Here is a 115,343-nt window from a genome sequence, read left to right as displayed (position 1 = left end):
ATTAGCGTTTTCATAAGAAACCTCTAAACCTGAAATACCTGGAAGTTTACCAATTTCAAGTTTAACATGTTCTTCGCATCCGGTACAAGTCATTCCAGTAATATTGATTTCGTATGTTGATTCGAGATTGACATTTTCTGATTCTGATAGTTTGGTTTCGGGATAAAAAGTATCTGAGTAAAAAGGGAATGCAAGCATGATCACTGCAAATACCGTCACTATACCAAGGAATTTCTTTGACTGCCAAAAAGAGGGCTTTTCTTCATCACAAACGCAGGCAATTTCTTCCTCCGTTTTTGGCCTCAATTTCTGATACCATGCAAATGATAAAACGACTACAGTTATTCCAATCAACCAAGGGCGAAAAGGTTCTAACCAAGAAAATGTTGCAGCTACTCCACTTGAACCTGCAAGTAGTGCCAACACTGGTGTAATGCAACAAAGCGATGCACTAATAGCCGTCAATACGCTTGTAATTACTAATGAGCTTGATTTCTTGTTTTTCATAATGCTGATTCTTTTTCTGGTGTTAATAGCCCAAATATTGGATTCAGAATGAGGTTGTTGGATTCGGAAATAGAGTAGAATATTGTTTGACCTACTTTGTTTGTTTCAACCAGACCTGCATCTTTTAGCTTCCTCAAATGCTGAGAAATAGCAGGAACTGTCATGCCCAGAATATCGCTAAGATCACATGGACACATTTTGGATTCCTTTTCCAATAGAAACAGAATCTTTAGGCGTACTTCATTACCAGCAAGATTAAGTGTTCTTGCTATTTGGTTTATTGTATTCTCTACTGTTTCAATGGCTGTCTTACACTGTTTGATCTGTTGTTCATCAGCATAAACCCTAATACAAGTTTTCGTCATATAGAATCGTATTTAAGAGATTACTTAAATAAATACAAAGAAAGGAAAAAGAGTTTAATATTTAAGCAAATACTTAAATATATCAATCGGAGATAAGCTTGATTGCGAAAGCTGAGTGAACGCAGGTAAACCAAGGCGAAGCCATTTCTGCGAGCCGCCTGCGAGCGGAGCAAGGGTGGTGGCTGCAAAAGCCCGAAGAATGAGGGCGGCAGACGCCTACCGTTTACGGCAGGGCTGGCGTGTTTTTTTGCATCAGGGTCGGCAAAGGCAAGGGTAGCGATTGAACGGAACGGAACGATTGAGGGGAAGGAATGGAGCAATAACTGACTGCAATGGAGTTGGCTGTATTTGTTAATTTTTATCGAACAACAAATACATTGAAGAAGGATTGCAGGCAGATTGCGGAATGACGGTGGGTTGGTTCGTGGAGTGAAGAGAAGGAGCTACTCTTGTGTGCGGTGCTGAAAGTGGCTGAATGCAAGGAAAGAGGAACGAGAGACTGAAATGAAGCTACTGTAGGCACTGGATTAACTGCAAAAAGCATGACAGCCCGATTAGCCCGCAGCGACCCGCAGGCGAGCAAAAACACATGCAGCGACAGACCCCCAATTTAATTCTTCTGTGAGTACAGCGAACACCTTATTGGGGTTTGGGGGGATGAAGTAGCTGCAAGTGAGGATTGAGAGAAGTGTGTGTAGCAAAACAAGTGAACGGCAGGTGGCGAGCACCCACTGGAGCGCAAGACACCTGGTAAGTGAACGGTATATGCAAGGGCGACCGAAGGGAGTTCATTTTACCCTTGCAGATATGTTTTTGCGGAACAAAACGGAACGACTGACGAACACCGCTTTACCTGCGTTGTGGGGTGCGTTGGGAAAAGCAAGTGTGGCACGGTATGGAATGCAGCGTAGCGAAATGGAATAACGGGCTACTCTTGCTGTGCGGTGCTGGAAGTGGGTGAATGAAGAGAGTGAGGCACGAACGAACGGAATGAACCTACTGGAAGCACATGGGTGTGGGCAGGGTTACTAAGGTGATTGAAAATGCATCAATCAGATTGAAAAATCACTTATCAATATCAACTAATATTGAATCAAAGTAATTAACCAAAAGAGTTTTTTTTAGCGAATCCAGTTTGGCTTCTGAATGAAGAAATAGGTAGGATGGCATTGGCATTTTATCGTTATCAATTTGACTTAGAATTGATTTTAGTTTTGTCCGTTTCATACGATTTGATAGAAGACCAAATTCTGATAGGTTTAATTCAGATTTTCCTTCTGAAATATGATTCTGTAAAAGAAAGCCTATAGGTTGAACATTACTGTACCATGGGTATTTGGTTTGGTTGCTATGACAATCATAACAGGATGCTCGGATAATATTTCCAATGACAACTGGAGACTCGTAATGCTCAATAAAATCAGCATTGGTAACTGGTTCTATTTCATTGCGTTGGACGGGGACAAATTGAATCCCCACCAACACAATAAAAACTACCCATAGAGATAATTTAAGCCGTTTTTTCATTTCATTGAAATGGTTTCTTTCACCGAACCACAAGTCAGCATTTTGCTGCCAAACAATGGGTTTTTGATCTCTTGAGAATCACTCAGCCAACTACCCCCTTTTCCCTTGTCGTACATCGGGCAATACTGTTGATAAAGTGTTCTGTCCGTTCCTGTGATTGCAAGCAAGTCCATGAAATCTTTTGCCATGCCTTCAAAATGCTCACGTTGATGAGCTATTTCGCTTTTTGCAATGTGTTCACCATGTTCTTTTACTACTTCCAATATTTCCTTAATCTCGGACTGCTTGGATGCTTCAAAAGTGTTAAGGTCTATACTTGAAGACGTTTCTGCAAGTTTTTGACCTGCGCTGGCAGCCGCTCTTGAATCGTCTTGAACCAGGGCATTTTTAATTACCAGGTATTGATCGATTAATTGAGAAATGGACTTATTTTCACTCGTTTCCACAACTGAACCATCTGACATTTCATCCTCTGCTTTATGATTCATGGCACTATGATCATGGACACCATTTCCATTTTCATGATCGGTAGATTTTTTATTGGCACATGCAATTAATGAAAATGAGATACCTGCTAATAAAGCGAGTGTTAAGATTGAATTTGATTTTTTCATTGTATTAAAATTTAGAAGTTAAACATTTGAATTAGTGATAAGCCAAGAACGATGAAGGATATGATACCCCATATTATTCTGGAAGCCCATTTTTTAAATTTTGAGGGAGGTGCATTGTCTCCAGTTTTGCAACACTCTTTCATTTTATTGTTTTGGTGTTTTCGCCACAAGAAAGCATTGACTCTCCGAAATAAGGATTTTGAATTTCTTTATCCAGACTCAACCAATCTGCTCCTTTGTTAGAGTCTGCCATTGGACAATGCTGAACATAAATAGCAGTGGATATTGGATCAAAAGATTCTGCTGTTGCTATCATTGAATTGGATATGCTGATGAACTTTTCTCGAATGGCTTTGATGTCACCAAGATGCTCGATGTGCTGTAAAGCTGCTTTCAAAACAGTTGACTGCTGCATCCATTGCGAGTGTGCATCTGCCTTAAAAAGGTTCATATCAACTTTACCTAAGGCGCTGTACAAAGCTGCGCCAGATGCTTTAGCTTCTTCAAAATCATCACTAGCCAACGCAACTTTCAATTTGAAGTAATTGTCAAAAAGTGGTTGTAACGATTTTTTTGCATCTTCTGAGATTGTGGTTCTTTTGGATGAAACAGGCATTGTTTCCATATTTGAATTGGTATTTCCTCCATGGTTGTGACCAGCCATGGCTACACCTCCTTCCGGGTTCATCATACTTGGTTTGCCTGCTAATTGTGCTGCTGCATCAATACTGAAGGTACCATTGATTGCAATTTCTTCACCAGGCTGCAAGCCATCTTCAATCACATAACTTTCACCTAATTCTGGACCCAAAGTAACTTCTCGCATGATGAAACTTACACCTTGAGCTGACATTTGCATCACATAAACTACAGAGCGTTTGCCCGTCCACATTACAGCAGTTTTAGGGACAGTTAAGGATGTATAATTGGTATTGGTTTTTGCTTCTATCGTTCCAGTTGTGAACATTTCTGGTTTGAGCATTAAACCTTTGTTTGTTGCTTCAAGTCTTGCTTTTGCCACTCTGGTCTTTGGATCGATAACAGGATCGATGTAGCTAATTTTTCCTTTAAATGTTTTACCAGGTATTGATTGCACTGTGTATATCACCGCATCACCTTTGTTTATCCAAGTCATATCTGTCTCATACACATCAAAAAGCACCCATACTTTAGATAAGTCCGCTATTTCATATAAGGCTTCCCCTTGTTTGATATAGTCACCCAGATTGACCATTTTTTTAGTTACATATCCTGAAACATTGGCGAGAATTGGAAACTGTTCTATGGTCTTATTTGATTTGACTATCTGATCAATCTGTTTGTCTGAGAGTTTCCAGTTTTTCAATTTTTCTTTGGCAGCATTAAACAATGCAGGCTGTGTTTCTTTTATTTTTTTGGCTTCAAACAATTCTTCTTGTGCAGTCACCAATTCAGGGGAATACACATTTGCCAAAACCTGACCTGCCGACACAAATTCTCCTGTAAAATTGACTGAAAGCTTTTCAATCCTGCCTGGGATGTGTGAAGATTGGGTAGATAGCAAACGTTCATCTGCCTGTACTTTTCCATTTAGACGAATTGATTTATCAGCCTTACCCTTATTAACCACCATAGTTTGAATCTGTGCCAACTGCATGGCAGTTGGTGACATGCTCACTGCCATAGGGTCTAATTCACCATCTGTGGATTCCAAAGGAATCAAGTCCATACCACAAATAGGACAATCGCCTGATTCACTCTTCCTGATCTGTGGATGCATAGAGCATGTCCAAATTGTTTCGGAATCTGCCATTGCAGTATGGTTATGTTCATCCGTTTGGTTTTCATTGGATCTTCCGAAAATTATCCAGCCAAGTAGCAAGCCGATAGCCATTGTGCTTATGGCTATAATTACTGTTGTTTTATTTATATTTTTCATCTTAATTCTTGATTTGTCTTTTTAATAATTGTGCATTGAAAGCAACTATCACAGTGCTAAGGCTCATTAGAACCGCACCGATGGCAGGGCTGAGAATAATCCCAACACCTGCCAAAACACCAGCAGCTAAAGGAACGGCTACAATGTTGTAACCTGCTGCCCACCATAAGTTTTGCATCATTTTTTTGTAAGTAGCCGCACCGAAAAGAATCAAATTGGCAATGTCTTTCGGGTTACTGTTGACCAAAACAATATCAGCCGTTTCGGCTGCTACATCTGTGCCCGAACCAACGGCAATCCCCACATTAGCCTGTGCAAGAGCAGGGGCATCATTTACACCATCACCCGTCATGGCTACAAATTCACCTTTTTCCTGAAGCTCTTTAATGATGCGTTGTTTGTCTTCGGGGAGTACTTCTGCATAGAAGTTGTCCAAAGAGAGTTGCTGGCTAACTGCTTTTGCCACTTGCTGGTTATCACCTGTTGCCATGTAAACTTTTATACCTCTCTCTTTTAGCGTATTTATTGCTGATAAAGATTCTGGTCGAATTTCGTCTGCAAGGGCAATGTATCCTGCCAATGAATTGTCAATCAAAACAAATACTACCGTTTCATCCTCTGTTTTAAAAGCATCAGCTGGAGTGTCAAATCCCTGCTCTGTAAGCATTCCTGGACTAACAATTTTGATTTCCTGTCCTTTTAGGTTTGCCTTGATTCCTTTTCCTGTAATATTTTGGAAGTTCTCAGGCTCTTGTAAAGTCAAATCATTTGCTTTTGCCTTACGAACGATACCTGCCGCTATAGGATGCTCAGAACTATTTTCTATAGACGCAGCAATTTGAAGTAATTCATTGTCCGAGTAATTGTCTAAAGTACTTTTAAACCGTGTTACCCCAAATTCACCTTTGGTTAAAGTGCCTGTTTTGTCGAATATGATTGCGGTTAGTTTCCTTGCATTCTCAAATGCTGTTCGGTTTCTGATCAATAATCCATTTTTAGCAGAAACAGCCGTGGAAATGGCCACTACTAAAGGGACAGCTAAGCCCAAAGCATGAGGACATGAGATAATCATGACGGTTACCATACGTTCTAATGCATATTCAAAGTCTTTACCGAGGCTCAACCATACTACAAGTGTGGTCATACCTGCTCCTAAAGCGATGTAGAATAACCATGCAGCGGCTTTATCTGCCAGATTTTGGGTTTTGGATTTCGTTTCCTGAGCTTCTTTCACCATTTCTATCACCTTAGACAAGTAGGAATCTTTGCCCGTATGCTTCACTTTGATTTTTAAGGTGCCATTGTCATTGACCGAACCACCAATAACCTGATCATTTCTATGTTTGGTTACTGGTTTTGATTCCCCAGTAAGCATGGATTCATTTACATGACTTTCACCTTCCAATACGATACCATCAGCAGGGATTTTTTCGCCTGGTCTTACCAGTATGGTGTCATTGCCTTTTAAATTATCAATAGGCACATCTTCATGCTCCCCATCTTCTTTAATTCTGCGAGCTGTTGAAGGCATCATTTTGGCCAATTCCTGCAAGGCATTGGAAGCTCCCATAACGGATTTCATCTCTATCCAGTGGCCTAATAGCATGATGACGATTAAGCTGGCGAGTTCCCAAAAGAAGATTTTGCCACCAAGTCCAAATACTACAGCTGAACTGTAGAAATAGGCTACTGAAATAGCTAAAGCAATCAAAGTCATCATACCCGGAGCTTTCTTTTTTACTTCATCTGCGAGACCTTTTAGGAATGGCCAACCTCCATAAAAGAAAATAATGGATGAAAGCACGAATTGAACATATCGATCACCATTGAAGCGAAGTTCATAACCGATTAATCCCTGTATCATTGGTGCAAGCACTACGATAGGCAGGGTGATGACTAAAGAAATCCAAAAGCGTTTTTTGAAATCTTCAATCATGTGGGCATGATGTCCCTGGTGATGGTCATGAGATTCATGGCCATTATTATGATTACTATGGTCATGGTGTTCATGACTATGCTTGTGATCTTCGTTTGTATGATTATGATGTTTATTTTCCATGATTATTTCGATTTAGCTGTGATATAATCCAGTTCTGCTAATGCGATGTGGTATTCCGACAAGGCAGTAGCTTTCATTTTTTGATACTTTAATATTTGTTGTTGCATCCTAAGTACTTCTTCAAAGTCTTTTCCCGAAGTGCTGTAAGCAGAGAATAAAAGGTTTAATGATTGCCTAGACTCCTGTATTTGTTCTTCGTATAACTGTATCAACTCAATCTGTTTTTGGATCTCGAACCAAATCATGTCATAGGAACTGATTAGCCTGTTAGCAGCTTCTTCTCTTTGCAGGGAATAAGATTCTTGCATGAGTTGAGCTTCTTTTTGTGCTGCTTTATATTTTCCTCTGAAAATTGGAAGGCTCACAGACACCATTGGCATAAATACATCTTGACCATTATCAGGTAATGACACATCCGTACGTTGACCTACGATTACATAATCTAAGCCTACACCAAGTTTTGGAAGACCCTGCTTGATTGCGGCTTGTTCACTTGCTTTACTTGCTTCAATTTTCAACTCCAATTCATCAAGAATAGGATTGGACGCGAGTAACGAGTCTTTACGATAGTTTGCAGGTAAACTAAAAGTGAATAAAGAGTCCTGAACAACAATATTGTCGTCATCAGACCGATTCAAAAGCTTATTAAAACGAGTTACAAGAGGTTTTTGCTTTTGTTCCAGTATAGACAAATTACTAGTTGCATCTTTGAGCATAATATCCACCCGCAATACATCTACCATTGAGCCTTTATCGTTTTGAAATTGAATAGTGGCTATCTCTTTGTATGAGGACAGGATGCGTTGATTTTCTTCTTCAATGGAAATCAACTTATGCAGCTCATAGAGTGGATAATATGATGCTGATACTTGGTAGTACAATTTGTTTCGGGCATCTAAAAACTCTTGATATGTTGCTTCTGCCATTAAAGTAGCAGCATCTTCCTGGGCTTTTAAAGTGCCGAACCATGGAAACATTTGTGTCAAAGAAAACCTTGCTCGTTGCGGCCCCACTCTTGTTTCCACCGGAGACACGAAATAACCGAAGGAAAGATTGGGGTCTGGCAAGCTGCTAACTTGTGTCACTTTTTGCATGGCAGCTTCAAAGGATTTGTATTTAGCCTGCAATCCCGGATTGTTTTCTGCCGCTAACTTGAAATAGTCATCTAACGACTGAGCATTTGTTAATGTGGAAAAGCCAAATGCCGTGAATATGATTATGATTATTTTTTTCATGATTGGCCTTTTAAAATTTTACGTTCTTCTCTCCAGCAGTAAATCACCGGAACGATGAAATAAGTGATGGCAGCAAATAGCATCCCTCCAACAGCAGGCAATGCCATGGGTATCATAATATCTGAACCTCTTCCTGTTGAAGTGAGGATAGGTAGTAAAGCAATGATGGTCGTGGCAGTTGTCATTACTGCTGGCTTTATTCTGCGCTGCCCTGCTTCTACTGTTGCCGCTCTTATTCCTTTTATATTATCTGTTTTATTTCTATCAAAGCTTTGATCCAGATAGGTAGCCATCAATACACCATCGTCAGTAGCTATTCCAAAAAGGGCAATAAAGCCAACCCAAACTGCCACACTTAAATTAATAGTATGTATTTGGAATAAATCACGAAAGTTTGTGCCGAAGACTGAGAAGTCTGCAAACCAAATTTGCCCATAGAGCCATAGCATGATAAAACCACCACTAAAGGCCATTGCTATTCCAGTAAATACCATTAATGAAGTAGATACCGAACGGAACTGGAAATAAAGAATGAGAAACACAATTCCTAATACCAAAGGAACTATTATAGAAAGCCGTTTTTCTGCCCTCACCTGGTTTTCATAACTCCCTGAAAACTTATAGCTGACACCAGCAGGTACGGTCAGTTCACCTGAATCAATTTTATCCTGAATTGTGCGTTGAGCATCGTTTACCACGGTGACTTCCGAGAAACCAGCACGTTTATCAAACAGTACATAGCCAACCAGAAAGGTTTCTTCACTTTTTATCGCTTGTGGACCCCTTACATATTCAAAGTCTATGATTTGAGATAATGGAATTTGAGCACCTGTGGGTGTAGGCATTAGTATTTTACCCAATGCTTCAGGGTCATCCCTCAATTCTCTTGGATAGCGAACCCTTACAGGAAATCGTTCACGGCCTTCTACAGTAGAGGTTATTTTCATTCCACCAATTGCGGTTTCTATGGTCTGTTGAACATCCTCAATGTTCAATCCGTATCGCGAGATTTCATCCCTATTTATGTTGAGGTGTATGTAGGGCTTACCTACAATTCTATCCGCAAATACTGCTTCTGCCTTTACAGAAGGCACTTCTTTTAGAACATTCTCCAACTGCAATCCAAAGTTCTCTATTGTTTTCAGGTCAGGGCCATATACCTTGATTCCCATAGGAGCTCGCATCCCCGTTTGGAGCATGACCAACCGAGTTTCAATCGGTTGAAGCTTAGGTGCTGAGGTGACACCTGGTAGTTTGGTGGCTTTTACTATCTCATTCCAAATATCATCAGGTGATTGAATGTGATCACGCCAATTGCGATAGTACTCCCCATTTTCATCTGCAATGAGTTCCTTGGCTTCAATGCCTTTACTTAACCCTTCTTGATTGGTTAGTGAATCACCAGAAACTGTTATAAAGCGATTGTTTTTATCTACTTTAAACCTTTGCCTGTGTCCTTTTTTGTTCAGAATATATTCTGGCTTGTAATTGATAATGTTTTCATACATAGAAATAGGGGCTGGGTCAAGGGCTGATTCTACCCGTCCGAGTTTACCAACCGTTAGCTCTACTTCGGGGATACTGGTTAGTAGCATATCCAACTGGCCTACTATCTTTCGATTGAATGTTACTCCGGAATGAGGCATTGAGGTTGGCATCAACAGAAAGCTGCCTTCATCCAGAGAAGGCATAAATTCCTTTCCTATACCTGGAAAGGTTTGGGACATGGCTGACCATCCTTTGGTCTGATCCAAATTCCATCCAACCTTCTCAAAACCCTTGGAGACAAAACCAAAAACAGCATTGAAGCCAAGCCAAATATTTGCACCTAATAGGATGAGTATAGTCGGGATAATCAAAAACTTGATTTTGTTATTTAAACACCAAGTGAGGATTTTTTTGTATTGAAATTCCAATAGCCTAAACGCACCGAGTATAACACCGACCAATAGGGCAACAAAAACAAAGTTGAGGAGAAGGGATTTAGATGCACCTAGTGGTAACCAATATTTTGCCAGCAACCAAATGACTCCCAACAGGACAATGATTAATTCCGCATACTTGAGTAAGAACTTTATTACAGTCGGAAGTGAAGCATTTTTGAGCTGTTCAATGTTTTTTACAATACCGATGATTCCAAATTGAATTAGTAACACTCCCGTCCAAACCTGTCCAATAAAGAGGCTTATAATTCCAATAAGTACTAAGCCGTAATGACCATACTTTCTTAAAAACTTGTTTTTGATATTGAATCCAAAAAACCAATGTGCCAGCGTTGGTAAAATCAGCAATGAAACGATCAATGCAGCTAAAAGGGCAAAAGTCTTTGTAAAAGCCAGAGGACCAAACAGCTTGCCTTCTGCTGCCTGCATGGTAAATACAGGGACAAAACTCACAATTGTGGTAGAGACAGCCGTTAATATCGCAGTGGCCACCTCTGATGCTCCATTGTAAATGGTATCAATTAGTTTTTGGCTTGGTGGGGCTTCATCAATATGCTTGATGATATTTTCAGAAAGAATAATACCTAAGTCCACCATTGTTCCGATGGCAATGGCTATTCCTGATAGTGCTACAATATTCGCATCGACACCAAAGTATCGCATGGCAATAAACACCATGAGCACGGCAATGGGCAAAAGGCTGGAAATAAGGAATGAAGCTCTTAGGTTATATACCATCACAATCACCACCAGAATGGTAATGAGAATTTCCAGCGACAAGGCTTCTTCCAGTGTACCTAAGGTTTCATAGATCAATTCTGAGCGATCATAAAACGGGACAATTGTAAGCTGGCTTTCTCTACCGTCAGCCAATGTTTTCTTGGGAAGGCCGGGTGCTATTTCAATAATTTTGGCTTTTACATTGTTGATGACCTGCAAGGGATTCGCTCCATATCGAGCTACTACAACGCCACCTACTACTTCAGCACCATCTTTGTCCAAAATACCTCGTCTTGTAGCGGGGCCAAGAGATACTACACCAATGTCTTTTATCCTTATAGGCACATTGTCTTGTACTGCAACTACTGCCTTTTCTATGTCTTCTACTTTCTTGACATATCCTAAACCACGAACTAAATATTCAGCCTGATTGATTTCTATGGTCTTTGCACCAACATCCTTATTGGATTTTTGTACTGCCTGCATGACTTTATGCAAGGGGATGTTGTAGGCTTTCAATGCGTCAGGATTTACATCAATTTGGTATTCCTGAATAAAACCGCCAATGGAAGCAACTTCTGAAACTCCTTCTGTTGCATTTAATCCATACTTCACATAGAAGTCCTGAACTGTGCGGATTTCGTGCAAATCCCAACCGCCAGTTGGATTTCCGTTTTTGTCCCTTCCTTCAATGGTGTACCAATACACCTGCCCTAAGGCGGTGGCATCTGGCCCCAATGCAGGCTGGACGGCATCAGGGAGTAAGCCAGAGGGTAGTGAGTTGAGTTTTTCGAGTATTCTGGATCGTGACCAATAGAACTCCACATCTTCTGAGAAGATGATATAGATACTGGAAAAACCGAAGATGGATGAACTTCTAATAGATTTTACTCCTGGGATTCCTAGTAAATAAGTAGTTAAAGGATAAGAGATTTGATCCTCAATATCCTGTGGCGAACGGCCAGCCCATTGGGTAAAAACAATTTGTTGGTTTTCTCCTATGTCTGGTATGGCATCCACCGGAACAGGGTCAGAAGGCAATGCACCCACTTGCCATCCAAATGGAGCAGTTACAATTCCCCAGGCTACAAAACCTGTAAGGACGAGAACAGTGACCAACTTATTCTCTAAGAAATATTTTATGATTTTATTGAGCATAATACAATTGAATTTGATTGAACAGAAAAGAATTGTTCAATGGCAGGAAATGCCACTATGCTCCATAGTCACAAGACCAGGAACATCAAATTGTACTATGCGGATTAAATTAAAAAGGTCTGAAAAAGGACTTGAATATCCTTATCAGGTATGGGAGGAGAGTAATAAGTGTTATGAACAAAAGCTTGATCAGCAAATAGAATCGGCTGAACATAAGTGTGAATGAAAGCAACAAAGAAAACAGGATTCACATCAACAGAGAAGGCTTGAAGATTTGCATTCTCATCTAATTGAAGTACCTCATGTTGATTTTCACAACAGGGTTTAGGTTTTACCTGTTCTTCTGAGGATGGTTCTTTTTTGCAGTCTCCATCCATATCGGACATTCCGCAATCAGGATTATGAAGTCCGATTGAAAAAGAAGTCTCAACCGCTACGCCACCACAAAAATGTGTGTTCATAGAGAAACCCACGCTGGAAACCAACATGAGCAAAGCAAGCGATATGGAGATTATTCTTTTCACTTATAATGCAATATACGGATTTCTTACAGAGAAGGGTTTATAGAATTTTGAGAAATGATTACAGAATTTTGTAACGACCTAAGTGAAAACAAGCATAGCTGCAGCCATAGCTACCATGGATAGATCCTCTACAATGGTGACTGTACTCATGGGTAAATTGAATACATCTCCCAGGCAGGCACATTTGATCTTCTTCTTGTTCAGGTTGCTTTTAATCACTCCGATGCTGCTTATGCCCAAGACGATAACTGTCACCATGTTTGTGAAAAACGGTGCAATATTCAATAAATAGAGCAATCCCAGGGCTAGTTCAACAAATGGGTAAGCGTATCCCCAGGCTTTCCATTTAGCGGCTACTATATCGTACATTCGATAAGAGTTCGCAAAGCCTGTCAAGTTTAGCAGCTTGAAAAAAGCAAAGACAATGAAGAACCCTGCCATAAAGTGGCGCATCCACAACATCCCCGAAAATTCATTGAATGGGTATTGGCTCAAAGCTGTTACCACAGCAATGAACCCTACAATAAGGATCAGTGGTTTGTAGGTGGTAATGGACTTCTCAGCGAGTGGTTCTTGTTTTTTGATCTTAGGGAGCGGAGCTTGTACGGTCTCTTGATATTCTTCAGAAATGGCATAGTTCCCTACCTTTTTTAATGCCAGATTAATTTCTCCAAGGTCTAAAGATTCATCGGAGATAATCTTTGCCTGTGGGTATTCCAGTTGAATAGCGGCTTCTTGTATCTCTTCGATTCCATTGATCGTTCTCTTCACTTTGGCCAAACAGCCAGTGCAAGTCATTCCGGTAATTGTATATTCTTTGGTCATCTTGTTATCGTATTAATTGTCACGATACAAAGATGATCGGTAAGCTGCTTGTGGCTGTTACACAATTTTGAAAAAGGCTTATGAGATTTTGATCACAGCTGATCCAGTGATTGCCGTCCCGGATTTCTCATTTTCTTAAAAGCTGTGGGGGTCATGCCCGTCTCTTTTTTGAATTGGGCGGATAGATGGGCTACACTGCTGTAGTCCATTTGATGAGCAATCTCTGAGAGCGTTAGCTCATTGTAAAAGATGAGCTCTTTCACTCGCTCTACTTTTTGTTTAAGGATAAACCGCTCAATAGTGACTCCTTCGACAGAAGAGAAAAGCCTGCTGAGAGAAGAATACTCCTGGTGCAGTTTATCAGCTATTAGGGTAGAGAAATTGATATTTAAGGCTTCTTTGTTGTGATGAATTTGATCTACAATGATCGCTTTGATCTGTCCGATCAGTTTCGACTTTTGATCTTGAAGCAACTCAAAGCCTCGTGCTGCCAGTAGTTCCTCCAGCTGTGATTTCTGATCACTCGTGATGTTGTTTGGTGTATGAACTTCTCCGAGTTCAATGGAGGAGGTTTCTATATTCAGGTTATCCAAAATGTCCTTCACTGTGTCAATACAGCGAGGACAAACCATGTTTTTTATGTAGAGGGTGTTTAGCTTCATTTTGTTTTAATCTGATATTTTTTCATCACTTATCAAATGATTTGATCAACAATCCTCCAACTCACAGTTTTCACCCTGTGCTTCAAACTCTATGGTAATGTGATTAATCGATTCATCTTTTAATTGTGTTCTTACTTGCTCTTTGAGCTTAGCTTGTTCTGAAAGTTTGTAGTCTTTATCTAGTCGAAGGTGAAGTGTAAGAATGTTGTACTGGCCGTCCATCGACCATGCGTGGCAGTCATGGATGTCAGTAACTTTTGATATGTTCTTGAGCTTTTGCCGAATGTCGTCAATGGAAATTTCCTCGGGAATGCCCTGAAGAATTACTAAAAGGCTCTTTTTGAGGTTTTTGTAAACATTGTACAAAACAAAAAGCGAGATTAGTACTGAGAGTAACGGATCTATAAATGGTGCATCTGTATACATCATAATGACACTACCTATAAGAACGGCCACCCATCCCAAGACATCTTCTAAAAGATGTAGTGAAACTACTTTTTCATTCAGAGATTCTCCTTTTCGGAGTTTGAAAACAGCTGCACCATTTACTACTATTCCCAAAATCGATAGATAGAGCATGCCTTCAACATTTGTTTCCCCAGGATTAAAGAGTTCAGGAATCGCTTTTGTCAGGATGAATATTGACCCTGCCACTAACACAATCGAATTGATTATCGCACCAAGCAATGAGAATCGTTTGTACCCGTAAGAGAATGTCTTGGTTCTACCTTTCTTGGATAGCTTCTGAAAGTACCACGAAAGTCCTAAACTGAGGCTATCTCCTAAATCATGCAGTGCATCCGACAGGATAGCCAAACTATTGGTATAGAGACCACCAATGATCTCAATGATTGTAAAGGCAAGGTTGAGAAAGAAGGCTACTTTTACATTGCCCTCTGAATGATTATGTGAATGATTGTGATTATGTCCCATAATCATTTTGCCAATTTCAGTATTCGAAAAGCACCACGCATAACAAAGGAGAAAACAACACCACCAACAACCAGATCCGGCCATTTACTTTTTAGAAAATAAACCAGAATCCCAGCTAGTATTACCCCTCCATTCACTATAATATCATTAGATGTAAATATCGCACTGGCCTGCATGTGAGCTTCATCACTTTTAGCTTTGTTGATCAGCCAAAGCGAGACCAAGTTACCAATTAAGGCAAGTACCGAAATGATGATCATCCATTGAAACAGCGGTGTTTCGCTTTCGCTGAAAAACCTGCGCAAAACTTCTGAAAAACCTAACAGAGCCAATCCCATCTGAAAATAGCCACTGATTTTGGCTACTTTCTTCTTACGAGAAATAGCTGCACCGACAGCAAATAAGCTCAGGCCGTAGACGATGGAATCTGCCAGCATATCCAGCGAGTCAGCCACCAGACCCATAGAGCGGGATATCCATCCGGTAGTCATTTCTACTACAAAGAAGCCGAAATTGATGCCCAATACCCACCATAGTATTTTCCTTTGATGCGATTCGTCAACAACTGAAGGCAAATCAGCGTCTTCTGTGTTTTCCAATTTATCGTTTAGGTTCAACTCGCTGATAGCCTGATGAATTTGATCTATGTCACCAATGTGGTAAATTCCAAGTTGACGGGAAGGTATGTCAAATTCAAGGTGTTTTATATTGGAAAACGACTCCAATTTCATACGAATTAACTGTTCCTCAGAGGAGCAGTCCATTCTCGATATTTTGAATATTGTTTTTTTCATACTTCTATCTTTAATCATCATCTCCCAGCTCACCCTTTTTCATTTCTGCTAATAAGTAATATGCATTGTTCCAAGCGACAGTTGTACCTTCTTCTAATGGTTGGAGAAGTTTAACTTCTATCCAACCGTTATCCATTGCTCCAACAATAATTTCCTCCGGTACAAATTCCCACTCAACTTCACCATCTTCATCTTTCTTCTCAGCCGTGAAAATGAAATATTTATCACCATCTCTAATTACAGCAGCTTCAGGCAGAGCATAACAACGAACGTCATCAATTATGATACGTCCCCGCACATACATACCGGGAATAAGCAATCCTTCCTTATTATGAATTTCTGCATGAAGGTGAATGGCCTTAGGGTCTTGCTCGAATGCTTTACCTACTGAATAAATGGTTGCTTCCAGTTCTTTTCCTGGCAAGGATTCAATAGAAAACTTAACTTTCTGGCCTTCTTTTACCTTGTGTATGTCTTTTTCAAACACCGTTAAATCGGTATGGATGTGATCTATATTGACGATTTCAAACATCTCGGTTTGTGGCTGTACATATTGGCCTGTTTTTACATTTACATGTCGTACGTATCCTGAAATAGGAGTGGATACTGGTACTTGATCGTAGATTTCACCTTGCTGTATTTTCATAAGGCTCAATCCCAATAGTCTTAACTGTGCTTCATAACCTACTACCGTTCCTTTCATTGACTGGTAATCCGCCTGTGTTTTCTGAAATTCTTTTCCTGACCCTACTTTTTCATCATAGAGCGTCTTTTGACGCTGGTATTCTTTATCAATGTATTGAAGTTGGTTCCAGCTATTGATGTAATCGGTTTGTAGTTTAATCAGGTCAGGATGGTTGAGGTATGCCAGTACCTGTCCTTTTTTTATTTTATCGCCTTCAATTACTTTAATGCTGATAATGTTCGCACCTATGACGGCTGTAACCGCTGCTTCATTTTGTGGGGGTACTTCCAATTGTCCGTTTGCATCCACATAGGAGGAGATGTTGCGAAGTGGTAAAGTATCTACCTTCATTCTTAGCGATTGAAATTGCTGGGTAGAAAAGAGTACTTCTTCAACATGTTCTTCTTCTAGTTCTTCCCCTTCTTCTTTATTCACCGAGTTTCCACACGATACAATGAATAAACTTGCTGCAACGAACAAGCTGCCAATACTCCAAGTCTTTAACAATGGAGTAGTGTAATTTTTTATGTAAGAGTTCATATTATTCAGTTTTTTATATTATTGACCAATCAGGTATTCCAGATTGATAATGGCCTGGTTGTACCCGTTTAATGTATTGAGATAATTGAATTTCAGTTCCAGCCCCTGATTTAGATTTTGAAAATATTCCACATAATCTATGGCTCCATTCTCGAAACTCTTTTGAGCATTGCCAATGATGAGATTTGCTTGTGGAATTGCTTTGTCCTTATAGTAGCTCAAGCTCCCCCCGTATTTGAACACTTCCTGTAGCTGCTGTTCGTACTGCCCCTGAAGGACGGAAGTGTAGTAATTAGCATTGGTTTCGGCCATCTGCTCTTTGAGCTGGGCTGATTTTATATTGGCCTTATAAGAACCGTAAAATATCGGTATTGAAATGCCAACTTGCACTCCGGAAAATCGATTAGAAGGGCCTGCAATATCACCAGTTGTAGTTAATTGTCCTATTAGTGATTGATTGAAATATCCGACTGATAACCCGGGCAGCATTTTGGACGACTGGACTGCTTTTTCAGCACCAGCAATATCAATCTGCTGTTTGGCATAGGCAAGTAGAGGATTATTGGCTACTTGTGTTGAATCCTGAATACCCGCCATAGTCCTTTCGGCTAAGACCCCTGGCATAAAGTGGATTCCGGTTGTATCGTTCAGGAGGATACGAAGCTGCTTCTCCTGAATGGCAATGTCCGATGCTATTAGTTTAAGTGTATTTTGGATTTCCATCACCTTGGTTTCTGCTGCTGCTTTTTCCAGGTAGCTGGTAGCTTCCGTTTCATAACGGATGGTGGCTGCATGTAGAAACCGACCATAAATAGTATCCTGATACAACAACAACTTTTCCTTTTCCCTTAAATAGGCAAGTTGATACCAACTTTGGCGGATGTCTCGTTTCAGGCTGTTCTCAGTTACCGCCAGTTGCATCTGGCTTCCTTCCGTCTTTTCTTTTGCCAGTTTGTGCTGGTTGGTATAGACCGTTGGAAAATCAAATTGCTGGGTCAGGTTAAGTGCAAAATCATTTTCAAAACTGTTGTACTGCCCATATTGTGCACCTATATTGGTCTTGCCCGGATCAAAAGCAGCTTTTTTCCCTTGTTCCTGCAACTCGATATTGGTTTTCGCTACCTGCACATTGCCGTTATTCGATAAACCGATCCTGAGGGCTTCCTCTAATGTGGTGACTGTTTTATCTTTAGTCTCTTGAGCTTTCAGTTCACCGGACGAAAAAAGAGTGAATCCACCAATCAGTATCAGAATAGTCATGGCTTTGGGTATCATTACTTTGGAGCTTCTGTTTTCTACCCACCTGTATAATATAGGAAGCACAAATAAGGTAAGTAAAGTGGCTGTAATCATTCCGCCAATTACCACGGTCGCTAAGGGTTGCTGGACTTCTGCACCTGCCGAGGTAGAAACAGCCATTGGCAAAAAGCCAAAGACATCTGTGAGTGCTGTAAGAAGAATTGGCCTTATCCGCCTTCTTGCGCCTAACCGGATACGTTCATTCAAATCGCTTACACCTTCATCCTTCAGTTCGTTCCATCCACTTATGAGTACCAATCCATTTAATACCGCTACTCCAAAGAGTACAATAAAACCAACGCCTGCTGAAATACTGAACGGCATATCTCTCAACCATAAAGAGAAAACCCCTCCAATGGCTGCCAATGGAATGGCCATGTATATCATCATGGATTGTTTGAAAGACTTTAGAGCAAAAAATATGAGTAAGAATATCAATCCCAAAGCAATTGGCACAACTACTTGTAAGCGTTTACTTGCTCGTTCCAGGTTCTCAAAAGCGCCCCCATACCGTATGTAATAACCAGGGGGGAGGTCAAGCTTTGCGTCCAACTTTTGCTGAATTTCTTCTACAAGTGATTTTATATCACGTCCCCTGACATTGATGCCTACATAAGTCCTGCGGTTGGTATTATCCCGGCTGATTTGCATGGGGCCTGGTTGGTAGCTTATGTTTGCTACTTCTTTCAGAGGGATTTGTGAGCCGCTGGGTAAACTAATGTAGAGGTTCTTTATATCGTCAATGCTTTTACGGTGTTGTTCATCTAGTCGAACGACCAAATCAAAACGTTTTTCACCTTCAAAAATTACCCCCGCCTTACCACCTACAAAAGCTGATTGAATCAACCTATTCAGGTCTTGGATATTTACCCCATATTGAGCCAGTTTATTCCGGTTATACTGCACAGTCATTTGGGGAAGTCCTGTTGTTGCCTCCACACGCATATCACCTATGCCTTGAGTCCCGGCAATAATCTTTGATATTTCTTCCGCTTTTGCGGCCAAGATATTGATGTCTTCCCCGTATAATTTGATGGCAATATCCTCCTTAATTCCTTCTAACAATTCGTTGAACCGCATTTCGATGGGCTGGGTAAACTCGAAATTGACACCTGGTATCTTTTCCAGTTCCTCTTTCATTTTATATATCAGATCGTCTTTGCTTTCGGCAGAAACCCATTCTTCCTTGGGAGCCATTATGACGAATACATCTGCATAATCAAAGGGCATAGGATCTGTTGGGATTTCGGCAGACCCAATACGGCTAACTATCTTCAGTACTTCAGGAAACTTAGTCTTAACAATACCTTCTATTTTGGTGGTGGTTTCGATGGTTTCCGATAGCGAGCTACCCGGTTTTAGAATAGCATGAAATGCAATATCTCCTTCATCCAACTGTGGAACAAATTCTCCACCCATGCGTGAGAAGGTAAAGACCGCCAAGCCGAGCAATACAACCGCTGAAACGATTACCCATTTGGCTTTTTTTAATGCCCTACCCAATGTGGGGTCATAAATATTCTCAAGCCAAAGGACAAAACGATCACCCCATGAAGCTTTATTACTGTTGCTTGTACGAATAAACCAAGCCGACATCATAGGAACATAGGTTAGGCAAAGGATCATAACACCAATCATGGCAAACATGAAGGTGAGTGCCATCGGCTTGAACATTTTACCCTCAACACCTTGTAGGGCAAGAATCGGGATAAACACTATGAGTATAATGAGTTGACCAAAGAAGGCAGCATTCATCATTTTGCTTGAGGCCGAATAGGATACTTCATCTCTAACCTGTGCAGTGATGTTCTGTTTTTTCAATACACGTTCATGAAGGAGAAATACGGTGCTTTCCACAATTATTACAGCACCGTCTATAATGATTCCGAAATCAATGGCTCCCAGGCTCATCAAATTTGCCCAAACGCCAAAAACGTTCATTAATACAAAAGCAAACAATAAGGATAGGGGAATAGTTGATGCTACGATTAATCCACCACGCCAATTCCCAAGCAGAAACACCAAAACAAAAATGACAATCAATGCCCCTTCCATCAGGTTAGTGCTGACTGTGTCTGTTGTTTTTGCTATGAGTTTACTTCTGTCAAGTAGTGGTTCAATTACAATACCTTCAGGTAAGGATTTCTGAATTTCCATCATGCGTTCTTTCACACGAATTATTACATCATTGGAGTTGGCTCCTTTGAGCAATAACACTAACCCACCTACAACTTCTTCACCATCCTGCGTTAGTGCACCATAACGAACCGCATTACCATATTGAACTTTTGCTACATCCTTGATTCGGATAGGCAGGTTATTCACATTTTTAACCACTATGTTCTCAATGTCTTTCAGATTTCTGGCTAAACCTTCGCCTCTAATAAAATTGGCTTGATGGTTTTTCTCGATATAAGCGCCACCTGTATTCTGATTGTTGGCTTCCAGTGCATTGAAAATATCAAGAATAGTAATGCCAATTGCCTTCAGTTCATCTGGGTTGATGGCCACTTCATACTGTTTCAAACTTCCTCCAATGGCGTTTATTTCTACCACTCCGGGAACCATTGCCATTTGCCTACGCACAATCCAATCTTGCATCGTGCGTAAATCAGTGGGAGTGAATTGGCCTTTGTGAGTAGAATCTACTTTTAGTGTGTATTGATAGATTTCTCCCAACCCGGTGGATATTGGCCCCATTGAAGGCTCACCAAATTCTTTTGGGATACTTTCTTTGATTTCTGCAAGCTTTTCAGCCACTAATTGCCTTGGCAGATAAGTTCCAATATCGTCTTCAAAAACGATAGTTACTACCGATAAACCAAATCGGGAAACCGAGCGGATTTCAGTTACACCGGGTAGGTTGGCTACTGCCACCTCCACTGGATAGGTAACAAACTGCTCAATATCCTCTGTGCCCAGGTTCGGAGCTTGTGTAATGACCTGTACCTGGTTATTTGTAATATCCGGCACAGCATCTAGCGGTACTTGGGACGCACTCCATAAGCCACCAATAATGAGGGCAATGGTGAGCATGCCAATAATAAGCTTGTTTTTTATTGAAAATGAAATTATTTGATTAATCATAGCTTTACTTTTATCAGGATCTCTTGATAAAGAAGTCCTGATGTTTATGACTTTTAAACATGTTGATTTGGAAATACAAGCCGTACTGTTCTATTGGACTGTAGGCGTAGTGGTGGTTATTGAATATCACACATGTGACTTGAAAATCACATGTGTTAATACCTTTGAATAAGTAAGCAATAACCTATTCGGAGAACTTTGGGGGATGCCAAATGGCATTGATTAAATTAAAAGAAATACCATTGTTGTAGTTTCTGGGCAACTTATTATTATCCGCAAATACCAGATTGATAATTACCCTATTGTTTCCAAAAGAGATTGCATGTACATGACTACATTGACAACCGCAGAGTGGGGGGCAATTTTCGTTATCCTGATTTCCGCTCTCCTGCTGACTAGATTCTGTATTTGAGTAGTTGTAAACACCATCATACGAGTTACTACGACAAGCTCCCTCAATAGGGACTGTGGAGAGCATCAGCGTAAACGTGGCGAATATCAAAGATAAATACTTCATTGGTCACAAAGATAATGAAGCGATAGTGCAACCCGATTGCAAAGGTTATTGGTTACACTTATCGCATAATCCTTTAATGACCATGTTAGCTTGTGCCATTTTAAAATTATTTGGTAGATTGACTAAAGGAATAGGGTGGTCTAAAAGGCAAAAAGTCATTTCACATGAAGTGCAATAGAAATGATAATGAAGGTCTTTTGGATCGCAATTGCAGCCTTCTACACATACAGCATACTTGGTCATCCCTGAGCCATCTTCGATACTATGGATCACCTTATGATCTTCAAAAGTTTTTAGTGTGCGAAAAATTGAACTTCTGTCTGATTGATCGAGACCAACTTCAATGTCCTTTAAAGACTGTGCTTTCTTTTGTTCTAATAGGTAGCGCAGTACTACTATCCTTACAGCAGTCGGCTTTACGTCCTTAATTTTAAATATTTCTTCTATTCTGTCCATTACAAGAACCAAAGGTTGTCTTTTCCAAATTCAGGTATTTCATTACCATCAAAATGAGGGAGCATTTCTGCGACCATTTCAGGGTATTTGATGGTAACTGGTAAGTTCTGTTGTCTTACTGATTTCCAATACATACGGCTGAACTGATACACCTGATCTATCAATTCTTTTACGGTCTTATATTCCTCTACCAGCTCTTTTTCTGTGCAAAAGATTTTCAGCTTGATCGGGAACGGAAAACCGTCATGGAAGCTGTAAAATTTTGGATTGTATCGTGTGTTGTTGAATAGCAGGAATTTATTGTACCCAACCTTTATGAATGTGCCACTCATTGGCATAAGGTCTTTCCAACTGTTGTCAAATGCAACAATGTCTGAGGATTCTGTTTTGTTGATGGACACTATAAATACCGGAATGTCTAATCCAAGGTCTTTGAGGCCGTCTTCTATTGGTTGAAGTTCATCTTGCCTCATACTCTTGTAGAAGTGTATCACAAGCCGTTTGATGCCTGTATTTACATTAGCATACTCCTTTACTGCCCTGATAATTGAACCTGCTAACTCCTTTGTTTGGTCTTTTTGGAAGCACTCAAAACGGTTGAATTTCCCATTGTTAGCGAAGCTAAAAGCACTTCCTATATATTGTATGTCAACTTCTGAGTTTCTAAATGCTCCAATGCCTACTATCAATTCATTTTTGAGCTTTGTATCCAGCTTCCAAGGGATGCCGTTCAGTTTGGCTAAAATGGCGATAGCAATATTCGGTAGGCTGTAATAGTACTTTTCGTTGGTCAATACCTTCTCTCCGTCAATTACCTGTGAGGATACGCCTTCTTTCAGTAGCAATTCTTTCAGCTTGTAGTATATCTTCCTTCTTGATTTGTCTGGAGCATTTTTGGAGAATGGACTGATATAAATGGCGATGTACTGAATGTCAGATTCAAAGTGTTTATTGGTAATGGCTTCATAGATTTCTGGCCATGGATCATCTCTGTCATCAAACCTTATACTGAAACCTTTTTCGGTGTGGTAAGTTGTATGAATAAACTTGACCAATCCTTTAAAGCCAAACTCAGTTCCTTTGAAATAACTGTCCATCTTCTCTGCGATGGGCTGATCATCTTTATGAAAGATAAAAAAGTAGTGAATTTTAGTAGTAGGGCTTAATCCGAAAGGACCATGCTCTTTCATTCCATCCATTGGCACGATTCCAGACTTTTCTTCACCGAATAAAAGGCGGTTACTGGAATTGTTGACTGACCCGATATTGATTTTATTGACTGCTATGAATCCATTTGAGGTAATTGGAATGATTGCTTTGAACTCCTCTGTATTTAGGTATTGATTGTAGAACTTGTCGATTCCCTCTCTAAACTTTTTGTACTTATTGGTTTTGTCCGGGGCTTCCGTTCCTTGCATTAGTGCATCTCTGATTTCGAAATTCCATACGGGATACACCTTGTCATATTCTCTTTTGCCACTATCAGGCAACTCATCAAATCGGTACAGTCCTTTTTCATACACTACCCAATTAATATCTGTCGGTGATACATCCTCTAAAAGAGTGGAGACAGGAACCTTGAAGATTTTGGATTTACCTTCAAATGTCACCAACAATTCCAGACTATCGGAAACGGTCTTAAACTGTACTTTGAGTGAGAAGCGGTCAAATATCTTGTACTGACCAGTTGTATCCTGTTTTTCGCTTGGAAGCCAAACTTCCGTATCACTTATAAAATTGGGCTTTACTAAAAATCCTTTCCCTTTGAAATGACTATGAATAAGCGAATTGTAATATCGCTTTAGTACTGAAGATGAGAAGGTAGAATTGCGAACAGCATATGAGCGTTCTTCACCTGCCTCATTTGTCTTGGTTTCAAATAAAGGAGTTGTTGGTTTGGATACTGCTAAGAATCCGTCCTGCTCAACTGTAAATGATGTGTAATAATGGTCTTGCTCCCCATACTTTTCAATAACCTCATCAGGTACAAGCGATTTGTAGATCCTTGTGAGGTTGTCATGTTCCTGGTCAGTGAAGTAAAAGGTTTGTTCTTCCTGCGGGTGATTGAATGTGAGTATGTTGAAAGTATGGTTAGGCATAAAGATGTACTGTTTGGTTAGTTCATTTTTTTAATTGTAATTTTTTTAATGCCAATTCGACAATTTCCTCAGCTAGCGGTTCTTTGATTAAATCGTATGCAATTTTTTCACTATATGCTTGAACGAGTAATTCCTCTTCTGTAACCTTTAAAATCAAAGCGAGCTTTTCAATTTGTTTTCTTGTTGGAAGTCGATCACCATTCTCAAACTTGCTTATCATAGAGGTGTCCACATCTGTAGCAGCAGCGACTTGTCGCATTAATAGCCCTTGTTTTGTTCTTAATGCTTTCAGTCTAGAACCGAAGTTATCCATGTTGGCAATATATTACTTGACAAATAATGCCAAATATAGGAAAGAAAAAGAAGAAACGAAGTAGGTAGATTTGTGGATTTAATGTTTCAGGATTTTAAGGAAATGGAGGATACCAAGGATTAATTTTCCTTAGCATCCTCAGAATCCTGAGTATCCTCAATCGAGGTGTTTATGTAGTTGTCCTGAGACTCACGATGAATCAGTCCTGATTTACAGAAGTCAGTGATATAACCTTCTGCCGTTTTGTGAGGAATGCTCAAAGCTGCTGCCACTTCCAAGTACTTCTGACGATTGAAGTGCTTGGGCAGCTTGTTCAAGAATTTCTCTTTCCTGTTTAATCGAGTAGGTTTCTGAATGTCCTCTGGGAGTTCTGCAAATACTTTACTCGAATGCTTTACCAACACTTTGACCATAGCAAGCGAAGCTTGGAAGTCTCTTTCTTCACAAATCATCTTTGATGATGTTTCACCTGTTTCCATGATCCGTAAAGCGGAGAATATCATGCAGAAACGATAGGCGATTAATCCTAATCTTCGGATGGTTGCCATGTAGTCGATTCCCTGAATGCTCATGTACTTTTCTTGTATCTGACCAAAGAACTGATTGAACTGGTCTTGCTGGTCAGCGGTGAGAAAGAATTGAACATCCTGTCCAGCTTTCAAAGAACTATAAAGGCTAAAGAACTCATTGCCTAACGCATCAAAGTAGTCGTCTAATCCATTGGCAGTTTGCGAAGCAAATACATTCTTCCACACTGGCCGAACATTCATGTAATAGAATATGAAACGGCTGAATAAGCCGTTTTCTGCATTCGGGATTAATGCCGCTACTTGCTTGGGTGTACCTGAAAGGACAGTAGAAAGACAAGGGCTTTCAATGTCTACATATTCACGGTCTGTCCTGCGATAGTAGGAAATAGTTTCATGGTGAAAGGCTTTTCTAAAGCCGTCACTATAGTTGCCGTAATCGCTCTTAAAAGCATGTGCAAGTGTGTCACCCTCAGTTTCAAATATCAGTCCTTTACCATCACTATCTCCCAATAATTGATAAGCTCCTGTGGAGCTGTTATTGGCAGGTATAAAGAGCATCTTTTCGGGTGGCTTCTCGGGTTTCTCTATTCCTTCAACTTTCCCTTTGTTGGCGTTGTATTCAGCCAATTCCAGTTCGTAATGTTGCTTGTGGAGTTTGGCTTGCTCCCTGAACTCTTTGTGTACTGGATTCACTAGTTGGCGACAATGCACCAAACGACCTTTACCTGCCGAGGCTTGGGCGGTAATGAATAGAAACAGATTGGAATAGACACGCTTGCCATCATAAATACCTGACACTTTGGGTAAACAAGCACTAATAGCCACTAAGGAGCCAAGGAGTAGAATATCCCTTTCCTCATTGGAAGTGGCTATCTGTATTACCTTTTGCAAAAACTCAGGAAGTTCAGGAAATAAGGAATCAGAAAAGGTTGGCATTTGTTCCGGTTCTTTCTTGATTTCTGCCTGAGTATTGAGATTCTTGCTATGATTCTCAGACCTGCTTGCAGGGCTGTAGGCTTGTCTTTCCTGCTTTGGTGTAGTCAGTGGTATTCCTGCTTCCTTGGCATGATAGAAGAAGGTTTTCAGGGAAACTCCCTGACCCCTTGCCTTCATGCAATTATCAAACTGCTTGTCGCATTCCTGTGTGGAATACTCAGGATGATATTGACTAACACGGTGAAACAGGTTTCTACCTGTCTCACCAAACTCATCCGCAAAGGCAAAGCCGATGTTTACCCAATCGCTGTAAGCGGAGGTGACATCTATGTGGCTGGCCTCAATGCCTTGAATGATTCGTTCAACTTCTTCGAGTTGTGTACTTGTATTGTATTTGCTTTGCTCTGTAACTTTTACTTGCTGCCCTGGCTTATCAAGCCATTCCAACGGATTGAATGTTTTTCGCTCCATAACCTATATGTATTTAGGGTTGATGAATATTTCTGTATCGTGCGGAAGGAAACATGCTCTTGAAATGTCCTTTCCTGACTGGTCTACTTCTAATTGATAGGTGTGGGAAACGTAGTTTGCCACTGCCTTGAAATAGTCCTGGTGTTTTGCCTGTGTCAAGTCAATCGGTATTACCCATTTCAACCCATCACCTGAAGGAGATACAAACAGTAGCTCCGTTTCAAAATAATGGTCATCGAGTAATGATTGCTTGAGCGTTGGGATGTCCTCAATGTGGTCAAAATCGATTGTAAGCAAACCTGAATGTCTTTGGAGGTTTGCATCATTCCGCTTAGAGAATGAGCCTGAGAAGGTCACATAATCGAAGTTTTGAGCCTTGTATTTTCGGGCATCTTTTGGCTCTGAGATGTTGCGAAGTGTACTTGTACACGAAGCAAAATCATTGCCTTTGATGAGATGGTACACCTCAATCAAGGAGACTTGGCGACTTGGTTTCACATTAGAAACAGGCTTTTTGAAATAGCTGAATACTGGCGGTGTAGGCTTTTGAATTTCAGGAATAGCAACCGCAGGTTGCGTTTCCTCTTGATGATAAAAACCTCTTTCCTTGCCAATTCTCAGGTATAGTTCTTCATTGATCTTTTCGAGAAGGGCTTGCCCTTCGAGGCTGAAATGCAATGAAGCAAAATCAAAGATATTGCCCTGTGCAATGGCTTCTTCTGTATCTGTGTGTGTAGCAATGCCGTCAACTACTTTAACCATCAATGTGGGCTTGTCCGCATTGAAAGGATTCTTAGCAGGTTTGCAGTCCCGTCCCGAAAGGGATAGGACTGTTTCACCCTGATAGTAGTGGCGTAATACATGGGCATAGATATTCAAGCCGTAATGTGTCTTTCTCAAAATGGCTTCTCTACTGATCTCCATAATGCTTTGATTTTGAAGGTGAGTAGTTGGATTCCAGTAAAGCTTCCATATCAGAAACTTTGTAATAGAACTTGCCATTGATTCGGCTGTAGGGAAGAACCCCACTATCCCGAAGGGATTGAAGGGTTCTTTTGCTAATGTGCAGCGTTTGCATCACTACCTGACCATCAATCCATTCGTCACTGAATTGCTCCAATCGTGACTTATGGAAATTGAGGAGGTATGCTTTGATTGTTTTTATGTCTTGAGCTACTGTCAAGAGCATATCGAAAACCTCTGTCATAGCTTTACCCTCCCTTTTTTGATTAGGTAATCCGCAGCTCTGCGGTCTATTTCTTCCTGAGTAGAATTGCGGTTGCGAAGCAACCAGCTTTCTAACTCCGTTCTCTTGAAATAGAGCTTCTTTCCGTTTGGCTTGTAGTGTGGAATATTACCTCCACTTGTCAACTTGTATAAGTGTGACTGTGAAAGCTCCAAGTACTGGCAAGCCTCATTGAAGTTTAAAACTTCTTTCGTGTAAATCCCCTGGCTCTCAATTAGGCGTTGGAGATTTTCAAGACGTTCAATTATTTCGTCCATCTTAAATCGTATTAAGAATTAATGAATGGACTCTTGGCCAAAAGTCATATCCGATTGTCGAATACGATGCTAAAGTAGGAGGCTAAAAGGGGCGTTATGAGGCTCTAAAGCATGGTGCAGTGTAGAGTGCAGAGTGCAGAGTGGGCTGTAAAAATTGATAGTCCACTTTTAAGGTAAAAGAGGACTAAACAAAAACAGAAAAAAGATAAAAGGAGTATAGTGCAGAGTGGACTATATCAGGTGCGAAACTGCCTTTTCTATTTTATCTCCTGTCAGGTTCGGTCTTTTTAAAGACCTGAACTTTGACCTGTCAAAGGAATTCCCATCAGTATCAACGAAGCATAGGCAAGTCACTTCCCATTGCTTTTGCTTTAGATCATCCACCAACTTATGTTCTGAGTATATCAGCTTAATGAAATAGAATAGCTCGCTGATATTTCCTGTCCATTCTATAGGTGTTTTGATTTCACCTCCTGAGAATACCTTTTTGAAGTTGAGTAGGGTTGTGGATTTGCTAATGAAATGATTCAGCTTTAGGCTATCCCATAAATCGGTCAATTTATCTGGGTTGGTGTTTAGCTGCTTGTAGGTAAATGAATGAAATGAATTTGCCGTTGCTGCGGTTTCCGTTTTGGCTGCTGGTAATGGTTTGGATTCAACTTCAATTACTTGAACTGGTTTCAAGAAATGTTTGTCCGGGACAGGTTCTAAAAGTAGTTGGCTGTAAAAGTCCTCCAGTATGAATTGATCTTCTATCCAAGTGCTGAAAGCATTTTGGATTTCTAAGTAAAGCTGCATGTATGCAAGCTTTAGAAGCTGTACGATGAATGTGTTTGCCTTGTGAGTTTGGTCTAATTCAAAGGATGTTTTTTTAGGATCTATGTACGTCAGTGCATAGTCCTTTTCTTTAATGAGCTTTCCAAGGTCTTTTAAACGTGTTTTAATCCGCTTGTTAAGTGTGTCTTCAAGCCAATACTTGATTAAGTTTTCGTTGTTGTCCTCCTTGATCAGCTCGACAAGCCTGACACATTCTGATTTGACATTATTCAATATTAGTTTGGAATAGTACTTTGTTTTGTGATCGAATGGCCTGTGAAAGCTGATTTCATATTTGAATTGAAAATCTGTGGAGGCTTCCTTTACGCTACTGAGTTTGGAAGCATACTTTTGATCAAGGCTGTTTTTTCCTAACCAAGGGCGAAGCTCTTGGTACAGGATGTCGTCAAGTAATTTGGTTTGATTGCTCATAGGTCAAGTTTGATTTTGTTGGCTGCTTCCTGTTTCTTTTCATCTATGATTTTGGCATAGACTTGGGTGGTCTTCAATTCCTTATGGCCTAAGAGCTTTGAGACTGTGTAAATATCAGTTCCTGCCGTAAGCTGCAAAGTGGCATAGGTATGACGGGCACAATGGAAAGTGATGGTTTTGGAGATACCAGCTTTCATCATCCATTGTTGCAATTTCAGGTTATGCCATGCAGAGTATTTCAATCCTTTGAATACTCGCTCTTCTGGAGCTTGCCTTTCACCGAGCAAGCCAAAGGCTTGTTCTGAAATAGGGAGGGTTTCTGCTCCCTTGGTTTTCTTTTGTCTGAATCGGATGTAATACCCGTTATCATTTGAGTGCTGCACCTCTGACCAGAGTAGCTTATTAATGTCTGACCACCGCAAACCAGTAAGGCATGAAAATATGAATGCCGTTTTCATCTGAGGTATTTCACATTCCGTATTGGCTGCTGCTTGCAGTTCCTCCAAAGTCAGAAATTCTCTTTCAGGTTCACCTTGTTTAAAGGCGTCAACTCCTTCACTTGGGTTGGTAGGTAGAATACCGTCTTTCACTGCTTGCTTTAAAGCTGCTCGCAGCTTGTTAAAGTAGGAGTACTTAGAATTTTGAGATAGTTTCTGGTCACCATGTGCAATAGCCTTCTTATCAAGGTAGTATTTGAAATCCTGAATAAACTGTCGGTCAATATCTGAGAAGGATACCTCATAGGAACAGAAAGCCTTTAGATGTTTCAGCATACTTGTCCAATTGCCGTAATTGCCTGGACTGTCTTGTCTCTGGTTGGCAAGTAGCTCAATATATGCAAGGAAGCTGCCTTTTAATTTCTCATTGTCTCGGAATCCATAAACACCGTTTTGGATTTCGATTTGTCGCTGTGCTCTAATAGTCTCGGCTAATTGGAGTGTCTTTTTATTGACTTCCTTTTCCTCCTTAGTCTTTGCATTAGGAGAAAGGTATAATTTGAGGTATTCGGTTTTCCTTTTCCCTTTGTGGTAGTAGTCGAGGTATAGACTGGTCTTGCCACCTTGATTACGTTTTCTTAGTGTTACTTTCATGCCTGAAACAGTTTTTCGATTTCTTCTCTCTTGATAATGGTTCGGCTCCCAATTTTTGCAGCTTGTATTTTTCCGTTCTTTATTTGACGGTACAGGGTCATTCTACTTGCTCCTAGTAGTTTGCAGGTTTCGGCAATACTTAGAAAGTCTTTGTCTCTGACTTGCTCCTGATTGTATTCTTGTTTCTGTACCGCAGTAGGGGCAATCTCCTGTACCTTCTGATCTCTCTTGCGTTTCTTGTAGGCACGCTTAGCACAGTTATCACCACAGAATTTGGTCACAGTAGTCTTGGCGATAAACTCAGTACCGCAATGCTGACAGATTTTGGGAACTCGAATGTTGCTGCTCATGGTGTTTCCTTTTTCGGCTTGTTTCTGTATCAGAGTGTACCCCTTTGTATCAGGATGTATCTCTATGTAACATAATCTCGCCACTATCTTAAAAATCTGTTGCTAACAACAAATATTGATTGGTCAGCAACAAATTAGAAACGAAAGATAGGAAAAAATAGGAAATTTAGCAACAAGAAAAGGAAGTAAAAACAGCCTAAAAGTAAGTAAAAGAAGGGTTTAGCGTACTATTCGAAAAGTAATTACTTCCCGATACAAAACTTCCCAAAGATATTCCCCAGTATATCCTTATCTACATCCACCTCGCCGATAATGCTGCCTAATTCGCTGAGGGCAGCGCGGATATCGATGGAGAGCAGATCGCCACTAATGCCAAAGTCCAGGCCTTCGCGCACTTTTTCTATCTGAATTAAGCTCTTTTGCAAGGCATCCAAATGGCGAACATTGGTAACTATACTTTGCTGAGCGGCAAGATCACCCCATTGGTAAAAAGCGCTGATTTGCGCGTGTAGTTCTTCTAACCCCTTTTTATCCTTAGCACTGAGATGTAATGCCTTTAGGTCTTTGAGCTTTTGTTCTTGCTCACTGCTGAGTTCGGGTACTAATTCCGCTTTATTGAGGATGAAGAGGAAATTGCGTTCTCCCGCCCGAATTTGAATATCCTGGTATTCTGATTCTAGTTCTTGCCAGCCCTCGGGGCTTTGGAGGCGATCGGCAGCAAAGAGGTAGAGTACCAAATCACTTTGTTCTACCTTTTCGTAGGTGCGTTTTATTCCAATACTTTCCACCATATCAGTGGTTTCGCGAATACCTGCGGTATCAATAAAACGATAGCTGATGCCATCAATATGTATTTCATCTTCAATGGCATCGCGGGTAGTACCGGCAATTTCCGTTACAATCGCTTTTTCTTCTTTGAGTAGGGCATTCAGCAAGGTGGATTTCCCTGCATTGGGTGCGCCTACAATTGCCACGGGAACCCCGTTTTTAATGGCATTTCCGGTATCGTAAGAAGAGATAAGACTGCTGAGTACTTGCTCGATGCGATTGAGTAATTCTTGAAATTTTGAGCGATCCGCGAATTCCACATCTTCCTCGGCAAAATCGAGTTCCAGTTCAATAAGAGAAACAAAGTCGATTAGTTCGGAGCGCAGAGCCCGAATTTCATCGGAAATACCGCCCCGCATATGCTGCAAGGCAATTTGGTGACTGGCCTTATTTTCTGAAGCGATTAAGTCGGCAATGGCCTCCGCTTGCGAAAGGTCCATTTTGCCATTGATAAAAGCCCGCAGGGTATATTCACCGGGATCGGCCATGCGAATACCCTGGCGCATTAATAGACCTAAAATGCGCTCCTGAATATAGGTGGAGCCATGACAGCTAATTTCGATCACATCTTCACCGGTATAGGATTTTGGGCCTTTAAATAAGCCCAGCATCACTTCATCGATCAATTGTTCCCCATCCATGAGGGAGCCGAAAACCATTTTATAGCCCTCATTATTTTCCAGCTTATGCTGAGCTGAAAAGGGCTTGTAGATCTTATTTAGTACAGTATATGTTTCGGGTCCGCTTACCCGGATCATCGCAATAGCACCCATTCCGGCAGCGGTAGAAAGGGCGCAGATGGTATCTTCCATTCGCATTTTGCAAAGGTACCTACTGTAAATCTAATTTGAAGCGTTCTGTTTTGGCCGTGATATCCTTAATCACCTGGTCCATTTCCTCGGTAGATTCATTGATGAACTGCAAAATTTCTTGTGTACTGGCCGACTGACCTTCATAATTCTCTTCCTTCAATAAGGCGATTAAGCCTAGGATTCGTGCTACTGGCGCACGCATAACATGGGACTGCATCCAGGCGATATCCTTTAATTTTTGGTTTTGCTGCTCAATGGTTTCCAAATAATGCGTTCTTTCGGTTACATCGAGAGAATAGCAGGCAACACCGGTAATCACCCGCGCATCATTGTAAATAGGGTAGAGGCTGATGGCGAAAATCTGATCTCCGTATTGGGATTGATCTTCGATCTGTACATTCACCTGCTCGCCACTAAATGCTCTTTCGTATAAGCCTTTCCAGCGCTTTAAATGATTTTCACCCAAGCGCTCGTTAAGCACGGAATCCCCAATATTAAAAGCATGATCACTGCGATTTTGCAGGAATTGCAGATAGCTCTTATTCGCACTGAGGAGGCGGAAGCGTACGTTTATCGACCACATGTGATCATCAGTACTGTTTATAAGCGCCTCCGTATTCAAACGCATCTGTTCTAGCTCTAAACGCTTCAATTCCAGCTCGGTAACATCCCAGTTTAAACCTACAATACGTTTGGGATTTCCATCGTGATCACGAACTACCTTCGATATGGCCGCAATATGCTTGGTTTGATTTCCGGCCCGAATTCGGAAACGGAAGTTGACATCATCTAAGCCTTGCTCCACTGAGCTTTGAAATGCTTTGGCCGTTTCATCCCGATCTTCAGGGTGGATATAGGATATCCAATCTTCGATTCTATTGTTAAAATTATCTGGACTACGTTGATATAATCGGAACATATTGTCATCCCATTCCAAATGCTCATTATCGGCCAGGTTTAAATCCCAGATTCCTACCGTATTGGCTTTAGTGGCCAATTCAAAGCGCATGAGTAGCTCTTTCAATTCAGCCTTTTGGCGATGTTCTTCGGTGGTATCCCTTTCCAGTGCCACAAAATGAGTTACTTCTCCCTGATCATTAAGAACCGGAACAATAGATATGCTTACATAATAAGGGATGCCTTCCTTGCTATAATTGATAAGCTCAGTTCCTACAGGTTTAAATTGGGAGAGGCATTCGGCAATTCGCTCGAGCTCCAAGGGATCGGTATCCGGACCTTGCAACATTTGTGGTGATTTACCCTTTACCTCCTCTAAAGTATAGCCACTAATGCGCTCAAAAGCTTTATTAGCATAGATTATATAGGGGCCATCTCCGTCTAAATCCCTTGCGTCTGTAATTAGAATGCCTTCATTGGCATTAGTTACGGTGGATTCTAAAAGCAATAACTGATTTTCTCTTTCCTTTCTTTCAGTAACATCTGTTCGGATACCTACAATTTCAAGGGCTTTTCCATTCTTATCACGACGAACAATCTTGGCCCGATCTTCAAACCAGCGCCATTTATCATCCAAACAGTAAAACCTGAAATCAAATTGATAGGTGTCGATATATTGCTCAGACTTAGGATAGACAAACTCAAGCATTCTCTGAATATCTTCCTGTGACATCCGGGATGTTAATTCCTCTTCATGAATTGGATTGCCCTTACGATCCGAAGCGCCCATTAACTCGTAAAGTTTGGGATCACCATCTAAACGACGTTTTTCTAAATCATAGTAGAAAATAGCGGAGCCAGCGGCTTTGAGCGCCTGATTTAAGATCAAGGCATTGTCTCTTAGTTCATTTCTGTACTCAATGAGCTCCATTACGGTACTGGCCTGATTACCCAATACTTCCAGCAATTGATCAGAATAGTAATCCGGGGTGCCTTCCGGGAAGAAAACAAAGGTGGTTCCCTTGTAAGCATTATTGTAGCTAATGCCAATGGCAATCAATTCGAAATGAGGGAAAGCTTTAAAAATGGGATCTACCGTTTCCTTGGTCAAGAAGGGCAGGAGGTAGATTAAATCCTCGGTAATTTTAAAAACCTTGCCTTGTCGTAATCCATCAATGATAGGCATTACCGATGGAAATACCTGGTTGGAGGAGGCTGCTTTTTCCAGGAAAGTAAATGCCTTTTTAAGCTTAGGAGGAATGATGCAATGGTTCATTCGATATTCCGTTTCCAAACCATTTTCGGTCACCGCTCCTGATCCTACCACTACCTTTTCATTAAACCATTGGTAAATGGATTCGGAAAGGGCATCGTAAACCTGATTGATTTCATTGAGGCGCAATAAATCCGAACTGCTATTCGCCAGGTCAATAAAGATTCGCTTTTGCTGGTATTCTTTTTTCTGAAGGTGAATAATTTCGGTTACATCCCTCACCACTCCTCTGATTCGACTTATTTCGCCATCAGGATTGCATTCGGGATGGATTTTACATTCTAACCAGAGCTCCTTACCCTGTGGGGTGTGGAAAAGCCAGAAATTTTGGGTGCTTTCGCCCTGATATAGCGCCAGCTTTAAGCTGTGGAAAATTTCGGAACGATGCGGGCGGTCAAAACGAGCCAGAACTTTACGATCCAAAAGGTTCGAATTATCAGCCAATCCCAATATCTGCGGCATATTGTTGGAACTGGTCAAAATATCCTCCTTGGGCAAGTATTCCCAATCCGCTACCATAGCCATGGCTTGAGCCTCTTCCAGGCGGATATTGGAAACTTTTAGTTCTTCCTTCGCTTCTTGTCTTTCGGTGATGTCCTGTGAAAAAACATTGGCACCAACGATAGTACCATCCTCACTAAGCGTAGGGTAAATGCTAACTAATAAATGCTTGAGTTTACCGCTTATGGGGTGATGGTAATGATCCTGATAGCTATGGCTTTCGCCTGTAAAGGCCTTGCTGTATCGATCCTTCCAGAGGATAGCTATTTCATCAGGGAAACCTGGGATTTCAGTCATCAATTGACCGATTTTCAGGTCATGATTGAAATGCTGCGCAAAATTGTTCCTGAAATTTGGATTTAAGGTTAAAAGCTTGAATTCCCGATCAACCGACCAAATCTCATGTGGATTAGAGTTCAGGATATTAGCTAGATTTTCTTGACTGGTTTTTAGAGCCTTTTCAGCTTCCTTTAATTCACTAATATCCGTGCGAAGAGCGATAAACTCGTAGACTTCACCATTCTGATCTTTACGAGGAATTATGGTGGTTGACAGCCAATAGAGATGCCCGTCTTTATGCCGATTGCAAACATTGCCCTTCCATACATTGCCGTCCAATACCGTATTCCACAAATGGGCAAAAAAGGCATCATCATGAAGCCCAGAGTTTAAGATACGGGTGCTGGAACCAATCAGCTCCTTCCTAGAATAACCACTGGTTTTACAGAAATTATCGTTGGCAAACTTCACCTTTCCATCCAAATCGGTAATCACCACCATATTGTGCTGATCAATAGCATATTGGTGGGCCTTTAACTCTTCCAGGGCTTCTAGGTTTCTTTGGTTGGAGAGCTTCAACATTTCAAAAGTCTCCAACTCATCACTGATGTCGCGCGCTATCCCCTGGATAAACTCAACCCAACCGGTCTCTTTATTCTTAACTGGAATCAAGTACAGTTCATATTGCTTCACTTTCCCGGATTTATGAACCAATTCAAAAGGGCTAAGCACCTTGCTTTCGCCCTTCTTCATGAATTCAGGAAATTGAATTTTCGCAAATTCTGATTTCGATTTTTCAGTAAGGAAATGATGGTAGGATAGTTTAAGAACTTCCTCTTCGGTATAGCCTAAATGCCTGTATACTTGAGGACAGACATAGTTGATCGCATTGAAATCTCGCGTATAAAAGAAAAGATCAGGAGCACTCTCCACTAAGGTTCTAAAGCGCTCTTTTTCCAATTCCAATTCTCTGCGTTGGTTTTCCGCTTTTTCTTGACTTACAATTACACTCATAAGGTAGTCTGTACCCATGTATTGATAGGTCGAAAAGCTAATATGGCAGGGGATGGTATGATTATCCTTGCGTTTAAGCCGAATTTCAAGATCCCGAACTTCCCCATTGTTGGGTAAATCCACAAAGATGGATTCTCGATCTCGAAGATCATCCCAAAGGCCAATTTCAATCGAGGTTTTACCAATGCAATCTTCCAAGCGGTAACCAAATACTTCGGTGAAAGTGTCATTAACACTAACAATATGACCATTATCCTGTCGGGTAATAACCATACTTTCGGGCATTACCTTAAAGAGGGTTTGGTTTTGCCTTTCGGTAAGTTCCAGTTTTTTAGATAATTGCAATTGTCTTTGGCAAAACATCAAGGACTTTTCCAACTCAAAGCCCATTTGAGAGCTTTTGAGTAGATAATTACTGGCGCCTGCTGCCAGGGCTTCCGGGATTCTATCGGTATTAGCCTCAGTGCCTAAAACCAGAAAGGGACTAGTAGGAACAAGGTTAATTAATCTTGGAAGCTCTGCTAATTGATCTTCAGAAATCAGGCATAATTGAAATTCCAAATTCGATGGATCCGCTAAAGCTTCTTTCACAGACCTGTAAAAGCGTAGCTCGCAACTAATCTTAGTAAATTTTGAGAATAGCTTTTTAAGGAACTCTTGATCTTTCTTTTGGCTCTCAATACAGAGTACCTGAATGTTTGGGTTTGACTCGGTCATTTCCTCGGCTTGGTCTTTTCATTCCGAAAAAATTCAAAGAAGCAGGGGAGTTCCAGTTTTGCTTAAAACACTGAATGCCATTTGAATTTAAGAAATCAATTTACAATTTTTTTATTCTCTTTCAGACTAATTGGTGTTGAGCGGATTGAAATTGGATATCAATGAAAGCCTTGTTTGAATGGCCCTTTAGCTTAGCTAGGATAAAGGGCTGCTGGGCTTTAAGGAGCTTAGGGATTTAGCTTGAATTTGAGAATTATAGAGCTCATAAAAATTAGTCATTTGTGCAATTAAACTCGAAGACAGCTACGGTATTTCAGCAGATAGGCTGTAATTTAGCCTGGTAATTTTAGACTAGCCATGAATAAGATTCTTGTTGCCAATCGCGGCGAAATCGCTTTGCGAATAATGAAGTCGGCTCGCGAAATGGGTATTCAAACCGTAGCGGTATACTCTGAAGCAGATCGCAATTCTCCACATGTTAAATACGCAGATGAAGCTGTATACCTTGGACCTCCGCCTTCGGCCCAATCCTATTTGTTAGGCGATAAAATTATTGCTGCTTGTAAGGAATTAGGTGTCGATGGTATTCACCCAGGCTATGGATTCCTTAGTGAAAATGGCGAATTCGCTCAAGCAGTAGAAGATGCCGGTTTGATTTTCATCGGCCCCAAAGCCCACTCTATGAAGGTGATGGGTGATAAACTAGCCGCCAAGGAAGCAGCTCGTGAATTTGGCATTCCCTTAGTTCCTGGAACCGAAGGCGCCATTGATGATCCCAAAGAAGCAATTGCCATTTGCCGTGAAATCGGTTTCCCGGTTTTGATCAAAGCTTCTGCCGGTGGTGGTGGTAAAGGAATGCGGGTGGTGGAACGCGAAGAAGAGTTGGAAGAACAGATTCACAGTGCGATCTCTGAGGCTAAGAGTGCCTTTGGTAATGGCGCTGTTTTTATTGAGAAATACGTAGGCTCACCTCGCCACATTGAGGTGCAGGTACTTTGTGATAGTCATGGAAACCGCGTGCATTTATTCGAAAGAGAATGCTCGGTTCAACGTCGACATCAAAAAGTTATCGAAGAAGCTCCCTCCGCCATCCTTAGCGATGAATTGAGAGCGGAGATGGGACAAAAAGCGGTAGATGTAGCTCGCTCCTGTGATTATCTGGGTGCCGGAACGGTAGAGTTTATTATGGATGAAGACCATAATTTCTACTTTATGGAAATGAATACCCGTTTGCAAGTAGAGCATCCGGTTACCGAAATGATTACCGGTGTTGATTTGGTGAAAGAGCAAATTCGCGTAGCCCGTGGTGAGGAATTAAGCTTTAAACAAGAAGATCTTAAGATTCACGGTCACTCTATTGAAGTGCGTGTTTATGCCGAGAATGCCCGTGAGAACTTTATGCCAGATATCGGAAATCTACGCGTGTACCAACGTCCTCATGGCGTAGGGGTGAGGGTTGACGATGGTTTTGAAGAAGGCATGGATATTCCGATCTACTATGATCCTATGATCTCAAAATTGGTAACTTACGGTAAGGATCGCGAAGAAGCTCGTTTACGTATGATCCGTGCCATTGATGATTACAAGATCGTGGGTCTACATACTACTATGGAGTTTGCTCGTTTTGTAATGAAGCATGAAGCCTTCATTAGTGGAGATTTTGATACCCATTTTGTGAACAAGCATTTCAAACCGGAATACCTCGATCAAAGTCAACATGCAGATGGAGATATCGCTGGTATGATCGTTGCAAAAATGATGGGAGACCAATCTAAGCAGAATGAATTAGCAGATGCCAATGGTTCTGCCACTCGCAGTAATTGGAAGATTAAACGCCTATGATAAAGCACCTTCAGGTAATATTCATTATTAGCCTATTGCAAATTGGAGGTCTTTGGGCCCAACCGATTAAAACGGGATCAAGCCTGAAGGATAGCATTGTGCAATATGCCGCCATGAATCGCACCGATATCATGGATGCTATTATTGTAGATGGCGATACCATACCGATAATGGTATTGGATGAAGTTCTGCTGGTAGATAAGCCCAGCTTTGATTCTAAAGAGGCGCGCAAACGCTATTTTATCCTTAAGCGCAAGGTGATGAAGGTATATCCTTATGCGGTGATTGCCGGCAATAAAATGGATAGCCTTAAATTAACTTTAGAAGGTAAGAATCGCTGGCAGCGAAAGCGTTTGATCAAGGAGTTTCAAGAATACCTTCGTCAGGATTTTGAGGAAGAGATTGTTAAGCTCACTCATAGTGAAGGCCAAATTCTTTCCAAATTAGTTTCAAGAGAAACGGGAATGTCTACTTACGATCTTATCTCGGAATATCGCAGTGGCTGGAATGCCTTTTGGTGGAATACAGTGGCTTATTTCAATCATATGGATTTAAAAACTCCTTATCAGCCTGAAGAGGTGGAGGAGGATAAATTGATTGAAAATATATTGCAAAGAGCCTTTATTCAAGGTCAGTTAAAAGAGCGGGTGCCCATTACCAGCCTTAATGCTGATTAATCTAATGGGATTAAACCTTTTTGAATGGCCAAGGCCATTAAAATTGCGATTAGGAAGATGTAAATCAAGGCACTAATCACCGAGACTGCGATGGATTCCCAAAAAGAGCGCAGCCAGCTTTTTTCAAATAGATCCTTGTAGAACCACATATAGTAAACAAAAGCTAGAAGGATATATAGGATTCCAGTGAGCTCATTTCCCAAGGCGAATTCCAAAAGCATAATCAGGGAAAAAACATTGATTAAGCTGGTATAGAAGCTATTGAAAACAATGTGCTCAGCGAAATTCAGATCCCGCTTAAGGTTAAAGAGCCAGGAAAAGAGGCTAATCACGGGAATGTAAAACCAGAGTAGGAGGTTGAAATATTCGCTGAACAATTCATAGACCTTAGCCGCGGATTTAGCACCATCAACTTTTGAAGCTTCCACTCCAGCTTCAGCATTCTGATTGGCCCCATAATTAAATCCTTCTTGAAAATCAGAAGCCACCTCACTGCTTTGAAACAATAGAAGTAGGATTGCGGTGCTGAGAATCAATAAGCGAAAGGGAGAGGTGTATTTCAATCGCCCTTCCTGTAAATAGCTGCGAATAGAGGCACCCGGACGAAGAAGCAATTCTTTCAGGGTAAATAGAATTCCATATTCCAGATTAAAGGCGTCCAGAATGGAACCACCCATATTGCGAAAGCTATAGCGACGAACCTGGCGTTCTTGCTTCACCAGAAATTTAGGGGTCTGAGACATCGGTACAAATTAGGCTACCCAAATATAAGTGAATAGTCGCCTAGCTCTGCTCAATAAAGAGTGCGGCTAATTCGGGACTAATGCGTCGAGGTCGAAAGCTTTTAGCGTCCAGCATTATCCATTGACTGGTGCAACAACAAATTACTTCCGTACCGCGTAGTATTTCCACTTTTCGCAGACTGGTCAAGCCTTCCATGCTTTCCACCCAAGTCCTTAAGCTAAGCTCATCCCCTAAATGAGCAGGAGCGAGGTATTCGATTTCATGCTTGCGCACTACCCAAATGACACCGGTATTTTTACCGGCACGACTAAACCAATGGCTACTGGCAACATCCTGTACCCATTGCAGGTACACCACATTGTTTACGTGATTAAGATCGTCGAGGTCTTTAGCCTCAACGATCTTTGGAATTTCATGGACTATCATGTCCGCAAAGCAAAGATTTTTAAAAGGATTATTCGCTCTTGGCCGAGTTCCACATATCACGAACGGAAACCAAACGACCATCAACTTCCTGGAATACTACCATATAGAAGCCGTGCTCAATTTCGGCACCACTGGAATCCATCTCGGCCCACCGGCCACTTTCTACTGCCATATCCTTGCCTGTGGCAAATACGTCAATGGTAGTGTATTTGAAGTTGAAGGAATGAGTACTGTCTTCAACAATGCTATGACGAAAGTGATTGAGAATATCGCGTTTTCCGAATAATTGATCACGACCCTCACCATAGGTAACGGCGTTCTTCGAATAAAACTTCGAAAAGAGATCAATATCCTTCTCACGATAGGCCATAGCCAAGGTATCTTCCATGGCGATGATATATTCACGCAAGGCCTTTTTGTCAAGCTTTTTAGCTTCACTAGCAGTTTCGGGTTTGGGGGCTTGACAAGCCATAAACAGGCCGCCCACCAAGCAAAAAAGTAAGAGCTTTTTCATAGTCTATAAAATTGGTTGTGCATTCAATTTACGAAAAAGCCAGCAGCAATAAGACTTTTAGGCCGAATTGTTCACATATAAGCAGCCCTAAATGTGCTCTTGTATTGCTCTAATTCCTATGTACCTTTGTCTTTTATTTTGATCAAAGATGAAGATTGTAATTGCCGGTGCTGGAGCTGTAGGAACCCACCTTGCAACCTGGCTTTCGAGCGAATCACATGATATTACCCTGATCGACCATGATGCGGATCGATTGCAAAATGTGGATCAGAATATCGATGCAATTGCTATTTCTGGTGAGGTAACGGATTTCTCGATCTTGCAAAGGGCGCAAGTGTCGGATGCTGACTTGTTTATATCCGTAACATCAGTTGAGGAAGCAAATATCCTGAGTGCTATATACGCCAAGCAATTAGGAGCTAAGAAAACTATTGCCCGGATCAGCCAAATGCAATACCTCACCAGTGATGATGTATTGAACATCCGAGATTTGGGAATCGATGAGTTGATTTCTCCAGAATCCTTAGCGGCGCGGGAAGTACGTCATCTGCTCAATACCAATGCGGCCTCTGAATCGATTGAGTTTGAAAATGGTAAGATCAATTTATTAGGTCTTGATATAGAGGAAGACGCCGCCATTGTAGGTAAGACCATGGCCCAAATTGCGGGCTTACGCGATGTTCGTGATTACATTGTAGTGGCCATTCGCCGGAATAATGAAACCATTATCCCTAAGGGTGATACCGTGGTTATGGCCAATGATCACCTTTTCGTTATCACCCATGCAGAAGGGGTAGAACAAGTACTGGAAGTAACTGGTCGTAGAAAGATCAAAATCAACGATATAATTATCATTGGTGGTAGTCGTACCGGTCGGCATTTAGCCCGCAAGCTTTGTCGGAATTTCCATGTAAAACTGATTGAACAGAATCCTGAAAAGGCCGAGGAAATTGCTTCTGAGCATCCAGAAATAATGGTGCTTAACTTCGATGGTACCGATGTAGAAAAGCTAGAAGAAGAAGGCCTGAAAAACACGGATGCCTTGGTAGCGGTTACCGGAAACTCCGAAACCAATGTGCTTACCTGTTTGGTAGCTAAAGATCGTGGCGTGAAGAAAACCATTGCCATGGTTGAAAACATCGAATACCTTTCCTTAACCCAAAGTATTGGTATTGATAGCTTGATTAACAAGAAATTAGCCGCGGCTAACTTTATTTATCGCTATATCCGTCGGGGTGACTTTGTAACGCTCTCCACTATTCACGGAATTGATTCTGAGGTGATTGAGTTCAATGTAAGCACCAAATGTCAGGTTACCGAAAAGAAAATTAAGGATCTCGACCTGCCCAAGGGTTCTTTGGTAGGAGGAGTAATCCGCAATAATAAAGGCTTAATTCCCACCGGAGATTTCAGCATTCAACCCGGCGATAAAGTGGTTGTTTTCGCTAAAAACGAATGTGCGAAAAAGGTGAGTCGTTACTTTCGTTAAGCATGCATCTTTTTAACCCCAGAATGACCTTCGCCTTAATCGGCACCCTCTTAGCTATTGTAGCCGCTATGATGCTGCTTGCGGTAGGAGTTGCCGTGTATTATGGTGAAGATTGGCAAAGTCTTTTACTTTCATCCGGAATCACCCTGGCCGTAGGAGCCTTGCTCTACCTTCCCAATCTCAAGAATTCCAATCGTGATGTTCGTAAGCGCGATGGTTTCCTAATTGTAACCTTGGGTTGGGTAGCCATGTCGATGCTAGGTAGCTTGCCTTTTGCGCTTACTGGGGCGATCGACAATATTGTAGATGCCATTTTCGAAACGGTGAGTGGCTTTACCACTACTGGAGCTACCATTTTAACCGATATTGAAGGTCAGGCTAAATCCATTCTCTTTTGGCGTAGTATGACCCACTGGATTGGTGGTATGGGAATTATCGTTCTTACGGTGGCCATTTTACCGCTTTTAGGGGTGGGAGGCATGCAGCTCTTTATCGCTGAATCCCCCGGTATTACTCCAGATAAATTACATCCGCGTATTACCGGTACCGCAAAGCGCTTATGGTTTATCTATTTCGCATTAACCGCTGCCGAGGCTATTGCCCTGTGGGTGGCGGGTATGGGCTGGTTCGATGCGATTAACCATGCTATGGCGACTATGGCGACCGGTGGTTTCTCGACTAAGAATGCGAGTATTGCGGCTTTTAACTCGCCAGCCATTCATTATATCATCACCATTTTCATGTTTTTAGCCGGGGTAAACTTTACCTTACTTTATTTCGGTTTTAGCGGCCGGATTAAGCAATTACGCCAGAATGAAGAATTCCGGGTATATGCTTGGAATACCCTGATATTTAGTGGGGTAGTGGCCCTGGTTCTGATCATCTTTCAAAGCTATTCCATTGAGGAAGGGATTCGTGGTGGATTCTTTACGGTAATCTCAATTATGACCTCCACTGGTTTCGTTACTGAGAACTATTTGCTTTGGCCTAACTTCCTGATATTCTTAGTCTTCGTGCTCTTCTTCTCTGGTGGTTCTACTGGGAGTACCGCGGGCGGAATCAAAGTGATGCGCCACATTATTATGATTAAGAACTCCTTTCTAGAGCTTAAGCGGCAAATTCACCCTAATGCTATTATTCCCGTACGTTTTAATGATCGTGCGGTACCACAGAATATCACCAATACCGTAGCAGCATTCGTGCTCATTTGGCTTACCGTCTTTTTCGCGGGCTCCTTTGTAATGTCCATGTTTGGCCTCGATTTCATGTCGGCCGTAGGTTCCGTTACCGCTACGCTTGGTAATATTGGTCCGGGCTTAGGTTCGGTTGGACCAGTGGATAATTTCGCCCATATCCCTGCCGGTGGTAAGCTATTCCTGAGTTTCCTGATGTTACTCGGTCGTTTGGAAATGTTTACGGTACTGATTCTCTTTATGCCTTATTTCTGGCAGCGACGCTAATTCAATTGCATCCAGCGAAATAGGCTATCTATTATCAAGAGATAGAGTCCATTAAGGGTTACTCCCAGAGCCAGACCTGTAAGAATCCTTTGCTTTTTAGACTGCCTTTTGCGAGGCCATAGAAGCAGCATCAGGGCGATTATCAAGTAAAGAATATCCAAACCAATATTCCAGTTAAAAACCTGGATTAAATGGTTCTCCAAATTAACGGCTGGATCTAAGGCTTTCGCCTGATGGTGTTGTTCTAAGAGATAATAGATCAGGCTATTAACAAGGGCCCAAGCTAAAAGCATGAGTCCAAATGAGCGTATGATCAATGATTTAGGGACTAAGCACAGAATGCCCAGTCCCCAATCGAAGAGAATTAAGAGCAGAAAAAGTCCTAAATGATATTCAAAAGCGGAAAGCAACGAGGCTTCCATTTTAGTCGAGTAAGCCTTTTAAAGCTTCAAAGAAATCCAGATTCTCTCTTTTCTTTTTCAGGATGAGTAAAGGAACCTTTCGGTTGATGCGAATCATCTCTTTAGCAAAGGATCCCATTAAAACCGCTGCGGAAGCGGTTCTTCCTTTAGAGGCAATTACGATTAAATCACTTCCAAAATGTTCCGCTAAAAAGAGGGCATGATTAGGCGCTTCACCACGATTCTCAATCAATTCACAAGACCAATTTTGAGGTAGCTCTAATTCCTTTTTATAGCGAATCCATTCTTTTTTGGCGGTATCGCGCAAAGCACCTCGTAATTCCCTTTCTGCTTCAGCATTCTTTAAAAAACCGCGAGCAGGGGCATAGAAATGAATACCGCGTACTTCCGCATTGATGCTTTCGGATAATTCTTCGGCGAAATGCATGGCTATCTGTCCATGTTCACTAAAATCAATGGGCAGAAAGATTTCATTCACTTCCAGATGTGCGTGCATGGGCACCAAAAGCACAGAGCAAGGGCCTTGCTCAGCCAGCCTTGCGCCTAAAAGCTGGTGATTGCGATCTTCGGAACGTCGACCCATAATAATAAGGTCAATGTCCTTAATATGACTTTGTCGCAATATTTGCTCAAAAGGGTCGCCTTCGCTTAATATGCTTTGAACCTTATAATCCGCCTTTTCACCAAAAGAGGCATTATAGAGTTCGCGAAGGTATTTTTCCAGTTGCTCTTCCTTGGGAGGTAAGAGATCCTGATACTTTTCCAGTATTTCCTGGGGCAGGGCAAGGTCTTCAGTAACGTGCATCAGGAAAAGACTGTCCACGCGCATATGCGAGAGGAGATAGGCAGAGTAGCGCAGGATTATATCATCCTGCAAACCACCTTCCAGAGCTATCAATACACGACTGAAGGGGGCACGTTTTTTCATGATTATAGGATTCCACGGATCAGGAAGAGGGCCGCAAAGGCAATAATAGCGTAGAGTTCTGGGAATACGGCTAAAATCAGGGTACGACCAAAAACATCATTACCATTGCCAATGGCATCAATGCCACTGGCACAAACCTTACCTTGATAGATACCGGAAAACAAGCCGGCCAATCCCAAGGCAATTCCCCCTCCCAAAATTCCGGCTCCTTGTAAAAGCGTCATTTCCGGGCCTACAAATTCCTGCAGGATAAAGAAACCCGCAAAGCCATATAAACCTTGGGTTCCAGGGAGGGCACTCAATACAATGAAAGAGCCGAAGGCATCCGGACGTTTTTTTACGGCTCCAACTGTGGCCATAGCGCCAGCAGCGGTTCCCATTATACTTCCGGTTCCGGCCAGGGCAATCAAGATTCCAAATCCTACGAATGCCAAAATTAGAGCGAGGTTAGCTGTTTCCATTGTGTGAGTTTTTAAAGGGTTTATGTTTCTTAAAGGCATGGTAGGACTGGCCTCCGCCTTCAAATTGAGCGTTATTGTAAAATTCTACGAAGGTGAGTCGGAGGGGGTGGATAAAGGAGCCCAAAGCAGCCAGTACAAAATTGAGCCCGTGCCCAAATAGTAGAAAGGCTCCGGCACCAATCCAGGTCCACCAATTATCACTCATCATATCGGTTCCAATACGGTTTACCACCAAGCCTAATACGGCGGAGGTTACACCTAAGGCAAAGAGTCGCACGTAAGAGAGTACATCACCTAAAAGGCCGGTGAAAATGAAAAAGAGCGGTAAAATACTGCTGCCCATGCGGACCAGTAAGGCCTGACTTAAATCGTGGAAGAACATGATAAGGGCAATTCCAAATATCAGACTGAAAATCAATAATTGAATTGACCCCGCGCTTAATTGGAGCGTGTCGGCCATAAACAGGGCTACGGAGGAAATCACGATCAATAGCTTCCCCCAAAGGGATAAAGAGGCTTTAAAGCCATCATAATACCAGGCTTTGGCGATGGCGATACCAATACCTATTAATATTTGTAGCACCCCAATTAATAAGGCCACATTAAAAGCATTGAAAAAGAAGGAGCTGTCATCGGGAATAATTACCCAATCGCTTAAACTGCGAATCCAAGCCTGATCTGCATTAGCACTTAGGGCCACCCCAAATAAGCTTCCGCTTTTAATAAAGCCCATTATGGTGGTACTGATGCCCAGGATACCCACCAAGGCGGCCAGGGCTCTTTGTTTTTTCAAAAAGGTGAACCAGCCAATCAGCACGGCTAATGTCATGATGGCACCGTAACCCGCATCTCCCAGACAATAAGCAAAGAGAATAGGGTAAAAAACCGCGATCATCGGAGTGAGGTCAAACTCATAATAATGCGGTAATTGGAAAATCTGGGTGATGGGCTCAAAAAGCCGATTAAAGGCATTGTTCTCCAATTGTACGGGCACATTGTCTTTACGATCAGGAACTTGCAATCTAAAGGCCAGGGGCAGGGAGCTGCAAGTTTGACGAAATTCCGCTTCGGACTTTTCCGGAATCCAGGCCTGTAAATGGGTGAGAGGGGTGGCTTTTAAATTTTGCCAGGTTTCCATACCCGCTTGAAATTCCCAGTTTTCTTTAATGGCAGCTGCTTCGGCTTCTAATTCCTCTTTTGCTTTTAAGAAGCTGACTAAAAGGCTTTGTAAGCGATGCTCTTCCTGATTAAGCTCAACTGCAATAGCTTGAAGTTCATGCGCCCTAAAAGGAGGGAGGCTAAGCGCTTCAAGGTTTAGATCCTCTTTATTTTCTTTAGCGCTAATGCGGCAGAAATAAAGGCTTTCATCCTTTTGTCCGATTAAAAAAGCTTGCGCTTGATATTGGGGCCATTCTCTTTTAGAACATTGGTAGAGCTGAATTTTAAGACCAACAGATTCCAGTTCTTGCCATAAATTAGGGTTGTAATCCTGCCAAATTCCCCAAAATGCCAGTGATTTCGAATAATCTTCTTGGCGATGTTTCCAAAGGCTCCAATCCTTTTTAAATTGCTTCAATTGAGGGATTAAGGGGCCTGTTAATGTTTGAGCTTCAAATTCATGGGCTTCCGCTTCCCGAGCTCCTAACCAATTTTTAAGCTCCAGCCACTCTTTCCAATCCGCATGATTCTGGAGGCTGCTTTCGCTACCAAGCTTTTCAATATGCAGGAGCCCGAGCTTTTGCAGGGCCTCTGTTAATTCCTTTCGCTCTGCCTCCCGAATTAAAAGATCCACTTTTAACATCCTAGCTTTCATTGCGGCTCATTTTACGGTTCTTGGCAATCTTCTTAGCGGCAGTGGCTATGTTTTCCTTGTCTTCCAAAAAGCGTTTCACTTTACGAATACCTTCTTCATATTCAGGTATCTGCACTTTCTCGTAGAGGTTCACCTTTTGGGTAGTTTTCTTCCGTGCCTGTTCCAGACTTTCTAATTCTTTCTGGCGGAATTGCAGTTGGAGCTTTAGTTCAATCAAGTTTTGCAAGGCCTCCAAAGCTGCGGGCATCCAGGCTGGTTCGTAAAGGGGATTGAGTTGTAAGGCCTCGTATTCCACTTTTACCAAGCGTTCTATGCGGGTACCGGCAATATTATGTTCTTCGGTTTGGATGGATTTAACCCTTAATACTGAAGGCAGATCATTCCAAATATTCTCATAGCCTTGCAATCGCTGCCATTCGGCCTGATATTCCTTTTGCAAATGCTTTAATTCCGGTTTGCGATCTGCTATAACCTGGCGTAAGGCTGTTTCCTTGCGCATAAGCACAGGCAGGGCTTTTCGGCGCACTTGCAATTGCTTCCGAAATTCCTGAATAGTCGATTTATTATAGGAGATCGCGCGGTTCATGATTTTGCCTCAGGCCAATATTTGTCGATTAAATTTTGGCGAATGCCTAGTTCATAGTCCTTAAAGAAGCGACTCATCAGGCGCCATCCCCGATCGAGCATTTCTTCGGTCCCGATATTGAGCTGAACATCCAGTAATTCGCGCGTATAGGCCTCTGCAAAGCGCAAGCTTCGCTCATCATATTCATTGAGGTCGAAGCCGTTTTCCTTTTTACTACGCGCTTCTGAGGCATCGGCATACAGCCTTACCAGGGCATTCATCACTTGAGGATGGTCCTCCCGAGTTTTAATGCCTATTACATTTTGCTTTAAGCGGGATAAACTCCGGAAGGGGTCAATAATGGTTAGGCCGGTTTCGGGATCTTTCTTTAAATAAAGCTGTCCTTCAGTGATATAGCCGGTATTATCTGGAATGGCATGGGTAATATCTCCATCATTCAAGGTGGTGACCGCAATAATGGTAATAGAGCCTCCATTTTGAAACTGTACCGCCTTTTCATAAATCCGGGCTAAATCCGAATAGAGGGAGCCAGGCATGGCATCTTTACTAGGAATCTGATCCATTTTATTGGATACAATCGCCAAAGCATCGGCGTAGAGAGTCATATCGGTTAAGAGCACCAAAACTTTCTCTTGCTTTTCATAGGCAAAGTATTCGGCGGCAGTGCATACCAAATCCGGAATCAGCAAGCGTTCCAGGGGTGGATCTTCAGAGGTATTAATGAAGCTCACAATCTTGTCGCCCGCGCCACTGCTGTTAAAGCGCTGTTGAAACATCAGGAAGTCATCATGGGAGATTCCCATACCTCCCAATACAATTCGATCGGAATCAGCTCGCATGGCAACCTCGGCCAAAATGCGATTATAAGGCTGATCAGGATCGGCGAAGAAGGGAATCTTTTGACCGGTAACCAGGGTATTATTGAGGTCAATGCCCGCAATACCAGTGGCTAATAATTCGGAGGGCAATTGCCTGCGTACCGGATTTACGGTGGCTCCTTTTACATCTCGTTCTTCACCTTGCACCTTATCTTTACCATCAAGTGGTACTCCAAATGCGTTAAAGTAACGACCAGCTAATAAAGGACTTAGATGTATATTCGGAGCGCTTCCTGAAAAGACTACCTGAGCATTGGTACCCAGACCTTCGGTGCCGGAAAAGACTTGCAAACTCACTTCTTTACCATCCACTTTAATTACCTGAGCGGTACGTCCGTCTACCCAAGCGAGCTCATCGTATTGAACGCCATCGGCATCCAGGGTAATGGTAGCTTTGGTTAGGGCCTTAATCCGGCTATATATGGGTTGAAAAGCCTTGGCAATCATGCTTCTGTGCTTTGAAGGTTAAAAAGGGCTTCGAGCTCGGTATTGAATTTTTGGAAGTCATCCGACTCAAAGTCGCTGTAATTCATCTGTTTAAAGAGGTTGATCACCTTCTTATAAAAGGCACTCACCGCGCTAAAATCCTCAAATTCTTGAGGCTTGTCGCAGATATCCAATACTCTATTTAACATAAAGGACTGGCGTTCCAGACTCGAATTCATATCCGTATCATCAAAGGAATCCTGCTGGATAAAAGCGAAATCAATCAATTCACTTTTCCAGAAATCACGATGATAATCCAAGGGCACCGAATCATCCCCTAAAATGGAAATCTGATCTCGAGCCTCAATCCCTTTGGATAATAGGTTTTTAGCCCGATTTACTTTCTCAATCCAATCGCTCTCAATGTTTTTAGCGGCAAAGGCCTGAAACTCTTCATAATCCAAATAACGGCTGTAGGATTGCAAGGGATCAATGGCGGGATAGCGCTTGGCATCCGCACGTTTTTGAGAAAGGGCATAAAAGCAACGCGCTACTTTGGAGGTAGATTCCGTTACCGGTTCTTTAAAGTTACCACCAGCGGGGGATACCGTACCCAGGAAGGTTACAGAGCCCTTAGTGCCATTGCGCATTTCCACCTTTCCGGCCCGACCGTAGAAATTGGCAATTACTGCTGGCAACTCTACCGGGAAGGCATCCGTACCTGGTAATTCTTCCATACGGTTACTCATCTCCCTTAGGGCCTGTGCCCAGCGAGATGTACTATCTGCCAAAAGCAGCACCTTATGGCCCATACTGCGGTAGTATTCAGCCATGGTCATGCCTACATAAACCGAGGCTTCCCGCGCGGCAACCGGCATATTGGAGGTATTACAAACAATGGTGGTTTTGTCTTTCAATTTCCGTCCAGTGGCCAGGTCTTCCAATTCCGGAAAACTGTGAAAGATTTCTACTACCTCATTAGCCCGTTCGCCACAAGCTACCAGAATTACCACTTCCGCGCGATTGTTCTTGGCAATGGCCTGCTGCAATACCGTTTTTCCAGTACCAAAAGCACCGGGGATATAGGCAGTACCGCCTTCAGCAATGGGGTTGAGGCTATCGATTACCCTTAATCCCGTACGGAAAATTTCGGCGGGTCTTTCCTTACGCAGATAGTTCTTTATCGGCCATTTTACCGGCCATTTCTGCACCATGCTCAGTTCACGACTTTCGCCTTTATCATTCTTAACCTTGGCCACGATATGTTTCAGAGGGTAGGTTCCGGCCGGAGCGATTTCAATTATTTCCCATTTACCCTCGAATTTGAAGGGCAACATTATGGCATGCTTCAAAGCATTCTCGGGCACCTCGCCAAAGGCGTCTCCTGCTTCTAAAACGGCGCCCGGTTCTACTAATGGGGTGAATTCATATTCTTCATCCAGATCCAAGGCAGGAGTGCGTTGACCGGCTTGTATAAAGCTGCCGGGCATGGCTTCCAGATCGTTTTGCAATCCATCGAAGTTCTTGCTAAGCAGACCAGGCCCTAAACTCACTTCCAGTAATTCGCCGCTAAAACGCACCGGATCACCAGCTTTTAAACCAGAGCCCGCTTCAAATAGCTGGGCAAAGGCAATATTGCCATTAATCTTAATAACTTCGGCCATCAGCTCTTCGCCTGCTTTTAAAACGTAGCAAATCTCATTTTGCCGAATCGGGCCATCCACTTCCACTTGCAGGAGATTGCTCAGAATGGCGGTGATTTTTCCCTTAGTCATGCTGCGATATATTTTGCAGAGCCTCATCTACCAATGCTTGTAAACGAGCCTCTTTGCGATTTTCACTCAGTTGTTCTCTGCGGTATAAAAGGAAAAGCTTAGCGCAGTAATTCAATAAAGCGGTCAGGTCGAAATAATGAGCCTTGCTTAATTCATCGGCCTTAGCCCATAATACCTGATGTACCGCCAGGCTAATGGTTTTGGGTTCTTTGCTATCCAAGGCTTTGAGGAGCTTATCCAACCAGGGGTTTTCCAATAGCAGAGCCGAATTAATTTGAACGGGGTTTTTATGCAAACCCTGACTAATCTCTCGATTGAGCCATTGTACTTCAGAATCGAGAAAGGCATAGCGACTCTGATGATAAGTTGCCATAAAGGCGCGCATCTCTTTCTCAAAAAGGAAATAATCGCGAATAAAGCTCGGAGGCAAGGCTTCAATCGCATCGAAAAAGAGTTTATGAACTTCGGTTTCAATACGGTTGGCTGACCAATGGCCCATGCTTTCTTGGTTTTCCCGATACCATTCTTGTAAGAAGCTGGGTAGTACTTCGGGCTCCAAGCGGAGATTCTTCAATTTCTCCTGGTCTAAAGAATAAGGTTTACGCAGGGGACGATGGAGGAGATGCCCATATTCAAATTGCCAGAACTCAATCAGATTATAGAGGTCATTGCGACGGAAAAACCAAGCCAGGCTTTCGCGGTCTTCATCCTGAATTTGCCTAAGTATCAATTCAATGGCCTCTTCCAGTGCTTCTTCCGAAGGTCGTTTTTCCAGATCTAGGTCTGGCATCGAGCTGAGTATGTAGTAGTACTCAGTCATTTTGCAGGATTAAGTCTCGGAGTTCCTGATTAAAGTATTCATCCAGGAGGGCTTTAAAGGCTTCAGCGTCAATTCTGAACTCCAATCCCGCCTCACTGCTTTGTAGGCTCAGTCGAGCATTCTCCCGAATTTCAAACTGCCAATCCGGTAATTTCTTTTGCAGTTGAGCCAGGCTTTCTGCTTGCCAATCTTTGGGCCATTGTAATTGATAGGATTTGGGATCAAATTGCTCCAATAGCTTGAGGAGCAGCTTTTCGATGAATTCCTGATCTTCAAAAGCCTTATCGGTAGGGCCTTCCAGAACTTCGGCCTTTAAGAAACCTTCCAAATTCCTTTGCAGTTTTTCCCGCAAATGCAAGGATTCTTGTTTCAATTCTTGGAGTCGGCGTTCCTTGTACAAATCAGCCTGACGTTCCGCTTCCTTCTGATATTGTTCGGCTTTGGTCCGGGCATCGTTTAATAGGGCTTCGCGTTCTTTGGCGGCTTCCGCCTGAAGCGACTCAATTTCGGATTGGGCATCGCTAATCAGTTTTTGGTATAAATCCTGACTGAGTTTCTCGAGATTGTCGAAGGCAGTGCTGTTCATCATTTCAGAATTAAAAGTGGTACCGGACTATCTAATATCATTTTGCGAGACAAGCTTTCGTGGAATATGGACTCCAGAAAATGGTAGTCACGCGGCATAATGGCAATTAAGGAGGCCCGGTGGGCTTTAGCGTATTTGATTAATCCTTCACCCACTTCATTTTCAAAATGATAACTAAAGCGGTGAGGGAAGTCCTGCAAGCGGTATTTCAATTGCTTGCGGTGCATTTTTTCTTTGCGACTGAGTTGTTCTTCCTTCCGGTTTACGGTAAGGACGTCAATTTCCGTTTTCATGTGATCCGCCAATTGCAAAAGGGGACTGAGGCGATGATCGCAGCTCAATTCTTCATAGTCTACAGCCAGAACAATGCGATTAACCTCGGTAAGAGCAGCGCCTTTGGGAAGCACGATAATGGGTACGATGGCATCTCGCACTACCGCTTCGGTTTTACTGCCCCAGAGTCGGTCCAGACCTTTAGCGCCTTTGGTGGCCATTATAACCAAGTCGCATTCTACCTTATCGGATTCCTGTAAGATCAGTTCTTTGGAGATGGCAAAGTCCCAGCGGCATTCGTATTGTAAGCCTGTCAAGCCAGGACATGCGCTCACAAAATGATCAAAGGCTTCTTGGGTGGCTACTTTATCTGCAGCCAAAGATTTTCGCTTACGCTGAGCAGCATGTAATAGGACTAATCGATTATTTCCTTGCTTTAAGAAGGGAATTAAAGCGTTCAAGGTATCGATGCTGAGTTCAGAGAAGTCAGTGGGATAGATGATTTGCAGGTTTTTCACGGTGCAGGGCTTAAATTCTATACGATATTACAAGAGAATGGCCGGGAATGGTATGACAAATGTCAGCTAGCGATAAATCTTACATAAGCTTAACTTCGTGGCCATCGAATGGTTTAGAAATGCAGAAAACCTGGTCCTTTTGGGAACGTCAATTTTATCCGCAACACTGGGATCTCATTGTGGTGGGTGGCGGCTTTTGTGGTCTTTCAATGGCTTATCATTTTCAAAAGCAGAATCCGCTTAAGAAGGTTTTGCTTTTAGAGCGAGATGTTTTGGCCGAAGGTGCCAGTTCTAAAAATGCGGGCTTTGCTTGCTATGGCACAGTGGGCGAATACCTATCCGATGTGAAACTGATGGGCGCAGAGGCAGCGCTGCAATTAATAGAGCGTCGCATTCATGGCTTGAACTTTTTAAAAGCGCTGGTGGGAGCGTCTCAAATAGACTGGCAGCAATTAGGAGGAACTGAGCTGTTTTTTCAAGATCAAAGGGAGGAATGGGAAGCGGCACAAACGCATATAGAGGCTTTAAATAAAACTTTCGGTAAATACACTCAAGATGCATTATATCAAACAGATAGCGAAACATTAAATAGAGGAATACTAGGCTCTATTTACAGTCCTTTGGAAGCGCAATTAGATCCTGTTAAGGCTTTAGTGCAATTACGAAAATTGGTTACTGAAACTGGGGTTCGCATCTTAAATGCTATCGAAGTTCAAGCGGTTGAATCTAATGCTGGAGCTTGGCAACTGGAAACCAATCAAGGGATTTGGCAAGCTACGCAAGTCGTTTTTGCCACTAATGCCTTTGGCCTGCCTGGCTATAATTTGGATTTGAAACCGGCCCGCAATCAAGTGCTGGTCACCCAGCCTTTTGATCATGGTTTAAAGCCCGGGAATTACCACGCCCGCAAGGGTTATATCTATTTCCGAACCATCGGAGATCGCTTATTAATAGGTGGGGCGAGGCATTTAGCTTTGGAAGCTGAGACCACTTCCCAAATGGGCTTAACCACTACAATTCAAGACTATTTACAGCAATTCCTAACTAATGACTTGGCAATGGGCGATCAATGGAAAATTGAAAGCCAATGGTCAGGCATCATTGCCACTGGTAATTCTAAAGAACCGCTGATGCAGTCTTTAGAACCTGGTTTATGGTACTGTGGACGATTTGGCGGCATGGGCGTAGCTCTGAGTACCCAATTTGCCGCCGAAGCAGTTAAGGTCTTAGAGGGAAATTAAATCATTCTTCACCGCAAACATCGCTAAGCCAACGCGAGAGCGTACTTCCAGCTTTTCGAAGAGCTTGGCGCGATAGCCATCTATGGTTTTCTCGCTTAAGCACATTTGATCGGCAATTTCCTTATAGGTTAGTTCCGAACAGGCCAATTCCAAAAAGCGCATTTCCTGATCACTAAGCTTAGCCCCTTGATCTTTTTCCGGAAAACGAATGGCATGCACTAATTTGCCAGTGAGATTATCGGTATAGTGGAAGCCATTTTGATACACGGAACGAATAGCAGCCTGCAATTCCTCAGGTTCTACGTCCTTATTCAAATAGCCATTCACTCCGGCTTTAAGCATGCGGATTAAGGAATTCTCATCATCCTTTATGGTCAACATTAAAATCCCTAAACCCGGATAATCTTTTTTCAGGGCTTTAGTGGTTTCATGGCCATCCATAATGGGCATATCATAATCCAAAACCACTAAGTCCGGCAGGGGATTAGCAGCCAATTGAGCTAAAAACTCCTTGCCATTTGCCGCTTCCATAACCACCTTAAACTTGGAATCTACCTGATGAATCAAGGTTACCAGACCCTTACGAAAAAGGCTATGGTCGTCTACTACGGCAATTTTAATGGTACTGTTGCTGCTCATATTTCTTTCTTTAGTTGGATGCTTACACGGGTGCCTTGATTGGCTGCGCTTTGGAAATCGTAGCTGGCGCCGATCATTTCGCAGCGCTCCTTAAGGTTTATTAATCCATTACCGCTTAATCCTCTTTCGGGATCGGCCAGTTTTTCCGGAGGAATCCCCACACCATTATCCTTTGCCACTAGGCGAATCTGCGGACCTTCACCTTCCAGCAATATGCTAAAGGTATCAGCCTGAGCATGTTTAAGGGTGTTATTCAGCAGTTCCTGGAACATACGGTAAAGGAAAATAGCGGAGTTTGCCGGCAGATTTTGATTTTCATAGCGATTATCAAAGATAATTTTTAGGGCGCCCGAGCGACGTACACGATCCAAATCCGACTCAATCATTTTCACCAGACCTTGCTTGGCCAAGGTTTCATTGGAAAGGGAAGAGGAGAGGGCACGGATATCAGCAATTAGGTTCTTCAGTAAGTCCTTAGACTCGTCGATATGCTGTTGATCCTTCTCATCCAGGTTTTTGGAAAGAAGGTTCAGGTTGATCTTGATTAGGGAAGCGATCTGCCCCAGATTATCGTGGAGGTCGCGCGAAATGTTTTTCAAGGTTTGCTCACGAATCTCTACTTCGGTTTGCAAGAGCGCTTGATGCATGGCTTGCCTTTCGAGCTGGAATTTTAACTGAGAGCGCCGGTACAAGACAACCACAATAATCACAAAGGCAATTAGAAGTAAAGCTCCTAAGGTGCCTAAAATCATGAATATCTCCACATTATTATTGGTCATGCTAATGGTTTTTCTCTTTGGCGTTTAGGCTTATACTCACTAAATAAGAGCCATACATGATAACATTTAGAACCCTAATTGCATTAGGCACCCAAATAGGTAAGGGAGCATTTTTATCTACAATCCACTGATATAAGCCAAATATCAAGAAAGTTCCGGCATAGAAAAACAAATTACCGGTTGCAAACCAAAATGAACCTAGCTGAAAAAGGGACTTCTCAGAGGGACTTAAGATGATTCGATAATAAAGATAGAGTGATCCGAAGATCATTAAGATACTCAGTAAACTGATGTTGGTTGAAGGGAAACCAAATTTCCCATTATAGCTCACTGCACTAATCCCAGCAGAAATCAAGGCAAATAGAACTCCTAAATAGATAAACCAATTTCCACGGGTACGGAGATTAGACAGGAAGTAACTAAAAATCAAACCATAGCCTATCCCTTGAATTGGTAATAGGTTATGATAAAAGGGGTGATTGCTATGTCCTAAAAGCACGGCTAGTTTCGCTGATACTTCAGAGACAAAAACCAGAGTACATAAGTAAGTAAGGTATTGATTCGCTTTATTAAGTGATTTAATATTAATCCATCCCACAATGACTACTGCGAGTACAATAAAAATGTAAAAAAGGTATCCCGGATGAATGACCATAGCCATTGTTCCAGGATACCAGGGGGGGAAGGAAGTATTATAAATCATTAATTAATTCAAATGATTATAAGTGGGCGTCCAAATCAGCACAAGTCAATGGGCAAGGATCACAATAATCATAAGAAGGATCGATTACCATTTTATCATTCTCATCTACTCCGCAAAGCACGATGCGAAAACTCTGTTGACCATCTGCTTCATTTTTCAAACCAAAAATCATAAAGAGCTTGGTGATATTGTGATCAGGATTCTCCATCATGTTCATCACATGCTCCTTATCAACCATTAAACCCTTGAGTTTACCACCTGTAGCGGTAGGAAGAACTAGATTGTCATCGTTTTGATAGTTGAGAATCATTTCTGCCGCTTCAGCAGTCCAATTTGTGATTTTCTTTGACATCGACTTATTGTTTAGGGATTGTTATTACGAGAGTAAAAGTAAAGGCCATCCTGTAAAACACAAGGCCTCGATGGCGAATCGGAGGATTATCCTTTTTGGGACGGGGGATTTTCCCTCAAGATACAGGCTTTCTCCTCTTGAATAGCCATTATGCACTATGCACTTTTGAATCGTCGAAACATTAGTGCTTTAACAATGGAAACCCTTACTCAAGTTTTACATCAAGTTGAAGAGGTAAATAGTGTGAAACTGCACTTTAAAGAATTGCCTCAACGTGAGCTCCGCATTTCTGCGGTAGGGCAGTGTACTGCTGAAGGATGGGTGCCTCCCAAATTAAAGCTCCGTACTTATGATTTCCCTCCCATAGACGGGACTTACGATTTCGACTTTATCGCGCAAGCGCCAAAAGCTCTAACCCCAGGCTTGGTAGAAGCGGTAATTGCCGTTTACAAATGGAGCAATTATCCCGAAAATCTACGTGGGATCCGAATTCATGGATCCGAGAACAGCCTGCTTAAAATGATACAATTATGAATACCATGGAGAAGATTAAACAGCTCGATCCGCGTACCCTTAAGAATGTGAAATACGTTGTTTTTATTGGTTTAGCCTTAGTCTGGTTGGTGCTTCCCTGGATACTGAATTAAAGCTGTGTACTCGGATTGTTGTTTCGATTAGCCACCTGTGCAAACGGGTGGCTTTTCTTTTTTTATTCAGCAAAGCAGTATTCCCTAATTTTGGATTCCATGGAAAAAGCAGGTATTTCTTTAAGTGTCGATGCAGTTGTCTTCGGATATCAGCCTGAACAAGGCCTGTCGATTTTATTAATTCGCCGTAAGTATGAGCCCTTTAAAGGCGGTTGGGCCCTTCCCGGAGGTTTTGTTTTAGAGGGCGAGTCTTTGGAAGAGGCGGTGTCTCGGGAGCTTAAAGAAGAAACCGGAGTTCAACTAAATTACCTGGAACAGCTTTACACCTTTGGCGATCCAAAGCGTGACCCTAGGCGACATATTGTAAGCGTCGCCTATTTTGGATTGGTGCGCCCAGATCATTTTGAAATTAAAGCAGATACAGATGCCGAGGATAGTCAATGGTTCCAATTAGACGAGCTACCTAAATTGGCTTTCGATCACCTCAAGATTCTCGAATACGCTAGAGAACGCTTAAGAGCAAAAATCAGCTATGAGCCTATTGGTTTCGAATTATTGGAACCCAAATTTTTATTTGGAGACCTCGAAAACCTATATATGTCCATTTTAGGTAGATCTATAGATCGTAGAAATTTCAGAAAGAAAATGCTGGCCTTCGGAATCTTGGATGAATTGGATCAAAAGGTGAAAAATGGACCGGGAAGACCAGCAAGCTTGTTTCAATTTAATCAAGAGAAGTACTTCCAGCATCAAAGGGATGGCTTTCATTTTGAAATTTAAATCCCTGATAGTTAAACGCTAGCATCTAGTTTGCGTAAATAGGACGCAAAATATTTGGCGCTCTGATTAGTTTGAATGTAGATTTGCGTAACAATAACGCAAATTACTGCTATGAACAGCTTACTTCTCACCGACGGATATAAAACAGGGCATCATCAGCAATATCCCCAAGGCACTCAAGAAGTTTATTCGAACTGGACCGCCCGCAGTCTCAAGTATGCTCCAGCCGGAATTCATAAGGTGCTTTCATTTGGGCAATCCTATGCCGTTCAATTTATCCACGATCATTTTCAAAAGGAGTTCTTTAGTCAAGATAAGCAGCGCGTTTGCCAGGAAATGAAAGAGGAGCTTTCTCTATATCTCAATCAAGAATACGATGTAAGCCATTTTGAAGCCCTACACGATCTAGGCTATTTACCTATCAGAGTGAAGGCCATTGCCGAAGGAGAGGAGGTAGAAGCCCGAATTCCACTGCTCACTTTAGTGAATACCAAAGCCGAATTTTATTGGATTACAAATTATTTGGAAACCTTATTCTCTTCTCTATTGTGGCAATGCATGACCTCTGCTAGCATTGCTCTTCTATATCGTCGCATATTACATAATTGGGCCTTAAAAACCGATCCCGATAATCTGGCCATAGTTGATTTTCAGGCCCATGATTTCTCCATGCGAGGAATGGGAGGGATAGGTGCAGCTATTGCCTCTGGTATGGGCCATGCAGCCGTTTTCAAAGGCTCCGATTCACTACCGGTTATTGCTTCATTGCGTAGATTTTATGATGCGAAGGGCTTTGTTCTAGGCTCTGTAAATGCCACCGAGCACTCCGTTATGTGTGCCGGTCAAAAGGAAGATGAGCTTTTAACCTTTTCCCGACTCTTAAAGACTTATCCCCAGGGAATATTATCCGTAGTAAGCGATACCTGGGATTTATGGAATGTGCTGGAAAATATTTTACCTCAATTAAAAGATCAAATTCTAAATCGTGAGGGGAAATTGGTAATTCGTCCTGATAGCGGTCATCCTGCAGATATCCTTTGTGGTAGCTCCAAGGAACTTTCCAATGGTAGCGCACAGGAAAAAGGAGTGGTTGAATTGCTTTGGGACTGTTTTGGAGGGCAGATTAACTCCCAAGGCTATAAAGTGTTGGATGCTCATATTGGGACTATATATGGTGATAGTATCACGCCAGAAATGGCCGAAGAAATTTGCCAAAGACTAGCGAATAAGGGCTTTGCTAGCACCAATGTTGTTTTGGGAATTGGTTCTTATACCTATCAATACAAAACCCGCGACACCTTTGGCTTTGCGATGAAAGCCACCTCAGTGGTGATTAAGGGAAAAAGACAAAGCATTTTTAAAGATCCCATTACCGATAATGGCATTAAAAAATCAGCTTGTGGCTTGGTAAAAGTGACCAAGAGTCAGAATTCCTTCCATTTGGAAGAGGAGGTTACGGAGCAGAAGGAAAAAGAAGGCGCTCTCAAGCTTATTTATGAAAATGGAAAACTGGTTCAGAAGGTAAATTTGGCGGATATTCGAAATCGAATTAATCAAATCATCAAGCAAGATTATGTACCAGTTGAAGGACTTCTCTGATGGCCAGTGTAGTGCTGAAATTATTGATAAGGCAGATCTTACAGTTCGTATTCGCGGCAATAGCTATAGCGATCTCTTTAAGGCCGCCAGTATTAAGGAGGCTTGGGATTACAGCCAAAGGGATCAAGCACCTCGAAATTCGACCTTGGAAATCTTGTGTTTGATAAGTCAACGTTCCGATCGTCGCTTTGCTCCCAATGAATCTTTCGATTTAAAGATTGTGAGCGACTTTATTAATCGGATGCATTTTTCCAAAGTGCGAATTTTTCATCCCCATAGCGCGGTGAGCCTGGCTTTGATAAATAATAGTGAAACCATCGATCATTTACCCTATGTAGCAAAGGCATACCTGGATAGCGGCCGGCCGCTTTTAATCAGTCCGGATGCAGGTGCCTATAAAGAACTACATAGAATTGCTCAGCAGCTTCAGGCAGATTTGCTACCTGCCAATAAGGTGCGTGTAAATGGTCAACCCGAAATTTTGCTGCAAGGGGAGCTGCTAAATCGCAATTGCTTAATTGTAGATGACATTGCCGACGGAGGCCGAACTTTTATGGCTTTAGCCGAAAAACTGAAATCCTTGGGTGCTCCCAAAGTTTTCCTCTACGTAAGCCATGCGATGTTTCATCATGGTTTAGATGCCATAAAGCCCCATATTGATGGGATTTATTGCACGAATAGCTACCGTGATTGGGATGATCCTTTAATTAAGCAGTATGCTATGATTTAAACTGAGAATAGGTAACGCTCACAATTATCCCGACTCATCACCGTCATCCATTCCGATAAATGGTTCTGGGCCTTTTGGTATAATTCAGATTCGCGGGCTTCACGCTCGGTCATATAGAAATCAGTACCAAAGAGTACTCTTTCACTTAAAGACTTGCCCTCCTGATCCGCGCTTTGCAGCCAGTTTCGAATTTCGTTGCGGACCGTTTCCTTATCGAGCTTGGCCAGGGTGTAGGAGATGTCGGTATATAGATTTGGGAAGGTCAGCATGAGCTCCTTTACCAGGCTGGCCCAATTATAACCATCCACATTGATGATCTCGTTTTCGTTCGGTTTCTCAGGGTTCATCAACACAATTTGATCATCGCCTCCCATATGGGCCAGGCAGATTTTAAGCTTGGGATATTTCAGCATCACCGGAATATAGTTTTGGGGATGCCCAAAGAGATCGCAGGCCAAATCATTATCGCCATAGTCATTGTTCTTAATCCAGGAGGGATTCTGACTGTAATAGCGTTCTATTCGAGCGTGAATCTCGGATTTGGCTTTAATGAATTCGGGAGAGGCCGAATTTTCAGGCTGAATCATATCCACTTCATGTGGAATCAAACTTTCAATCGAGGGGCCGATATATTGGGTTCCTACTCGGGTACAATGTGTCATGATCGGAATTCCCTCTTTTTCGGCATAAGCATACATTTCGTCCAAACGGGGATCGAAAGGGAAGAAGCCCAGGGCAGGATACATCTTGATACCTGCGAAATAGGGGCGTACCATACCTGTTTCCGGACTGCGCATTCCATTCTCGAAAAACTTCTTCATCCAGTTTACCATTAATTGGCCGGCATGTCCACGTGGATCTACACAAACAAAGGGAAAGAATTGATCAGGATAGTATTTCTTGATCTGCTTCAATTCCTTCAATTGGGTATTGAAATTCTTGGGTGGACGACCCTTATCATCCAAATAATCCATGTCCAAACTCAGGCCGATTAATCGACATTGGGGATCGTATTTCTGCGCTACTAAAAGGGCATCACGGTAAATGTCCAATTGGCGATTGGTAGTACCTACTTCCAGAAAGGAGATGTACTTATCTATCCTGCTGTAATCTTCACCTTTTTTCTTTGTGCCCCATTTCGCAAGCTGACGGATAAGGCCCCGGGTAATGCGCTTATCAATAAGGATTTTAAAGGTCTTAGGATGCTTACGCAATAAATTAGATTTAATGATGCGCAAGAAATTCTCGGGGGCACATTCGGTATTAAAAACGTGAATGTGAATATTGGTAAATGGAGCTCTAGCCATGATAATCGATTTAAGCGTTGGTATTTTCTGCAGGTTTTTTGCCGGCACGGCGAATATTGATCAGGCGCACTAATACTTCGAACCAGAAGGGGGCACCGAAACTGAGCATATAGCCGGTAATGATAAGTCCCAGCAGGTATTTGATCACGGTCCAAAAATTGGGCTGCTGGTTGCGCTGGTATTGAAAATCATCTTCCAGGGCCTTTTGAGCCTTAGCGTCCAATTTGGGCTTTTCGAATCCAAACCAGCTGAGGGGAGCACTTTGCAGGGACCAGCCCATGGGAACTTTTTGATCTTCCAGATAATGCAATACCTGCTGTGATTCTTTAAATCGCTCTTTGCCTACCGAATCCAAACGAGCTTCAATAGCCGCTACTACTTGATTGCTTTGGACAGCATTGGAATCCTTAGACTCATTTAAGAGGCTGAGGAAATGCTGATAATCGCCTTCTGCGAAAGCACCTTTAGCCTCCAGGGCCATGGCTTGTTTTTCGAGATTAGTGCGCAGCTCTGAATCACTACTGAGGCTTTTTACTAAGTGCAGACTGTCGACATTTAATCCGATAGCCACCACAAAACCGAAGAAAACGAATTTGCTTTTCTGCTTGGTTTTGTACCAGCCGGTAACTCGGTCCATATAGGCATTATACCATTCTTGCAGCAGGGACTTGAGTTTAGGATAATCGCTTGTCGACTTTAACTGAAAGGAATGGAGTAGCTCTTTGAGCGGACTGTGTTTCATTTCTGCCACTCCCAGCTGAAAGCGCAAAAGCGGATCATCAATAGGAGTGGGGGTCTGGTCAGAAGCTTCGAAGGCAAGTTTCTTTAGGTCTGGATCTTTATTGCGATCAATGATCAGATCATCTTCCGCTTGTTGTCCGATTAAATCAATGAGAGCCTCGGCAAACATGCTGCTACTTATATACTGCGGAGGCCTTTGATTTTTACGGTTTTGCATCCCGCCAATCATGGGATGATTGTAGAGTAGGAGACCATATTGGGCATTCAGAGGATCGTCGAGCATCTGATTGATGGCTTCGCGCAAAAGCTTGCCTCTTTCTTTCACATAATGGTTTCGCCATTCCACCAGAATGGAAACCAGAACGCTTAATAAAACATAGATAAAGCCCAAGGCAATGAGGACACTAAGCAAGGAGGAGGAAAGAAATTCCATAGCCTTTTGAATTGGTTAAACGAATTGCAAATCAGGCATTTAATATCGGCTTTAATTCAATGAAGAATTGATGAGAAATCAGAATCAGGGAATATCCAGAAGGGGATATAGGGATTTTCCTCTACCTTATAAAGCCATAGAATTCACTAATTTGCTAGAGAATCTTTTATCCTAATTTAATTAGGATTAACTCTTTATAAAACCCAACCATGAAACAAAGAGTACTAATTAGTCTGTTTTTATACTTTTTAAGCGTTGGGCTTTATGCTCAGGCTAATGAGGAAGCTTCGAAATCCATTGCCGAACTACGATTTAATGTCAACAATAGTACCCTGGTCGGAGGACCGGTTTACGGCCGACATTTTAAAATAAAAGGGGGCCTAGATCTACCGGGAGGAGAAAAAGCCAATGCCGTAGAGTTGGTGATTTATAAGAAAAGTGACGCTGGTCCAAAAGAAGTTATTAGGCAAGAATGGTTTCGGGTAAAGGCCATTGATGGGGCCAATCCTGAAACGGAATTTGAGTTTTATATCAATGATTTTCTGGAATTTAATCAAACCTATATTTATGAGTTTGCCTTCTCCAAAACTCGAATAATTCCCGACAATGCGGCCAATACCATAATATCCAATATTGAAGATCGACTGATTCGTTTTGCAGGTAAGGAAGGAGACGCCAGTACAGATAGAATTTACAATTGGCTATTAATTGAATTGAGTTCCTTTTATGCGGGAACGCCTCAAAACAGTATCGCTTCAGAATTGGAAAGCATGTTGGAGTCTAAGCCGGATTTTAAGACCCGACTTTTCCTCACCGCCTCTTCAGCGGATCGTTTTTTAAATGCCAAGCGCAAATACACTGGATATCAGAAAGACTCTATTCGCAAACAGGATTCATTGGTATTAATGGATCAGCAACTGAACAGTAGTTTAAAACTTGCCAAGCAACTTCTTTCGGCTGTAAATTTTAATCCAGAATTTCTCAATCGCTTAGACAATTCCCAATTATCAACTAAGTCAGAATTAATTGCCTTAGCTAAGGAGGAGTTCTGGAATGCTTTGATCTACAAACTAGGGGATTATCCGCAAAAGAATACGATTAAACTATTTGCCAAGGCAATTCAAGACACCAACTTAAGCCTTGCCAGGAACCATCTTGCTGAAACGAAAAAGGCAGTGACTTATTTAAATGAACTCAAGCTAATTTGTACCAATCTAGCATCAGACTTTAAAGCCTCTGAGGCAGTTGGTGATGGCACTGCCAATTCTATATCCAAAGCGGCTTTGTTCTTATTGCGTAATCCCATAGGTCTGGTAAATGGTAAGCTTATCCCTACAATCAATCAATATGTGATAAAGAGGAATTCGATCTTAAACGATGAAGCAACTTATGCGATCTATAAGGCTTCTGAGAAGCTGATGAAAGCAGATTTGAAAAGGTTACTGGATCCTTTGCGTGGAGTATTAGTTGAAATCCGGAAAGTAAGTACCTATCGCCCCGAGGCTGCCGTAAATAAAGAAGAATTGGATGCCATTCGCATTGGTACTGCCATTGGAGCCGGAGCCCTCGCTTTTAGCACAGATCAGCATCGCTATTGGCAGCTGGAGGGTTTTGGCTATGTTGGTCTTAAGTTTTACCTACAACCAGTAGACAAGCGTTTAGTGAATCCTTATTTGCAATCGCGAAAGGGCTTTTTTAAATCTACCGCAATTTTGGTTGGCTTCGTGAGTGGGGTCAGTCCTAAATTTAAAGATCAGGAAATCCAAGCCATCGGTAATATTAAGCCCATGCTAGCACTTAGCTTGGATATCAATCGATATATCTCCTTAGACCTGGGGGCTGCCTTTTACAATATGGAATACATCAGCCCTTTGAAAAGTGGCACCTATTTCAGTGCATCGCCAATCATCGGATTGAGCTTTGACGCTGATATCTTCAACCGATTCAGTGCCCTGATCAGCAGTGACGCTTACCGAATTCCCGCTAATTAAAATTACGCTATGGCTAATATTAATATTCAACCATCAGTTTTGCATGCACCTGTTGGAATGGAAGTCAATATTGATGCATCGATCTACACTACCTATCCAGGAATTATAAGGATCAGTCTGAAATTGATTTCTGAGTGTCATAAACTATCTCATGTAGGCCCCAAAGCAGATGGTGCCGAACCAATCGGAGAATCGACGGATCATAAAATACTCTATTACAAGCTGTCAGCTAATGAACTCAGTCATCAGACTACGAAACTTTACTTCAAAGTAATTGGACCTCCGAATAAAGAAGACAGTGCCACACTAAAGGCTCATACCAGCGAGCCGGATGGTACTTTGCCAGATTCGGATACTTGTCTAATAAACATTACTACAGCATGAAAAAGTTTTTCAGCATCAGCATAGCCCTATTCGCATTCACTTTAAGCAGTTGTGATGAGGAAGATCCGCGCAGCGGCCTCACCAGTGCTCAGATCATTCAAATGCAAACTGAAAATGAGGCCATTCCTGCGGATGGTAATTCTCGTATTAAAATCACCGCTCAATTGCAATCTGAGTCGGATCCCAACCAAGAAATCACCTTTACCACCGACCAGGGATATTTCGCCGGAACAGAGCAAAAGAAGATTCACATCGTAAAGGCTTCCGGTAAAAGCGCTGAAGCCTATATCATATCTAACCGTGAGGTGAACGATTATATTACTCTAAGCGCCAAGGTAGGGGACTTTAGCACAAGCAAAACGGTCTCTTTTACCCGTGCCTTACCCGATGCCTTTACATTGACCGCCGGCTCGAGCCGACAAGTGCTAAACAATGGTCGCGGAAATGTGAGTTTAAACCTCCAATTTCAAAATAATGGAGCCGCCAAAAACTCCATGAATACCCAGGTATTTTTAAAGCAAAGGCCTTTAGAATTAAATGGTCCAAGCCTTTCCATTCCCGAATTTGTAATCGTTGATGATCAGACAGCCTCTTTCAATGTGTCTTGCCTCGATAGCGTCTTAGTGGGCTCTGTGCAGGTGATTGCCTATCTGGAAGGGGCTGAGGATAGTAGTAGGGTGGAGTTGATTGTGGTGGATAAGTAGAAAGCATTACCGGCAATCGCTTTGCATTGATAGAATGAAATCATAATCTGGATGAAAATTGACAAGGTATTTATAAAGAACTATAGACTCTTAAGGGACTTTTACATCGATTTAGAAGATGATCTCTCATTGATTGTCGGTAAAAACAACACCGGCAAAACCTCATTACTTACAGCTCTGGATCGTTTTTTGGCTGGCTCTGATCGAAACAAATTTTCTTTTGACGATTTTAACCTAGATCTCAAAAGCGAGATTAAAACGCAAGTGGAATCAGTCTTGCCAGATAAGGATAAGTATACTCCATTGGGTATTAGGCTGAATTTGTTGATACGATACGCTGAATCAGATAACCTTGCCAATCTGAGCCGTATTATGACAGACCTTGACCCTGATCACTATTTCATCAATCTTGAGTTCGGTCTATTATTGGAACATGCTTCCTTGAAGCAATTGAAAAGCGACTATGCTGAATTTGAAATTAACGAAATGGAGAAGGTGGCCAATAGAGAGGGGTATCAGGCGCGCGACCTATTCTATTTCCTTCACTCAAACCTGGTCGACTATTTCAAATTATCTAGAAAGTCTTTGTCTTGCTCCAAAACCACAGGACAGCCGGATGGAAAGTCTTTCATTGACCTGATCAGCGAAAACATTTCGTTGAAAGATGTAATTCAGTTCCGGTTTATTAGCGCAAGGCGAGATGTTACCAACAAGGAACAAAACAGCACGCTTTCTCTTCAGACTTCGCGCATTTATGAGAAAACCGAGGCAACAGACGAGCAAAATGAGCATATAGCCAACTTTAAAGATGCCTTGGGAGACACTGATTTGGCATTGACCAAAGTATATGATAAGCTATTCAAGGAGACAGTGGATAAAGTCAGCAAGTTTGGAGGTATAGCTGAAGGTGATTCCAAGATCAGTATTAATTCCACACTACAGCATAGGGATTTACTAAAAGGCAATACCACAGTGATGTATAGCCATGGAGAGCATTCTTTTCCTGAATACTACAATGGACTGGGCTACATGAACTTGATCAGCATCATCTTCGAAATTGAAATTCTCTTGAAGGAATTTAAGAGAACCAAACATGAAGTGCCGGCCGATATAAACCTCCTGTTTATCGAGGAGCCCGAAGCGCATACACACCCTCAAATGCAATATGTGTTTATCAATAACATAAAGGGGTTATTAAAAGAAGGTATCAAGAGGGAAGATGGGGCCAACCGAAACCTTCAAACAGTCATTACAACCCACTCATCTCACATTGCTTCCGAAAGCGATTTTAACGACATACGGTATCTAAAAAAAGTGAGCGACACCAGTGTGATAGCCAAAAACCTCATGGCTTTGGAATCGGAATATGATTCAGCAGGAGAAGAAGAAAATTACAGGTTCTTAAAGCAGTATTTAACTCTAAACAAATCAGAACTATTTTTTGCAGATAAAGCAATTCTCATTGAAGGTGATACGGAACGAATCATCCTGCCGGCAATGATGAAAAAGATAGATCAAGCTGAAAGTGAGTCTCCGTTACTGTCTCAAAACATTTCAATCGTAGAAGTCGGAGCTTATTCTCATGTATTCGAAAGATTCATCGATTTTATCGGACTCAAGACTCTGATAATCACGGATATTGATTCTGCAGAAAATAAATCAAAAAAAGCCTGTGAAGTGAGCGATCCAAAAGCTAAGCTCTCCACCAATTATTCATTGAAATTCTTCTTGAATACCGATTCACTTGCTGAATTAATAGGTTTTAATCTGGATCAGAAGAGGGTTGAAAAAACAGAAGAAACTGAGGGTAAAAAATGGAAAGTAAGCTCAACCGGTAATGTTCAGCTCGTTTTTCAAACTCAAGAAGCGAATGAAGCAGGTGAGGAGTACCACGCTCGAAGCTTTGAAGATGCCTTCTTTCATGTAAACAAGGCATTTATTAAAGACACTAATAACAAATTCGACTCCCTTACGCAGAAACACCTTAAAAGCTTTCGGAATGATGAGATCGATGTCTATGAATTTGCTGAAAAGGCTATAGGCAGCAAACCATCCTTCGCAATTGAGATACTGCTCAATAGTAAAACAGATTCGACAGGTATTGAATTCAGCAATTGGGTAATACCAGCTTATATAAAAGAAGGTCTCACTTGGTTAAGGGATGTTAAGGTATGACTGAAATAGAGGAAATTTTCGATCATATTCACAACGGTAGGAACTTCCTTTTGAGTGGTGGAGCTGGAAGCGGAAAGACCTACACCTTGGTGGAAGTCATAAAAAGAGTCATTGAAGAAAACCCAAGTGCCATGATCGCTTGCATGACCTATACCAATGCCGCTGTAAAAGAAATCGAGGAAAGGGTGGGACATGAGCATTTATACGTTACCACCATCCACGATTTTCTTTGGGACCAGATCAAACACTTTCAAAAAGAGCTCAAGCTTTGTTTGGTTGAATTGGCCAATGAAGAAGAAATAAAAGTCATAAAATTGGATGGTGTTGATCCAGTACCAAATGACTATTTCGACAACTTAGAAGATGGCATTCAATACAAAGAATACTCTAGGATTAGTCAAGGCGTAATTTCTCATGATGAAGTCATTGCATTAAGCGATCGAGTTTTTGAACGCTACCCAAAGTTGGGGGATATGGTCAAAGACAAGTTTAAGTTCATTTTCGTGGATGAGTATCAAGACACCCAGATCGATGTTGTACGCATTTTCCTGGAGCACTTTAAGCTAACCGAGAAAAGAAATATCATCGGTTTTTTTGGTGATGCCATGCAATCGATATATGACAAGCGCATTGGGAGACTAGATGATTACAGAGGCACCGAAGAAGGACAGGTAAGAGAGGTTCAAAAGCGGCAGAATAGGAGAAACCCAAAACTCATTTATGAGCTGGCTAACAAATTAAGAACAGACGGATTAGTGCAGATCCATTCAACAGATAATTCTGCTCCAAACATGACGGAAGGGAAGGTGAAAGAAGGAGAGATCACTTTTCTCTATTCAGCATCCGGAGATATCGATAATGTAAAAGCCCACTTGGCCTGGGACTTTACAAACTCAAAAGAAACCAAAGAGTTAAACCTTACTCATAACCTGATAGCAAATAAGGCAAGTTTTCAAACCTTGATGGATATTTATGACAAGGATAAAATCCTTGAATACAAGAAGCGTATCAAGGACCATATAAAGAATCATCCTGTTGAATGGGACCCAAGTAAAATGACCTTTGGTGAAGTAGTTGAACGATTGAAGGAAGGCAAAACTGGAAAAGGTTTGAAAATGGTCGAACCAGCACCAAAGCAGCAAGACTTTATCAAAAAAAATAAAAACCTTTATAAGGTAGCCATGGATATGAATTTCGAAGTTTTTTCAAAGGTTTATGTAGATAAGGATCAACTGCTTGATGATAAAAAACAGGACGAAAACGACTTAAACAAAAAAGGCAGCAAACGGGATAACCTGATCCGGCATCTATATCGTCTACAAGAAATCATTTGGCTTTACCAAAACGAGCGATACTACGAGTTTTTAAAGGCTACTGATTATAAGGGAAAACTAGGTAGGGTGTCCGAAAAACGAAACCTTAAAAATAAAATTGATAGTCTCGTTAATGTTGGGGAAAAGACAATCGAAGAAGTCATTCAAGAAGCAAATGATTATGGAATCTGCCTGATAGATGACAAATTGAAAAGATTCGCTGAAAATCAGAAGTACGTATACGACCAGGTGATAAAAGTTCCCTTCAAAGAATTACAAGCACTTTATGAATATTTGGAAGGTCGCACTCCATTTTCAACTCAACATAAAACTAAGGGGACGGAATTTGATAATGTCCTGGTCATCCTAGACAATGGGGGATGGAACAATTACAATTTTGAGTATCTGTTCACAAACAGAACGGATAAAGCCAGCGTACTTGAGCGTAGTCGGAAGATTTTCTACGTCTGTTGCACAAGAGCTAAAGAACGTCTAGCGGTTTATTATTGCGATCCTAGCCAAGCGGTCATCGATAAAGCCATCGATTGGTTCGGGAGGGAGAATGTTGTCAACTTAGGTGAAACCCATTGAGTCTCCTTAAAAGCGAAAAAGTACAGCAAAATCGGAACATATAAATGCGTGATGCCCCTAATAAAAGAGAAGAAAACTCTCAATTTACTTTAGATTTTGAGAAGCCGATTGAGCCATATACGAGATGGCCCTTACAAGAGGTTTTCCCATTAAACATTGAGGAAGTAAACAAAAGAGTTGGTGATATATTGATGGGAGATTTAACTGTAGCCAAGGAATTTATTTTACTAACTGGGTACACATCACTTTCTCAATTAATAGACACTTTCGGAAAAGATGATTATAACAATATCAGAGTAATTCGAATAGTACTCGGCTTTGATCCAAATTTTAGAGGTAGAAAACGGTACCACATTAAGCCACTTGACAAAGAGATCAAAGAGTACTGGTTAAAAAAAGGACTTTCTATTTTACAAGGAGGGAGTGTTATTAACCTGATTGAAAAAATAAAATCCCACAGAGTTCAGGTAAGATTTTTCAACAAGCTCCATGCAAAGATTTATGTAAGTCACAAAATGGCAATGCTTGGTTCTTCCAACTTCAGTAATAACGGATTATTAAAACAAACCGAGGCTAACTATCGAGTCCTTATGGACGATCACCCAAGTGTTCATGAGGACATCAAGCTTATTGCCGAAAATTATTTTAAAAAGGCTACACCATACCATGATATAATTGACCTTCTTGAAAACCTGATTAAACCTGTAGGCTGGAAGGAAGCACTAGCCAGAGCGATTCATGAAGTAATAGAGGGTGGCTGGTTGTCAGATTTTGGAATGCTCAGTAGCAAGTTGGAAAATGTTAAATTGTGGCCTACTCAAAAAAGAGGGTTAGCGCAAGCACTCTCCATTTTACAGGAAAATGCTAATGTTCTGATAGCCGACCCAACCGGAGCAGGAAAAACGAAGATGTGTTCTACCATTATTCTTGCTCTTAAAAATTGGCTTTGGGAGAATGGAAGGAAAGAAATGGATAATTCAGTCATAGTTTGTCCTCCCCTCGTAATTGACAAATGGAAGAAGGAATTTAAAGGTCTGGCCACAATTTCTAATAATCAAATTTCCAATGGTACGCTGAGTAATGGTAAACTTAAATCATTAAGAGATGCTGAAGAAGATTTAAACCTCGCTAATATTCTCGCCGTTGATGAAGCTCACAACTATCTCAATATTAAGTCTAAGAGAAGTGTAGCAATTAGAAAAAATAATGCCGATTACAAAGTATTGATCACTGCAACTCCAATTAATAAAAAGATAGATGATCTTTTGAAAATAGTTGAGCTCTTAGATGTAGACAATTTAGATGACGAAAGCTTTGAATCCTTCCGCAAACTGAAGGCTAGACCAGACTTGAGGCAAGAAGATGACATTAAAAATCTTAAGCAATTCATTAGTAGATTCACTGTTCGAAGAACAAAGAGTGAAATAAATAAACAAATTGATCAAGAGCCTCATTTATACAAAAATGCACTTGGTGATACATGCAAATTTCCGGAGCAAATTCCAGTACCGTATCAAACCAACGAAACTAAAGCGGACCAGGATATAGCTCAGAAAATTAACGAGTTATGCGCTAATTTAAAAGGGATTAGCTATCTCAAACAAATCAATAATTCCAATTTCTTTATATCAGAGGACGAAAAGCAAGCTTACATAGATAGACGTTTTTTAGCTGCAAAACATCTTTCCATTTATATGATAAGGTACCGCTTACGTTCCTCTAAAATGGCATTAATTGAGCATATTTTAGGCGCAGGTGATGCATTAAAAATTGAAAATTTTGAATATAAGAAAAAGCAATTTAACAAGGTAAAAAACAAGATACTTGACTCTTTTATTGATAGAAATGCTAAGCCTCGGATTAGTAATGATTTTAAAAACTGTGATTTCCCGAATTGGTTTACAAACATTGATGAATACATTCAAGCGTGCAAGGAGGAGAAAGCTCTTTATTTGCAAATTGCCAACCTAGCAAAACAGCTATCAAATGAAAGAGAAAAAGGCAAAGCTAAACTGCTAATTGAGCAGCTGAATAAACATCAAAAAGTTATAGCTTTTGACAGTTGCTTGATCACGCTAAACTACCTCAAGTACTTAATTAAAAAGCATTCGCCTAAGACCAAAGTCTTATTAGCGACCGGGGAAACTGAGAGAGAATCAGATGAAGTCTTAGATAAATTTCATTTACTTTCAGAAAATGAAGAAAGAATAATAGCCCTTTGCTCGGATAAAATGTCGGAAGGGGTTGATTTGCAAAAAGCTTCTGCAGTCACTCTTTTGGATTTACCAAGTGTAATCCGAATAGTTGAACAGAGATTCGGCCGAGTTGACAGGATGGATACACCTTACTCGAAGATTGAAATGTACTGGCCTGATGATACTGAGGTGTTTTCTTTAAATGGGGATAAGAAGCTCTTGGAGTTAAACGATTTAGTGCATTCCACCATAGGTTCTAACTTTAAAATACCCGATCAACTCAAGTTTAAACATTTTAAAAAATCAGAGTCTATTAAAGAAATTATTGAGGAATTTAAGGACTATGAAAAAGCTGATGATTCTTGGGAAGGCATAACAGATAGTTTTCGTTCAATAGTCAATTTAAAAGAAGGCGAGAATGCCTTACTTACAACTCAAGAATACAATGAGTTAAGAAATGTGAATGTGTCTTTAAAAACTGGGGTCAGTTTTGTTGATAGCTCGGAAGAGTGGTGCTTTATAGCCTTGAATGGTGACAAACATCATTCACCAAAATGGTATTTCATTGAACCAAAACAAAGCCAATCAATTCATACTGATTTCCCCGTTATCTGTGACTTACTGAAAAAGTACCTCCAAAACAAAAAACAATTTGATATTGAGTGGAGTGACCACTACTTAAGTAAATACATACAACTTTTAAAGGATAATGAGCTAGAGTTACTTTCACCCAAGAAGAAAAGAGCTATACGGGTTGCAGAGCAAATTTTAGAGAAACGATCCAAACAACGAAATATCTCAGAAGAAGAGCGGATTATTATTAAGAAATTATTACGACTATTTGATAGAAATGAAAGCCATATAGACATTGAAGCATTCTCAAAAACTTGGATTGACTTTTTACAGCCATACATTGATGATAAGAGATCTCGTAATAAGGATAGAAGAAAGGTGTTTAACCTCCATGATTTAATTACTCCAAACGAAATCCGAAAAATTGACTTCAATATTGAGATCCTTACAGCAATATATGAAGAGGCTCCAGTTTATGAAGAAATTGATCTTAAAATCGCGTCTTGCATAGTTGGTGTACCAACGTAGATTTTGATACTACAATGTACCCTATAATTAATATTATGTCAAATAACTTTTCTAAAAAGAAAGGAGATCATCAAAATCTCCTCTCCTGAATTCTTATTCGCCCATTACGGCTTTTGCCTTATCGTACATTTCTAAAGAACGATAAACCTGACTCAGAGCAATCTTCACTTGCGGATCCTCTTCGTTTTTCTTGTAGGCTTTCTCTAAATATGGTAATGCCGTTTTAAAGATTTCATTCTTCTGCTTCTTGTAAGCATTGTATTTCTTGGTGGCATTGTAAGGCAAATCATTCATCTTGGCTACCACGGCGTTGGCGCTGTCGATATAAATGATACTGGTCATATACAAAGCATCAGTATAATTGGAATCAATTTCCAAAGTCTTCTCATAAGCGGCCAAAGCATCGTTGGTACGCTTCATCTCATTCTGCAGAATTACGCCCTTATTGTAATACATCAAAGGATTCTTGGGGTCCGCGGCAATAGCCTTATCCAAGTTAGCAAGAGCTTTGTCGTATTCTTTATTGTCGAAGAACAACTGTAATTCGGCAATAATCAAATCTAAGTTCTCTGGGAATTTTACCCGTCCTTCCTGGATGGTTTTGGTATATCCCGCGGTATCACCCTCGGCGAGTGATAAATAAGCAACGGTTTTGTAAAGATTAGGACGAATATCTCCCTCAGATTTGGGACTAGTCACTTGTTCGTTTTTCACAAACATTTCCATTTGTTGGGCGCTGGCAAAATCCATGGTGTCCCCTGTTTCCACTGATACCGCATAAAAACGAGTACCGTGGTAATCCATATTTAAAAGGTCCTTATAAATAGGAATGGCCTTTTCATTGGCTTTCATGTTCTGGGCCATCAAAGCAGCATTGTAGTACATGCTGGTATCGATGCTATTCATGAATTTCTTTTTTATCTCGTAAGATTTCAAGAAATCAGCGTAGGCACCTTCGAAATCACTATTCTGACTGGCTTTAATACCGCGATTCGCAAAAGAGGTTGATAAGGCAGTTAGTTGCTGTTTAGCTTCGGTAGTGTAACGCTCTTTCCCGATTTTTTTCTCCAAATCGAGCAATTGGCTGAAACCTTCCACTGCTTTATCCAAAGCATTGGCATCCAATTTTTGGATCGCTGGGTCATCGTTAATATGCACCCGATAGTTGATCAAACCTTTGTAGTAATAGAACTTGGCCAGGTCTTTTTCCTTCACCTCGGAAAGTGATTTACCACTGATAATGGTCTGGGCCTCATCGATATAACCCTTAGCGGCAGTTAAATCGTTGTTACGGTCTATGGCAATTACGGCTGAGGAAATTACCGGCTTCTCCTGGGCTATTGCGGAAAAACCGATTAACATCGCTCCTAGAAAAATAAGTCGTTTCATGTTGAATTTGGCTTTTGATGCAAAACTAGTATTTATACTATTTTAAAAAGGCTTCGTGCTAATTTAATGCCAAGTCTATCTTTGCAGGCTTAAATCAAAACAATACCTATGAAATGGGATATCCAAACTGTAGACTTTAAAGCTACAGAAGAGTTGCTCTCCTTTACTGAAGAAAAAGTAAGTGGATTGCACAAGTACTACGATCAAATCGTAGGTGCGGAAGTTTACCTGAAACTGATTCAGGACGAAGCGAATCAAAACAAAAAAGCAGAAATCAAGCTGAATATTCCCGGCAATGATCTCTTCGCCGAAAGTCACGATGCTTCTTTCGAAAAAGCCGTGCATGATGCAGTAGACAAGCTTAAAGGACAAATCCGCAAGCTTAAAACCAAAATGCAAAAGCACTAACCTCTCTCCTTTCATGCAGTTCCTCTTCGCCGCCAAGGATGGTTTTACTTACAACCGCACCTATATTTTGGCCGAAGGTTTAAAGGAATTGGGGCATGATGTACAGTATTATAAGATTCCCGAACGCCAGCCGAAATACGGCCAGGTGCTTCGGGATCTTAGTTTAAAGGCTGATGTGGTTCTGGTGCCACCCTTTCGTCATCGCGACCTGAGCTTTGTACGTCGCTATGCCCAGGCCCCAGTGGTTTTTGATCCCCTAATTTCCCGCTACCTTACCAAGGTGGTCGACTATGGCCATTATTGGAAAGCTCCCCAAAAATGGTGGATCGATTTTCGGGATTTTAGAAATTGTGATCTCCTCCTAGCCGATACCGCTGCCCATCTGCAGTATTTCGAGAAAACCTTGAGACTCCCCTCCTCCTTGCCTAAGGCCGTGGTACCCGTGGGTGTGCATTTGGAGGAATTCCCAGCCCATTACCCCAAAAAGGATGATACGCTCGAAGTGGGATTTTACGGCACTTTCGTGCCCTTACAAGGAGTTTTAAGCATCATAGAGGCCATAGCCCTACTCAAGGAGGAGAAAGACCTTAATTTCACCTTATTAGGAACCGGTCATCAATATGAGGAAGCGCGGCAATTAGCTGCTGATCGCGGTTTATCTCTGGATATTTTCAAAGGCTGGATTCCCTACGATGAATTAGCTGCGCAAATTGCCAAATTCGATCTGGCCCTCGGCGTTTTTGGTGAATCACTCAAAGCTGATTTGGTAGTACCCAATAAACTCTATCACTATGCGGCCTCCGGAAAAGCCATCCTCACTAAAGACAGTCCGGGTTTACGGGAGGTTTTTGAGCCGGGTACAGATGTACTCACCGCCGAAGCTAATCCGCAAGCCATAGCCGATAAAATTCTATACCTACGCGATCATCGCGATGAATTAAGCGCCTTAGGCCACAAAGCCCGCCAAAAGATGGAAGCATCCTACAGCAAAGCCGCTATTGCGCAGCGCCTGGTAGATGCAGTACAAAAACTCTAATCCCGATCGAGAATAGCCTTAATATTGGGCTTAAAGTATTGATCACTTTTCAGCACCTTGCCGTCTTCCCGGTAAATAGGTTCGCCATTGGCATCCAATTTCGACATATTGCTACGCTGAATTTCGTCGAATACCTCTTCAATTTTATCCTGCATACCATGACTTAAAATGGTGCCACAAAGGATATAGAGCATATCCCCCAGGGCATCGGCAATTTCCACCAAATCCCCATTCTGAGCGGCTTCCAGGTATTCTTCATTTTCTTCCCGCATTAATTTATAGCGCAAGAGCTGCGTTTTTTCATCAATATCAGCAGTGGGTGCATAACGGTTTTCAATGCGAAAAGCATTGTGGAAGGCTTCAACGGCGGAAATTTGCTTTTTCATGGTTTACTTTGCAAAAGATTTAGTCTTATGGAAAATATCACTACCGGTCACTGGATTTTCGCCGGCATCTTTATGTTCGTATTTATTGGCTATCTGGTGTGGAGCTATCGCAAGGATCTCAAATTGCATAAACTCCATTACAATGGTAGTATCTATGTTTTAATCGGTATTATCCTGATTCTCTTCTTGTTCTATATTTTCAAGCGTATCCTTTAATCCCCTTTCAGGTAAATGGTTTTCAGGTTGCAGAAGGAATGGATGCCCTCCGGACCTAATTCGCGACCATAACCGGAATTCTTCACGCCTCCAAAAGGCAAGCGCGGATCACTTTTTACCAGGTCATTGATAAATACCGCGCCTTCCTCAAATCGGGAAGCCTGACTAAGCATAAAATCGCGGTCCTCACCAATAAGGCTCACCCCTAAACCATAGCGACTGCTGTTGCTAATGGCAATCGCTTCCTCAAAATCGGCATAGCTCATGATTGAGGCGATGGGCGCAAATACCTCTTCTTTAAAAACGGTCATATCCGGATTTACCCCACTTAAAATGGTGGGCTCCAAAAGATTGCCATCACCCTTCCCTCCTAGCTCCAATTTCGCACCTTGAGCCAGACTTTCTTCAATTTGACGCAGGGCATTGGCTTTTAAATCGGGGCGTGCCAAAGGACCAATACTAGTACTGGATGCCTTGGGATCACCAATGCTATAATTAGAAAACACTGCTTTCAATTCTTGGATAAACTCGGTATACAAGGATTCATGCACCAAAAAGCGCTTAGCAGCAATACAGCTTTGCCCGGCATTTAATAAAAGAGCGCTGGAAGCCAGTTGAGCCGCGGCTTTCACCTTAGCACTGGAATGAAGGATAAAGGCATTGGATCCACCTAATTCCAAAACCTGAGGCTTTAACTCACGGCCTGCAATCTCAGCTACCGTACGCCCAGCTTTTTCACTACCGGTAAGGCTTACACCTTTAATGCGTGCATCTGTGAGCAATTCGGCTACCGTTTCATTGGATAGTCGCACAGCAGAATAAGCAGCCACAGGCAAGCCTGCATCATCAAATATGCTCTGGAGATCATCTGCACTTAAATTGCAATTGGGAGCATGCTTCAATAAAACCCGATTTCCCGCTAAAATAGCTGGCACCGCAAAGCGGAAAACCTGCCACAGTGGGAAGTTCCAGGGCATAATGCCTAAAATCACTCCTAAGGCTTCATAGCGACGAATCGCCTGGGCATCGCCTAAATCCAGCTTTTGATCGGCTAAAAATTCGGGGCTCTTTTCATAATAATAGTCACAAAGCCAGGCACATTTTTCCACTTCGGCCTCCGCTTCCTTAAGCACCTTGCCCATTTCATCGCAAATATGCACGGCCAATTCAGTTTTACGCTCACGCAAGAGGCCAGCTAAATTTTGGACGGCCTTTCGGCGGATGGGAAATGAATAATGATCCTCTAAAGGACTTAGACTGTGGGCGGCTGCGATTTTGGCTTCCAGCTCTGTCGATAAATCTTCGGGGAATTCCCCTATAAGTTCTTGATTATAAGGATTAATGCTCTTGTAAATAGCCATGTTTAAATACAAATTCACGTTCACTTTGGATCCGACCATTGGCTAAGGCATCCTGATTGAAATCCCCTTCAAATGCCAATATTCCGCCTTTATATTCTTGAATACCATGGAGATGACTGAGATCGCCAATATCATCAATGCGAAATTTAATCTCCAGTTCCCCACTTTCTTTATTCGGCACCTCTTGCTCCATCAGAGCCAGGTCTAAACGGCAATTACCAAATTGCAGATCTCTAAATATAAGGTCGCGCAAATGGCTTTTGTTTTCAGGAATTAGATGATATAAGGCGGGATCTACCAATTCCCAGGCATCAGTGGCAACCAAATGCAAGGCTTCTTTTAAACCACGGTAATTGAGCTCTCGAGCCTTTCGGCGGAAGCGATCTCCAGGAAAATGACCGGCTTCAAATAAAACATTAGGAATACCCAATTTCATGAGGTTATCCCCTAAAGCACGAGGATAAAATTCATCGCTATATCGCCCGAAATGTCCACTAAGACTGTCTTCCAGCTTTTGATGTATAGCGGCAATCATTTGCATACTCACCTTGCGCTCCAAACGGATACTGCGCTCTTCATCCGCTGAAGGTGCCAAGAAACTTAGGGTAGCGCAATGCTCACTGGCTCCGGCACTAAAAATATTTCGCTGATCATGCAGATTAAAAGCCCACTGAGGTTTAAAGGCTTCCAGGAAATTGAAATAGGCCTTAATCTCAGCACTGCAGCGGGCTACAGCATCTCGGTTTAAATCAATCCCCAGGGCATTGCGCCTTTGAAAGCGCTCGGCTCCATCCGGATTTAACATTAAAACTAAGGCCACTTCGATTTTGGATTCCAGTGCCATTAATTCAGGATCTGAAACTAAATCCTGTAGCAAATCGGCACAAGCCAAGGTCGCGGTAGGCTCATTGCCATGCATTTGGGTCCAAGCAAATATTCGTTTCGGGCCTTTCCCCCAGAGAATCACCTTCAAGTCCCGACCTTCTTCACTGTGGCCAATAGATTCAATTTGAAAATCTTCGTGATTTCCCACAAAAGCCCATAAGTCATTCAGGTGCTCCAGGCGCAACCATCGTCGCTCCGGAACCAAAGATTTTAGGCTAGTATTATTAGAGTTTTGAGTAGAGAATTGCATAGTAGAAATCTATCAAAAAGGGCTGTAAACTCGCACTCTTACAAATAACGGGATTAAGATTAAGTTAAAGCTTAAGCCAATCCGCTTTTTACGCTTATTTTCGGTCACTTAAACCGTTATAAAATGAAACGATTAGCATTTAGTATAGCTTTAAGTATACTATCCTTAACTATTGTGGCTCAATCTAATAAGGTTTTAAGCGGACCACTATTAGGTTATGCGGAAATGAAAGAAGCCCTAATTTGGGTACAGCTCCGCGATAAAGGCTCAGTTAAACTCAATTACTGGCCCCAAAACAGTCCCGAACAAAAGCAAGAAACCGACTTGGTGAGCACCTCTGCAAATACCGGGAATACCGCCAAACTCTACCTCCGCAATTTGGAGCCCGGCACCATTTACGAATACGAAGTGATGGTCGACGATGAAAACCAAAAATTTAAATTCCCCCTGGAGTTCGATACCGAACCCTTATGGGATTATCGCACTGATCCTCCTGCCTTCTCTATTGCCATGGGAAGCTGTACCTATATTAATGAAGAAGCCTACGATCGGCCAGGCACTCCGTATGGTGGCGATTATCAGATATTCAAGAGTATAGAATCGCAAAAGCCGGATGCCATGCTTTGGTTGGGCGATAATATCTATTTACGTGATGCTGATTGGTGGACGCGCTCTGGATACATCCACCGCTACACCCATACCCGTTCTATTGAGGAAATGCAGGCGCTAATGGCCTCTTGTAATAATTATGCGATTTGGGATGACCATGATTTCGGCCCAAATGACGCCAATGGCTCCTGGATCCATCGCGATTTGGCCCTGGAGATGTTTAAGCTCTTTTGGCCCAATCCCAGTTTTGGATACCGTGATATGCCTTGCACCTTTAGTGCCTTTAATTACCGAGACTGTGATTTTGTAATGATGGACAACCGCTTTTACCGCACCGAGCCAAGCGAGGAGCATCCTGAGCAGATTTTTGGAACCCAGCAGATTGATCGTATGATTGACCTCCTAAAACAAAGTCATGCGCCCTTTAAATTCGTTTTAACCGGTGGGCAATTCTTAAACACCGCCCAAGTATTCGAAAACCATAGCAATTACGAAGAAGAGCGTGATTATATCCTCAAGCGCCTAAATGATGAGGATATTAAGAATGTGATCTTCATCAGTGGCGACCGTCACCATAGCGAAGTAGATAAATTACAGTTACCTAATGGCAATTGGGTGTATGAGTTCACGGTTTCGCCTTTAACCAGCGGGGCAGCACATCAGGTGACTGAGGAAAATGACTACCGCGTGGAAGGTTCCTTAATTCAGGAACGCAATTTCGCGGTAATGAACATCAGCGGAAAGCGCAAAGCTCGTAAGCTGGTACTGATCTATTACAATAGCGAAGGCGAACAAATCTACTCCTGGTCCCTAAGTGAGTGATATACATAAGTATTCTCATTTGTTAATTCATATTTTTAAGCATTGATTTTCAGTAACTTTAAGCCAATCTATTAAAGCTTAGTTTAAGCTTCCGAAAAAGCTTAACATTAACATTTCGAAAGACTTTATTACATTTGTAGTAAAGTCTTTTTTTTATGGAAGAAATTGCCGCTAGGATAAAGGAGTTAATTGCTGATCAGGGTTTAAGTAATAAGGACTTCGCTCAAAGCATAGACGTTGCCCCTGCTATCATTAGTCACGTATTGAGCGGTAGAAATAACCCTTCTTTACACCTTATTCAACAGATTACAAATGTATATACAAATGTAAATCTCGATTATTTATTAAATGGTAAGGGCTCTATGTATGAAGATCAACAATTAAAGGACTATAAAGCCAATGAACCTAAAGTGCCTATAGATCCTAAGGAACCTAAAGAAGTAGATAAAGCTAAGCAAGTAAGTAGTGAGGATGAAGCCGCCTATTCCTCTTTTGGCCTACCTCCTGGTGCTCGCTATGTATCAGAACCCAGTGGAGCTCCCATTCCTTATGCTGTAAAAGACACTATTGATAATCCTAAGACTGAACCTACTGATAAACAAGAGCCTGAGTACCCAAAAGAAAAGCGTGATTCCGAATTAACAAATGTATATACAAATGTTAATCCAGTGCCAGAAAAGGAAATTGACCGCATAATCATCTTTTATCGCGATCGAAGCTTTAGAGAATACCGTCCGGAAGCTTGATTTTGCTTTAGGCTTCTTAACTTTGTGCTCTCAAGTATAAAACATGAAGAAACAACTGATCTACCTAGCGATCCTATTTGTCCTTGCCATTGGCAGCCGTTTGATTGCTCCCTGGCCTAATTTCACCGCTATGACTGCGGTTGTTTTTACCGGTGGAATGCTCTTTGGTAAACGCTACCAGGCCCTCCTCTTCCCTATGCTTATCTTATTTGTAAGCGACTTTATCATTAACAATACCCTCTATTCTTATATGGGCTTCACTTTAATCACCCAGGGCGCTGGATGGTTATACAGCTCTTACTTATTAATCGCCCTCTTAGGCGTATTAAATTTTGGTAGCTCTAAATGGGCTCACGTAATTGTAGGTGGTATTAGCGGAACTTTATTATTCTTCTTGCTTACCAATTTCGGTGTATGGTTAGGAAACCCTGCTTACCCACAAAATGTTAATGGCCTAATAGGCTCTTATGTTGCAGGTTTACCTTTCTTATTCAATCAAGTAATGGGAACCGTATTTTACGGAATAGTAATCGTAGCAGCCTATCGTTTAACCGAAGGCAAGCCTATCCTGGAGCGCATTAGAGCTTAGTATCCAGATTATATCGATAAAGAATATTGAAAGCACCTCTTAGGGGTGCTTTTTTTATTGAGCATTAAACTGGCGCAATTCCTGCTGCATCTTCCAAATAAAGGGATACCATTCCCTCCCACTAGCGGTATAGCTCATGTTTTCCTTAAAGGAACCGTAGTCTTTGCTTAAATGCTCTGCGAAGTTTCCCACAGCATAGCCATATTGCTCTACTCCAGGAACAATCTTAGCCGCATACTGCCAGGCAATAATCGCCATAGGATCCGCTAGCAGAAAGGGAATACCTTTTTCTGCCGCTCGGATAATCGCCCCACAAAGGGCCACGGTTTCAAATCCTCCGTAAAAGCAGAGATTGGTAAAGGGATTATGACTAATAGGATGTTTTTTGGCCAGACGCTGAATTTCCTGTTCTACCTCCTGACCTAACCAAGCTGGTAAATACTTAGTCCAGGCTTTGGCATCACTAATACTTAAAGCCCAGGCCAAAGCATAAACACTAAAGATTTGCCCTTCCCCTAAACTGTGTAAAACCAGCAGATCCTTTTCTTGATAATGGGCTCTATCCACTAATTTCCGACCGCTGTAAAAGGCTTCGGCGAGCTCATCATCGGTCATTGCAGGATATGAACTAAAACTTTCGGTTCTAGCTTTTATCTTACTATTAATTAATTTGTTATTGTGATTTAGCCAATAGCTGATATTCGACTCAAAGGCATAATCAACTCCCAGATCTACCCAAAAATGTTGAAGGCTCAAATTCCCCTTCCATAATTCGGGCATGGTTTCTTGCCGCATGGCATCCATTAAAAATTCACCACTGCGAAAACGAGGTGTTGAGAATTCAGCATTTATACCATGATCACCGGCAAAGCTGAGAATATCAATATTCAGCAATTGAGCCTGCTTTTTCCCCTGAACTCGATTTAGCCAAGTGAAAAACTGAAAAAAAGCCCTGGGCTGAAAGTTTAATTTCTGCCCGGACTTTTCTGCTTGTATCTTTTCCTTTAGCTCCGCCTTAAGCGGTTTTAAAGGTTTTAAATCAAAACTGAGATTATTTAAAGACGACATTGTTGGGTTTTACCCCAATGGTAATGCTGGTCTTCTTGTTACCTACCGGATCAAAGATCTGTAGGGCCCCGTTCTTCTCAATATCATCAGGGGTGCGCATTCCGTATAATTCCAAATTAATGGGATCGAAAGCCAGCGCATAGAAGTTATCCTCTACTATTGGGTTCTCATTCAAAGCTTTAATACTGGTATTAGTAACCGCAATATCTCCGGTCGGTAAATTGGTGATATAGTACAAATTACCCCCTGCCTCATCATGGGTAAGGTAATGCGGACGTAATTGATTGTCAACAAAGTACATCACTGTATCGGCTGTAATCGCCCAACCGGAATCAATGTCACGGTACATAGTATCCAAATTGTACTTCCACAAAGAACCGGTACCACTTTGGGTAGGATCGGCAACATTTAAATCACCACTGCAAAGAATCCACAAATGATTAGACGCATCGATTACAAAACTGTTGGGTGAATGGCCCACGATTAAATTAGTTACCAAAGTATCTTCGGTTGTACGCACAATACTCACGGTACTGTCTTTTGACATCGGGCTCCCATTATTGCAAATGAAGGCTAAGTCTTCCCAAACCGCAATTTCAGTTTGATTAACCCCTACATCGAAGGTAATTTCATCCACTACATTACCATTATTAGCGTTAATCACATAATAACCAGGTAATTCGGGACAGGTAACATAATAGAGATTGTCAGAAACCTTAGCTACTTTCCGGATTTGCAGTAGATCTCGAGTTTGGAATTTAATCTTCAAAGTCTTGGCATCCACAAATACGATTTTATTGGAGCCCGGTACGATTAAAACCAATTGATTACGAGACTTATCCAACATCATATCACTTAATTGTGATCCCATAGGATTGATATTGGCCTTGCGGAATACATTGTTCTCAATCGTTTGATTGGTCACATTGTACATCGCCAAACTACTGATTCCATTGGGAGAAGTTCCTTCAATCCCAATATAGGCTTGCATTCCAGAAGAGCTACCTCCTCCATTACCGCCATCAGTACCATCAGTGTCTGAATCCTTTTTACAGGCGCCTATCAGCAGGAGGCTCAAGCCTAAAAGTGCAATTTTCTTCATGCGTTCTTCATTACAGGAGGTTAAAAATAAGCGAATGCCTCGATATTACAAGGGCTCAGGCACCTTGAATGAGTTCCCGCGCATTGGCCAAGGTCGCATCAGTCAATTTATCCCCTCCCAATAAGCGGGCAATTTCGTTCAAACGCTCCTGTTCATTGAGTGGTCGTATCTCTGTGCGCGTATTATCCGCCTCACTTTCTTTGCGCACTAAATAATGCTGACTGCCTTTAGAGGCGATTTGGGCCAAGTGGCTGATGGCAATAACTTGCATAAAGCTACCCATGCCTTTTAAAATCTCCCCAATCTTATGTGCCGTTTCACCACTTACTCCGGTATCGATCTCATCAAAGATGATGGTGGGCAAACTGCGAGAACGCGCTAAGATCGCTTTAAGGGCTAGCATTACCCGCGATAATTCACCACCGGAGGCTACCTTTTGTAAGGACTGCACTTTTTGACCAGGATTGGCCGAAAAAAGGAAATTCACTCGGTCATGGCCATTATTGTCGCATGTCTCCTGCACTTCAATGGAAATATCAAATCGGGCATTAGCCAGGTTTAATTCTGCTAATAAGTCCAACACCTGCGTTTCCAAGGGAGCTTTCAATTTCTGGCGCTCCTCATGTAAATCTTGAGCCAAAGATTCGGTTTTAGCCTGCCATTGGCTTGCTTCGGCCTTTTCCTTTTCCAAAGCAATATCCCGATCGGCGGCGGCACTCATCTTAGCTTCCAGAGCATCACGTTTTTCGATTAGCTCTTCTGCGCTTTCCGCTTGATGCTTGCGTTGCAAATGGATCAACTGACTTAAGCGCTCATCCAATTGTTCTTTTTCGCGGGGATCGAAATTGCCTTCAGATTGGTAGAGCTCCAATTCCTGACGCAAATCTTCAAATTCGATAAAGAGGCTTTCAGCGCGCTCCGAAAAGCTGCCTAACTTTTTATCCAAATTGGCAATGGATCGCAATTCCTGGCGCATTTGCCGGAGCATTTCACTTAATCCCAAGGGATTGGCATCCGCCATTTCTTGAACCGAAGCCAGGGCCGATTCAATTTTTCCAGAATGCTCCAGAATTTCCAGACGCGCTTCAATATCTGTCACTTCACCAGGGACTAATTTGGCATCCACCAATTCTTGGTGTAGAAATTCCAGATAATCCAAATCTCCGCCCTCTTCCCGGTTTTGTGCTTCGAGTTCAGCAATTCGCTTTTGGCCTTTGCGCCAATTCTTAAAAGCCTGCTGATATTCTTGCAATAAAGATTGATGCGATCCAAAACTATCGATGAGATCGAGCTGGAAATTAGCATCATTCAATAATAAAGTATCGTGTTGACTGTGGATATCTATCAGGCGTTGAGCCAATTGGGACAGGCTTTCCAAACGCACCGGACTATCATTTACAAAGGCCCGGGATTTACCGCTGGGTAAAATCTCACGACGGATAATTGTTTCAGCCTCATAGTCCAAATCCAGACTTTCGAAAAGGCTTTTATAGGATGGATCCGGAATCTGAAAGAGACCTTCAATCACACATTTTTGCTCAGGATCTTTCAGGGCTTTCAAATCTGCTCTCTGTCCCAGCAAATGGTTTAAAGCTCCTAAAAGAATTGATTTTCCAGCGCCGGTTTCGCCGGTAATTGTGGTAAAGCCTGTTTGCCAATCCAGATCGAGTTTCTCAATCAAGGCAAAATTGGAAATCCTGAGGTGCTGTAACATGCCGCTAAAATACTTAACCGCCCTGACCTACTTTCTGATATTCCGAAGCATTATTAGGGTCTAACTCAATCAGCACTTCTTTGAGGTCGGCTGTTGGTATGGAAGCCCCGTCACTAAAGATTTTCACGATTTCCGCTTGCTTGGCATCAAACCATAATTGCAGCAGAAAACTGTTACGTCTTTGGTCATTCACCTTTTTTAAGCTCTTTAATGCTTCCTTGATATTCATTTTCGCCGTGCGAATTTTGGAGGCATCATTCATCAGGTCTAAACCTTGACGGTGATAGGTGTACAAACAGGTACGGAAATTATCGAAGGCTGGACTAATCAAGTTGTCTACCAGCCAGTAGCGGTTTTTATTACTGCCCCCAAAGCTGTCCCAACCTCCGTAATTACTGGTTTGAGCATTTCCTACAATATTCTGAGCCTTATTGTAATAATCAGTACCACTCATGGGCGCATAACTATCATGATCCAAGCCAATTACGATATAGGCATAATAGGCCAAAATACTGGTGAGATTCGAGATAAAGCTATTGGGTGCAAAATCCAGACGATCGAATTCCAGGTATTCGAAATTCACATCATTATCGCGATGCACTAAAATCGGAGAAGCATAATCTGAATTGAAAATGGGTCGACTGTAAAAAATCTGCAAATGACCACTGAAGGTATTATTGCTGCGCGAATTAATAGTTAATACGAACTGGCAGTCGATACGCTCTTCCAATGAATAGCTTTCTTCGGTCCATTTACGGTTATTCAGAAATTCCCGAATTGCTGTTTCCAAAGTGGTATACAGCTGTTTATTCGTGGCTTGAATATTTGGAGTAAGCACTTGTACCCGGGCATTCAATTCCTGGGCTTGCAGGCTGGGGCTAAGCAGTATGATGCTTAATAAGCCGATCCAAAATTTCATAGGCTAATTCCTTCTTAGGTTTTAATTCAAGTTTTTCGCGTTGGCCTTTACGGCTGATCATTAAGACCTCATTCGTATCGTGTCCGAAACCTCTGGCCTTATCGTCAGCCTGATTCAGAACGATCCAATCACAGTTCTTGGTATCTAGTTTCTTTTGGGCATTCGCCTCAGCATTCTCTGTTTCAAGGGCGAAACCTACCACTAATTGATAGTCCTTTTTCGCCTGTCCAATACTTTTCAGGATATCCGGGTTTTCCACCAAATCTAGGTGCAGCATGCCGCCATCACTCTTCTTTATCTTTTGATTAGCTGGGTTTTTCGGACGGTAATCCGATACCGCGGCACTTAGGATAATCCAATCTGCATTTTGAGCTGCAGCAGTGGTGGCCTCAAACATTTCTTGAGTGCTCTCCACCCTTTTAATATTGATAGCAGGATTATTAGAATCCTGACTACTTGGGCCCAATATCAATTGTACCCGAGCACCATAATTCGCGGCGGCTTCAGCCAAGGCCATCCCCATTTTACCAGAAGAGCGATTGCCGATAAAACGCACCGGATCGATAGCCTCATAAGTTGGGCCAGCATTTATCACGATTAGCTTATTGCGCAAAGGTGCCTTGGACTCGAGGTCTGAAATTACAGCTCCAACAATAGTTTCGGGTTCAGCCATGCGCCCCTCACCTTCCAAGCCACTGGCTAATTCGCCTTTTTCAGCTGGGATAAGGATATGACCAAAGGACTCTAATTTTTGGATATTCTCGCGGGTGGCTGGATGTTTATACATATCCAGATCCATGGCCGGGGCAAAATATACCGGGCATTTCGCAGAAAGGTAAACGGCCATTAGAAAATTGTCTGACTGCCCTTGAGCAATCTTGGCCATGGTATTGGCGGTAAGTGGTGCCAAAATCATGAGATCGGCCCAAAGGCCTAATTCTACATGATTATTCCAGGTCCCTGTTTCAGACTCCCGATCGAAATATTCCCAGTAAACAGGATTTTTACTGAGGGTAGCCAGGCTAAGTGGCGTCACAAAATCGCGGGCCGCCGGGCTTAAAACAACACGTACCTCGGCCCCTGCCTTGATAAGCAGTCGCACGAGGTACGTCGTCTTATAGGCGGCAATACCACCGGTTACTCCCAGTAGTATTTTTTTTCCGCTCAACATAATTTAGTCTTCCTTTTGCTCTTCGGCAGGACGACGGAAATACACTTCATCTCTCTCCCATTCGGTAGCCGCAATGTGATGTGGCTTGGGGAGACTTTCGTAAAAACGAGAAACTTCAATCTGCTCTTTGTTTTCGAAAATTTCTTCCAAAGATTCGTTATGAGTAGCAAACTCATTCAGTTTCTCGTGCAATTCCACTTTCATGTCTTCCGCGATCTGATCGGCGCGTTTAGCTAAAATGGAAACCGCCTCATAAACATTACCAGTAGGGCGATCCAAATCGTTATGGTCGCGGGTTACGGTGTTTCTTGGGGCATCTACTTTTTTAAAATCCATCTACGAGAATTTATTAGGATTGTGGTTTAAGCTCGCTGATCTGCTGATCAATATTGGCAAATAACTTGTCCAATGTTTTATTGTAATCGCTTTCTGGGAAATACTCTTTGAAATCCAGGTAAGCGGTACGACTTTCAATATAGCGCTGAAATTGCTTTTCAGAAATACTATTATCGGCAAAACGATAGGCGGCTACACATTTGTGGAACATGGCCTCTTCGCGGTATTCTGTATCCGGATAATCATCCATCACATTATTAAAGCTCACTACTGCCGATTGATAATATTCCATGTGGAAATATTGCATGGCGCGCTCAAAGGATTTACGCTCCAATTTCGCTCTCAATTCATCGATCAGCTCATTGGTGCTCAATAATTTATCACTGTTTGGATACAAATTGGCAAAAAGCTGTAAATCATTGATCGCCTTAAAAGTATAGTCTTGATCCAAGCTATAATCGGGTGACTCCAGATAATGGCAATAGCCTACCATATAATAAGCCATTTCGGTCTTAGGATGGGTAGGGAAAGTTTTCGCGAAGTTCTTGAAGTGATAAGCGGCCAAGATGAAATCCTTCAGCTCAAAGCTACACATGGCATAGTAGTAATACACATCTGCCGCCTTTTCAGAACCGCGGTATAAAACCAATAACTCATCAAAAAGTGGATAGGCTTTGTCGTACTCACCTTCATTGTAGTACTCCACCGCCTTCTCGTATTTAAAGTCCACATTAGGACTCTTCAATACTTTTTGATATTCATTACAGGCACTTCCTGCCAAAAGCAAGAAGCCACTTAATAGGATGACAAGTCTTTTCCTCATAAATCAGCTGGCAAAATTACGAATTCCAATGGAATAACGCAGGATTGAGTCTTTAGTGTTTTTTAGGCCAGAAGTACTCTATTTTTCAAGAGTCCCTCTTGTTCTAGTAATTTCAGCACTAAGCTTTCCGGATCGGCTACTTCCAAAGGGGGATTCGCATTCTCCTGATATACCCAATCTTGCAAGAGCTGTAGGCTACGAGCATTGAGATCCTTGCTTACGGGCACCCCCATTTGTTCCAAAGCCGCGGCATTGCAGAATTGCTCATACTGACCTTTAATAGGAATCACGAAAAGTTTTTTACCCAGATATAAGGCTTCCGCTGGGGCTTCAAATCCTGCCGAACAGAGTAATCCTTCGCAAGTAGCCAGGTATTTTAAGAAGGCCTCACCTTGGATGGGCTCAAAGCGGAGATTGTGATCCGTATAGGTTTTTTGGCATTCCTTGCTAAATACAATCCACTCCTTATTACTCATTTGCTTGAGGATATTGCGAATTACTGCATCGCTATAAGCTGGTAGGTAAACCAGATAATGCCCCATATTGATGCTTTCCAAATCTTGAATTTCGCGACGTAATACCGGAGGATGGATGAAGTTATCGTAGCGCTTAAAATGAAAAGCCATCGCCTCTTTTGCCGGGGCATAGTGTTTAAATATCCACTCGGCTATAGGGTGTTTGCCTTGGGGACGAGGACTGTTCTCACTGAGAAATGAAGCTTGATGACTCAAGGCAATCAGTTTTACAGCTTGGCGCTTGGCTGCATAAGCTGATACCGGTTCAAAATCATTAAGGACCAGATCATAAGCACTTAGATCCAAAGCTTTGACTTCCTTTTTAAACCGCAGGAAATTGGCCTTTAAAGCGGTTTGCAGATAGCTTAAACCGCCTTTGCTATTGTAGCTAAAGCTGATACCATTTAGTTGAAAATCTACAGGAAAATCCAGCGAAAGCTGACGATTATGTCCCGAGCACAATACCTCTACCCGGGCGTATTTCTTTAATAAGGGCACTAATTCCGCTGCCCGAGAGGCATGACCATTGCCCGTTCCTTGAAAAGCGTAAAGTATGCGTGGCTCAGGAGGCCAGTGTTCTTTCATCGAAAGTTACCTTTTGAATAATGCGTTGCAGATCCAGATCGTTCAATTCCTCATCTTCCGACTCCACCGTAAGGGGTGGCTTAGTATCGTACTGATAAAGCTCCCAGGCTTCACCATTAAACTCCAAAGCGCAAAGATTCTCAATCCAATCGCCGGAATTGAGATAAGTACAACTGCCTTTTTCGCTTTTTATTTCGCGCTGCTGGGGCTGATGAATATGGCCGCAAATTACATATTTGTAACCCTGATCTATGGCCAATTCTGCGGCAGTATCCTCAAAACTCTGAATGTAGGTCACCGCCTTTTTTACGCTGTTCTTTATCTTTTTGGATAAGCTGTAACGCTCTCTTCCCATTTTCTCCAAAGCCCAATTAAGCAGGCTGTTAATCATGATCAACAAATCATAACCCCAGCCCCCAAGCTTGGCCAGCCACTTGGCATTTTGGATCGAAGCATCAAAAATATCCCCGTGAAAAATCCAAGCTTTACCATCCGGTAAGTCTAAAATCAATTTATCAGCTAGGGTGATATTCCCTAAGGTGAAGTCACTGAATCGGCGCAAAGCCTCATCGTGATTTCCGGTTAAATAATACACCTTCGTGCCTTTGGAAGCCATGGAGATAATCTGCTTAAGCACCTTAAGGTGAGCCTTGGGGAAATAACGTTTCCGGAATTGCCAGATGTCGATAATATCACCATTTAAAACCAGAGTTTCAGGCTTAATCGACTTCAAATAACGATACAACTCTTCTGCTCTACATCCGTAAGTACCTAAGTGTGTGTCGGATATTACCACCAAAGGAAGTTCACGTTTGGCCATATTATTCTATTTGAGGGCAAAGCTTCATTGCAAGTATGAAGTCAATCTTAATGACAGGTTAATTCAAAGATTCTTTTCACTTTAAGATGTTTATAAGCCTTTCTCCCCTCGCCTATTTGGTACCTTAGCTCTAGAATTTGAATTATGGACTTACTGGAATTAGAAGATAGTTTTACCGACATCGGTGGGCAGTTTTTACGCAGTGCTTATGACCTTCGTGAGCATCTCCCCAAAATCAAGGCCTATCTCTTTGATTGGGATGGCGTTTTTAATGATGGCTCCAAGCTGGGCAGTGAAGGCAGTCGCTTTAGTGAGGTCGACTCCGCCGGTTTACGCATGCTTCGTTATGGGCATTTCAAAAAATATGGCAGCATTCCCTATTTAGGAGTGATTACCGGAGCGGCAAATCCGGTGGCTCGTGAATTAATGCAAAATCATCAGGCTAATGTGGTGTACCAGCGGGCTATTCGCAAAGGTGAAGCCCTGCGGCATTTTATGGAGCATTACGAGCTTAAGGCCGAAGAAATTTGCTATGTTTTTGATGATGTATTAGACCTGGCCGTAGCCCGTGAAGTGGGTCTGCGTTTTTGTGTAGGCCGATTGGCTAATCCCCTCTTTTTAGGCTTGGTAGCCGGATCTGATTTAGCTGATTATATTACTGCTAGTCAGGGTGATGAACATGCCGTACGTGAAGTAACGGAGCTCATTTTAGGCTTAATGGATAATTACACAGAAGTGGTTCAGGAGTTTATATCTGAGCAAAATCATTATGCTCAATTCAAGGAGGCTGCCGCTCAAATTGAAATGCAATCCTGGGAATTCAAATCAGGGAAATTTGAACGCCTTTAAACCGAATTGCTTTTTCTATGTTTGAACCTTAATTAAAATACCAAAATGAAAAAAACAGTACTAGCTATGCTGGCCTTTGCCAGTTTTGCCATGAACGCCCAGGATTTACCAGCGCCTAGCCCCTTCTCTACTTTAGAGCAACGTGTTGGTTTAACTGATTTTACCGTAGAATACAGCCGCCCTGGTGTTAAGGGGCGCGAAGTTTTTGGAGACTTAGTTCCTGATGGAAAAGTATGGCGTACCGGTGCTAATAAGGCCACGGCAATTGAGTTTAATACGCCCGTTACCTTCGCGGGTCAATTGGTTCCTGCCGGGAAATACAGCTTATTCACAATTCCTAATCAAGATACCTGGACTGTTATTCTGAATAAGAATACCGAATTATGGGGTGCAGATGGTTATGATGAAAAACAAGATGTGCTTCGTGCTGATGTTGCAGCCCTAACTACTCAGGAAAGCACTGAAACTTTAACGATCGACTTCCAATCTATCGATGGTGGTAAAGCTGAATTAGTGATTCGTTGGGCTAATAAGGTGTTGTCACTACCAATTGAAGTAGACGTACAGGCCAAAGCGATTGCTAATATCAAAGCAGCCTTAGCCAATTCCAATGAAGATGATTTATGGAAAGTAAACCGCAATGCGGCTATTTACTATACCCGTAATAATATTGATCAGAAAGCAGCCTTGGAATACATTGAGAAGTCTTTGAAATTGAAGGCCGACAACTGGTATGCACATTACGTTCACGGTGAGATTTTATACGCTTTAGGCGAAAACAAAAAAGCTGTGAAAGCTGCTGAGAAAGCAATGGAAGTTGGCACTGAAGAAGCCAATCAAGCCAGCAAGGAATTTGCTTACGGAGCGATGTTAGAAGAAGCCATGGAAAAATGGTCCTCTAAATAAATTTCAGCTCACCGCTTGCAATTAAGCTGAAAGTCCTGACCCCTTTAGGAAAATCCTCAAGGGTGTCAGGATTCTTTTTATAGTAGTATTGCCCACTTAAAATTGGAAGACGTGGAGATTTATCATCAAGAATATCATGTAGCAGGATCAAACTCAATCCCTATGAGCGTGGACATCAGCTTCCCTAAGAGCGCTAAAGCTTTGCCGGTAGTGATTTACGCGCATGGCATTAATGGCTTTAAAGATTGGGGTGGTATGGATTTAATCGCCCAAAAATTTGCTGAAGCAGGTTTCGCCTTCCTAAAATTCAATTTTTCGCATAATGGCACCACTCCTGCCCGTCCTACTGAGTTCTTCGATCTGGAGGCCTATAAGGAGGATAGCTATCTGAAACGGCAAAAGGATTTGGAGCGCATTCTCAAATTTGTAGAATCCCCACATCCCGAATTGGAGCTGGATTCCGAAAACATATTCTTAATCGGTCATAGTCGTGGTGGCGCGGATGCCATTCTGGCCACAGCCAAAGATGCTCGCATCAAAGCCCTGATCACCTGGGCCGCCGTTTCCCACGCACGTACCCCCTGGGATCAACTTTCGCCGGAGGAAATTAAGGACTGGGCTGAGCAAGGATATTTCACACGTAAGAATGGTAGAACCGCTCAGGATTTACCGATTGGCTATAGCCTTTATGAAGAGTATAAGGCCCATAAAGCGGATTTGGATGTAGAAGCCGCTGCTCGCGCCATTAAGGCTCCTTGGCTGATTATTCATGGTGAAGAAGATGAGGCGGTATTTATTAAGCATGCCTACGATCTTAAGCAATGGCAGCCTGAAGCGAGAGTTGCGGTTATTCCGGAAACTGGTCATACCTTCGATCGTCAACATCCTTGGAATACCACAGAATTACCCGAAGCCAGCCTTAAAAAAGTAAACCGTTCGATTGAATTTCTTCAGGAAGTTCTATCTGCTTAAGTGTAAGCTTTTTCCAACCTTCTTTTAGGATTCCTTCCGTACTGGCACTTTTATTCAAGCGTTCCAGATAAGGCTCAATATGCTCGGCTCGCTCAATACTTTGCTCTCGAGGTACAAAGCCAATGCCTTGGAAACCCTGACTATCCATATACACAAAGCTCTGCTCCTCCTCCGTTCTACCGGCACCAATCCATAGCATAGCGCTTTGAACCGACTGCATCTCTGCCATTAAAGCCTCCACCTTGGCATTGTGATCATCGGCCGTATCGCCACTTCCTTTGGGGAATCCACAACGATTTGGGTCCAAATTGCGCTCTTCTACAATCTCTGCTAGCCAAGTACGAGCCTTTTCCAAACTATGGAATTTGGCAATAAAGGCTTGCTGTCCACCGATTCGATTGATGCCCAAACACCAATCCGCATTTTGATTGCGATAGGCGAAAACTCCAAATCGTAGTTTGGGACTCTTTTGGGCTCGATTATGAGGAGGCCAATAGCGACGAATTTCATGGTCTTCCAGAAGTCCGGCTACCAGAATGTTCCCACATAAGCGATAATGTATATGCGCAATATCACGCTTAAAAGCAGCACTACGGGCACTACTCTTATCCGCTGTAAAATGAGAGGCTACGCGAGATTTCAGGCGACTGGCCTTGCCGATATAAAGGATCTCCCCTTTTTCATTATAGAAATAATAAACCCCGGCCGCCATGGGTAAATTGTGAAATTCATCAGCCGGAAGATTGGCGGGCAAATTCAACTCCCCTTGATTGAGCTTTATCATATTCTGCCAAATCCCAGCGGTATCGGCCGCCAATAATTGATGCAGAATCTTGGTAGTTACCTCCGTATCGGCCCAAGCCCGGTGTGCACTTTGATTGTTGTAATTAAAATGCTTGCAAAGGGAGGATAAACTATAAGAGCGTAAACCTGGAATAATGCGACGCGAATAGCGCACGGTGCACAATCGTCGCGGATTGTAATTTACTCCCACTTCCTTAAATGCGGCTTGCACAAAGCCCAAATCGAAACTCACATTATGGGCCACAAAGACATGATCGGCCAGGAATTCGCGAATTTCCTCCGCCTTTTCAGCAAAAGTTGGGGCATCCGCTACCATCGAATCATCAATACCGGTAAGTTGTTGGATGGCAAAAGGAATCGACTGCCCCGGATTCAAGAGTGTGCTATAAGTGTCCTTAATTTCCAGACCATCAGTGATGTATATAGCAATCTCCGTGATGCCATTTCCGCGGGCATAAGATCCGGTGGTTTCAATGTCGACTACTGCAAACAATGCGCTAAAAAGATGGTATTATTGAGACTCTAAAAGCAAAGATAAAGATGCCGGAATTACCCGAAGTAGAGATCATGCGCCAATATTTTGAAAAGGCGGCTATGCATAAAACAATTAGCGCTCTCGAATTTCACGATCCCCTCTTCAAAGTGTTTAAAACCAGCCCCGAAGAGCTGGAAAAGGCTTTGATTGGTCAAGCTTTCCTAAAAACCGAGCGGATTGGCAAATACCTCTTTGCTCAAATTTCAGGAGGCAATTGGTTGCACCTTCATTTTGGCATGACCGGCGACCTGGAATTATTCCGGCATAATGAACTGCCGAAATACACCCGCTTTGTGATTCAATTTGAGGATGGCGATAAACTGGCTTACCGCGATTTACGCAAATTCGGGGTGATTGAAATTGTAGAAAGTCCGGAAGCTTATCGATTAAGTTCCAATTTAGGTAAAGACCTCTTAAATGTTGCAAAAGAGGATTTTATAAAATCAATTTCCAATCGAAAGATCGCTATAAAGACCGCCCTCTTAGATCAAAAGCACTATGCTGGTATTGGCAATTGGATTGCCGATGAAGTACTCTTTAATTGTGGCGTGCATCCCAATACATCTTGCCAAAATCTTAGCGAGGCTAAATTGGAAGAACTGCTTTTAGATGCCCAAAAAGTAGTGCGGGAAGCCATTCAAAAGGATACTCATTATGGTGATTTCCCGGCCCATTTCTTTGTGAATTACCGCAAGGAGAAGGCCATACATCCAGATCATCCTAATAGTCCGGTAGAACGCCTGGTAGTGGGCGGACGCGGAACCTTTATTGTACCCGAAAAACAAAAGCTCGTTTAAGCTAATGGAGGAAGTATTCTATACCTGTCCCTATTGTTTTTCTGAGGTATCGGTACTGGTAGACCTATCGGTGAGGGAACAAAGCTATATTGAGGACTGCGAGCGTTGCTGCAATCCCATAGAATTTAGTCTCCAAATTGAAAACTCAGAGCTCGTATCTTTTAATGCCGAAGCTATTGGCCAGTAATTAGAGAGAGATTAGGCCTTCTATACCTTCTGCTTCCAAATAGCGCTCAATCACCTTTTCGGGGCTCATCATCAGCTCCTTGGCGGTGATGCTCACAAAATTTCCTTTACGGGAATTGCGGATGCTGATCTGTGCTTCTTTGCTATTGAAAAGACTCTCAACCTGAGCGATCTTCGAATTATCGGCGGGGACAATAAATTTGAACATGTACACTGAAGGCCAATCAAAACCTTCCGTGAGCTGCCCCATCAGTTTCATGTATTTTTCCTTGCGCGGGTCCATTCCGCAAAAGTTGAAAACTTAATTAACTTAGGCAATACTAAATATCGACCATGAAAAGTATTCAAACTTGGTTTGATGAATATGCGGTAAGTCATCAAAACCCTACCAATAAACTGATTCACTTTATTTGCGTGCCTTCAATCTTCTTCAGCATTATCGCGTTATTGGCCGCTATACCTCATGATTTCCTGAATAGCTGGGCCGCGGAAGGCTGGCAGCCCTATCTACATTTCGGGACGGTTTTAATCATTTTCGGCCTGCTTTTTTACCTGCGCTTATCCTTTCCGCTTTTCATTGGCATTGCTCTATTTTCGGCCTTATGCCTATACCTTACTAAATTATTAATGCTCGGTCCTCTTCCACTATGGCAAAGTAGCCTGCTCATCTTTGCAGTGGCCTGGATTGGTCAGTTCATCGGACACCATATCGAAGGAGCCAAACCTTCCTTTTTAAAAGATCTTCAATTTTTATTAATCGGTCCGGCTTGGATTTTAGGTTTTATCTACCGAAAATTTGGGCTCAATTACTGATATGCCCCGAAAACAACGCGTTATTGTAACCGGCGCTCCCGGAACCGGTAAAAGCACGGTCCTTAATCTTTTGGAACTCAAAGGTTATTTGGTGATTCCGGAAATGGCTCGTCAATTAATTGCAGAAGAGCAAGCCCTAGATAGCGACCGGGTTCCCTGGAAAGATCACGCCAGTTTTGGCATTGAATTATTCGATCGTCAGGTAAATCAGTTTGATTTAGCCCGGGATGGCATCACTTTTTACGATCGTGGAATTTTGGATAATCTAGCTTATCTGCGTCGTGATGGTCTGCAGAACAGTGAGCTAGAAGAAGCCTCCCGCGCCTATCCTTACCATCCTGAAATTTTCTTAATGCCGCCTTGGGAAGATATTTACGATACCGATGAAGTGCGCTGGGAAGGTTTGGATTTGATGTTAGACATCGACCGTGCTTTACGCGAAATGTATTCTGAAATGGGTTATACGGTTTTGGAAGTTCCCAAAATAAGTCCACCCGAAAGGGTAAATTATATTCTAGAGCATTTAGGCTTGGATGGATAAAGACATCCACCAAATATTAAAGCAATATTGGGGCTATTCGGAGTTTCGGCCCATGCAGGAATCCATTATTCAATCCCTTTTGGAGGATAAGGATACCCTGGCCTTGCTACCTACGGGTGGAGGTAAATCCCTTTGTTTTCAGGTCCCGACACTAGCTCGTGAAGGCTGTGCTTTAGTGATATCACCTTTAATCGCCCTCATGACGGATCAGGTGGAAAACCTAAAGCGAGTGGGCATTCAGGCCATAGCCTTAAACTCTTCTTTAAATAGCAGTCAAAAGGAATTAGCCCTACACAATGCCAGCAATGGCTATTACAAATTCATATACCTATCCCCCGAAAGCCTGCAGTCGGAGAAACTAATGCATCGCCTCAGCTTTGTTAAGGTGAACTTTCTGGTGGTGGATGAGGCACATTGTATCAGTCAATGGGGTTATGATTTCCGACCGCCCTATCTAGAAATATATAAGCTGCGTGAGCTTTTCCCGGATATCCCCATGATGGCTTTAACCGCCACCGCCACCCCTAAAGTGGTTGAGGATATTCAGCAAAAGCTGCAATTCAATAAAACAGCACAGGTATTTAAAAAGAGCTTTGCCCGTCCGGAACTGGCTTATAATGTTTTAAAAACGGAGGACAAATGGGGCCGCTGCAAGGAGTTACTGGATAAAATTCCGGGAACGGCCTTAATCTACCTTCGCAATCGCCGGGGAACGGTAGAAGTAGCGCAATGGTTAAAGCAAACGGGCTATACCGCTGATTTTTACCATGCCGGTCTCAGTGTGGAAGAACGACAAAGCAAGCAAAAGGATTGGGTTCAAAATCGCTGTCGCGTGATGGTATGCACCAATGCCTTTGGGATGGGTATTGACAAACCCGATGTTCGTTTGGTGATTCATTTGGATTTACCGGATTCCCTGGAGGCCTATTTTCAGGAAGCGGGTCGGGCGGCCCGTGATGGCAAGAAAGCCTGGTCTTTTGTATTGGTTGGCCCTTCGGATGTGGTTCAATTAAGGCAGAAGTTTCTAGCCTCGTTCCCAGATCGTAAGGAAGTGATTCGAGTATATCGCGCGCTCATCAATTTCTTGCAAATCGGAATTGGTAGTGCAGAAGGCAGTTCCTATGAATTCGATTTTAAGGCCTTTGCCGAACGCTATCGATTCAGGCCCAATATGGCTTTACAGGCTTTAAACATCTTGAATAAGGAAGCGATTTTGGAATTCAACAGTCAGGGTCGCAGCTTCTCCCTCCTCCATTTAAAAGCAGATCGGCGCACCTTATACGATTATCAATTGCGGAATCCTCAGCTGGATAAAATCCTTAAGGTACTCTTACGCTCTTACGGCGGATTGGATATTGATTATGGTCGCATCAATGAAAACCTTTTAGCGCAAAGACTGGATACCAGCGCCTATAAGATTAAGGCGGCCTTGCAGCAGATGCACAGTCATGAATTGATTGATTACCTCCCTGCCTCTGATCATGGCAGCCTGGCCTTAATGCAGGACCGACAGCATTTTAAGGATCTACAATTGAGCGATCAGTTTATCGAAAAGCGCAAGGCAGAGCTTTTAGAGCAATTACAAGCGGTAATAGACTTTGTGGAAATTGATGATCTCTGCCGTTTGAAAAACCTACTCTCCTATTTTGGTGAGAACCTGAATGAGGATTGCGGCATTTGTGATGTTTGCAGACGTCAGAAATCCCCGCTTAATAAGCCCAATGCCATAGCTATTATCCGAAAGGCCTTGGAAACCGGTCCAAAAAGCTATGCTGAATTGGAGAAACTATTTGAAAATCCAAATCAGGCGAAAGCCTTGATCCGAGAGCTATTGGCATGGGAAGTTTTGGCTTTGGAAGGAGAAAAACTAAAGCTAAGCTGAGGGCGCCGAGGAATTTTCTATTTTTGAAAAAAGCCTCAGATGAAAAAAATAGCTACTCTCTTTCTCTTTGCTGCTCTGACTTTGCAGCTAAATGCACAAATTTCTTTTGGTCCTTCTATCGCCGGAACTCAGAATGATATCAACTATTTAGGTGGTGGATATTTGCAGCCTTTCGGCGAAGCCATGGCCTTTGGCTTAACACAGGGTTGGTACAATACGGCCAAAGTGAAGAAGACCTTTCGTTTCGAATTAGGCTTTACCCCATCGGTGGCGATTGTGCCTTCCGAATTTCAATCCTTTACAATTGATCCCACTAAACTGGAGGAACTGGAATTAGTAAATCCATCCGACAATGTGACCCCAACCGTATTTGGTGAAGATAATGCAGGGGTGCGCTTACGTTATTCAGATCCCAATTTGCAGGGTTTGGCCAATGCCGAATTTAATATGCCCAGTGGTTTAGGCGTTTCCATTGCCCCTATGATGGCTATTCACGCTGGAATTGGCTTGCCTTTCGATTTTGAATTAAGCGGACGTTATTTACCTACCACCAGTGTGCCTTTCCTAACCGGTTCCGAAATAGGCATTTGGGGTGTGGGTCTTAAAAATGATATCACCAATTATATCCCCAAAGGAGGTTTGATTCCCTTTAGTATTGCGGCCTTTGCATCTTATTCCCAATTAAACTTGGGTCAGGATATTGAGCCCGATGCCAATAATGATAAGCGAATCGACATGGAAGCCAGTGCTTTTGTGACTCGTTTGTTAGTCAGTAAAAAACTCTTATTCATTACTATTTACGGTGGTGTGGGTTATAATTTCTTGAACTCATCTATTGATGTTTCAGGCACTTATGACTATATCAATCCGGGTAATCCATTAAACCCAGAGCAAAGCATTACAGACCCAATCAGTATTTCCAGCACTGGTGGTAGCGGATGGGCCGGAAATTTAGGTTTACGATTTAAGTTCTTAGTATTCGGATACGTGAGCGCAGATTATACCTTTGGCGTTTATAATGGAGCTAACCTAAGTCTTGGTTTTAGCTGGGATATCTAAGAACTTATGCGTGTAATTTTCATGGGGACTCCGCCTTTTGCGGCGTCTATTTTAGAAGCTATTCATCAATCCAAACATGAACTGGTAGCGGTGGTTACGGCGGTAGACAAGCCTGCAGGCCGCGGCCGTAGTTTAAAAGCCTCCGCTGTAAAAGAAACGGCCCTTCAATTAGGGGTTCCGGTATTACAGCCTGAAAAGCTGAAAAATCCCGACTTCCTAAAAGAACTGGAAAGCTATCAGGCTGATGTATTTGTGGTGGTAGCCTTTAGAATGTTACCGGAGCAAGTTTGGAAAATGCCCGCCAAAGGCACCTTTAACTTACACGCCTCTCTCCTGCCACAATACCGAGGAGCAGCGCCAATTAATTGGGCCATTGTGAATGGCGAAACCGAGAGTGGCCTGAGCACCTTCTTTATTGATGAAAAGATCGATACCGGTGCGGTGATACTTCAAAAAAAGATGCCCATAGGTCCTAATGAAAATGCAGGATCCTTACACGATCGAATGATGATTGAAGGTCAGGGACTGGTATTGGAGACTCTGGACTTAATTGAGACAGATCAGGCGAAAGCCGAAAGTCAAGCATTAGAAGGCCCTTTAAAGGATGCCCCTAAAATTTTCAAAGAAGACTTAAAAGTCGAGGTCAATAGACCAGCCCAAGAAATCCATAATCTGGTACGTGGTATGTCGCCATTTCCTGCAGCCTGGGCCAATTTATCCGTGCCTGGCTTTGAGGGAACCTGCAAAATATTAGAAACTGCCCTTACCGATCGGAAATCGAATGCCCAAGCGGGAAGCCTGATTCGTGAAGGAAAAAGGCTCTTTATGGCCACCGATAGTGAAGATTTGGAGCTCCTAAGCCTGCAAGTACAGGGCAAAAAACGCCTGAAAGCCTTGGATTTCCTAAATGGACAGGAGATTGATACTGAGAGCCGTTTTTATTAAGTAGCTGATTACTAACGCGTAAGGCTTCAATGTTATTAACAGTGATTCTGAATTTTTAACAATACTTGGCTTTTTTAGCCTGATTTGTTGGTAGATAGCGGGTTTCGGTTATTTTTGTTGGTGTTCGAATCACAATGTCTAACCAAAATTTAAAGAAATGAACAAAGCTGATCTTATTGACGCTATGGCTGCTGAGGCAGGTATCTCTAAAGCTGCTGCAAAAAAAGCCCTTGACGCTTTCACTGATAAAGTGACTGAAACTTTGGCTGGCGGTGGTCGCGTATCCTTAGTTGGATTCGGTACCTTCTCTACTTCTGAGCGTTCAGCTCGCGAAGGTCGTAACCCTCAGACTGGTCAAACGATTCAAATTCCAGCTAAAACTGTTGCTAAATTTAAAGCTGGTTCTGAGCTTAACGCTAAGCTTTAAGAAACAATATTTTCAACTGAAAAGACCCGTCCTTTTGGATGGGTCTTTTTTTTATGCCCTATTGCGCCAGAGCAAAACGATCATTTCCAAATTGATCCTGTAGGATCTCTACCTTCTCAAAATTTGCTTCAAGCAAGGCACGCATTTCCGGCCCCAGATATTGATTGATCTCCAAGGCTAGCAATCCCTTCTGACTTAAGGCCTTTAGAGCATAGTTCACGATAGCCTTATAAAAGCGTAAGGCATCATCATCAGGGACAAAGAGAGCCATTTCGGGCTCCTTCTCATAAACCCCCGCTTCCATCTCCGCTTTTTCCAATTCTCGCACATAGGGCGGATTGCTGATAATCAGATCAAGATTTTGAGGCCAATTTGATGAGTCGCCCAACATGTCTCCTTCTATAAATTCTACTGAGAGATTTAAAGATCTTGCATTGGCGTGGGCCTGCATCAAAGCATCCTCACTTTTATCCAGAGCATAGACCTGTTCAATTTTCTGCGCCAAAGCGAGGGCGATACAACCACTACCCGTTCCCAAATCAATAGCTCTTTGGGCATCCGGTTTATACTGAAAAGCAAGCTTTACTAATTCTTCCGTTTCCGGACGAGGAATCAAGACAGCCGGACTCACTCCAATTTGCATTCCGGCAAAGTCGGTCCAGCCGATTAGGTATTGAACCGGATAGCCTGCTTCCAATTGCGCTAAATCCTGCTTCAAAGTATTCAAATTGCTTTCTGGCCATTCCTTCTGACTGAGATAATCCAAGCGACTGTATTGGTATTTATCAGCCAATAGCTTGAAGAAGCGCGCTTCATATTCAGATTGTAATTCTGAATCCAAAGCTTGAAGAAAGCTACGTTTAAGTGCTGCCAGATCTGCCATAGCGGAATTTAAATTTTGGGCATAAAAAAATCCCAAGGGTAAGATACCATTGGGATTTTAAATATTGTGAATTGGACTTAGGCCAATACTTCAGTCATTTTGCTACCAATATTTGCAGGAGAATCAACCACGTGGATTCCACATTCGCGCATAATGGCTTTTTTAGCTTGGGCAGTATCTTCGCTACCACCTACAATTGCACCGGCGTGACCCATGGTACGACCTTTAGGAGCAGTTTCACCGGCAATAAAACCAACTACTGGCTTAGTTCCGTTTTCTTTGATCCAACGAGCGGCTTCAGCTTCCATCTGACCACCAATCTCACCGATCATTACAATACCGTCAGTTTCAGGATCGTTCATCAATAATTCGATGGCATCCTTCATAGAAGTACCGATAATGGGGTCTCCACCAATACCAATGGCAGTACTTTGACCCATACCCGCTTTGGTAATTTGATCTACTGCTTCGTAGGTTAAGGTACCGGATTTAGATACGATACCGATACGACCAGGATTGAAGATAAAGGCAGGCATGATACCTACTTTCGCTCCACCGGGAGTCATAACACCAGGACAGTTAGGTCCTACTAAACGACAATCTTTATCTTGAATGTATTCCTTAACAGTGATCATATCTTTCACTGGAATACCTTCTGTAATGGCTACGATTACACCGATTCCGGCTTCAGCTGCTTCCATAATTGCATCCGCTGCAAATGCAGGTGGAACGAAGATGATGGAAACATTGGCTCCGGTTTCTTTTACTGCATCGGCTACAGTGTTAAACACAGGGCGATCCAGGTGTTTTTGACCACCTTTTCCCGGAGTAACACCACCTACAACGTTGGTTCCGGCTTCAATCATTTGACCGGCGTGGAAGGTGCCTTCGCTTCCGGTAAAACCCTGTACGATAACTTTCGAATCTTTATTTACAAGTACGCTCATTATTGCGAATTTGAATTTGCCATTATTTGGTCGCGAAAATAAGGCATAAAGCCCTATTCACCTGCAAAAAATGACATTAAATAAGGCTGACTTAAGGGCTTGGCATTTGCTTCTTCCCCGTTCCCAGAATCGTAAGTCCAAAAAGGGCTGCCAGAGAACTAGCCACAAGCACGGCCATCTTGGCTTGTCCAATTTGCTCCGGATTTTCGAAGGCGAGATCTGAAATAAAGAGAGACATCGTAAATCCAATTCCCGCTAAAAAGGCCACCCCTATCACCTGGCGCCAATCTGCTCCTTTGGGCATTTCAGCAATTTTCAGAGCCACCAATAATCGACTGAAAACACTAATGCCTATCATTTTTCCCAGAATCAGTCCGGCGATAATCCCTAATCCGATACCACTGCCAATAATGCTGAAAAAATCACCACTCAGGCTTACCCCGGCATTAGCAAAGGCGAATAAGGGCATAATGATAAAGTATACGAAATGGTGCAAGCCAGACTCTATTTTCTGCAAAGGAGCCCGGGCTTCATCGCCCAAATTTTCCATTTCCTCCAAGAGTTGATCCTCACGGCTGCTATTATGTCGATCGTCTAAACTCTTAGTGCGATCATAGGCATTAAAAAGCTTTCTACCGTAGTGGATAAAACTTCGACGGGTGATTTTGGTTCGAGCGGGAATGGTAAAAGCCAAGAGGATACCAGCGATGGTAGGGTGAATACCAGCATAGAAGAAAGCCGACCAAATTCCCATAATTCCAAAGAAGGTGTAAAAGAGCACAGAACGAACCCCTAATTGATTAGCAATCAGCAAAAAGGCTAAAACGCCTCCGGCATAATAAAGCTGTTCCAAGTGTAATTCTGAAGTATAAAAAAGAGCGATCACTAATACGGCGCCAATATCATCTACCACCGCCAAAGAGGTAACGAAAACCTTTAAGGATCTAACAATTCGATTCCGCACTAAATTGATAAGTCCCAGGGTAAAGGCAATGTCGGTAGCCATCGGGATCCCCCAACCATTCTGGGCTTCACCGCTGGTGAAAATTAAATAAATCAAGGCGGGCGCCATCATACCACCTATGGCTGCTCCTATGGGTAAAGAGGCCTTTTTCCAAGAATTTAGGCTACCAATTAGAAACTCGCGTTTTATCTCGAGGCCCACCATAAAGAAGAAGATGGCCATTAATCCATCATTAATCAGGTGATGCAAGCTCATATCGAAGCTCTTGTCTCCAAAAGAAAGGGCAATATTGGTCTCCCAAATATGATGGTACCATTCGCCGCCCCAACTGGAGTTTGCTACAATTAGAGCTGCTAAGGCACTTAAAAAGAGCACGATACCAATACTGGTATCATTCCCAATTAGTTTTTCAACTTTTTCATGAAAGTGGTCAATAGGTTCGATCGATTCTCGCTCTTGAATCATTCAGTTTGTTCTTTTTTTAAGTTAGAAAATGTTTGATCAGGCCAGTGGCCATAGTGCTTGAGCAGTCCAAAGCGACTAAACTGCTCTTCGCGGTACCAGTTCAATTTACGGGTTTTCTGTACCACTGCCCGATGCTCTTTTTGTTGATAGGCAAAATCCCGCATGGCTTCCTCACGATTCCAAATGCTAAAGGTCGCCTGCTCAATTAAGGGCCATTCACCTATTCCCTTTTGAAAGAGAAGGGATCTTTGATCCTTAATAATCCGGGAAACCGCAGGAACCGAACGCCAAAAGGCCCTTAAATAGGACAGTTTAATAGAGGCTCTGGTAAGCACTGCCATATATTGAAAATCTTGCTCCGGCTGCAATTCAAAGGGATTTAAGCCATTCCAAGTGCCTTTAGATTGATAGGGACTCAATTCAAAATGGTAAATACCCTTTTGTCGACTGAGCAGCTCTTGATACCAAGGACTAGATTCAAATTCTGTCGCAGAAGCTTTGGCATCCCAAACTTGCAAAAGACAATAGACCCGCCAATCCGGCTTGGTACTAAAACCTTCACCAGCGCCACTGCCCATAAGCTTGTAAAAGCTTAGTCCTTTTTGTCTACGCAAGGATTTATGCGCCAATCGCATCTGCTTAAAGGCCCACCATTTTTGCCTGGGTGAATCGAAATAAAAAAAGCTAAGTCGGATGTATTGCGCCATTTCAGTCAATATGCTGCCAACAAAAACCCCGGCCGCTAGACCAGGGTTCTACAATTAAAGTGAAAGCATCTTATGATGAATACCATTGATTCAGAAGCTTTTACAATCTTGATTGTCATGCAGAATTCCGGTAGGTTTCCAATTCTTTAATGCGTATAACAAGATTGTTGGCGATTTGTTGATAACTGAGATCATAAATAAAGAAAATAGCACCTTCCGAATCATCATCCACAAAGGAGGTAAAATACTGAGGATCAAAACCCATGGCTTTTAATACCGGAAGTGTAACTTCAGCCACTTCATTTTCAGTTAAATCCTCCAGAATCCGATAGTTACGCGCTAAATTTCGGTTAACCTTCTGAACATAATTTCGGCTGGATCGATTACGATCATTGTGATATGCATTGCGGCAATTGTGATCGCAGAATTTTTTGTCGATGCGTCCCACAATCATCCCATCACAGGCTAAGCAATTTCTCATGTTTGGTTTATTTATTGGTTATAGCCTCAAAATAAACGTTTAAGTAAAAAATTGCGCTGGCAAATTATGCCTGTGCTGACTATTAATTTAGGCAAGATTTGCTTAATTCTCAGGATAGAGCAGTTTTTTGAAGTCTGCTATTTGCTCATTGGGCACCGTTACCGCCAAGTGGTAATGATAGATTAGCCATTGACCATCTACCTTTTTTAAAACCACGGTAGCACGGCAAATCCCCATCCAGGTTTCCAGCTTTTCATCGCCAATAGCAATATCATCCCCTAAAAAATGCCAATTGCGCTCAATGGGCTTGAAGTCCCAAGCTACATCGCGCTCAAAGGCTTGTTTTGCCCAGGCTTTTAATTCGTCGCGCAACCAGCGTTCTGATGCATCGGTACCGATATATATTCCCTCCTCTGCCATTTTTCCGTAAAAACCCTCCGAATTGGCCTGAGCGGCGGCCTTATGCCAATCATCCATTAAGCTGTTAAGCATTTTTATTTCTGCTTTTTGAGCCTGAACATAGCCGGCTGTGAGGATTAAACTGAAGAGAATAGCTAGTTTTTTCATGTTTGGATTTTGTTGAAATGTAGGAAGATTCACTTCCCTGATTATTTTAGTGATCTAAAATTATTCGGAATGAAGCAAATCGGAATGTTTTTCCTTGCCTGTTTTTTAAGTCTACCTGTTCTCGCTCAAGAAGATAGCACTTCTACCGATGAAGATGATTTCGACTTTTCAGATTTTGAACTGGCCGCCCCTCCTGCCAAAGCCTATTGCACAAACAAGGTTTTGGGCCAAAGTCCCACCAGCCTGATTGGTGTTTTTTACAACCAGCAATTGCCTCATAACCTAAATGTAGGCCCTGCGGCCAATTCCATTCTCCACCCTGAGGAAGATGTTCAAGTTGCCTTGGCCCAACAGTTTTCTCTGGTAAGTAATTTCCCCATTATCTCCCGCAATAACATCTTGATCAATCTAGGAGTCAATTATCAGCTCTTAAATTATCAGATCGAAGATCCTTATAATCATCCCTTTACTCAGGTATTGGACGAATCTACTTCCACCGTGCGAATATCACCGCTACCCTTTTCAAGCCTTTCAATGAGAAGAATTTCATTCTGGCTCAATTGCAAACAGAATTAAATGGCAATTACGATTTCAATAGCATTGATTTTGGACAGCTGAAATTCCCTCTAGCGGTTTTATATGGCTGGAAGCCCAGTGATCGCCTGATGTACGCTTTTGGTTTATCCAGAACCTATTTGGGTGGCGCACTTAATTATGTTCCGGTGGTGTATTATTATCACACTTATAAAAACCAAAAATGGGGTGTAGAGGCTTTACTGCCTGCTCGCGCTATGCTACGCTATCGCTTCAATAGCTTAAGTTATATGGGCTTAGGTTTTAATGTGAATGGCGCCAGCTTTAGCCTGAAAGATGCTACTGCTCCTGGAATTATGCCTGCAGTTCCCTCTTATTACGATGCTCAAGAATTGGAATGGCGTCGTTCTGAAATTAGAGCGGGACTTTCGTACAGCCGTCAAGTGCACGGTTTCTTCTGGATGTCGGCCGAAATTGGTTATCGTATCAATTACAGCTTTAATGTAGATAGTGGCGGCGACTTTGTGCGCCTCTTTGGTAGCGATGATCCATATTTCATTGAGAATAGCCCTGCCAATACCCCCTACTTCACCATTGGACTTTCCTATGTAAGTCCTTAGTTTATAACTTATTTAAATGCAAAAAGCCGCCTCGAAAAATCCGAAGCGGCTTTTTTGTTGCAAAGAATAAAAGCTTTATTTCTTTTTCACCAGACGGGTCCAAACATCGGTACGTCCAAACACGGCAGTACCCACAAAACCACGTACTTCAATTTTATTTTCTTCGGTTAATTCGATCTTACAGCTATAGGTGGTTCCATTTTTAGGATCGTAAATAGTTCCATCTTTCCAGATCTTCTCCTCTGCATCCCATACAAAATCCTTAAGCATACGATAGCCCTTTAAAGGAGTGCTGCGCAGTGATTCATCCGGATTATTAACATCGGTTTTAGGCTTACCCTCTTCATCATTAGGCTCCTTTAACCAAACAATACGACCGTAGTACTTATTGCCAATCTTCTCAATCTTCACATAGGCATTGCCAGCACTGGGTTGCCAAACTCCAATCAGGCGATCACCATCTTCCTGCGCACTGGCTAATCCAATGCTAAAAATGCTCACTAAGAGGCTGTACATCAAGTTTCTCATGGCTTTATTATTTAGAGTCTATATAATCGATAATTAATTGAACTTCACCTTTTGCTGGCATCACATCCATATAGTCTTCGCTGATATTGATATCCAAAACCCAGGTCATACCATCATCTTCCAAATAAGGCTTTAAATCCACATCTTCCGCTAAGCTAAGCTCTAATGTTCCGGATTCTGGTACAGGATTTAAGGTACCAATGGAAGCCATTTCCACATTATTGCTGAGCACCTGTAAAAGAACGCTCTCAGTGAATTTCTGATGATCCGGACTGAGGCCCACCTTGGCAGCTGATACTTTCACCGATTTAATTGCATCGACCTTAACATCAATATTCTCGGCCAGGTTTTGCAGATTGATTTCTCCTGCACCTTGTAAAGTGTTGGATCCAGCAAAAAGCATATCACCCGACATGGCAAAAGATAGTTTCTGGCCCTTATCCTGAACGGTATTCTGACAGGCCATAAATAAAGGCACTAGGGCCCAAAGAAGGTATTTACGCATCTAAAATTGAATTTGGCTTTGCCGCTAAGTTAAGTGCTGAAAGCTTAAGCCGGAAATATTTTCCAAAACAGAAGAGCTTCTACTTTGTTAACAATCTACCTTTCATGAATTTCCATTCCCACAATCGCAATACGCTGATTATTTAAGACCTTAGCCCTCGATGCCGAAATCGAGGCAGTTGATATACTATGAAATTTTCAGATTTTAATTTAAATCCTGACCTTCTGGAATCGCTATCCTATATGAACTTTGAGGAAGCGACCCCTATTCAGGAGCAAGCCATTCCATTAATTTTGGAGGGTAAGGATATAATCGGATGCGCACAAACCGGTACCGGAAAAACCGCGGCCTTTGTTTTGCCTGTCCTGCATAAGCTGGTAGATCAGCGTAAAAAAGGAGTAATAGACAGCTTGATTCTTTGCCCCACTCGCGAATTAGCGATTCAAATTGAACAACAAATCCAAGGTCTGGCCTACTTTTCCGACCTTACCTCCTATGCTGTTTATGGCGGCGGTACGGGCCCAGAATGGGAAGCTGAACGTCGCGCCCTAAGCGAAGGAACCGATATTATTATTGCTACTCCCGGTCGGCTTTTAGCCCATATCCGCAATGAATATGTGAAGCTGGATCAATTGCAATACCTCATTTTAGATGAGGCCGATAGAATGCTAGACATCGGCTTTTATGATGATATTAAGCGGATTATTCAGGAATGCCCGCCCCAACGCCAATCTCTGATGTTCTCCGCCACCATGGCCCCTAAGATTCGCAAATTGGCTAAGGAAATTCTGCAGGATCCGGCGGAAGTGAATTTAGCCGTTTCCAAACCAGCCGAAGGGGTTACCCAAATGGTCTATATGGCCCATGAAGAGCAAAAGCAAGGCTTGGCGCGCCATATTATTGCGCAGTATCCCGACTTTAAAAGCATAATCATCTTCTGCTCTACTAAGAAGAAAATTCAAAAGCTGGTTGCTTCTTTACAGCGTAAAGGGCTTAATGTAGAAGGCATTTCCAGTGATTATGAGCAAAGCGAAAGGGAAAAGATTCTCCTGCAATTCAAGGCACGTAAAACCCGCATTTTAGTAGCCACCGATGTATTGAGCCGTGGTATTGATATCAAGGATATCGACCTGGTTATTAATTACGATGTACCCAATGATGCCGAAGATTATGTGCACCGTGTAGGGCGAACGGCCCGCGCTGCTGCAAAGGGCATGGCGATTACCTTTATTAGTGGAGAGGAGATTTATAAATTCAAGCGCATTGAAACTTTCGTAGAACGGGACTATGAAAAGCTTAGTCCGCCAGAAGACTTAGGCAAGGCCCCGGAATGGAAGGAACCCGAGCGCCGTTCTCGTAATTCTCGTGGTCGTAGCCAAGGGAATCGACCTCCACAAAAAGGTGGCAATAAATCGCGTAAGCCCCAGCATAAAAAAGCTGGAAACGGCCCCAAAGCTGAGGATGGATCCCGTCCGGACAATGCTTCTAAACCCAAACGACGCTTTAATAAACGCCGACCGAAACCCAATTCGGACTCCAATTCCAAACCTAAAACCGATTCTTAAATTAAAGGCTTAGGCCTATTCACTGAACTCTGACTTGCCTGAACATGCAGGGTTAAACCCTAAATAGCAAGACTTTAGGCCCTTTTAAAATACCATGGATAATTTTTGCATCTGCACCGTTTTTCACGATCGCGATAATGGCTATAGGGGAAATACCGCCGCTGTAATCGAAATCAGCGAAAGCTGGAGTCATGAAGAAATGGCGGCTATGGCTCAAGAAATGCAACAGCCCGCGACCACCTATTTACAAGCCACTAAGCCCGGTCATTATAAGGTTTGGTGGTTTGCACCCGACTCTGAAATTGGTCTCTGTGGGCATGGTTCCTTAGCCGCTGCGGCCTATCTGCATCAAATTAAAGGCGAATCTAAAGCGGTGCTGCATTATGCTGATGGCTTTGTGAAAATAGGTTTCGATGATTCGGATTATTTCCTGTGGATAGAACCAATTGAAGTGATCGATCACGGGAAAATGCCTGACGGACTGGAAGCGGCCTTAGGTCAAGAAGTACACGATTATTTCAGCACTTCCAATAAAGATTTGGTGCTCCTTAAATCAGAGCAAGCAGTACGAGATATGAAACCCGATTTTAAGGCCCTGGCTCAATTGGAGCCCTTCGGCTACACCGTAACTGCACCGGGCGATTCGGTTGATTTCGTGTCCCGCACTCTGGTTCCTAAGGTACAACAATTGGAAGACCATGCCACTGGTTCTTCACATGCTATCCTCAGCCCCTTCTGGAGCGAACGTCTTTTAAAGAATGAAATGGAAGCCTTGCAATTAAGTCCACGCGGAGGCCGCTTTCACTGCGAAATGCACATGAACCAGGTTTTACTGAAGGGTAAGGCGCAAATTTGGGTGCAGGGGCAATCTAAAGCTAAGGCTTGATGGATTTTCAGTCCGGAGCAGATCATCGTAATCTGGAGCGGGCCGAAGGTGATCCGGAGGAACTTTATGCTTTGATTCGTGAAGGAGAACATCAAGAACAAGACTTTAAGTTTCGGATAGACAGCAATTTAAAGATTGCTAGAACTTTGTCTGCTTTCGCTAATACCGATGGCGGCAGGCTACTTATCGGTGTAAAAGACAATGGCCGAATTGCCGGCATTGATCCCGAGGAAGAGTACTTTATGATTGAAGGAGCCGCAGATGTTTATTGCGATCCACCGGTTCCCTTTCAATACAAATTGTATGATATAGATGGGAAAATTGTACTGCGAATTGAGGTAGCTCCATCCGCCGAAAGGCCACATAAGGTGAAGGAAAAGCAAGGTCCGGCTTTAGCCTATATCCGTCAGGATGACGAAAATTTCGTGGCGAATAAGGTTTTACTGCGCTTTATGAGTGATCGCAATCCGGATACTCAAAGGAAAAACCTGGTGGCCTATGGTCCGGCAGAAAGAATGCTCTTTGATTATCTCAGTGAAAATCCAGAGATCTCAGTGAGCAAATTCAGTCGCATCGCTAAGATCCCCATGTATAGAGCAGAAAAAATACTGGCTCTTTTCCTTAAATGGGAGGTAGTCGACTTTTATGCCAGTGATAAAGGCATTCGTTTTCGCTTAAAAGAAGAGGACTAGGAATTGAAAATGTCGATTTCCGCTAAATCCTGATCAAAGCTGCCGTACCAATCTAAATGCGGTGAACTCTGACCGCAGCCGCCTAGTTCCTCTGGGCAATAGGTTTTATCATGACTGTAACCACAATGATCGCAGCGCCCTACATTGGCGAAATGATCGAGGTCGCTGCCACATTCCAGGCAATGCCAATGCGGCCCTGGCTCGGGTTTCCAATGACACTGTGGACATTTAATCTCTTTTGAATTCACGGTTTTGCACGAAAAATCTGAGGCGCGAATTACGCAAATAAGGGCCTGCGGTCCTAAAGATTTAAATAATTCTGATCTGGCCTAGCCCTCCCCTCTTAAAACACTAAATTTGCGGCCTCAAAAAATTAAGCTATGCTTACGGTATCCAATGTGTCGCTCCAATTCGGGAAACGCGTTTTATTTGATGAAGTTAACCTCAAGTTTTTAGGCGATAACTGCTATGGTATGATTGGCGCTAATGGCGCAGGAAAATCTACCTTCCTCAAGATTCTGAGTGGTGAAATCAGCCCTAATAGTGGCATGGTGAACTTGGAGCCCGGAAAACGGATGGCCGTTTTGAAGCAGGATCACGCTGCTTTTAACGATCATCAGGTTTTAGATACCGTATTAATGGGTTATCGCGAGCTTTATGATTTGATGAAGGAAAAGGATGCTCTTTATGCCAAGCCTGATTTTTCGGAAGCGGATGGTATCAAGGCCTCTGAATTGGAAGAGAAATTCGCGGAAATGGACGGCTGGAACGCCGAGAGTGATGCCGCTGCCCTACTGAGTGGTTTGGGAATTTCCGAATCTTTACACTATTCACTGGTTAAAGATTTAGAGGGATCTCAAAAAGTACGTGTGCTTTTGGCCCAGGCTTTATTTGGGAATCCAGATGTATTGATTCTCGATGAGCCAACCAACGACCTGGACTTGAAAACCATTACTTGGTTAGAAGACTTCCTTTTAAACTTCCGTAATACGGTTATCGTTGTATCGCATGACCGTCACTTTTTGGATACAGTTTGTACGCATATCGCGGATATCGACTTTAAGAAAATCTCTCTCTATACTGGTAACTATAGCTTCTGGTATCAGAGTTCACAATTAGCGGCTCGTCAGCGTGCTTCTGCCAACAAAAAGGCAGAAGAGAAACGCAAAGAATTGCAGGAGTTTATCCAGCGATTTAGCGCCAATGCCTCTAAATCTCGTCAGGCGACCAGCCGCAAGAAATTACTGGACAAGATTAACCTGGAGGCCATGCCTCAGTCCAGTCGTCGCTACCCAGCCATTATCTTTAATCAGAGCCGTGAAGCTGGTGATCAGATTTTGGAAGTTTCCAACCTTTCTTCCCATGCTGAAGATGGTACCTTACTCTTCCAAAATGTTGAGTTCAAAGTGAACCGCGGTGATAAGATTGCGGTGATCAGCGATAATAGCTTAGCCATCACTGCCCTCTTTGATATCATTAATGGAGATCGCAAGGCAGATACCGGCGAATATACTTACGGTCAGACTATCACTACCGCTTACCTTCCTACCGAGCATCAACATTTCTTTGATACTGATGATAACCTTATCGATTGGTTACGTGAGTACTCTGAAAACAAAGACGAGGTCTATGTACGTGGTTTCTTAGGTAAGATGTTGTTTACCGGCGAAGAGGTATTGAAATCGGCCCGTGTATTATCTGGAGGCGAGAAAATGCGTTGTTTAATGTCGCGCATGATGTTGCAAGAAGCCAACCTCCTCACCTTTGATGAACCTACCAACCACTTGGATCTGGAGTCTATTCAGGCTTTGAACAACTCATTGCAAGAATACAAAGGGACTATTCTCTTTACTTCTCATGACCATACTTTTACCGAAACCGTTGCAAATCGTATTATCGAGATTTTCCCAAGCGGTATTATGGATAAGATGATGGATTATGACGATTATATCGCCAGCGATAAAATTCAAGCACAGCGCGAGGAAATGCGTGCAGTCAAGGCCTAAGCGCTTTTTATTCGCCCATTCATTACTTTAAACCATAAGGGAGGAATGGTGCTGAGGAGCATCATTCCCGGATATCCGGTAGGTAATTGCGGACTTTGATCGTGATGCTGTAGGATTTGATATTTGCGATGCGGATGGGCATGGTGATCGCTGTGTCGACTTAATTCGAATAAAAGCAAACGACCGATGATATGGTCGCTATTCCAGCTGTGCTCCGCCTCTGCCTTTTCATAGCGATGTTCACTTACTTTTTG

110 protein-coding genes (2 of these 110 cut by a window edge) are annotated in these 115,343 nt (G+C 42.3%); 38 read left to right on the top strand and 72 right to left on the bottom strand.

Translation table 11 applies throughout. The annotated features are described in order from the left end of the window. The 28 genes from merTP to H4K34_RS17740 all read right to left on the bottom strand — a co-directional run. A protein-coding gene (gene merTP, locus H4K34_RS17870) for a mercuric transport protein MerTP (RefSeq protein ID WP_210758742.1) crosses the window boundary here: on the bottom strand, nucleotides 1-507 show its 5' portion. The gene continues 102 nt to the left of window position 1, outside the view; 507 of the gene's 609 nt are visible here — the first part of the coding sequence; the start codon lies at nucleotides 505-507; its stop codon lies off the left edge, out of view. After that, a complete protein-coding gene (locus H4K34_RS17865) occupies nucleotides 504-872 on the bottom strand; it encodes an ArsR/SmtB family transcription factor (protein ID WP_210758741.1) in 369 nt (122 codons plus the stop codon). The genes merTP and H4K34_RS17865 overlap by 4 nt, the downstream gene beginning before the upstream one ends. Nucleotides 873-1,937: 1,065 nt before the next feature. Continuing rightward, nucleotides 1,938-2,399, bottom strand: a complete 462-nt coding sequence (locus H4K34_RS17860) for a heme-binding domain-containing protein (protein ID WP_210758740.1) — start codon at nucleotides 2,397-2,399, stop codon at nucleotides 1,938-1,940. Further along, nucleotides 2,396-3,013 carry a DUF3347 domain-containing protein gene (locus H4K34_RS17855; RefSeq protein WP_210758739.1) on the bottom strand — a complete coding sequence of 206 codons (618 nt, stop codon included), beginning with the start codon at nucleotides 3,011-3,013 and terminating at the stop codon, nucleotides 2,396-2,398. Before H4K34_RS17855 ends, H4K34_RS17860 begins: the two co-directional genes overlap by 4 nt. 139 nt (nucleotides 3,014-3,152) lie before the next feature. Next, a complete protein-coding gene (locus H4K34_RS17850) occupies nucleotides 3,153-4,931 on the bottom strand; it encodes an efflux RND transporter periplasmic adaptor subunit (RefSeq protein ID WP_210758738.1) in 1,779 nt (592 codons plus the stop codon). 1 nt (nucleotide 4,932) lies between these two features. After that, on the bottom strand, nucleotides 4,933-6,990 hold the full coding sequence (locus tag H4K34_RS17845; protein WP_115869568.1) for a copper-translocating P-type ATPase: 2,058 nt from the start codon (nucleotides 6,988-6,990) through the stop codon (nucleotides 4,933-4,935). A 2-nt stretch (nucleotides 6,991-6,992) separates the two neighbouring features. Next, nucleotides 6,993-8,225, bottom strand: a complete 1,233-nt coding sequence (locus tag H4K34_RS17840; protein ID WP_115869569.1) for a TolC family protein — start codon at nucleotides 8,223-8,225, stop codon at nucleotides 6,993-6,995. Then, nucleotides 8,222-12,046, bottom strand: coding sequence for an efflux RND transporter permease subunit (locus tag H4K34_RS17835; RefSeq protein WP_210758737.1), 3,825 nt, complete (start codon nucleotides 12,044-12,046; stop codon nucleotides 8,222-8,224). The genes H4K34_RS17840 and H4K34_RS17835 overlap by 4 nt, the downstream gene beginning before the upstream one ends. A 104-nt stretch (nucleotides 12,047-12,150) precedes the next feature. Further along, entirely contained in the window at nucleotides 12,151-12,570 is a 420-nt protein-coding gene (locus H4K34_RS17830) for an HYC_CC_PP family protein (RefSeq protein WP_210758736.1), read from the bottom strand. A gap of 78 nt (nucleotides 12,571-12,648) precedes the next feature. After that, nucleotides 12,649-13,395, bottom strand: a complete 747-nt coding sequence (locus tag H4K34_RS17825) for a heavy-metal-associated domain-containing protein (protein WP_210758735.1) — start codon at nucleotides 13,393-13,395, stop codon at nucleotides 12,649-12,651. A 92-nt stretch (nucleotides 13,396-13,487) separates the two neighbouring features. Next, complete coding sequence (locus H4K34_RS17820; RefSeq protein ID WP_115869573.1) at nucleotides 13,488-14,057, bottom strand: helix-turn-helix domain-containing protein; 570 nt, start codon at nucleotides 14,055-14,057, stop codon at nucleotides 13,488-13,490. Nucleotides 14,058-14,102: 45 nt separating this feature from the next. After that, nucleotides 14,103-14,996: a cation diffusion facilitator family transporter gene (locus H4K34_RS17815; protein WP_014022293.1), complete on the bottom strand. Its 894-nt coding sequence runs from the start codon at nucleotides 14,994-14,996 to the stop codon at nucleotides 14,103-14,105. Next, entirely contained in the window at nucleotides 14,993-15,784 is a 792-nt protein-coding gene (locus H4K34_RS17810; RefSeq protein WP_014022292.1) for a cation transporter, read from the bottom strand. Before H4K34_RS17810 ends, H4K34_RS17815 begins: the two co-directional genes overlap by 4 nt. A 10-nt stretch (nucleotides 15,785-15,794) precedes the next feature. Continuing rightward, nucleotides 15,795-17,009, bottom strand: a complete 1,215-nt coding sequence (locus H4K34_RS17805) for an efflux RND transporter periplasmic adaptor subunit (protein WP_210758734.1) — start codon at nucleotides 17,007-17,009, stop codon at nucleotides 15,795-15,797. 18 nt (nucleotides 17,010-17,027) lie between these two features. After that, a complete protein-coding gene (locus H4K34_RS17800) occupies nucleotides 17,028-21,395 on the bottom strand; it encodes a CusA/CzcA family heavy metal efflux RND transporter (protein ID WP_210758733.1) in 4,368 nt (1,455 codons plus the stop codon). A gap of 184 nt (nucleotides 21,396-21,579) precedes the next feature. Continuing rightward, a complete protein-coding gene (locus tag H4K34_RS18220; RefSeq protein ID WP_407644575.1) occupies nucleotides 21,580-21,912 on the bottom strand; it encodes a DUF6660 family protein in 333 nt (110 codons plus the stop codon). Between the two features lie 45 nt (nucleotides 21,913-21,957). After that, on the bottom strand, nucleotides 21,958-22,368 hold the full coding sequence (locus tag H4K34_RS17795) for a Fur family transcriptional regulator (protein WP_210758732.1): 411 nt from the start codon (nucleotides 22,366-22,368) through the stop codon (nucleotides 21,958-21,960). Then, a complete protein-coding gene (locus H4K34_RS17790) occupies nucleotides 22,368-24,467 on the bottom strand; it encodes a Piwi domain-containing protein (protein WP_210758731.1) in 2,100 nt (699 codons plus the stop codon). The genes H4K34_RS17795 and H4K34_RS17790 overlap by 1 nt, the downstream gene beginning before the upstream one ends. A 22-nt stretch (nucleotides 24,468-24,489) precedes the next feature. Further along, nucleotides 24,490-24,780, bottom strand: a complete 291-nt coding sequence (locus tag H4K34_RS17785; protein WP_073093954.1) for a helix-turn-helix domain-containing protein — start codon at nucleotides 24,778-24,780, stop codon at nucleotides 24,490-24,492. Nucleotides 24,781-24,899: 119 nt separating this feature from the next. Then, nucleotides 24,900-26,717, bottom strand: a complete 1,818-nt coding sequence (locus tag H4K34_RS17780; RefSeq protein ID WP_210758730.1) for a DUF3987 domain-containing protein — start codon at nucleotides 26,715-26,717, stop codon at nucleotides 24,900-24,902. A 3-nt stretch (nucleotides 26,718-26,720) separates the two neighbouring features. Further along, on the bottom strand, nucleotides 26,721-27,641 hold the full coding sequence (locus tag H4K34_RS17775; protein WP_210758729.1) for a BT4734/BF3469 family protein: 921 nt from the start codon (nucleotides 27,639-27,641) through the stop codon (nucleotides 26,721-26,723). Next, a complete protein-coding gene (locus H4K34_RS17770; RefSeq protein ID WP_100626897.1) occupies nucleotides 27,628-27,924 on the bottom strand; it encodes a helix-turn-helix domain-containing protein in 297 nt (98 codons plus the stop codon). Before H4K34_RS17770 ends, H4K34_RS17775 begins: the two co-directional genes overlap by 14 nt. Beyond that, nucleotides 27,921-28,220, bottom strand: a complete 300-nt coding sequence (locus tag H4K34_RS17765; protein ID WP_014022282.1) for a helix-turn-helix domain-containing protein — start codon at nucleotides 28,218-28,220, stop codon at nucleotides 27,921-27,923. Before H4K34_RS17765 ends, H4K34_RS17770 begins: the two co-directional genes overlap by 4 nt. Nucleotides 28,221-28,451: 231 nt before the next feature. Then, nucleotides 28,452-29,468, bottom strand: coding sequence for a hypothetical protein (locus H4K34_RS17760; protein WP_210758728.1), 1,017 nt, complete (start codon nucleotides 29,466-29,468; stop codon nucleotides 28,452-28,454). Beyond that, complete coding sequence (locus H4K34_RS17755) at nucleotides 29,465-30,559, bottom strand: site-specific integrase (protein ID WP_014022280.1); 1,095 nt, start codon at nucleotides 30,557-30,559, stop codon at nucleotides 29,465-29,467. The genes H4K34_RS17760 and H4K34_RS17755 overlap by 4 nt, the downstream gene beginning before the upstream one ends. Further along, on the bottom strand, nucleotides 30,556-30,909 hold the full coding sequence (locus H4K34_RS17750) for a helix-turn-helix domain-containing protein (protein WP_210758727.1): 354 nt from the start codon (nucleotides 30,907-30,909) through the stop codon (nucleotides 30,556-30,558). The genes H4K34_RS17755 and H4K34_RS17750 overlap by 4 nt, the downstream gene beginning before the upstream one ends. 242 nt (nucleotides 30,910-31,151) lie before the next feature. Beyond that, a complete protein-coding gene (mnmE, locus tag H4K34_RS17745; protein ID WP_210758726.1) occupies nucleotides 31,152-32,555 on the bottom strand; it encodes a tRNA uridine-5-carboxymethylaminomethyl(34) synthesis GTPase MnmE in 1,404 nt (467 codons plus the stop codon). 13 nt (nucleotides 32,556-32,568) lie between these two features. Beyond that, the gene (locus H4K34_RS17740; protein ID WP_210758725.1) at nucleotides 32,569-37,230 is read right to left on the bottom strand and encodes a PAS domain S-box protein; all 4,662 of its coding nucleotides are present in this window, start codon (nucleotides 37,228-37,230) and stop codon (nucleotides 32,569-32,571) included. Nucleotides 37,231-37,587: 357 nt separating this feature from the next. Here H4K34_RS17740 and accC point away from each other — a divergent pair, with 357 nt between their 5' ends. Together accC and H4K34_RS17730 are read left to right on the top strand one after the other, a co-directional pair. Then, nucleotides 37,588-39,072: an acetyl-CoA carboxylase biotin carboxylase subunit gene (gene accC, locus H4K34_RS17735; RefSeq protein WP_210758724.1), complete on the top strand. Its 1,485-nt coding sequence runs from the start codon at nucleotides 37,588-37,590 to the stop codon at nucleotides 39,070-39,072. Continuing rightward, on the top strand, nucleotides 39,069-39,749 hold the full coding sequence (locus H4K34_RS17730) for a DUF4294 domain-containing protein (protein WP_210758723.1): 681 nt from the start codon (nucleotides 39,069-39,071) through the stop codon (nucleotides 39,747-39,749). The genes accC and H4K34_RS17730 overlap by 4 nt, the downstream gene beginning before the upstream one ends. On the opposite strand, the gene H4K34_RS17725 is transcribed toward H4K34_RS17730, so the two are convergent. The 3 genes from H4K34_RS17725 to H4K34_RS17715 are packed head-to-tail and all read right to left on the bottom strand — an operon-like array spanning nucleotide 39,746 to nucleotide 41,433. Beyond that, entirely contained in the window at nucleotides 39,746-40,492 is a 747-nt protein-coding gene (locus H4K34_RS17725) for a DUF3667 domain-containing protein (protein WP_210758722.1), read from the bottom strand. The genes H4K34_RS17730 and H4K34_RS17725 overlap by 4 nt on opposite strands. A 40-nt stretch (nucleotides 40,493-40,532) precedes the next feature. Then, entirely contained in the window at nucleotides 40,533-40,919 is a 387-nt protein-coding gene (locus tag H4K34_RS17720; protein ID WP_210758721.1) for an acyl-CoA thioesterase, read from the bottom strand. 28 nt (nucleotides 40,920-40,947) lie between these two features. After that, nucleotides 40,948-41,433, bottom strand: coding sequence for a YybH family protein (locus H4K34_RS17715; RefSeq protein ID WP_210758720.1), 486 nt, complete (start codon nucleotides 41,431-41,433; stop codon nucleotides 40,948-40,950). 148 nt (nucleotides 41,434-41,581) lie between these two features. On the opposite strand from H4K34_RS17715, the gene trkA reads away from it, so the two are divergent. After that, complete coding sequence (gene trkA / locus H4K34_RS17710; RefSeq protein WP_210758719.1) at nucleotides 41,582-42,922, top strand: Trk system potassium transporter TrkA; 1,341 nt, start codon at nucleotides 41,582-41,584, stop codon at nucleotides 42,920-42,922. A gap of 2 nt (nucleotides 42,923-42,924) precedes the next feature. Further along, a complete protein-coding gene (locus tag H4K34_RS17705; RefSeq protein ID WP_210758718.1) occupies nucleotides 42,925-44,382 on the top strand; it encodes a TrkH family potassium uptake protein in 1,458 nt (485 codons plus the stop codon). On the opposite strand, the gene H4K34_RS17700 is transcribed toward H4K34_RS17705, so the two are convergent. Genes H4K34_RS17700 through H4K34_RS17655 form a run of 10 tightly spaced genes read right to left on the bottom strand, consistent with a single transcriptional unit; the run spans nucleotide 44,379 to nucleotide 53,868 of the window. After that, nucleotides 44,379-44,804, bottom strand: a complete 426-nt coding sequence (locus H4K34_RS17700) for a DUF6992 family protein (RefSeq protein ID WP_210758717.1) — start codon at nucleotides 44,802-44,804, stop codon at nucleotides 44,379-44,381. The genes H4K34_RS17705 and H4K34_RS17700 overlap by 4 nt on opposite strands. A 1-nt stretch (nucleotide 44,805) precedes the next feature. Next, complete coding sequence (locus tag H4K34_RS17695) at nucleotides 44,806-45,732, bottom strand: universal stress protein (RefSeq protein WP_210758716.1); 927 nt, start codon at nucleotides 45,730-45,732, stop codon at nucleotides 44,806-44,808. Nucleotides 45,733-45,734: 2 nt separating this feature from the next. After that, a complete protein-coding gene (locus tag H4K34_RS17690) occupies nucleotides 45,735-46,193 on the bottom strand; it encodes a hypothetical protein (protein WP_210758715.1) in 459 nt (152 codons plus the stop codon). After that, nucleotides 46,180-48,006, bottom strand: coding sequence for a V-type ATP synthase subunit I (locus H4K34_RS17685; protein ID WP_210758714.1), 1,827 nt, complete (start codon nucleotides 48,004-48,006; stop codon nucleotides 46,180-46,182). The genes H4K34_RS17690 and H4K34_RS17685 overlap by 14 nt, the downstream gene beginning before the upstream one ends. Further along, on the bottom strand, nucleotides 47,996-48,592 hold the full coding sequence (locus tag H4K34_RS17680; protein ID WP_210758713.1) for a V-type ATP synthase subunit D: 597 nt from the start codon (nucleotides 48,590-48,592) through the stop codon (nucleotides 47,996-47,998). The genes H4K34_RS17685 and H4K34_RS17680 overlap by 11 nt, the downstream gene beginning before the upstream one ends. Further along, the gene (locus H4K34_RS17675) at nucleotides 48,589-49,917 is read right to left on the bottom strand and encodes a V-type ATP synthase subunit B (RefSeq protein WP_210758712.1); all 1,329 of its coding nucleotides are present in this window, start codon (nucleotides 49,915-49,917) and stop codon (nucleotides 48,589-48,591) included. The genes H4K34_RS17680 and H4K34_RS17675 overlap by 4 nt, the downstream gene beginning before the upstream one ends. Next, complete coding sequence (locus H4K34_RS17670) at nucleotides 49,914-51,671, bottom strand: V-type ATP synthase subunit A (RefSeq protein ID WP_210758711.1); 1,758 nt, start codon at nucleotides 51,669-51,671, stop codon at nucleotides 49,914-49,916. Before H4K34_RS17670 ends, H4K34_RS17675 begins: the two co-directional genes overlap by 4 nt. After that, nucleotides 51,664-52,491, bottom strand: a complete 828-nt coding sequence (locus H4K34_RS17665) for a DUF2764 family protein (RefSeq protein ID WP_210758710.1) — start codon at nucleotides 52,489-52,491, stop codon at nucleotides 51,664-51,666. Before H4K34_RS17665 ends, H4K34_RS17670 begins: the two co-directional genes overlap by 8 nt. After that, nucleotides 52,484-53,080 (bottom strand): hypothetical protein, encoded by a 597-nt coding sequence (locus tag H4K34_RS17660; RefSeq protein WP_210758709.1) that lies wholly within the window; start codon nucleotides 53,078-53,080, stop codon nucleotides 52,484-52,486. Before H4K34_RS17660 ends, H4K34_RS17665 begins: the two co-directional genes overlap by 8 nt. After that, nucleotides 53,077-53,868, bottom strand: coding sequence for a universal stress protein (locus tag H4K34_RS17655; RefSeq protein ID WP_210758708.1), 792 nt, complete (start codon nucleotides 53,866-53,868; stop codon nucleotides 53,077-53,079). Before H4K34_RS17655 ends, H4K34_RS17660 begins: the two co-directional genes overlap by 4 nt. Nucleotides 53,869-53,987: 119 nt before the next feature. Between H4K34_RS17655 and H4K34_RS17650 the strand changes: the two genes are divergently transcribed. After that, entirely contained in the window at nucleotides 53,988-55,109 is a 1,122-nt protein-coding gene (locus H4K34_RS17650; protein ID WP_210758707.1) for an NAD(P)/FAD-dependent oxidoreductase, read from the top strand. Here H4K34_RS17650 and H4K34_RS17645 read toward each other — a convergent pair. Genes H4K34_RS17645 through H4K34_RS17630 form a run of 4 tightly spaced genes read right to left on the bottom strand, consistent with a single transcriptional unit; the run spans nucleotide 55,095 to nucleotide 57,582 of the window. After that, nucleotides 55,095-55,748 (bottom strand): response regulator, encoded by a 654-nt coding sequence (locus H4K34_RS17645; RefSeq protein WP_210758706.1) that lies wholly within the window; start codon nucleotides 55,746-55,748, stop codon nucleotides 55,095-55,097. The two genes, H4K34_RS17650 and H4K34_RS17645, sit on opposite strands and share 15 nt — an antisense overlap. Beyond that, nucleotides 55,745-56,527, bottom strand: coding sequence for a sensor histidine kinase (locus H4K34_RS17640; RefSeq protein ID WP_210758705.1), 783 nt, complete (start codon nucleotides 56,525-56,527; stop codon nucleotides 55,745-55,747). The genes H4K34_RS17645 and H4K34_RS17640 overlap by 4 nt, the downstream gene beginning before the upstream one ends. A gap of 1 nt (nucleotide 56,528) precedes the next feature. Beyond that, entirely contained in the window at nucleotides 56,529-57,230 is a 702-nt protein-coding gene (locus H4K34_RS17635; RefSeq protein WP_210758704.1) for a hypothetical protein, read from the bottom strand. Nucleotides 57,231-57,246: 16 nt separating this feature from the next. Further along, nucleotides 57,247-57,582, bottom strand: a complete 336-nt coding sequence (locus H4K34_RS17630; protein WP_210758703.1) for a hypothetical protein — start codon at nucleotides 57,580-57,582, stop codon at nucleotides 57,247-57,249. A gap of 150 nt (nucleotides 57,583-57,732) precedes the next feature. Between H4K34_RS17630 and H4K34_RS17625 the strand changes: the two genes are divergently transcribed. The 4 genes from H4K34_RS17625 to H4K34_RS17610 all read left to right on the top strand — a co-directional run bounded on the left by H4K34_RS17625 (nucleotide 57,733) and on the right by H4K34_RS17610 (nucleotide 61,338). Further along, nucleotides 57,733-58,116: a hypothetical protein gene (locus tag H4K34_RS17625; protein ID WP_210758702.1), complete on the top strand. Its 384-nt coding sequence runs from the start codon at nucleotides 57,733-57,735 to the stop codon at nucleotides 58,114-58,116. 212 nt (nucleotides 58,117-58,328) lie between these two features. Beyond that, nucleotides 58,329-59,009 carry an NUDIX hydrolase gene (locus tag H4K34_RS17620; RefSeq protein ID WP_210758701.1) on the top strand — a complete coding sequence of 227 codons (681 nt, stop codon included), beginning with the start codon at nucleotides 58,329-58,331 and terminating at the stop codon, nucleotides 59,007-59,009. Between the two features lie 111 nt (nucleotides 59,010-59,120). Further along, the gene (locus H4K34_RS17615; protein ID WP_210758700.1) at nucleotides 59,121-60,608 is read left to right on the top strand and encodes a nicotinate phosphoribosyltransferase; all 1,488 of its coding nucleotides are present in this window, start codon (nucleotides 59,121-59,123) and stop codon (nucleotides 60,606-60,608) included. Further along, the gene (locus H4K34_RS17610; RefSeq protein WP_246452153.1) at nucleotides 60,583-61,338 is read left to right on the top strand and encodes a ribose-phosphate diphosphokinase; all 756 of its coding nucleotides are present in this window, start codon (nucleotides 60,583-60,585) and stop codon (nucleotides 61,336-61,338) included. Before H4K34_RS17615 ends, H4K34_RS17610 begins: the two co-directional genes overlap by 26 nt. Here the strand turns inward: H4K34_RS17610 and H4K34_RS17605 are convergent. Beyond that, on the bottom strand, nucleotides 61,335-62,645 hold the full coding sequence (locus tag H4K34_RS17605) for an amidohydrolase family protein (protein WP_210758699.1): 1,311 nt from the start codon (nucleotides 62,643-62,645) through the stop codon (nucleotides 61,335-61,337). The two genes, H4K34_RS17610 and H4K34_RS17605, sit on opposite strands and share 4 nt — an antisense overlap. 10 nt (nucleotides 62,646-62,655) lie before the next feature. After that, nucleotides 62,656-63,819, bottom strand: a complete 1,164-nt coding sequence (locus tag H4K34_RS17600; protein WP_210758698.1) for a hypothetical protein — start codon at nucleotides 63,817-63,819, stop codon at nucleotides 62,656-62,658. A gap of 209 nt (nucleotides 63,820-64,028) precedes the next feature. Here H4K34_RS17600 and H4K34_RS17595 point away from each other — a divergent pair, with 209 nt between their 5' ends. The 6 genes from H4K34_RS17595 to H4K34_RS17570 are packed head-to-tail and all read left to right on the top strand — an operon-like array spanning nucleotide 64,029 to nucleotide 74,273. Further along, nucleotides 64,029-65,810, top strand: coding sequence for a hypothetical protein (locus tag H4K34_RS17595; protein WP_210758697.1), 1,782 nt, complete (start codon nucleotides 64,029-64,031; stop codon nucleotides 65,808-65,810). 9 nt (nucleotides 65,811-65,819) lie between these two features. Then, entirely contained in the window at nucleotides 65,820-66,194 is a 375-nt protein-coding gene (locus H4K34_RS17590) for a hypothetical protein (protein ID WP_210758696.1), read from the top strand. Continuing rightward, complete coding sequence (locus H4K34_RS17585) at nucleotides 66,191-66,898, top strand: hypothetical protein (RefSeq protein ID WP_210758695.1); 708 nt, start codon at nucleotides 66,191-66,193, stop codon at nucleotides 66,896-66,898. Before H4K34_RS17590 ends, H4K34_RS17585 begins: the two co-directional genes overlap by 4 nt. A gap of 51 nt (nucleotides 66,899-66,949) precedes the next feature. After that, nucleotides 66,950-69,073: an AAA family ATPase gene (locus H4K34_RS17580; RefSeq protein ID WP_210758694.1), complete on the top strand. Its 2,124-nt coding sequence runs from the start codon at nucleotides 66,950-66,952 to the stop codon at nucleotides 69,071-69,073. Next, nucleotides 69,070-70,977, top strand: a complete 1,908-nt coding sequence (locus H4K34_RS17575) for a UvrD-helicase domain-containing protein (protein ID WP_210758693.1) — start codon at nucleotides 69,070-69,072, stop codon at nucleotides 70,975-70,977. The genes H4K34_RS17580 and H4K34_RS17575 overlap by 4 nt, the downstream gene beginning before the upstream one ends. A 44-nt stretch (nucleotides 70,978-71,021) precedes the next feature. Then, nucleotides 71,022-74,273, top strand: a complete 3,252-nt coding sequence (locus H4K34_RS17570) for an SNF2-related protein (protein ID WP_210758692.1) — start codon at nucleotides 71,022-71,024, stop codon at nucleotides 74,271-74,273. 93 nt (nucleotides 74,274-74,366) lie between these two features. Here H4K34_RS17570 and H4K34_RS17565 read toward each other — a convergent pair whose 3' ends face one another. Then, a complete protein-coding gene (locus H4K34_RS17565) occupies nucleotides 74,367-75,662 on the bottom strand; it encodes a tetratricopeptide repeat protein (RefSeq protein ID WP_210758691.1) in 1,296 nt (431 codons plus the stop codon). Between the two features lie 108 nt (nucleotides 75,663-75,770). Here H4K34_RS17565 and hpf point away from each other — a divergent pair, with 108 nt between their 5' ends. Together hpf and H4K34_RS17555 are read left to right on the top strand one after the other, a co-directional pair. Beyond that, entirely contained in the window at nucleotides 75,771-76,070 is a 300-nt protein-coding gene (gene hpf, locus H4K34_RS17560; protein WP_210758690.1) for a ribosome hibernation-promoting factor, HPF/YfiA family, read from the top strand. Nucleotides 76,071-76,083: 13 nt separating this feature from the next. Then, complete coding sequence (locus H4K34_RS17555) at nucleotides 76,084-77,106, top strand: glycosyltransferase family protein (protein WP_210758689.1); 1,023 nt, start codon at nucleotides 76,084-76,086, stop codon at nucleotides 77,104-77,106. On the opposite strand, the gene H4K34_RS17550 is transcribed toward H4K34_RS17555, so the two are convergent. Continuing rightward, on the bottom strand, nucleotides 77,103-77,492 hold the full coding sequence (locus H4K34_RS17550; RefSeq protein WP_210758688.1) for a pyrophosphohydrolase domain-containing protein: 390 nt from the start codon (nucleotides 77,490-77,492) through the stop codon (nucleotides 77,103-77,105). The two genes, H4K34_RS17555 and H4K34_RS17550, sit on opposite strands and share 4 nt — an antisense overlap. Before the next feature lie 27 nt (nucleotides 77,493-77,519). On the opposite strand from H4K34_RS17550, the gene H4K34_RS17545 reads away from it, so the two are divergent. Next, complete coding sequence (locus tag H4K34_RS17545; protein ID WP_210758687.1) at nucleotides 77,520-77,708, top strand: hypothetical protein; 189 nt, start codon at nucleotides 77,520-77,522, stop codon at nucleotides 77,706-77,708. Here H4K34_RS17545 and H4K34_RS17540 read toward each other — a convergent pair. Beyond that, the gene (locus tag H4K34_RS17540; RefSeq protein WP_210758686.1) at nucleotides 77,705-79,069 is read right to left on the bottom strand and encodes an aldehyde dehydrogenase family protein; all 1,365 of its coding nucleotides are present in this window, start codon (nucleotides 79,067-79,069) and stop codon (nucleotides 77,705-77,707) included. The genes H4K34_RS17545 and H4K34_RS17540 overlap by 4 nt on opposite strands. After that, on the bottom strand, nucleotides 79,047-80,204 hold the full coding sequence (locus tag H4K34_RS17535) for a M14 family zinc carboxypeptidase (protein ID WP_210758685.1): 1,158 nt from the start codon (nucleotides 80,202-80,204) through the stop codon (nucleotides 79,047-79,049). The genes H4K34_RS17540 and H4K34_RS17535 overlap by 23 nt, the downstream gene beginning before the upstream one ends. A 123-nt stretch (nucleotides 80,205-80,327) precedes the next feature. Between H4K34_RS17535 and H4K34_RS17530 the strand changes: the two genes are divergently transcribed. The 3 genes from H4K34_RS17530 (at nucleotide 80,328) to H4K34_RS17520 (ending at nucleotide 82,970) form a co-directional block, all read left to right on the top strand. Further along, nucleotides 80,328-81,635: an alkaline phosphatase D family protein gene (locus tag H4K34_RS17530; protein WP_210758684.1), complete on the top strand. Its 1,308-nt coding sequence runs from the start codon at nucleotides 80,328-80,330 to the stop codon at nucleotides 81,633-81,635. 155 nt (nucleotides 81,636-81,790) lie between these two features. Beyond that, nucleotides 81,791-82,381, top strand: coding sequence for a helix-turn-helix domain-containing protein (locus H4K34_RS17525; protein ID WP_210758683.1), 591 nt, complete (start codon nucleotides 81,791-81,793; stop codon nucleotides 82,379-82,381). Between the two features lie 43 nt (nucleotides 82,382-82,424). Further along, nucleotides 82,425-82,970 (top strand): DUF6580 family putative transport protein, encoded by a 546-nt coding sequence (locus tag H4K34_RS17520; RefSeq protein ID WP_210758682.1) that lies wholly within the window; start codon nucleotides 82,425-82,427, stop codon nucleotides 82,968-82,970. 54 nt (nucleotides 82,971-83,024) lie between these two features. Here H4K34_RS17520 and H4K34_RS17515 read toward each other — a convergent pair whose 3' ends face one another. From H4K34_RS17515 to H4K34_RS17475, 9 genes are all read right to left on the bottom strand, one after another. After that, nucleotides 83,025-84,038, bottom strand: a complete 1,014-nt coding sequence (locus tag H4K34_RS17515; protein ID WP_210758681.1) for a nicotinate-nucleotide--dimethylbenzimidazole phosphoribosyltransferase — start codon at nucleotides 84,036-84,038, stop codon at nucleotides 83,025-83,027. Further along, on the bottom strand, nucleotides 84,022-85,140 hold the full coding sequence (locus H4K34_RS17510) for a YncE family protein (RefSeq protein ID WP_210758680.1): 1,119 nt from the start codon (nucleotides 85,138-85,140) through the stop codon (nucleotides 84,022-84,024). Before H4K34_RS17510 ends, H4K34_RS17515 begins: the two co-directional genes overlap by 17 nt. A 55-nt stretch (nucleotides 85,141-85,195) precedes the next feature. Further along, the gene (gene recN / locus H4K34_RS17505; RefSeq protein ID WP_210758679.1) at nucleotides 85,196-86,854 is read right to left on the bottom strand and encodes a DNA repair protein RecN; all 1,659 of its coding nucleotides are present in this window, start codon (nucleotides 86,852-86,854) and stop codon (nucleotides 85,196-85,198) included. A 13-nt stretch (nucleotides 86,855-86,867) separates the two neighbouring features. Then, complete coding sequence (gene porD / locus H4K34_RS17500) at nucleotides 86,868-87,773, bottom strand: type IX secretion system protein PorD (protein ID WP_210758678.1); 906 nt, start codon at nucleotides 87,771-87,773, stop codon at nucleotides 86,868-86,870. Beyond that, the gene (gene coaBC, locus H4K34_RS17495; protein ID WP_210758677.1) at nucleotides 87,733-88,944 is read right to left on the bottom strand and encodes a bifunctional phosphopantothenoylcysteine decarboxylase/phosphopantothenate--cysteine ligase CoaBC; all 1,212 of its coding nucleotides are present in this window, start codon (nucleotides 88,942-88,944) and stop codon (nucleotides 87,733-87,735) included. Before coaBC ends, porD begins: the two co-directional genes overlap by 41 nt. Nucleotides 88,945-88,947: 3 nt before the next feature. After that, a complete protein-coding gene (locus H4K34_RS17490; protein ID WP_210758676.1) occupies nucleotides 88,948-89,280 on the bottom strand; it encodes a DNA-directed RNA polymerase subunit omega in 333 nt (110 codons plus the stop codon). 13 nt (nucleotides 89,281-89,293) lie between these two features. Continuing rightward, a complete protein-coding gene (locus H4K34_RS17485; protein WP_210758675.1) occupies nucleotides 89,294-90,103 on the bottom strand; it encodes an outer membrane protein assembly factor BamD in 810 nt (269 codons plus the stop codon). Nucleotides 90,104-90,165: 62 nt separating this feature from the next. Further along, nucleotides 90,166-91,203 (bottom strand): glycosyltransferase family protein, encoded by a 1,038-nt coding sequence (locus H4K34_RS17480; protein ID WP_210758674.1) that lies wholly within the window; start codon nucleotides 91,201-91,203, stop codon nucleotides 90,166-90,168. Further along, nucleotides 91,181-92,023 carry a UDP-2,3-diacylglucosamine diphosphatase gene (locus tag H4K34_RS17475; RefSeq protein ID WP_210758673.1) on the bottom strand — a complete coding sequence of 281 codons (843 nt, stop codon included), beginning with the start codon at nucleotides 92,021-92,023 and terminating at the stop codon, nucleotides 91,181-91,183. Before H4K34_RS17475 ends, H4K34_RS17480 begins: the two co-directional genes overlap by 23 nt. 144 nt (nucleotides 92,024-92,167) lie before the next feature. Here H4K34_RS17475 and H4K34_RS17470 point away from each other — a divergent pair, with 144 nt between their 5' ends. From H4K34_RS17470 to H4K34_RS17460, 3 genes are all read left to right on the top strand, one after another. Next, nucleotides 92,168-92,872 (top strand): HAD family hydrolase, encoded by a 705-nt coding sequence (locus tag H4K34_RS17470; protein ID WP_210758672.1) that lies wholly within the window; start codon nucleotides 92,168-92,170, stop codon nucleotides 92,870-92,872. A gap of 45 nt (nucleotides 92,873-92,917) precedes the next feature. Beyond that, on the top strand, nucleotides 92,918-93,778 hold the full coding sequence (locus tag H4K34_RS17465; RefSeq protein ID WP_210758671.1) for a DUF2911 domain-containing protein: 861 nt from the start codon (nucleotides 92,918-92,920) through the stop codon (nucleotides 93,776-93,778). A gap of 162 nt (nucleotides 93,779-93,940) precedes the next feature. After that, complete coding sequence (locus H4K34_RS17460; protein ID WP_210758670.1) at nucleotides 93,941-94,750, top strand: alpha/beta hydrolase family protein; 810 nt, start codon at nucleotides 93,941-93,943, stop codon at nucleotides 94,748-94,750. On the opposite strand, the gene H4K34_RS17455 is transcribed toward H4K34_RS17460, so the two are convergent. Beyond that, nucleotides 94,698-96,047 (bottom strand): exonuclease domain-containing protein, encoded by a 1,350-nt coding sequence (locus H4K34_RS17455; RefSeq protein ID WP_210758669.1) that lies wholly within the window; start codon nucleotides 96,045-96,047, stop codon nucleotides 94,698-94,700. The two genes, H4K34_RS17460 and H4K34_RS17455, sit on opposite strands and share 53 nt — an antisense overlap. 47 nt (nucleotides 96,048-96,094) lie before the next feature. Here H4K34_RS17455 and H4K34_RS17450 point away from each other — a divergent pair, with 47 nt between their 5' ends. Both H4K34_RS17450 and H4K34_RS17445 read left to right on the top strand, forming a co-directional pair. Then, nucleotides 96,095-96,886 (top strand): Fpg/Nei family DNA glycosylase, encoded by a 792-nt coding sequence (locus tag H4K34_RS17450; protein ID WP_210758668.1) that lies wholly within the window; start codon nucleotides 96,095-96,097, stop codon nucleotides 96,884-96,886. Between the two features lie 4 nt (nucleotides 96,887-96,890). Continuing rightward, complete coding sequence (locus tag H4K34_RS17445; protein WP_210758667.1) at nucleotides 96,891-97,073, top strand: CPXCG motif-containing cysteine-rich protein; 183 nt, start codon at nucleotides 96,891-96,893, stop codon at nucleotides 97,071-97,073. On the opposite strand, the gene H4K34_RS17440 is transcribed toward H4K34_RS17445, so the two are convergent. Next, nucleotides 97,074-97,355: a DUF493 family protein gene (locus tag H4K34_RS17440; protein WP_210758666.1), complete on the bottom strand. Its 282-nt coding sequence runs from the start codon at nucleotides 97,353-97,355 to the stop codon at nucleotides 97,074-97,076. A 50-nt stretch (nucleotides 97,356-97,405) separates the two neighbouring features. Between H4K34_RS17440 and H4K34_RS17435 the strand changes: the two genes are divergently transcribed. From H4K34_RS17435 to H4K34_RS17410, 6 genes are all read left to right on the top strand, one after another. Further along, entirely contained in the window at nucleotides 97,406-97,885 is a 480-nt protein-coding gene (locus tag H4K34_RS17435; protein WP_210758665.1) for an Mpo1 family 2-hydroxy fatty acid dioxygenase, read from the top strand. Nucleotide 97,886: 1 nt separating this feature from the next. Continuing rightward, nucleotides 97,887-98,426 carry an AAA family ATPase gene (locus H4K34_RS17430; RefSeq protein WP_210758664.1) on the top strand — a complete coding sequence of 180 codons (540 nt, stop codon included), beginning with the start codon at nucleotides 97,887-97,889 and terminating at the stop codon, nucleotides 98,424-98,426. After that, the gene (locus H4K34_RS17425) at nucleotides 98,419-100,308 is read left to right on the top strand and encodes a RecQ family ATP-dependent DNA helicase (protein WP_210758663.1); all 1,890 of its coding nucleotides are present in this window, start codon (nucleotides 98,419-98,421) and stop codon (nucleotides 100,306-100,308) included. Before H4K34_RS17430 ends, H4K34_RS17425 begins: the two co-directional genes overlap by 8 nt. Before the next feature lie 39 nt (nucleotides 100,309-100,347). Continuing rightward, nucleotides 100,348-101,367, top strand: a complete 1,020-nt coding sequence (locus H4K34_RS17420; RefSeq protein WP_210758662.1) for a DUF6588 family protein — start codon at nucleotides 100,348-100,350, stop codon at nucleotides 101,365-101,367. Nucleotides 101,368-101,373: 6 nt separating this feature from the next. Then, nucleotides 101,374-102,312 carry a methionyl-tRNA formyltransferase gene (fmt, locus tag H4K34_RS17415; protein ID WP_210758661.1) on the top strand — a complete coding sequence of 313 codons (939 nt, stop codon included), beginning with the start codon at nucleotides 101,374-101,376 and terminating at the stop codon, nucleotides 102,310-102,312. A 157-nt stretch (nucleotides 102,313-102,469) separates the two neighbouring features. Then, a complete protein-coding gene (locus H4K34_RS17410) occupies nucleotides 102,470-102,739 on the top strand; it encodes an HU family DNA-binding protein (RefSeq protein WP_210758660.1) in 270 nt (89 codons plus the stop codon). Nucleotides 102,740-102,797: 58 nt separating this feature from the next. Here the strand turns inward: H4K34_RS17410 and prmC are convergent, their stop codons facing one another. The 6 genes from prmC to H4K34_RS17380 all read right to left on the bottom strand — a co-directional run bounded on the left by prmC (nucleotide 102,798) and on the right by H4K34_RS17380 (nucleotide 107,753). Beyond that, on the bottom strand, nucleotides 102,798-103,622 hold the full coding sequence (prmC, locus tag H4K34_RS17405; protein WP_210758659.1) for a peptide chain release factor N(5)-glutamine methyltransferase: 825 nt from the start codon (nucleotides 103,620-103,622) through the stop codon (nucleotides 102,798-102,800). Nucleotides 103,623-103,699: 77 nt separating this feature from the next. Beyond that, nucleotides 103,700-104,569 (bottom strand): succinate--CoA ligase subunit alpha, encoded by an 870-nt coding sequence (gene sucD / locus H4K34_RS17400; RefSeq protein WP_210758658.1) that lies wholly within the window; start codon nucleotides 104,567-104,569, stop codon nucleotides 103,700-103,702. A gap of 91 nt (nucleotides 104,570-104,660) precedes the next feature. Then, entirely contained in the window at nucleotides 104,661-105,998 is a 1,338-nt protein-coding gene (nhaA, locus tag H4K34_RS17395; RefSeq protein ID WP_210758657.1) for a Na+/H+ antiporter NhaA, read from the bottom strand. Further along, nucleotides 105,995-106,705 carry a DUF3291 domain-containing protein gene (locus tag H4K34_RS17390; protein WP_210758656.1) on the bottom strand — a complete coding sequence of 237 codons (711 nt, stop codon included), beginning with the start codon at nucleotides 106,703-106,705 and terminating at the stop codon, nucleotides 105,995-105,997. The genes nhaA and H4K34_RS17390 overlap by 4 nt, the downstream gene beginning before the upstream one ends. A 115-nt stretch (nucleotides 106,706-106,820) precedes the next feature. Then, complete coding sequence (locus H4K34_RS17385) at nucleotides 106,821-107,186, bottom strand: hypothetical protein (RefSeq protein WP_210758655.1); 366 nt, start codon at nucleotides 107,184-107,186, stop codon at nucleotides 106,821-106,823. Nucleotides 107,187-107,288: 102 nt separating this feature from the next. Then, complete coding sequence (locus H4K34_RS17380) at nucleotides 107,289-107,753, bottom strand: nuclear transport factor 2 family protein (protein WP_210758654.1); 465 nt, start codon at nucleotides 107,751-107,753, stop codon at nucleotides 107,289-107,291. Nucleotides 107,754-107,822: 69 nt separating this feature from the next. On the opposite strand from H4K34_RS17380, the gene H4K34_RS17375 reads away from it, so the two are divergent. Then, on the top strand, nucleotides 107,823-108,329 hold the full coding sequence (locus H4K34_RS17375; protein WP_210758653.1) for a hypothetical protein: 507 nt from the start codon (nucleotides 107,823-107,825) through the stop codon (nucleotides 108,327-108,329). Then, nucleotides 108,314-108,907 (top strand): hypothetical protein, encoded by a 594-nt coding sequence (locus H4K34_RS17370; RefSeq protein WP_210758652.1) that lies wholly within the window; start codon nucleotides 108,314-108,316, stop codon nucleotides 108,905-108,907. Before H4K34_RS17375 ends, H4K34_RS17370 begins: the two co-directional genes overlap by 16 nt. Nucleotides 108,908-108,982: 75 nt before the next feature. Here the strand turns inward: H4K34_RS17370 and H4K34_RS17365 are convergent, their stop codons facing one another. Together H4K34_RS17365 and H4K34_RS17360 are read right to left on the bottom strand one after the other, a co-directional pair. Beyond that, nucleotides 108,983-109,435, bottom strand: coding sequence for a DUF2147 domain-containing protein (locus H4K34_RS17365; protein WP_210758651.1), 453 nt, complete (start codon nucleotides 109,433-109,435; stop codon nucleotides 108,983-108,985). A gap of 7 nt (nucleotides 109,436-109,442) precedes the next feature. Continuing rightward, nucleotides 109,443-109,940, bottom strand: coding sequence for a hypothetical protein (locus H4K34_RS17360; protein ID WP_210758650.1), 498 nt, complete (start codon nucleotides 109,938-109,940; stop codon nucleotides 109,443-109,445). A gap of 188 nt (nucleotides 109,941-110,128) precedes the next feature. Here H4K34_RS17360 and H4K34_RS17355 point away from each other — a divergent pair, with 188 nt between their 5' ends. From H4K34_RS17355 to H4K34_RS17345, 3 genes are all read left to right on the top strand, one after another. Further along, nucleotides 110,129-111,505 (top strand): DEAD/DEAH box helicase, encoded by a 1,377-nt coding sequence (locus H4K34_RS17355; protein WP_210758649.1) that lies wholly within the window; start codon nucleotides 110,129-110,131, stop codon nucleotides 111,503-111,505. 94 nt (nucleotides 111,506-111,599) lie between these two features. Beyond that, nucleotides 111,600-112,391, top strand: a complete 792-nt coding sequence (locus H4K34_RS17350) for a PhzF family phenazine biosynthesis protein (protein ID WP_210758648.1) — start codon at nucleotides 111,600-111,602, stop codon at nucleotides 112,389-112,391. Further along, nucleotides 112,391-113,083 carry an AlbA family DNA-binding domain-containing protein gene (locus H4K34_RS17345; protein WP_210758647.1) on the top strand — a complete coding sequence of 231 codons (693 nt, stop codon included), beginning with the start codon at nucleotides 112,391-112,393 and terminating at the stop codon, nucleotides 113,081-113,083. The genes H4K34_RS17350 and H4K34_RS17345 overlap by 1 nt, the downstream gene beginning before the upstream one ends. On the opposite strand, the gene H4K34_RS17340 is transcribed toward H4K34_RS17345, so the two are convergent. After that, on the bottom strand, nucleotides 113,080-113,331 hold the full coding sequence (locus H4K34_RS17340; RefSeq protein ID WP_210758646.1) for a hypothetical protein: 252 nt from the start codon (nucleotides 113,329-113,331) through the stop codon (nucleotides 113,080-113,082). The genes H4K34_RS17345 and H4K34_RS17340 overlap by 4 nt on opposite strands. A gap of 132 nt (nucleotides 113,332-113,463) precedes the next feature. Here H4K34_RS17340 and H4K34_RS17335 point away from each other — a divergent pair, with 132 nt between their 5' ends. Continuing rightward, on the top strand, nucleotides 113,464-115,089 hold the full coding sequence (locus H4K34_RS17335) for an ABC-F family ATP-binding cassette domain-containing protein (RefSeq protein WP_210758645.1): 1,626 nt from the start codon (nucleotides 113,464-113,466) through the stop codon (nucleotides 115,087-115,089). Here H4K34_RS17335 and H4K34_RS17330 read toward each other — a convergent pair. Continuing rightward, a protein-coding gene (locus H4K34_RS17330) for an alkane 1-monooxygenase (RefSeq protein WP_210758644.1) crosses the window boundary here: on the bottom strand, nucleotides 115,086-115,343 show its final stretch. It continues 780 nt past the right edge of the window; 258 of the gene's 1,038 nt are visible here — the last part of the coding sequence; the start codon falls outside the window, past its right edge; it ends in the stop codon at nucleotides 115,086-115,088. The genes H4K34_RS17335 and H4K34_RS17330 overlap by 4 nt on opposite strands.

Source organism: Croceimicrobium hydrocarbonivorans (genome assembly GCF_014524565.1).
GTDB lineage: Bacteria > Bacteroidota > Bacteroidia > Flavobacteriales > Schleiferiaceae > Croceimicrobium > Croceimicrobium hydrocarbonivorans.
Note: the sequence above shows the minus strand (reverse complement) of the source record. Positions and strands in the feature narration are given on the sequence as shown.

Coding starts and splice junctions, on each gene's coding strand:
- trkA (WP_210758719.1), top strand. CDS start 41,582: ATGAAGATTGTAATTGCCGGTGCTGGAGCTGTAGGAACCCACCTTGCA.
- H4K34_RS17365 (WP_210758651.1), bottom strand. CDS start 109,435: ATGAGAAACTTGATGTACAGCCTCTTAGTGAGCATTTTTAGCATTGGA.
- H4K34_RS17385 (WP_210758655.1), bottom strand. CDS start 107,186: ATGAGAAATTGCTTAGCCTGTGATGGGATGATTGTGGGACGCATCGAC.
- H4K34_RS17665 (WP_210758710.1), bottom strand. CDS start 52,491: ATGACTGAGTACTACTACATACTCAGCTCGATGCCAGACCTAGATCTG.
- H4K34_RS17770 (WP_100626897.1), bottom strand. CDS start 27,924: ATGACAGAGGTTTTCGATATGCTCTTGACAGTAGCTCAAGACATAAAA.
- hpf (WP_210758690.1), top strand. CDS start 75,771: ATGAAATGGGATATCCAAACTGTAGACTTTAAAGCTACAGAAGAGTTG.
- H4K34_RS17450 (WP_210758668.1), top strand. CDS start 96,095: ATGCCGGAATTACCCGAAGTAGAGATCATGCGCCAATATTTTGAAAAG.
- H4K34_RS17535 (WP_210758685.1), bottom strand. CDS start 80,204: ATGCAATTCTCTACTCAAAACTCTAATAATACTAGCCTAAAATCTTTG.
- H4K34_RS17390 (WP_210758656.1), bottom strand. CDS start 106,705: ATGGCGCAATACATCCGACTTAGCTTTTTTTATTTCGATTCACCCAGG.
- H4K34_RS17700 (WP_210758717.1), bottom strand. CDS start 44,804: ATGGAAGCCTCGTTGCTTTCCGCTTTTGAATATCATTTAGGACTTTTT.
- H4K34_RS17350 (WP_210758648.1), top strand. CDS start 111,600: ATGGATAATTTTTGCATCTGCACCGTTTTTCACGATCGCGATAATGGC.
- H4K34_RS17610 (WP_246452153.1), top strand. CDS start 60,583: ATGTACCAGTTGAAGGACTTCTCTGATGGCCAGTGTAGTGCTGAAATT.
- H4K34_RS17565 (WP_210758691.1), bottom strand. CDS start 75,662: ATGAAACGACTTATTTTTCTAGGAGCGATGTTAATCGGTTTTTCCGCA.
- recN (WP_210758679.1), bottom strand. CDS start 86,854: ATGTTACAGCACCTCAGGATTTCCAATTTTGCCTTGATTGAGAAACTC.
- H4K34_RS17425 (WP_210758663.1), top strand. CDS start 98,419: ATGGATAAAGACATCCACCAAATATTAAAGCAATATTGGGGCTATTCG.
- H4K34_RS17730 (WP_210758723.1), top strand. CDS start 39,069: ATGATAAAGCACCTTCAGGTAATATTCATTATTAGCCTATTGCAAATT.
- H4K34_RS17850 (WP_210758738.1), bottom strand. CDS start 4,931: ATGAAAAATATAAATAAAACAACAGTAATTATAGCCATAAGCACAATG.
- H4K34_RS17660 (WP_210758709.1), bottom strand. CDS start 53,080: ATGATGAACAGCACTGCCTTCGACAATCTCGAGAAACTCAGTCAGGAT.
- H4K34_RS17815 (WP_014022293.1), bottom strand. CDS start 14,996: ATGATTATGGGACATAATCACAATCATTCACATAATCATTCAGAGGGC.
- prmC (WP_210758659.1), bottom strand. CDS start 103,622: ATGGCAGATCTGGCAGCACTTAAACGTAGCTTTCTTCAAGCTTTGGAT.
- H4K34_RS17480 (WP_210758674.1), bottom strand. CDS start 91,203: ATGAAAGAACACTGGCCTCCTGAGCCACGCATACTTTACGCTTTTCAA.
- fmt (WP_210758661.1), top strand. CDS start 101,374: ATGCGTGTAATTTTCATGGGGACTCCGCCTTTTGCGGCGTCTATTTTA.
- H4K34_RS17445 (WP_210758667.1), top strand. CDS start 96,891: ATGGAGGAAGTATTCTATACCTGTCCCTATTGTTTTTCTGAGGTATCG.
- H4K34_RS17705 (WP_210758718.1), top strand. CDS start 42,925: ATGCATCTTTTTAACCCCAGAATGACCTTCGCCTTAATCGGCACCCTC.
- H4K34_RS17825 (WP_210758735.1), bottom strand. CDS start 13,395: ATGACCAAAGAATATACAATTACCGGAATGACTTGCACTGGCTGTTTG.
- H4K34_RS17360 (WP_210758650.1), bottom strand. CDS start 109,940: ATGCGTAAATACCTTCTTTGGGCCCTAGTGCCTTTATTTATGGCCTGT.
- H4K34_RS17840 (WP_115869569.1), bottom strand. CDS start 8,225: ATGAAAAAAATAATCATAATCATATTCACGGCATTTGGCTTTTCCACA.
- H4K34_RS17595 (WP_210758697.1), top strand. CDS start 64,029: ATGAAACAAAGAGTACTAATTAGTCTGTTTTTATACTTTTTAAGCGTT.
- H4K34_RS17750 (WP_210758727.1), bottom strand. CDS start 30,909: ATGAGCAGCAACATTCGAGTTCCCAAAATCTGTCAGCATTGCGGTACT.
- H4K34_RS17740 (WP_210758725.1), bottom strand. CDS start 37,230: ATGACCGAGTCAAACCCAAACATTCAGGTACTCTGTATTGAGAGCCAA.
- mnmE (WP_210758726.1), bottom strand. CDS start 32,555: ATGCGAATGGAAGATACCATCTGCGCCCTTTCTACCGCTGCCGGAATG.
- H4K34_RS17570 (WP_210758692.1), top strand. CDS start 71,022: ATGCGTGATGCCCCTAATAAAAGAGAAGAAAACTCTCAATTTACTTTA.
- H4K34_RS17335 (WP_210758645.1), top strand. CDS start 113,464: ATGCTTACGGTATCCAATGTGTCGCTCCAATTCGGGAAACGCGTTTTA.
- nhaA (WP_210758657.1), bottom strand. CDS start 105,998: ATGATTCAAGAGCGAGAATCGATCGAACCTATTGACCACTTTCATGAA.
- H4K34_RS17510 (WP_210758680.1), bottom strand. CDS start 85,140: ATGAAGAAAATTGCACTTTTAGGCTTGAGCCTCCTGCTGATAGGCGCC.
- H4K34_RS17645 (WP_210758706.1), bottom strand. CDS start 55,748: ATGAGCAGCAACAGTACCATTAAAATTGCCGTAGTAGACGACCATAGC.
- H4K34_RS17675 (WP_210758712.1), bottom strand. CDS start 49,917: ATGATTGCCAAGGCTTTTCAACCCATATATAGCCGGATTAAGGCCCTA.
- H4K34_RS17790 (WP_210758731.1), bottom strand. CDS start 24,467: ATGCCTAACCATACTTTCAACATACTCACATTCAATCACCCGCAGGAA.
- H4K34_RS17410 (WP_210758660.1), top strand. CDS start 102,470: ATGAACAAAGCTGATCTTATTGACGCTATGGCTGCTGAGGCAGGTATC.
- H4K34_RS17820 (WP_115869573.1), bottom strand. CDS start 14,057: ATGAAGCTAAACACCCTCTACATAAAAAACATGGTTTGTCCTCGCTGT.
- H4K34_RS17605 (WP_210758699.1), bottom strand. CDS start 62,645: ATGGCTAGAGCTCCATTTACCAATATTCACATTCACGTTTTTAATACC.
- H4K34_RS17460 (WP_210758670.1), top strand. CDS start 93,941: ATGAGCGTGGACATCAGCTTCCCTAAGAGCGCTAAAGCTTTGCCGGTA.
- H4K34_RS17490 (WP_210758676.1), bottom strand. CDS start 89,280: ATGGATTTTAAAAAAGTAGATGCCCCAAGAAACACCGTAACCCGCGAC.
- H4K34_RS17670 (WP_210758711.1), bottom strand. CDS start 51,671: ATGACTAAGGGAAAAATCACCGCCATTCTGAGCAATCTCCTGCAAGTG.
- H4K34_RS17865 (WP_210758741.1), bottom strand. CDS start 872: ATGACGAAAACTTGTATTAGGGTTTATGCTGATGAACAACAGATCAAA.
- H4K34_RS17640 (WP_210758705.1), bottom strand. CDS start 56,527: ATGACCAATAATAATGTGGAGATATTCATGATTTTAGGCACCTTAGGA.
- H4K34_RS17680 (WP_210758713.1), bottom strand. CDS start 48,592: ATGAACCGCGCGATCTCCTATAATAAATCGACTATTCAGGAATTTCGG.
- H4K34_RS17690 (WP_210758715.1), bottom strand. CDS start 46,193: ATGGAAACAGCTAACCTCGCTCTAATTTTGGCATTCGTAGGATTTGGA.
- H4K34_RS17810 (WP_014022292.1), bottom strand. CDS start 15,784: ATGAAAAAAACAATATTCAAAATATCGAGAATGGACTGCTCCTCTGAG.
- H4K34_RS17435 (WP_210758665.1), top strand. CDS start 97,406: ATGAAAAGTATTCAAACTTGGTTTGATGAATATGCGGTAAGTCATCAA.
- H4K34_RS17615 (WP_210758700.1), top strand. CDS start 59,121: ATGAACAGCTTACTTCTCACCGACGGATATAAAACAGGGCATCATCAG.
- H4K34_RS17755 (WP_014022280.1), bottom strand. CDS start 30,559: ATGAAAGTAACACTAAGAAAACGTAATCAAGGTGGCAAGACCAGTCTA.
- H4K34_RS17805 (WP_210758734.1), bottom strand. CDS start 17,009: ATGAACTCTTACATAAAAAATTACACTACTCCATTGTTAAAGACTTGG.
- H4K34_RS17635 (WP_210758704.1), bottom strand. CDS start 57,230: ATGATTTATAATACTTCCTTCCCCCCCTGGTATCCTGGAACAATGGCT.
- H4K34_RS17515 (WP_210758681.1), bottom strand. CDS start 84,038: ATGTCGTCTTTAAATAATCTCAGTTTTGATTTAAAACCTTTAAAACCG.
- H4K34_RS17470 (WP_210758672.1), top strand. CDS start 92,168: ATGGACTTACTGGAATTAGAAGATAGTTTTACCGACATCGGTGGGCAG.
- H4K34_RS17540 (WP_210758686.1), bottom strand. CDS start 79,069: ATGGCTATTTACAAGAGCATTAATCCTTATAATCAAGAACTTATAGGG.
- H4K34_RS17630 (WP_210758703.1), bottom strand. CDS start 57,582: ATGTCAAAGAAAATCACAAATTGGACTGCTGAAGCGGCAGAAATGATT.
- accC (WP_210758724.1), top strand. CDS start 37,588: ATGAATAAGATTCTTGTTGCCAATCGCGGCGAAATCGCTTTGCGAATA.
- sucD (WP_210758658.1), bottom strand. CDS start 104,569: ATGAGCGTACTTGTAAATAAAGATTCGAAAGTTATCGTACAGGGTTTT.
- H4K34_RS18220 (WP_407644575.1), bottom strand. CDS start 21,912: ATGAAGTATTTATCTTTGATATTCGCCACGTTTACGCTGATGCTCTCC.
- H4K34_RS17530 (WP_210758684.1), top strand. CDS start 80,328: ATGAAACGATTAGCATTTAGTATAGCTTTAAGTATACTATCCTTAACT.
- H4K34_RS17855 (WP_210758739.1), bottom strand. CDS start 3,013: ATGAAAAAATCAAATTCAATCTTAACACTCGCTTTATTAGCAGGTATC.
- H4K34_RS17475 (WP_210758673.1), bottom strand. CDS start 92,023: ATGGCCAAACGTGAACTTCCTTTGGTGGTAATATCCGACACACACTTA.
- H4K34_RS17835 (WP_210758737.1), bottom strand. CDS start 12,046: ATGCTCAATAAAATCATAAAATATTTCTTAGAGAATAAGTTGGTCACT.
- H4K34_RS17785 (WP_073093954.1), bottom strand. CDS start 24,780: ATGGATAACTTCGGTTCTAGACTGAAAGCATTAAGAACAAAACAAGGG.
- H4K34_RS17775 (WP_210758729.1), bottom strand. CDS start 27,641: ATGGAGATCAGTAGAGAAGCCATTTTGAGAAAGACACATTACGGCTTG.
- H4K34_RS17800 (WP_210758733.1), bottom strand. CDS start 21,395: ATGATTAATCAAATAATTTCATTTTCAATAAAAAACAAGCTTATTATT.
- H4K34_RS17355 (WP_210758649.1), top strand. CDS start 110,129: ATGAAATTTTCAGATTTTAATTTAAATCCTGACCTTCTGGAATCGCTA.
- H4K34_RS17600 (WP_210758698.1), bottom strand. CDS start 63,819: ATGGAATTTCTTTCCTCCTCCTTGCTTAGTGTCCTCATTGCCTTGGGC.
- H4K34_RS17375 (WP_210758653.1), top strand. CDS start 107,823: ATGAAGCAAATCGGAATGTTTTTCCTTGCCTGTTTTTTAAGTCTACCT.
- H4K34_RS17585 (WP_210758695.1), top strand. CDS start 66,191: ATGAAAAAGTTTTTCAGCATCAGCATAGCCCTATTCGCATTCACTTTA.
- H4K34_RS17725 (WP_210758722.1), bottom strand. CDS start 40,492: ATGTCTCAGACCCCTAAATTTCTGGTGAAGCAAGAACGCCAGGTTCGT.
- H4K34_RS17765 (WP_014022282.1), bottom strand. CDS start 28,220: ATGGACGAAATAATTGAACGTCTTGAAAATCTCCAACGCCTAATTGAG.
- coaBC (WP_210758677.1), bottom strand. CDS start 88,944: ATGTTGAGCGGAAAAAAAATACTACTGGGAGTAACCGGTGGTATTGCC.
- H4K34_RS17795 (WP_210758732.1), bottom strand. CDS start 22,368: ATGGACAGAATAGAAGAAATATTTAAAATTAAGGACGTAAAGCCGACT.
- H4K34_RS17860 (WP_210758740.1), bottom strand. CDS start 2,399: ATGAAAAAACGGCTTAAATTATCTCTATGGGTAGTTTTTATTGTGTTG.
- H4K34_RS17440 (WP_210758666.1), bottom strand. CDS start 97,355: ATGGACCCGCGCAAGGAAAAATACATGAAACTGATGGGGCAGCTCACG.
- H4K34_RS17520 (WP_210758682.1), top strand. CDS start 82,425: ATGAAGAAACAACTGATCTACCTAGCGATCCTATTTGTCCTTGCCATT.
- H4K34_RS17625 (WP_210758702.1), top strand. CDS start 57,733: ATGCACTATGCACTTTTGAATCGTCGAAACATTAGTGCTTTAACAATG.
- H4K34_RS17550 (WP_210758688.1), bottom strand. CDS start 77,492: ATGAAAAAGCAAATTTCCGCCGTTGAAGCCTTCCACAATGCTTTTCGC.
- porD (WP_210758678.1), bottom strand. CDS start 87,773: ATGAAATTTTGGATCGGCTTATTAAGCATCATACTGCTTAGCCCCAGC.
- H4K34_RS17580 (WP_210758694.1), top strand. CDS start 66,950: ATGAAAATTGACAAGGTATTTATAAAGAACTATAGACTCTTAAGGGAC.
- H4K34_RS17590 (WP_210758696.1), top strand. CDS start 65,820: ATGGCTAATATTAATATTCAACCATCAGTTTTGCATGCACCTGTTGGA.
- H4K34_RS17685 (WP_210758714.1), bottom strand. CDS start 48,006: ATGAAAGCTAGGATGTTAAAAGTGGATCTTTTAATTCGGGAGGCAGAG.
- H4K34_RS17575 (WP_210758693.1), top strand. CDS start 69,070: ATGACTGAAATAGAGGAAATTTTCGATCATATTCACAACGGTAGGAAC.
- H4K34_RS17720 (WP_210758721.1), bottom strand. CDS start 40,919: ATGATAGTCCATGAAATTCCAAAGATCGTTGAGGCTAAAGACCTCGAC.
- H4K34_RS17695 (WP_210758716.1), bottom strand. CDS start 45,732: ATGAAAAAACGTGCCCCCTTCAGTCGTGTATTGATAGCTCTGGAAGGT.
- H4K34_RS17780 (WP_210758730.1), bottom strand. CDS start 26,717: ATGGAGCGAAAAACATTCAATCCGTTGGAATGGCTTGATAAGCCAGGG.
- H4K34_RS17485 (WP_210758675.1), bottom strand. CDS start 90,103: ATGAGGAAAAGACTTGTCATCCTATTAAGTGGCTTCTTGCTTTTGGCA.
- H4K34_RS17760 (WP_210758728.1), bottom strand. CDS start 29,468: ATGAGCAATCAAACCAAATTACTTGACGACATCCTGTACCAAGAGCTT.
- H4K34_RS17465 (WP_210758671.1), top strand. CDS start 92,918: ATGAAAAAAACAGTACTAGCTATGCTGGCCTTTGCCAGTTTTGCCATG.
- H4K34_RS17345 (WP_210758647.1), top strand. CDS start 112,391: ATGGATTTTCAGTCCGGAGCAGATCATCGTAATCTGGAGCGGGCCGAA.
- H4K34_RS17525 (WP_210758683.1), top strand. CDS start 81,791: ATGGAAGAAATTGCCGCTAGGATAAAGGAGTTAATTGCTGATCAGGGT.
- H4K34_RS17430 (WP_210758664.1), top strand. CDS start 97,887: ATGCCCCGAAAACAACGCGTTATTGTAACCGGCGCTCCCGGAACCGGT.
- H4K34_RS17420 (WP_210758662.1), top strand. CDS start 100,348: ATGAAAAAAATAGCTACTCTCTTTCTCTTTGCTGCTCTGACTTTGCAG.
- H4K34_RS17715 (WP_210758720.1), bottom strand. CDS start 41,433: ATGAAAAAGCTCTTACTTTTTTGCTTGGTGGGCGGCCTGTTTATGGCT.
- H4K34_RS17380 (WP_210758654.1), bottom strand. CDS start 107,753: ATGAAAAAACTAGCTATTCTCTTCAGTTTAATCCTCACAGCCGGCTAT.
- H4K34_RS17845 (WP_115869568.1), bottom strand. CDS start 6,990: ATGGAAAATAAACATCATAATCATACAAACGAAGATCACAAGCATAGT.
- H4K34_RS17650 (WP_210758707.1), top strand. CDS start 53,988: ATGCAGAAAACCTGGTCCTTTTGGGAACGTCAATTTTATCCGCAACAC.
- H4K34_RS17555 (WP_210758689.1), top strand. CDS start 76,084: ATGCAGTTCCTCTTCGCCGCCAAGGATGGTTTTACTTACAACCGCACC.
- H4K34_RS17545 (WP_210758687.1), top strand. CDS start 77,520: ATGGAAAATATCACTACCGGTCACTGGATTTTCGCCGGCATCTTTATG.
- H4K34_RS17620 (WP_210758701.1), top strand. CDS start 58,329: ATGGAAAAAGCAGGTATTTCTTTAAGTGTCGATGCAGTTGTCTTCGGA.